The 112,328-nt window shown below is 66.1% G+C and carries 111 protein-coding genes and 1 riboswitch (2 of these 112 only partly in view); of the genes, 58 read left to right on the forward strand and 53 right to left on the reverse strand.

The features are described 5' to 3' along the window. From shn_RS15985 to paaN, 10 genes are all read right to left on the reverse strand, one after another. Positions 1-110 carry the 5' end (the start) of a tyramine oxidase gene (locus shn_RS15985; RefSeq protein WP_206362177.1) on the reverse strand. It extends 1,870 nt beyond the left edge of the window, so the window shows 110 of its 1,980 coding nt (coding positions 1-110); the start codon lies at positions 108-110; its stop codon lies off the left edge, out of view. 28 nt (positions 111-138) lie between these two features. Continuing rightward, complete coding sequence (locus tag shn_RS15990) at positions 139-1,545, reverse strand: aldehyde dehydrogenase family protein (RefSeq protein ID WP_064332647.1); 1,407 nt, start codon at positions 1,543-1,545, stop codon at positions 139-141. A gap of 116 nt (positions 1,546-1,661) precedes the next feature. Then, positions 1,662-2,588, reverse strand: a complete 927-nt coding sequence (locus shn_RS15995; RefSeq protein WP_064331285.1) for a helix-turn-helix domain-containing protein — start codon at positions 2,586-2,588, stop codon at positions 1,662-1,664. Positions 2,589-2,736: 148 nt separating this feature from the next. After that, the gene (locus shn_RS16000) at positions 2,737-4,797 is read right to left on the reverse strand and encodes a 3-hydroxyacyl-CoA dehydrogenase NAD-binding domain-containing protein (protein WP_064331286.1); all 2,061 of its coding nucleotides are present in this window, start codon (positions 4,795-4,797) and stop codon (positions 2,737-2,739) included. 4 nt (positions 4,798-4,801) lie between these two features. Continuing rightward, entirely contained in the window at positions 4,802-5,503 is a 702-nt protein-coding gene (locus shn_RS16005) for an ABC transporter ATP-binding protein (protein WP_064331287.1), read from the reverse strand. Then, positions 5,490-6,275 carry an ABC transporter ATP-binding protein gene (locus shn_RS16010; RefSeq protein ID WP_064331288.1) on the reverse strand — a complete coding sequence of 262 codons (786 nt, stop codon included), beginning with the start codon at positions 6,273-6,275 and terminating at the stop codon, positions 5,490-5,492. Before shn_RS16010 ends, shn_RS16005 begins: the two co-directional genes overlap by 14 nt. Continuing rightward, entirely contained in the window at positions 6,272-7,228 is a 957-nt protein-coding gene (locus shn_RS16015) for a branched-chain amino acid ABC transporter permease (protein ID WP_145926021.1), read from the reverse strand. The genes shn_RS16010 and shn_RS16015 overlap by 4 nt, the downstream gene beginning before the upstream one ends. Before the next feature lie 2 nt (positions 7,229-7,230). Further along, positions 7,231-8,103 (reverse strand): branched-chain amino acid ABC transporter permease, encoded by an 873-nt coding sequence (locus shn_RS16020; protein ID WP_064331290.1) that lies wholly within the window; start codon positions 8,101-8,103, stop codon positions 7,231-7,233. Positions 8,104-8,173: 70 nt separating this feature from the next. Then, entirely contained in the window at positions 8,174-9,325 is a 1,152-nt protein-coding gene (locus tag shn_RS16025; protein ID WP_064331291.1) for an ABC transporter substrate-binding protein, read from the reverse strand. 47 nt (positions 9,326-9,372) lie between these two features. Continuing rightward, complete coding sequence (gene paaN, locus shn_RS16030) at positions 9,373-11,034, reverse strand: phenylacetic acid degradation protein PaaN (RefSeq protein ID WP_064331292.1); 1,662 nt, start codon at positions 11,032-11,034, stop codon at positions 9,373-9,375. A gap of 101 nt (positions 11,035-11,135) precedes the next feature. Between paaN and paaG the strand changes: the two genes are divergently transcribed. The 4 genes from paaG (at position 11,136) to shn_RS16050 (ending at position 14,503) form a co-directional block, all read left to right on the forward strand. Further along, entirely contained in the window at positions 11,136-11,924 is a 789-nt protein-coding gene (paaG, locus tag shn_RS16035; protein WP_064331293.1) for a 2-(1,2-epoxy-1,2-dihydrophenyl)acetyl-CoA isomerase PaaG, read from the forward strand. Beyond that, entirely contained in the window at positions 11,921-12,361 is a 441-nt protein-coding gene (gene paaI, locus shn_RS16040) for a hydroxyphenylacetyl-CoA thioesterase PaaI (protein ID WP_064331294.1), read from the forward strand. The genes paaG and paaI overlap by 4 nt, the downstream gene beginning before the upstream one ends. 41 nt (positions 12,362-12,402) lie before the next feature. Next, a complete protein-coding gene (paaK, locus tag shn_RS16045; protein WP_064331295.1) occupies positions 12,403-13,713 on the forward strand; it encodes a phenylacetate--CoA ligase PaaK in 1,311 nt (436 codons plus the stop codon). Between the two features lie 193 nt (positions 13,714-13,906). Then, positions 13,907-14,503 (forward strand): TetR/AcrR family transcriptional regulator, encoded by a 597-nt coding sequence (locus shn_RS16050; RefSeq protein ID WP_064331296.1) that lies wholly within the window; start codon positions 13,907-13,909, stop codon positions 14,501-14,503. A 163-nt stretch (positions 14,504-14,666) separates the two neighbouring features. Here the strand turns inward: shn_RS16050 and shn_RS16055 are convergent, their stop codons facing one another. The 10 genes from shn_RS16055 to paaX form a co-directional block, all read right to left on the reverse strand. Then, on the reverse strand, positions 14,667-15,179 hold the full coding sequence (locus tag shn_RS16055) for an acyl-CoA thioesterase (RefSeq protein ID WP_064331297.1): 513 nt from the start codon (positions 15,177-15,179) through the stop codon (positions 14,667-14,669). A gap of 7 nt (positions 15,180-15,186) precedes the next feature. Continuing rightward, positions 15,187-17,244 (reverse strand): phenylacetic acid degradation bifunctional protein PaaZ, encoded by a 2,058-nt coding sequence (gene paaZ, locus shn_RS16060; RefSeq protein ID WP_064331298.1) that lies wholly within the window; start codon positions 17,242-17,244, stop codon positions 15,187-15,189. 43 nt (positions 17,245-17,287) lie between these two features. Beyond that, positions 17,288-18,043, reverse strand: a complete 756-nt coding sequence (locus shn_RS16065) for a Phenylacetic acid catabolic protein (protein WP_064331299.1) — start codon at positions 18,041-18,043, stop codon at positions 17,288-17,290. 11 nt (positions 18,044-18,054) lie between these two features. Then, complete coding sequence (paaE, locus tag shn_RS16070) at positions 18,055-19,131, reverse strand: 1,2-phenylacetyl-CoA epoxidase subunit PaaE (protein WP_064331300.1); 1,077 nt, start codon at positions 19,129-19,131, stop codon at positions 18,055-18,057. A 22-nt stretch (positions 19,132-19,153) separates the two neighbouring features. Further along, positions 19,154-19,678: a 1,2-phenylacetyl-CoA epoxidase subunit PaaD gene (paaD, locus tag shn_RS16075; protein WP_064331301.1), complete on the reverse strand. Its 525-nt coding sequence runs from the start codon at positions 19,676-19,678 to the stop codon at positions 19,154-19,156. A gap of 9 nt (positions 19,679-19,687) precedes the next feature. After that, a complete protein-coding gene (gene paaC, locus shn_RS16080; RefSeq protein ID WP_064331302.1) occupies positions 19,688-20,470 on the reverse strand; it encodes a 1,2-phenylacetyl-CoA epoxidase subunit PaaC in 783 nt (260 codons plus the stop codon). Continuing rightward, positions 20,470-20,754 carry a 1,2-phenylacetyl-CoA epoxidase subunit PaaB gene (gene paaB / locus shn_RS16085; protein ID WP_023516149.1) on the reverse strand — a complete coding sequence of 95 codons (285 nt, stop codon included), beginning with the start codon at positions 20,752-20,754 and terminating at the stop codon, positions 20,470-20,472. The genes paaC and paaB overlap by 1 nt, the downstream gene beginning before the upstream one ends. 16 nt (positions 20,755-20,770) lie before the next feature. Next, on the reverse strand, positions 20,771-21,775 hold the full coding sequence (paaA, locus tag shn_RS16090) for a 1,2-phenylacetyl-CoA epoxidase subunit PaaA (RefSeq protein WP_064331303.1): 1,005 nt from the start codon (positions 21,773-21,775) through the stop codon (positions 20,771-20,773). A 23-nt stretch (positions 21,776-21,798) separates the two neighbouring features. Continuing rightward, on the reverse strand, positions 21,799-23,004 hold the full coding sequence (gene pcaF, locus shn_RS16095; protein ID WP_206362178.1) for a 3-oxoadipyl-CoA thiolase: 1,206 nt from the start codon (positions 23,002-23,004) through the stop codon (positions 21,799-21,801). Positions 23,005-23,172: 168 nt separating this feature from the next. After that, a complete protein-coding gene (paaX, locus tag shn_RS16100) occupies positions 23,173-24,081 on the reverse strand; it encodes a phenylacetic acid degradation operon negative regulatory protein PaaX (RefSeq protein ID WP_064331305.1) in 909 nt (302 codons plus the stop codon). 208 nt (positions 24,082-24,289) lie between these two features. Here paaX and shn_RS16105 point away from each other — a divergent pair, with 208 nt between their 5' ends. Continuing rightward, the gene (locus shn_RS16105; RefSeq protein ID WP_064331306.1) at positions 24,290-26,965 is read left to right on the forward strand and encodes an EAL domain-containing protein; all 2,676 of its coding nucleotides are present in this window, start codon (positions 24,290-24,292) and stop codon (positions 26,963-26,965) included. Here shn_RS16105 and shn_RS16110 read toward each other — a convergent pair. The 5 genes from shn_RS16110 to shn_RS16130 are packed head-to-tail and all read right to left on the reverse strand — an operon-like array spanning position 26,943 to position 33,421. After that, the gene (locus shn_RS16110; protein ID WP_064331307.1) at positions 26,943-28,085 is read right to left on the reverse strand and encodes a gluconeogenesis factor YvcK family protein; all 1,143 of its coding nucleotides are present in this window, start codon (positions 28,083-28,085) and stop codon (positions 26,943-26,945) included. The genes shn_RS16105 and shn_RS16110 overlap by 23 nt on opposite strands. Before the next feature lie 15 nt (positions 28,086-28,100). Beyond that, positions 28,101-29,717: an ABC transporter ATP-binding protein gene (locus shn_RS16115; protein ID WP_064331308.1), complete on the reverse strand. Its 1,617-nt coding sequence runs from the start codon at positions 29,715-29,717 to the stop codon at positions 28,101-28,103. Position 29,718: 1 nt separating this feature from the next. After that, a complete protein-coding gene (locus shn_RS16120; RefSeq protein ID WP_064331309.1) occupies positions 29,719-30,849 on the reverse strand; it encodes an ABC transporter permease in 1,131 nt (376 codons plus the stop codon). After that, a complete protein-coding gene (gene oppB, locus shn_RS16125; RefSeq protein ID WP_064331310.1) occupies positions 30,842-31,765 on the reverse strand; it encodes an oligopeptide ABC transporter permease OppB in 924 nt (307 codons plus the stop codon). Before oppB ends, shn_RS16120 begins: the two co-directional genes overlap by 8 nt. A gap of 60 nt (positions 31,766-31,825) precedes the next feature. Next, a complete protein-coding gene (locus shn_RS16130) occupies positions 31,826-33,421 on the reverse strand; it encodes a peptide ABC transporter substrate-binding protein (protein ID WP_064331311.1) in 1,596 nt (531 codons plus the stop codon). A gap of 279 nt (positions 33,422-33,700) precedes the next feature. On the opposite strand from shn_RS16130, the gene shn_RS16135 reads away from it, so the two are divergent. The 24 genes from shn_RS16135 to shn_RS16250 all read left to right on the forward strand — a co-directional run bounded on the left by shn_RS16135 (position 33,701) and on the right by shn_RS16250 (position 54,029). Further along, positions 33,701-34,474, forward strand: coding sequence for an amino acid ABC transporter substrate-binding protein (locus tag shn_RS16135; protein WP_064331312.1), 774 nt, complete (start codon positions 33,701-33,703; stop codon positions 34,472-34,474). A 105-nt stretch (positions 34,475-34,579) separates the two neighbouring features. Beyond that, positions 34,580-35,260, forward strand: a complete 681-nt coding sequence (locus tag shn_RS16140) for an amino acid ABC transporter permease (protein WP_064332649.1) — start codon at positions 34,580-34,582, stop codon at positions 35,258-35,260. Continuing rightward, complete coding sequence (locus tag shn_RS16145; RefSeq protein ID WP_064331313.1) at positions 35,257-36,018, forward strand: amino acid ABC transporter ATP-binding protein; 762 nt, start codon at positions 35,257-35,259, stop codon at positions 36,016-36,018. Before shn_RS16140 ends, shn_RS16145 begins: the two co-directional genes overlap by 4 nt. 135 nt (positions 36,019-36,153) lie before the next feature. Continuing rightward, positions 36,154-36,597, forward strand: coding sequence for a helix-turn-helix domain-containing protein (locus tag shn_RS16150; protein WP_064331314.1), 444 nt, complete (start codon positions 36,154-36,156; stop codon positions 36,595-36,597). Positions 36,598-36,603: 6 nt separating this feature from the next. Continuing rightward, positions 36,604-38,418 (forward strand): hypothetical protein, encoded by a 1,815-nt coding sequence (locus shn_RS16155; RefSeq protein ID WP_064331315.1) that lies wholly within the window; start codon positions 36,604-36,606, stop codon positions 38,416-38,418. A gap of 30 nt (positions 38,419-38,448) precedes the next feature. After that, positions 38,449-38,709, forward strand: a complete 261-nt coding sequence (locus shn_RS16160) for a hypothetical protein (protein WP_064331316.1) — start codon at positions 38,449-38,451, stop codon at positions 38,707-38,709. Between the two features lie 19 nt (positions 38,710-38,728). After that, positions 38,729-39,913, forward strand: a complete 1,185-nt coding sequence (locus tag shn_RS16165; RefSeq protein ID WP_064331317.1) for a YcaO-like family protein — start codon at positions 38,729-38,731, stop codon at positions 39,911-39,913. Beyond that, positions 39,910-40,623 carry a TfuA-like protein gene (locus tag shn_RS16170; protein WP_064331318.1) on the forward strand — a complete coding sequence of 238 codons (714 nt, stop codon included), beginning with the start codon at positions 39,910-39,912 and terminating at the stop codon, positions 40,621-40,623. Before shn_RS16165 ends, shn_RS16170 begins: the two co-directional genes overlap by 4 nt. Positions 40,624-40,742: 119 nt before the next feature. Next, positions 40,743-40,967, forward strand: coding sequence for a hypothetical protein (locus shn_RS16175; protein WP_064331319.1), 225 nt, complete (start codon positions 40,743-40,745; stop codon positions 40,965-40,967). Positions 40,968-41,185: 218 nt separating this feature from the next. Then, positions 41,186-42,322 (forward strand): ABC transporter substrate-binding protein, encoded by a 1,137-nt coding sequence (locus shn_RS16180; RefSeq protein WP_064331320.1) that lies wholly within the window; start codon positions 41,186-41,188, stop codon positions 42,320-42,322. 61 nt (positions 42,323-42,383) lie between these two features. Next, on the forward strand, positions 42,384-43,304 hold the full coding sequence (locus shn_RS16185; protein ID WP_064331321.1) for a branched-chain amino acid ABC transporter permease: 921 nt from the start codon (positions 42,384-42,386) through the stop codon (positions 43,302-43,304). Between the two features lie 2 nt (positions 43,305-43,306). Beyond that, positions 43,307-44,281: a branched-chain amino acid ABC transporter permease gene (locus shn_RS16190; protein ID WP_064331322.1), complete on the forward strand. Its 975-nt coding sequence runs from the start codon at positions 43,307-43,309 to the stop codon at positions 44,279-44,281. Then, positions 44,274-45,023 (forward strand): ABC transporter ATP-binding protein, encoded by a 750-nt coding sequence (locus shn_RS16195; protein ID WP_064331323.1) that lies wholly within the window; start codon positions 44,274-44,276, stop codon positions 45,021-45,023. The genes shn_RS16190 and shn_RS16195 overlap by 8 nt, the downstream gene beginning before the upstream one ends. Beyond that, a complete protein-coding gene (locus tag shn_RS16200; RefSeq protein ID WP_064331324.1) occupies positions 45,020-45,706 on the forward strand; it encodes an ABC transporter ATP-binding protein in 687 nt (228 codons plus the stop codon). Before shn_RS16195 ends, shn_RS16200 begins: the two co-directional genes overlap by 4 nt. Before the next feature lie 14 nt (positions 45,707-45,720). Then, complete coding sequence (locus shn_RS16205) at positions 45,721-46,551, forward strand: alpha/beta hydrolase (RefSeq protein ID WP_064331325.1); 831 nt, start codon at positions 45,721-45,723, stop codon at positions 46,549-46,551. A gap of 4 nt (positions 46,552-46,555) precedes the next feature. Next, entirely contained in the window at positions 46,556-46,993 is a 438-nt protein-coding gene (locus shn_RS16210) for a YqaA family protein (RefSeq protein WP_064331326.1), read from the forward strand. A gap of 54 nt (positions 46,994-47,047) precedes the next feature. After that, positions 47,048-47,593, forward strand: a complete 546-nt coding sequence (locus shn_RS16215; protein ID WP_064331327.1) for a sigma-70 family RNA polymerase sigma factor — start codon at positions 47,048-47,050, stop codon at positions 47,591-47,593. Then, the gene (locus shn_RS16220; RefSeq protein WP_064331328.1) at positions 47,580-48,353 is read left to right on the forward strand and encodes an anti-sigma factor; all 774 of its coding nucleotides are present in this window, start codon (positions 47,580-47,582) and stop codon (positions 48,351-48,353) included. Before shn_RS16215 ends, shn_RS16220 begins: the two co-directional genes overlap by 14 nt. Before the next feature lie 31 nt (positions 48,354-48,384). Continuing rightward, a complete protein-coding gene (locus tag shn_RS16225) occupies positions 48,385-49,101 on the forward strand; it encodes a Bax inhibitor-1/YccA family protein (protein ID WP_064331329.1) in 717 nt (238 codons plus the stop codon). 305 nt (positions 49,102-49,406) lie between these two features. Beyond that, a riboswitch (TPP riboswitch) is annotated at positions 49,407-49,523 on the forward strand. Positions 49,524-49,615: 92 nt separating this feature from the next. After that, on the forward strand, positions 49,616-51,439 hold the full coding sequence (thiC, locus tag shn_RS16230; protein WP_064331330.1) for a phosphomethylpyrimidine synthase ThiC: 1,824 nt from the start codon (positions 49,616-49,618) through the stop codon (positions 51,437-51,439). Positions 51,440-51,441: 2 nt separating this feature from the next. After that, entirely contained in the window at positions 51,442-52,428 is a 987-nt protein-coding gene (gene thiO / locus shn_RS16235; RefSeq protein WP_206362179.1) for a glycine oxidase ThiO, read from the forward strand. Then, complete coding sequence (gene thiS, locus shn_RS16240) at positions 52,425-52,622, forward strand: sulfur carrier protein ThiS (protein ID WP_064331332.1); 198 nt, start codon at positions 52,425-52,427, stop codon at positions 52,620-52,622. Before thiO ends, thiS begins: the two co-directional genes overlap by 4 nt. 1 nt (position 52,623) lies before the next feature. Further along, positions 52,624-53,397 carry a thiazole synthase gene (locus shn_RS16245; protein WP_064331333.1) on the forward strand — a complete coding sequence of 258 codons (774 nt, stop codon included), beginning with the start codon at positions 52,624-52,626 and terminating at the stop codon, positions 53,395-53,397. Then, entirely contained in the window at positions 53,394-54,029 is a 636-nt protein-coding gene (locus tag shn_RS16250; RefSeq protein WP_064331334.1) for a thiamine phosphate synthase, read from the forward strand. The genes shn_RS16245 and shn_RS16250 overlap by 4 nt, the downstream gene beginning before the upstream one ends. A gap of 2 nt (positions 54,030-54,031) precedes the next feature. On the opposite strand, the gene shn_RS16255 is transcribed toward shn_RS16250, so the two are convergent. Further along, entirely contained in the window at positions 54,032-54,877 is an 846-nt protein-coding gene (locus shn_RS16255) for an amidohydrolase (RefSeq protein ID WP_064331335.1), read from the reverse strand. A gap of 175 nt (positions 54,878-55,052) precedes the next feature. Between shn_RS16255 and shn_RS16260 the strand changes: the two genes are divergently transcribed. After that, entirely contained in the window at positions 55,053-55,262 is a 210-nt protein-coding gene (locus shn_RS16260) for a molybdopterin-binding protein (RefSeq protein WP_064331336.1), read from the forward strand. 56 nt (positions 55,263-55,318) lie between these two features. On the opposite strand, the gene tsaA is transcribed toward shn_RS16260, so the two are convergent. Beyond that, positions 55,319-55,840 carry a tRNA (N6-threonylcarbamoyladenosine(37)-N6)-methyltransferase TrmO gene (gene tsaA, locus shn_RS16265; protein WP_064332650.1) on the reverse strand — a complete coding sequence of 174 codons (522 nt, stop codon included), beginning with the start codon at positions 55,838-55,840 and terminating at the stop codon, positions 55,319-55,321. 116 nt (positions 55,841-55,956) lie between these two features. Further along, positions 55,957-56,838, reverse strand: a complete 882-nt coding sequence (locus shn_RS16270) for a helix-turn-helix domain-containing protein (RefSeq protein ID WP_064331337.1) — start codon at positions 56,836-56,838, stop codon at positions 55,957-55,959. Between the two features lie 95 nt (positions 56,839-56,933). Between shn_RS16270 and shn_RS16275 the strand changes: the two genes are divergently transcribed. From shn_RS16275 to hpaI, 8 genes are all read left to right on the forward strand, one after another. Further along, positions 56,934-58,493, forward strand: a complete 1,560-nt coding sequence (locus shn_RS16275) for a 4-hydroxyphenylacetate 3-hydroxylase N-terminal domain-containing protein (protein WP_064331338.1) — start codon at positions 56,934-56,936, stop codon at positions 58,491-58,493. Positions 58,494-58,503: 10 nt separating this feature from the next. Continuing rightward, on the forward strand, positions 58,504-59,016 hold the full coding sequence (locus shn_RS16280) for a flavin reductase (protein ID WP_064331339.1): 513 nt from the start codon (positions 58,504-58,506) through the stop codon (positions 59,014-59,016). A gap of 74 nt (positions 59,017-59,090) precedes the next feature. Next, the gene (locus shn_RS16285; RefSeq protein ID WP_064331340.1) at positions 59,091-59,477 is read left to right on the forward strand and encodes a 5-carboxymethyl-2-hydroxymuconate Delta-isomerase; all 387 of its coding nucleotides are present in this window, start codon (positions 59,091-59,093) and stop codon (positions 59,475-59,477) included. A gap of 22 nt (positions 59,478-59,499) precedes the next feature. Next, on the forward strand, positions 59,500-61,017 hold the full coding sequence (hpaE, locus tag shn_RS16290; RefSeq protein ID WP_064331341.1) for a 5-carboxymethyl-2-hydroxymuconate semialdehyde dehydrogenase: 1,518 nt from the start codon (positions 59,500-59,502) through the stop codon (positions 61,015-61,017). A gap of 60 nt (positions 61,018-61,077) precedes the next feature. After that, positions 61,078-62,058 (forward strand): 3,4-dihydroxyphenylacetate 2,3-dioxygenase, encoded by a 981-nt coding sequence (gene hpaD / locus shn_RS16295; protein ID WP_064331342.1) that lies wholly within the window; start codon positions 61,078-61,080, stop codon positions 62,056-62,058. Between the two features lie 73 nt (positions 62,059-62,131). Further along, entirely contained in the window at positions 62,132-63,001 is an 870-nt protein-coding gene (locus tag shn_RS16300; protein ID WP_064331343.1) for a fumarylacetoacetate hydrolase family protein, read from the forward strand. Between the two features lie 2 nt (positions 63,002-63,003). Next, a complete protein-coding gene (gene hpaH, locus shn_RS16305) occupies positions 63,004-63,807 on the forward strand; it encodes a 2-oxo-hept-4-ene-1,7-dioate hydratase (RefSeq protein ID WP_064331344.1) in 804 nt (267 codons plus the stop codon). Between the two features lie 9 nt (positions 63,808-63,816). After that, positions 63,817-64,623, forward strand: coding sequence for a 4-hydroxy-2-oxoheptanedioate aldolase (hpaI, locus tag shn_RS16310; protein WP_064331345.1), 807 nt, complete (start codon positions 63,817-63,819; stop codon positions 64,621-64,623). A 12-nt stretch (positions 64,624-64,635) separates the two neighbouring features. Here the strand turns inward: hpaI and hpaR are convergent, their stop codons facing one another. Next, entirely contained in the window at positions 64,636-65,139 is a 504-nt protein-coding gene (hpaR, locus tag shn_RS16315; RefSeq protein ID WP_145925947.1) for a homoprotocatechuate degradation operon regulator HpaR, read from the reverse strand. Between the two features lie 198 nt (positions 65,140-65,337). On the opposite strand from hpaR, the gene shn_RS16320 reads away from it, so the two are divergent. From shn_RS16320 to shn_RS16330, 3 genes are all read left to right on the forward strand, one after another. Further along, on the forward strand, positions 65,338-65,775 hold the full coding sequence (locus shn_RS16320) for a pseudoazurin (RefSeq protein WP_206362222.1): 438 nt from the start codon (positions 65,338-65,340) through the stop codon (positions 65,773-65,775). 221 nt (positions 65,776-65,996) lie between these two features. Continuing rightward, positions 65,997-66,668: an ankyrin repeat domain-containing protein gene (locus shn_RS16325; protein WP_064331347.1), complete on the forward strand. Its 672-nt coding sequence runs from the start codon at positions 65,997-65,999 to the stop codon at positions 66,666-66,668. Between the two features lie 60 nt (positions 66,669-66,728). After that, positions 66,729-67,565: a bifunctional allantoicase/(S)-ureidoglycine aminohydrolase gene (locus shn_RS16330; protein ID WP_064331348.1), complete on the forward strand. Its 837-nt coding sequence runs from the start codon at positions 66,729-66,731 to the stop codon at positions 67,563-67,565. Between the two features lie 54 nt (positions 67,566-67,619). Here shn_RS16330 and shn_RS16335 read toward each other — a convergent pair whose 3' ends face one another. Continuing rightward, on the reverse strand, positions 67,620-68,807 hold the full coding sequence (locus shn_RS16335) for a cyanate transporter (protein WP_064331349.1): 1,188 nt from the start codon (positions 68,805-68,807) through the stop codon (positions 67,620-67,622). 135 nt (positions 68,808-68,942) lie between these two features. Here shn_RS16335 and shn_RS16340 point away from each other — a divergent pair, with 135 nt between their 5' ends. Together shn_RS16340 and treY are read left to right on the forward strand one after the other, a co-directional pair. Then, the gene (locus tag shn_RS16340; protein WP_064331350.1) at positions 68,943-69,806 is read left to right on the forward strand and encodes a LysR family transcriptional regulator; all 864 of its coding nucleotides are present in this window, start codon (positions 68,943-68,945) and stop codon (positions 69,804-69,806) included. Between the two features lie 135 nt (positions 69,807-69,941). After that, a complete protein-coding gene (gene treY / locus shn_RS16345; protein WP_064331351.1) occupies positions 69,942-72,494 on the forward strand; it encodes a malto-oligosyltrehalose synthase in 2,553 nt (850 codons plus the stop codon). Between the two features lie 43 nt (positions 72,495-72,537). Here treY and shn_RS16350 read toward each other — a convergent pair whose 3' ends face one another. The 5 genes from shn_RS16350 to shn_RS16370 all read right to left on the reverse strand — a co-directional run bounded on the left by shn_RS16350 (position 72,538) and on the right by shn_RS16370 (position 78,170). Further along, on the reverse strand, positions 72,538-74,169 hold the full coding sequence (locus shn_RS16350) for an FGGY-family carbohydrate kinase (protein ID WP_064331352.1): 1,632 nt from the start codon (positions 74,167-74,169) through the stop codon (positions 72,538-72,540). A 65-nt stretch (positions 74,170-74,234) separates the two neighbouring features. Beyond that, positions 74,235-74,963 (reverse strand): SDR family oxidoreductase, encoded by a 729-nt coding sequence (locus tag shn_RS16355; protein WP_064331353.1) that lies wholly within the window; start codon positions 74,961-74,963, stop codon positions 74,235-74,237. A gap of 26 nt (positions 74,964-74,989) precedes the next feature. Next, positions 74,990-76,234, reverse strand: a complete 1,245-nt coding sequence (locus shn_RS16360; protein WP_064331354.1) for a sugar ABC transporter permease — start codon at positions 76,232-76,234, stop codon at positions 74,990-74,992. Beyond that, positions 76,231-77,049 carry an ATP-binding cassette domain-containing protein gene (locus shn_RS16365; RefSeq protein ID WP_064331355.1) on the reverse strand — a complete coding sequence of 273 codons (819 nt, stop codon included), beginning with the start codon at positions 77,047-77,049 and terminating at the stop codon, positions 76,231-76,233. The genes shn_RS16360 and shn_RS16365 overlap by 4 nt, the downstream gene beginning before the upstream one ends. Positions 77,050-77,123: 74 nt before the next feature. Beyond that, positions 77,124-78,170: a sugar ABC transporter substrate-binding protein gene (locus shn_RS16370; RefSeq protein ID WP_064331356.1), complete on the reverse strand. Its 1,047-nt coding sequence runs from the start codon at positions 78,168-78,170 to the stop codon at positions 77,124-77,126. 282 nt (positions 78,171-78,452) lie between these two features. Between shn_RS16370 and shn_RS16375 the strand changes: the two genes are divergently transcribed. The 4 genes from shn_RS16375 (at position 78,453) to shn_RS16390 (ending at position 81,319) form a co-directional block, all read left to right on the forward strand. Next, entirely contained in the window at positions 78,453-79,472 is a 1,020-nt protein-coding gene (locus shn_RS16375; protein ID WP_064331357.1) for a LacI family DNA-binding transcriptional regulator, read from the forward strand. A gap of 146 nt (positions 79,473-79,618) precedes the next feature. Continuing rightward, a complete protein-coding gene (locus shn_RS16380; RefSeq protein WP_064331358.1) occupies positions 79,619-79,993 on the forward strand; it encodes a hypothetical protein in 375 nt (124 codons plus the stop codon). After that, on the forward strand, positions 79,977-80,543 hold the full coding sequence (locus tag shn_RS16385) for an RNA polymerase sigma factor (protein ID WP_084438066.1): 567 nt from the start codon (positions 79,977-79,979) through the stop codon (positions 80,541-80,543). The genes shn_RS16380 and shn_RS16385 overlap by 17 nt, the downstream gene beginning before the upstream one ends. After that, complete coding sequence (locus shn_RS16390) at positions 80,540-81,319, forward strand: anti-sigma factor (protein WP_064331359.1); 780 nt, start codon at positions 80,540-80,542, stop codon at positions 81,317-81,319. The genes shn_RS16385 and shn_RS16390 overlap by 4 nt, the downstream gene beginning before the upstream one ends. 130 nt (positions 81,320-81,449) lie before the next feature. On the opposite strand, the gene shn_RS16395 is transcribed toward shn_RS16390, so the two are convergent. The 6 genes from shn_RS16395 to shn_RS16420 form a co-directional block, all read right to left on the reverse strand. Next, positions 81,450-83,150 (reverse strand): dihydroxyacetone kinase family protein, encoded by a 1,701-nt coding sequence (locus shn_RS16395; RefSeq protein WP_064331360.1) that lies wholly within the window; start codon positions 83,148-83,150, stop codon positions 81,450-81,452. 71 nt (positions 83,151-83,221) lie between these two features. Further along, positions 83,222-84,061: a DeoR/GlpR family DNA-binding transcription regulator gene (locus shn_RS16400; RefSeq protein ID WP_064331361.1), complete on the reverse strand. Its 840-nt coding sequence runs from the start codon at positions 84,059-84,061 to the stop codon at positions 83,222-83,224. Between the two features lie 133 nt (positions 84,062-84,194). Next, positions 84,195-85,142, reverse strand: a complete 948-nt coding sequence (locus shn_RS16405) for a D-ribose ABC transporter substrate-binding protein (RefSeq protein WP_064331362.1) — start codon at positions 85,140-85,142, stop codon at positions 84,195-84,197. A 116-nt stretch (positions 85,143-85,258) separates the two neighbouring features. Next, entirely contained in the window at positions 85,259-86,299 is a 1,041-nt protein-coding gene (locus shn_RS16410; RefSeq protein ID WP_064331363.1) for an ABC transporter permease, read from the reverse strand. A 13-nt stretch (positions 86,300-86,312) separates the two neighbouring features. Further along, on the reverse strand, positions 86,313-87,854 hold the full coding sequence (locus tag shn_RS16415) for a sugar ABC transporter ATP-binding protein (RefSeq protein WP_064331364.1): 1,542 nt from the start codon (positions 87,852-87,854) through the stop codon (positions 86,313-86,315). Beyond that, complete coding sequence (locus shn_RS16420) at positions 87,851-88,501, reverse strand: DUF2291 family protein (RefSeq protein ID WP_064331365.1); 651 nt, start codon at positions 88,499-88,501, stop codon at positions 87,851-87,853. Before shn_RS16420 ends, shn_RS16415 begins: the two co-directional genes overlap by 4 nt. A gap of 769 nt (positions 88,502-89,270) precedes the next feature. On the opposite strand from shn_RS16420, the gene shn_RS16425 reads away from it, so the two are divergent. The 7 genes from shn_RS16425 (at position 89,271) to shn_RS16455 (ending at position 96,429) form a co-directional block, all read left to right on the forward strand. Next, a complete protein-coding gene (locus tag shn_RS16425) occupies positions 89,271-90,821 on the forward strand; it encodes an FGGY-family carbohydrate kinase (RefSeq protein WP_064331366.1) in 1,551 nt (516 codons plus the stop codon). 46 nt (positions 90,822-90,867) lie between these two features. Then, the gene (locus tag shn_RS16430) at positions 90,868-92,379 is read left to right on the forward strand and encodes a glycerol-3-phosphate dehydrogenase (protein ID WP_064331367.1); all 1,512 of its coding nucleotides are present in this window, start codon (positions 90,868-90,870) and stop codon (positions 92,377-92,379) included. An 8-nt stretch (positions 92,380-92,387) separates the two neighbouring features. Then, positions 92,388-93,323 (forward strand): sugar phosphate isomerase/epimerase, encoded by a 936-nt coding sequence (locus shn_RS16435; RefSeq protein WP_064331368.1) that lies wholly within the window; start codon positions 92,388-92,390, stop codon positions 93,321-93,323. 73 nt (positions 93,324-93,396) lie between these two features. After that, positions 93,397-94,341: a sugar-binding transcriptional regulator gene (locus shn_RS16440; protein WP_064331369.1), complete on the forward strand. Its 945-nt coding sequence runs from the start codon at positions 93,397-93,399 to the stop codon at positions 94,339-94,341. A gap of 83 nt (positions 94,342-94,424) precedes the next feature. Continuing rightward, positions 94,425-95,195, forward strand: coding sequence for a DeoR/GlpR family DNA-binding transcription regulator (locus shn_RS16445; protein WP_064331370.1), 771 nt, complete (start codon positions 94,425-94,427; stop codon positions 95,193-95,195). Then, entirely contained in the window at positions 95,192-95,956 is a 765-nt protein-coding gene (locus shn_RS16450) for a triose-phosphate isomerase (RefSeq protein ID WP_064331371.1), read from the forward strand. The genes shn_RS16445 and shn_RS16450 overlap by 4 nt, the downstream gene beginning before the upstream one ends. A 14-nt stretch (positions 95,957-95,970) precedes the next feature. Next, positions 95,971-96,429: an RpiB/LacA/LacB family sugar-phosphate isomerase gene (locus shn_RS16455; protein ID WP_064331372.1), complete on the forward strand. Its 459-nt coding sequence runs from the start codon at positions 95,971-95,973 to the stop codon at positions 96,427-96,429. Between the two features lie 59 nt (positions 96,430-96,488). On the opposite strand, the gene shn_RS16460 is transcribed toward shn_RS16455, so the two are convergent. The 6 genes from shn_RS16460 to shn_RS16485 form a co-directional block, all read right to left on the reverse strand. Then, positions 96,489-97,202: an aspartate/glutamate racemase family protein gene (locus shn_RS16460; protein ID WP_064331373.1), complete on the reverse strand. Its 714-nt coding sequence runs from the start codon at positions 97,200-97,202 to the stop codon at positions 96,489-96,491. A gap of 1 nt (position 97,203) precedes the next feature. Beyond that, a complete protein-coding gene (locus shn_RS16465; protein WP_064331374.1) occupies positions 97,204-97,926 on the reverse strand; it encodes an ABC transporter ATP-binding protein in 723 nt (240 codons plus the stop codon). Positions 97,927-97,929: 3 nt separating this feature from the next. Beyond that, positions 97,930-98,712: an ABC transporter ATP-binding protein gene (locus shn_RS16470; RefSeq protein WP_064331375.1), complete on the reverse strand. Its 783-nt coding sequence runs from the start codon at positions 98,710-98,712 to the stop codon at positions 97,930-97,932. After that, positions 98,709-99,680 carry a branched-chain amino acid ABC transporter permease gene (locus tag shn_RS16475; RefSeq protein ID WP_064331376.1) on the reverse strand — a complete coding sequence of 324 codons (972 nt, stop codon included), beginning with the start codon at positions 99,678-99,680 and terminating at the stop codon, positions 98,709-98,711. The genes shn_RS16470 and shn_RS16475 overlap by 4 nt, the downstream gene beginning before the upstream one ends. A 4-nt stretch (positions 99,681-99,684) precedes the next feature. Then, positions 99,685-100,554: a branched-chain amino acid ABC transporter permease gene (locus tag shn_RS16480; RefSeq protein WP_064331377.1), complete on the reverse strand. Its 870-nt coding sequence runs from the start codon at positions 100,552-100,554 to the stop codon at positions 99,685-99,687. 98 nt (positions 100,555-100,652) lie between these two features. Then, a complete protein-coding gene (locus shn_RS16485; protein ID WP_064331378.1) occupies positions 100,653-101,840 on the reverse strand; it encodes an ABC transporter substrate-binding protein in 1,188 nt (395 codons plus the stop codon). A gap of 140 nt (positions 101,841-101,980) precedes the next feature. Here shn_RS16485 and shn_RS16490 point away from each other — a divergent pair, with 140 nt between their 5' ends. Then, positions 101,981-102,775: a GntR family transcriptional regulator gene (locus tag shn_RS16490; protein WP_084438068.1), complete on the forward strand. Its 795-nt coding sequence runs from the start codon at positions 101,981-101,983 to the stop codon at positions 102,773-102,775. Between the two features lie 32 nt (positions 102,776-102,807). Here the strand turns inward: shn_RS16490 and shn_RS16495 are convergent, their stop codons facing one another. Beyond that, positions 102,808-103,242 (reverse strand): Lrp/AsnC family transcriptional regulator, encoded by a 435-nt coding sequence (locus shn_RS16495; protein ID WP_064331380.1) that lies wholly within the window; start codon positions 103,240-103,242, stop codon positions 102,808-102,810. A 125-nt stretch (positions 103,243-103,367) separates the two neighbouring features. Here shn_RS16495 and shn_RS16500 point away from each other — a divergent pair, with 125 nt between their 5' ends. Both shn_RS16500 and shn_RS16505 read left to right on the forward strand, forming a co-directional pair. After that, the gene (locus tag shn_RS16500; RefSeq protein WP_064332653.1) at positions 103,368-106,418 is read left to right on the forward strand and encodes an aminotransferase class III-fold pyridoxal phosphate-dependent enzyme; all 3,051 of its coding nucleotides are present in this window, start codon (positions 103,368-103,370) and stop codon (positions 106,416-106,418) included. Between the two features lie 95 nt (positions 106,419-106,513). Next, the gene (locus shn_RS16505) at positions 106,514-107,524 is read left to right on the forward strand and encodes an amino acid ABC transporter substrate-binding protein (RefSeq protein ID WP_064331381.1); all 1,011 of its coding nucleotides are present in this window, start codon (positions 106,514-106,516) and stop codon (positions 107,522-107,524) included. A gap of 46 nt (positions 107,525-107,570) precedes the next feature. On the opposite strand, the gene shn_RS16510 is transcribed toward shn_RS16505, so the two are convergent. The 3 genes from shn_RS16510 to nirK form a co-directional block, all read right to left on the reverse strand. Then, a complete protein-coding gene (locus shn_RS16510) occupies positions 107,571-108,266 on the reverse strand; it encodes a Crp/Fnr family transcriptional regulator (protein WP_064331382.1) in 696 nt (231 codons plus the stop codon). Between the two features lie 75 nt (positions 108,267-108,341). Continuing rightward, the gene (locus shn_RS16515; protein ID WP_064332654.1) at positions 108,342-109,256 is read right to left on the reverse strand and encodes an SUMF1/EgtB/PvdO family nonheme iron enzyme; all 915 of its coding nucleotides are present in this window, start codon (positions 109,254-109,256) and stop codon (positions 108,342-108,344) included. A gap of 133 nt (positions 109,257-109,389) precedes the next feature. Then, entirely contained in the window at positions 109,390-110,532 is a 1,143-nt protein-coding gene (nirK, locus tag shn_RS16520; protein ID WP_064331383.1) for a copper-containing nitrite reductase, read from the reverse strand. A gap of 210 nt (positions 110,533-110,742) precedes the next feature. Between nirK and shn_RS16525 the strand changes: the two genes are divergently transcribed. Next, positions 110,743-111,957 carry an NnrS family protein gene (locus shn_RS16525; protein WP_064331384.1) on the forward strand — a complete coding sequence of 405 codons (1,215 nt, stop codon included), beginning with the start codon at positions 110,743-110,745 and terminating at the stop codon, positions 111,955-111,957. 40 nt (positions 111,958-111,997) lie between these two features. Here shn_RS16525 and shn_RS16530 read toward each other — a convergent pair whose 3' ends face one another. Both shn_RS16530 and shn_RS16535 read right to left on the reverse strand, forming a co-directional pair. After that, positions 111,998-112,297 carry a metal-sulfur cluster assembly factor gene (locus shn_RS16530; RefSeq protein ID WP_064331385.1) on the reverse strand — a complete coding sequence of 100 codons (300 nt, stop codon included), beginning with the start codon at positions 112,295-112,297 and terminating at the stop codon, positions 111,998-112,000. A 4-nt stretch (positions 112,298-112,301) separates the two neighbouring features. After that, positions 112,302-112,328, reverse strand: partial view of a DUF2249 domain-containing protein gene (locus shn_RS16535; RefSeq protein ID WP_064331386.1) — the 3' end only. Its footprint extends 507 nt past the window's final position; the window shows 27 of its 534 coding nt (coding positions 508-534); its start codon lies beyond the right edge, outside the window; its stop codon occupies positions 112,302-112,304.

The following is a 112,328-nucleotide window of genomic DNA, read 5'->3' on the forward strand; positions in this document are numbered from 1 at the left end:
ATCTTCTGGTATTCCTCGGCCGTCAGCCCGTCGAGCGGATGGGCGGCGGCCGCGCCGGCGGCAAGGCCGAACGCAAGTGCCGTCGTGGCGAGATGTTTCGTCAGTCTCATGATCGTTCCCTCTTTTCGTTTGCTTCCGTCAGGCAAAGACCACCTGGATATCGGTATATTCGGCGAGCCCCTCTTCGGCGAACTCGACGCCGATGCCCGAGGCCTTCACGCCGCCGAAGGGCGCATTCGGCTGGATGGCGCCGTGCTTGTTGATCCAGACGGAGCCGCAGGCGAGACGCCCCGCCACCTTTTTCGCGGCCGCGATGTCTGACGACCAGACCGAGCCGCCGAGACCGTTCGGGCTGTCATTGGCGAGCCGGATCGCCTCTTCGACGTCGGAGTAGCGGATGATCGGCAAAGCCGGCCCGAACTGCTCCTCGTCGACCAGCGCATCGCCGTTGCGAAGGCCGGCGATGATGGTCGGCGGGAAGAACAGGCCCTCGCCCGGTTCTCCCCCGAGCAGCACCTTGCCCCGCTCCTTCGCATCCGTAACGAGGCGCGAAACCTTGTCGAACTGCATGCGGTTCTGGATGGGGCCGAGGATGCTCGCCTCCTCCATGCCGTCGCCGACCTTGATATTGCGCGCATAGGCGACAAGCGCCTCGCAAACCGCATCGTGGATGGTGTCGTGCACGTAGAGCCGCTTCATCGCCGCGCAGGTCTGGCCGTTGTTGATGAAAGCGCCCCAGAAGAGGCCCTCTGCGATCGCCGCCGGATCCGCATCGGGCAGGACGATGCCGGCGTCGTTGCCGCCGAGTTCCAGCGTCAGGCGCTTCATCGTGTCGGCGGCGGACCGCATGACCCTCTGGCCGGTGGCGCAGGAGCCGGTGAAGACGATCTTGCTGATATCCGGATGCGCCGACATGGCGGCGCCGAGATTGAAGGCCCTGTCATCACCGGTCACCACATTGACGACGCCCGGCGGCAGCACCTCGTTCATGATCTCGACGAGCCGCAGGGTGGAAAGCGGCGTATGGGGCGAGGGCTTGACGACGACCGTGTTGCCCGTGCGCAGCGCCGGCAGGATATGCCAGACGGCGATCATGACCGGGAAATTCCACGGGGTGATGGAACCGACGACGCCGAGCGGCTTGCGGGTGAGCTCCACCCGGCCCTGCTCGTTGTCCTGCAGCACCCGCGCCGGCAGCGAGAGCCCGGTCGTATAGCCCGCCCAGGCAACGGCGCCGCCGACCTCCCAGCGCGAGCCGAGGCCGTTCAGCGGCTTGCCCTGCTCGAGCGTGATGATCTCGGCAAGCTCGCCGGCATGTTCCTCGATCTTGGCCGTCACGGCCGCGCAGGCCGCCTGCAGGGCCGCATCGTCCTGCGCCGACCAGGAGGCGAACGCCGCCTTGGCGACCGAGACCGCCGCATCCAGCTCCGCCCCGCCCATGTTCGGCGCGCGGCCGACCTCCTTGCCCGTCGCCGGGTTGAGAACGGCGAAGTCCGCGCCGACGGGCGCCGACTTGCCGCCGATGGTAGCCTTGAATTCCATCATGTCCGCCTCCTCCATGAACGGCCCGCCTCCTCCGGCGGGGACATATGGTGGCAGAGATTAGAGGGGTATGGCGCGCCGGACTTGGACGGCACCGTCCCGCCTTTTGGATAAAAGCGTCAATGGCAGCGGGCGACCGCGCCCGGCGTCATGCCGTATTTCTTGCGGAACTCGCGGTAGAAATAGGAAAGGTCGTTGAAGCCGCAATCGAAGGCGACGGCCGTGACGCCCTCCGCCGCCTGCTCCCCCTTGCGGGCGGAAAGCCGCGCATGGGCAAGCTCCAGCCGGCGGTTGAGCAACCGATGGCCGGGCGTTTCGCCGAGCGGCCGGAAATGCCGCTGCAGCATGCGCTCCGAGACGTTGAGGCGGACGGCCAGTTCGCGCGGCCCGAAGCCCGGGTCCGCGCGGTGGCGATCGATCATCGCGAGTGCCCGCGACAGCAGCGTCTCGGCGGGCACGGCGGTGCCCGTCACGCGGGTCGAGTGCAGGTAGGCGCCGAGAAGGCAGAGGAAGGCTTCGCCGAGCTGCGCCTGCGCGCCTTCCTCCAGCAGCATCTTGGCGATGACCGCGCGCATGGCGAGCCAGAGGGGGTCGTCGCGCGAGATCGAAAGCCCGCCGGTGCACGGCGTGCCGAAGCGGTGGAGCATCTCGTCGCGCGGGATGTGCAGCGACACCTGGTTCGAACGCTCGCCGCGATAGAGGAAGGTCGAGGGCCTGACGGAATCGACGAGGAACATGTCGCCGGGCGAAAGCTCCGCGACCTGCTCGCCCTGCTCGACGCGACAGTGGCCGGCATCCTGCACAAGCAGGAAGAAGTATTCGCCGGGATCCTGCCGGATGGAGCGGATGTTGCGCGCGACCTCCGAGGCATCGAGCGCGACGATCGCCGTATCGAAGGGACCGACGCGCCGCGTCGTGACATCGCCATTGACGACGCCTGTCCGCCCCATCGGCTCCAGGTCAAAGGAGCCGCAGACCCTCCTGATCTCCGCCTCGAGAATTTCTACCGGCACCGGCTTGTGTCCCGGCGTCATCAGCGACTGCATCGTGCCCTCCCCGGCTCTAGCAGAAAGCCTGTTCTCCCAAAACTATCTCACCACAGTCCGCAACGCTTGCCTATCGCCGGAAGCCCTTCCCATCTGCGAAACACGCAATCTTTTCATCCTTCCGCAGGGCAACCTTGCCGGAATTGCCTTACCCGGCAAGCACCGAAAAGCCGCCAGCCTCCGCCGCCCGGCGCAGGCTATCGCTGGTCGGTTCGGCAAGGCCATCCGCCGCAAGGCGATCCAGCACCGCCACCACTGCGGACAGCCCGCGCGCCTCGGCATGGTGCATCGGCCCGCCGCGCCAGCGCGGGAAGCCGTAGCCATGGATCTTCACGAGATCGATATCGGCGGCGCGCAGCGCCACGCGCTCTTCCAGGATGCGCGTCGCCTCGTTGACCATGGGCAGGAGAATGGCGTCGACGATACCTGCCTCGTCCCATGTCCGCTGCGCCCGGCCCTCCGCCGCCTCGGCGATGATCGCCGCCACGGTTTCCGAGGATTTCGGCGCACGGTCGCCCGGCTGGTAGTCGTACCAGCCGCCGCCGGTCTTCTGGCCGTAGCGCCCGAGGGCGCAGAGCCGGTCGGCAACGGGTGCGAAGGGCGTCTCGCCCCGTTCGCGCGCCGCCTTGCGCTGGAAGGCCGCGATGTCGAGGCCGCCGAGATCCTGTGCCTCGAAAGGCCCCATCGGCAGGCCGAAGGCACGCATGGCGGCATCGACCGCCGCGGGCGTCGCGCCCGACAGCAAAAGCCGCTCGGCCTGCGCCCGCGTCACCTTCAGGATGCGGTTGCCGATGAAACCGTCGCAGATGCCGGCGCGCACCGGGATCTTGCCGAGCAGGCGGGCGAGCGCGAAACCGGTCGCCAGCACCTCCGGCGCGGTCGCCTCCGTCGGCACGATCTCCAAGAGCTTCATGATCTGCGCCGGGCTGAAGAAATGCAGGCCGAGGAAGCGTTCCGGATGGCTGACGCCTTCGCTGATCGCGTCGGGATCGAGATAGGACGTGTTGGTGGCCAGAACCGCATCCGGCCGGCAGACCGCCGAGAGCCTTTCGAAGACGGCGCGCTTGACGACGAGATCCTCGAAGACCGCCTCGATGACGAGGTCCGTATCGACCAGCAGGCCGTAATCATCGCCGCCGGTGATGCCGGCCATGCGCTCGTCCGCCACGGCCTGCGGGATTCGGCCGCGCTTCACCGAGCCTTCATAGATGCCCCGCACATTGGCAAACCCGCGCTCGACGGCCGCCGCGTCGCGCTCGATGAGGACGACCGGCAGGCCGGCATCGCGCAGCGCCGCGGCAATGCCCGCGCCCATCGTGCCGCCGCCGATGACGGCGGCCGAACGGATGGCGCGCGGCGTGACGCCGGCAAGCTCCGGCGGGCGCGGCGCGGCGCGCTCGGCAAAGAAGACATGGCGCAGCGCCGCTGCCTGCTGAGAGCCGCGCAGTTCGAGGAAGGTTTCCCGCTCGAACGCCATGGCGCTGGCGAAATCCGTCTCGCTCGCCTTCCACACCGAGGCAAGCGCCCGGAGCGGTGCGACTTCCCGCTTCGCCTTGCCCGCCACGGCCTTTTCGGCACTCTCCCAGAAACCCGCCTCGACGGGGGCCACGGCGCGGCTGGAGACCGGCTGCGGCCGGACCTTGCCGGCAATGTCGTTCGCAAAGGCAATCGCGCCGGCCCGCAGATCGCCGTCGACAACGGCGTCGATCAGGCCAAGCCCTTCCGCCTTCTTCGCACCGACCGGGCTGCCGCTCGTCACAAGGTCGACGGCAGCGGCCGGGCCGATCAGCCGCGGCAGGCGAACCGTGCCGCCCGCGCCGGGGATGATGCCGAGCTTGACTTCCGGCAGGCCGAGGCCGGCGCTGGGAACCGCCACGCGCCAGGCGCAGCCGAGCGCCACTTCGAGCCCGCCGCCGAGCGCGCTGCCATGGATCGCCGCGACCCACGGCGTCTTCGCCCCCTCGATGGTCGCCACCACATCCGGCAGATGCGGCGGCTGCGGCGGCTTGCCGAATTCGCCGACATCCGCCCCGGCAATGAAGGTGCGGCCGGCGCAGATCAGGACGACCGCCTTCACCGCCGCGTCCGCATCGAGCGTGGCGACGGCCTCGACGAGGGCCTGGCGCAGCGCCTGCGACAGCGCGTTGACGGGCGGGTTGTCGACGGTGACGACGGCGATGGCATTTTCGCGGGCGATGGTGACGGTCATGGTCTCATATTCCCAGATAAGCGGCGCGGATGCGTTCGTCGACGATGAGTTCGGCAGCGGGACCGGACATGGTGATGCGGCCCGTCTCCATGACATAGCCGCGATCGGCGACCGAAAGCGCACCGAATGCGTTCTGCTCGACGAGCAGCACGGTGACGCCGAGCGCCTTCAGGCTCTTCACCACGTCGAAGATCTGCGCCACGAGGATGGGGGCAAGGCCCATGCTCGGCTCGTCGAGCAGCAGGCAGGAAGGGCGGCCCATCAGCGCGCGGGCGATCGCCAGCATCTGCTGCTGGCCGCCGGAAAGACCGCCGGCCGCAAGGTTGCGCTTCTCCTTGAGGACCGGGAACATGGCGAAGGCATCGTCCCGGTCCCGTTCCACCTTGTCGTCGGAAAAGAGATAGGCGCCGAGGCGCAGGTTCTCTTCCACCGTCAGGTTCGTGAAGATCTGTCGCCCCTCGGGCGACTGGGCGAGCCCGCGCCGCACGCGGGCATGGGCCGGCACCGTCGTCAGCGCCTCGCCGCGAAAGACGATGGACCCGGCCGAGACCGGCTGGATGCCCGAGAGGCACTTGAGCAGCGTGGTCTTGCCGGCGCCGTTCGCGCCGACCACCGTGACGATCTCGCCGGAGGCGACGTCGAGGTCGATGCCGTGCAGCACCTCGATGCGGCCGTAGCGCGAACGCAGTCCTTCAACCGTCAGCATTTTGCGCCTCCGTCGCCTGGGCACCCAGATAGGCCTCGATGACACGCGGATCGCGCGCGATCGCCGCCGGCTCGCCTTCGGCGATCTTCTCGCCATGGTCGAGCACCACGATATGGTTGGAAATGCGCATGACCATCTTCATGTCGTGCTCCACCAGCAGGATCGACACGCCCTCGGCCGCGACCTTGGCGATCAGGTGGTCGATCTCCTCCGTCTCGACGGCATTGCAGCCGGCGGCCGGCTCGTCGAGCAGCAGCACGCGCGGCTTCAGCGCCAGCGCGCGGGCGATCTCCAGCCGCTTCAATGCGCCATAGGAGAGCGAGCCCGCCTCCTGCTCGGCGGCCCGGCCGAGGCCGACGCGGGCGAGCAGCGCACGCGCGCTCTCTTCGGACGCCCTGCTGCGGCGGCGCGCGGCGGGCAGCGAAAAGAGATCGGCGAACACCGAGCCGCGCTCATGCAGGTGATGACCGGCGACGGCGTTTTCGAGCACGCTCATCGACTGGAAGATCTGCAGGTTCTGGAAGGTCCGCGACAGGCCGCGCCGGGCGAGCTGATGCGGCGGCATGCGCGTGACGTCCTCTCCATCGAGCGCGACACGCCCGCGGGCCGGAGCGTAGACGCCCGAGATCATGTTGAACAGCGTCGTCTTGCCGGCGCCGTTCGGGCCTATGACGGAGACGATCTCGCCGGGTTTCAAGGAGAAGCCGACATCGTTGACGGCACGGACGCCGCCGAAATCGATCCCCAAGCCTTCGATCTGAAGCAGGCTCATTCTGCCCTCCCCCGGATGCGGCGCGCGATGGAGGGCAGGAGGCCCTCGCGCATGAAGATCATGACCAGCATCATGACGAGGCCGAGCATGAGCTGTTCGTATTCCTGGAAGACCGTCAGCACCTGCGGCAGCGTGGTGAGGATCGCCGCGCCGAGGATGGCGCCGAGCACCGACCCCGCCCCGCCGAGCACCGCCATGGTGACCATCTCGATCGAATGCATGAAGCCCGCGACATCCGGCGTGATGAACTTGTTCTGCAGCGCCAGCAGCGAACCCGACACCGAGGCATAGACCGCCGACAGGACGAAGGCGACGAGCTTGTAATGGGCCACATCGACGCCGACCGTGCGGGCGGCGACCTCCGACCCGTGTAGCGCCCTGAGCGCCCGGCCGGTCGGGCTGTGGTAGAGGTTGAGCGCCAGCCAGGCGCCGATGACCAGGACGAGACCAGAGAAGGCGTACCAGAATTCGGTGTTGGAAAGATCGATGCCGATGGCCTTCAGGACGGCGCGAAGACCCAGTTCCGGTACCGCCATGCCGTCCGGCCCGCCGGTGAGCTGCGCCTCGTTGGAGAGCACCATCGAGACGAGGATGCCGAAGCCGAGGCTGGCGACGGCGAGGTAGTACCCCTTGAGCCGCAGGATCGGCCGGCCGACGAGGAAGGCGATGGCCGCGGAAAGCGCCGCGCCCAGCACCGCCGCGAGCGCCGGATGCAGGCCGAGATGGACCGGCGCCAGCGCACAGGCATAGGCGCCGATGCCGGCAAAGCCCGCATGGCCGAGGCTGATCTGGCCGGCATAGCCGATGAGGATGACGAGACCCGTCACCGCAAGCCCGTTGACGAAGATCAGCGAGCCGACGCGGAAATAGTAGGAGGACGGGAAGAAGACCGGCGCGATCGCGATGACCGCGGCGAGGATGAGGAGCGTGGTTGCCTTGCCGGAGAGCCGCATGATCACACCCGATCCGTCGACTTGCGGCCGAAAAGGCCCTGCGGCATGGCGAAGAGCACCGCGAGGATGACGACGAAGGCGGCCGCGTCCTTGTATTGCGAGCTGATATAGCCGGCCGTCATCGCTTCCAGGATCCCGAGCAGCAGGCCGCCGACAAGGGCGCCCTTGGGGTTGCCCATGCCGCCGAGCATGGCGGCGGCAAAACCCTTCAGCGCCAGCGCCAGCCCGACATCGTAGCTCGTCAGCGTGATCGGCGTCACCAGCACGCCGGCGAGCGCGCCGATGGCGGCGGACATGGCGAAGGAGAGCGTCATCACGTAGTTGGTGTTGATGCCGACGAGTTGGGCCGCGATGCGGTTGTTCGCCGTCGCCAGCACGGCGCGGCCGATCAGCGTGCGCGTGAAGAACAGCCAGAGACAGAAGAAGACCGCGAGCGCGCCGGCAATCACCCAGAGGCTCTGCGGCAGGATGGTCGCACCGCCGATGAGGATCGGCTGGTCTCCCGAAAAGGCCGGGAAGCGATGGATCTGCTTGTCGAAGACGAGCTGCGTCGCGCCGCGGATGAAGATCGAGGCGCCGATGGTGATGATGATCAGCGAGACGACGGGGGCGCCCCGCGCCGGCTCGATCGCCAGCTTGTTGAGCGCAACGCCGATACCCGCCGTCGCGATGATGGCGATGAGCGCGGCAAGCGGCAGCGGCAGGCCCGCGGCATGCGCGAAGAAGGTGATCATGCCGCCGAGCATGACGAACTCGCCCTGGGCGAAGTTCACGACGTCGGAAGCGTTGTAGATGATCGTGAAGCCGAGCGCGACCAGCGCATAGACCGCACCGACCGTGATCCCGGAAAGTAGGAATTGCAGGAGTTCGGGCATGAATGCCTCCGCTTCGCGCGCGACGGTTTCCGCCGGCCCGCCGCCTGATGGCGCGGGCCGGCGGGCTCGATTACTCGACGATCTTCCAGCCGCCCTTTTCGATCTGAAGCATGCGGAAGGCCGACAGGTCGAGGCCGAGATGGTCCTCCGCCGTCATGGTCACCGTGCCGGTCGTGCCGACAAGGCCGGACGTGCCTTCGATCGCATCGCGGATCGCCGACGGCTCGGTGCTGCCCGCCCGCGTGATCGCGTCGACGAGGATGCGCAGCGCGTCATGGGCGTAGCCGCCGAAGGTCGAGACCGGCTTGCCGGTCGCCTTCTCGTAGGCGTCCTTGTAGGTGACGACGACAGCGCGCTGCGGATCGCTTTCCGGCAGGAGGCTCGCGACGAGCAGCGCCGTGCCCGGCAGGCGCACGCCTTCGGCGGCTTCCGCGCCGGCAAGCTCGATGAAGCCATCCGAGGCGACGCCGTGCGACTGGTAGAGTGGCAGGCCGACGGCGAGCTGGGCATAGTTGCGCGTGACGATCGCCGGGCCCTGGCCGAAACCGGGGTTCAGCACGGCTTGCACGCCGTCCTTGCCCTTGATGTTGGTGAGCTGCGGCGTCATGTCGGCATCGGTCGGGCCATAGGTCTCGTCGGCCAGGACCTCGATGCCGTAGTCGCCGATGATCTCCAGGCACTGCTTGCGCATGGAGGCGCCGAAGCCGTCGGAACCGGAAATCAGGCCGATCTTGCCGATGCCGGCCTTCTTCATGTCCTCGAAGATCTTCGCGCAGGCCATGCGGTCCGTGTGCGGGGTCTTGAAGGTGAAGGGGCGGACGGGATCGATGATCTCGATGGCGCCGGCAAGCGAGATGAAGGGGATTTCCGCATCCTCGAAGACCGGGATGATGGCCATGGAGGTGCCCGTCGTCGTGCCGCCGATCACGGCGACGACTTCGTCGTCCTCCACCAGGCGGGTGGCGAAGGTGCGCGCCTTGTTCGGGTCGCCGCCATCGTCATAGACGATCAGGTCGATCTTCTCGCCATTGACGCCGCCGGCCGCATTGATCTCCTCGACCAGCATCTTCAGCGTCTTGGCTTCCGGATCGCCGAGGAAGGAGGCGGGGCCGGTTTCCGAAAGGGTCGCGCCGATCTTGATATCGGCAAGGGCCGGCGCGGCAAAGCCGAGGACGAGCGCCAGCGTACCGGCAAGCGCGGTGGTGGTGAGCGAAAATTTCATGTCGGTTTCTCCTCCCAACAAAGACAAAAGATTGAAGCGTAGACTCCTCACGCCGCCGCGGGGCGGCGCCACATCACCACGCGGAACCGGTTCGCGACGAAGGCCGCATCCGTCAGGCTGGCATTGCCCGCCGGATTGGCACCGGTGACGTGGAAATCGCTGAAGGCGGCGCTCTGGTTCACATAGATGCCGCCGGTCAGATTGACAGAAAGATTGACGCCTGCCACGGCGAAACGATCGGCGGCGGCCAGAATCTGCGCCTCGTCGGTCGCGTAGAGGGCAGCCGTGATGGCACCCTTGCGCTCGGCGAGCGCCGCGGCTCGGTCGACGCCGTCCGCTTCGTCATCGACCGCGACGACGAAGGCGATGGGGCCGAAGCGCTCCTCCGCATATGCGTCCGTATCCGCCGCATCGACCGCGAGGATCAGCGGCGTCGCGGTGCGGGCACCGTCGAGGCCTTCGACGGGCGCAGAGTCGCGCACGATGCGCCCGAGTGGCCGCGATGTGGCAATGCGGGCGAGCGTCGCCGGATTGGCGATGGCCCCGCAGATGCCGGCCGCACGCGCGGGATCGGCAAGCAGGCTATCGACGGCAGCGGCGATGCCGGCCGCGACCGCGTCGAAGGACTTGTGGCCCTCATTGGTCTCAATGCCGCCGCGCGGCACGAAAATATCCTGCGGCGCCGTGCACATCTGTCCGGAATAGAGCGAGAGCGAGAAGGCGATGTTGCCGCACATGCCGGCAAAATCGTCCGTCGCGCCGATGACGATCGAGTTGACGCCGGCCTCTTCGGTGTAGACATCGGCATTGCCGGCATTTTCACGCACCCAGGCGCCGAAGGCGTTGGAGCCGGTATAGTCGACGATGGCGATGGCGGGGTGCTGCACGAGATCCCTCGTGATCTCGGCGCCCGGCGCATCGGCGGCGAGCAGCACGATATCGGCCGCAAATCCTTCCTCCACCAGCACCTGGCGCGCGATTTCGACGGTGATGGCAAGCGGCAGGGTCGCCGCCGGATGCGGCTTGACGATGACGGTGTTGCCGGTGGCGAGGCTGGCGAAGAGGCCGGGATAACTGTTCCAGGTCGGGAAGGTGTTGCAGCCGATGACGAGGGAGACGCCGCGCGGCACGATGCGCCAGTGCTTCTCCATGACGATCGGCGCGCCCTTGCCCTGCGGCTTGGTCCAGGTCGCCTGCGCCGGTATGCGGGTCATCTCGGCATAGGCATAGGCGACGGCCTCGAGGCCGCGATCCTGCGCATGCGGGCCGCCGGCCTGGAAGGCCATGGCGAAGGCCTGGCCCGTCGTGTGCATGACGGCGTTCGCCATCTCGAAGCTGCGGGCATTGAGGCGGGCAAGGATTTCGAGACAGATGCCGGCGCGCACGTCCGGCGAGGCGGCGGCCCATTGCGGGGCGGCCGCGCGCGAGGCCATGACCAGCATGTCCGCGGAGGCGGCGGGATAGGTGATGCCGAGGGCAGGTCCGTAAGGCGAGACTTCCGCACCGACGCGCCTCTCGGCCGGATGATCGGCAAGTTCGAATTCGGCATCGAGCCGTGCCCTGTAGGCAGCAAGACAATCGTCCTTCGCCGTCTCGCCGTATATCTTGCCGCTCGGCACTTCAGGATAGACGGTCCAGAAATCGCGCTTTGCGGCCGCTTCGATCGCGGCGGTCAACGTCGGGCGATGGCGCTCGAAAAGTCCGGTCATCTCTGGCTCCTCCCAGTCAGTGCTTTTATAATTGACTGACCGGTCGGTTTATGCAAGAGTTTTTTTACGGTCGCCGCTGGGAAGGGCGACAGGGAGGAACCATGACCACTTCCGACACTATTCTGTCGGCGCTTGCCGATGGCGTTCTGAGCCTCACGCTGAACCGCCCGGACAAGCTCAACGCCTTCAACGACGAGATGCATCTTGCGCTGCGCGCCGGCTTCGAGCGCGCCCATGCGGACGAGGCGGTACGCGCCGTGCTGCTGACCGGCGCCGGCCGCGGTTTCTGCGCCGGCCAGGATCTCGGCGACCGCGATCCGAAGAAGGGCGTGCCGGACCTCGGCCATACGATCGAGACCTACTACAACCCCCTGCTGCGCCTCATCCGCAGCCTTGAAAAACCCGTCATCTGCGCCGTCAACGGCGTTGCCGCCGGCGCGGGCGCCAACATCGCCCTTGCCTGTGACATCACGCTCGCCGCCCGCTCCGCCCGCTTCATCCAGGCCTTCGCCAGGATCGGCCTCGTGCCGGATTCCGGTGGCACCTGGAGCCTGCCGCGCCTGATCGGCGAAGCCCGCGCCAAGGCGCTTGCGCTCACCGCCGAACCGCTCGGCGCGGAAACCGCCGCCGACTGGGGCCTCATCTGGCGCGCCGTCGACGACGACACGCTGATGGAAGAGGCGACCGCTCTCGCCACGCGCCTCGCCGCCGGCCCGACCAGGGGCCTCGGCATGACGAAACGCGCCATCCAGGCCGCCGCCACCAATTCGCTCGACCAGCAACTCGACCTCGAACGCGACCTGCAGCGCGAGGCCGGCCGCAGCGCCGATTACGCCGAGGGCGTTTCCGCCTTCCTCGAAAAGCGCAAGCCGGAGTTTTCGGGCAAATGAGCGCCGCCGGGCTTTCTCCGCAAGCGCTCGCCGAAGCCTGCGCCAAGGCAATGTGGGACGACGACAACGCCACCCGCCATCTCGGCATGGAGCTCGTCTCCGTCGCCCCCGGCAAGGCCGTCATCGCCATGACGATCGCCGAGATCATGACCAACGGCCACGGCACCTGCCACGGCGGCTACATCTTCACGCTGGCGGATTCGGCCTTCGCCTTCGCCTGCAACACCTACAACCAGCGCACCGTCGCCCAGCACTGTTCGGTGACCTTCATCGCACCGGCCTTCCGGGGCGACCGGCTGACCGCGACGGCGCAGGAGGTGTCGCGCCGCGGCCGCGGTGGCATCTACGACATCCGCATCACCAACCAGGAGGGCGAGCATGTCGCGGAGTTCCGCGGCCACTCGCGAACAGTCAAGGGCACCCATCTGCCGGAGTGAGGCAGAGGGCACATCATCCCGCATTCTCGGAGGAGATTTTCATGGAAGACCTGTCCCCCCGCCCCGGAGATCTCGAATCGATCGAGACGGCCTCCCGCGACGAGATTTCCGCGCTGCAGCTTGAGCGCATGAAGTGGTCGCTGACCCACGCCTACGAGAATTCGCCCTTCTATCGCCAGCGCTTCGACGCGGCCGGCGTTCACCCCTCCGACCTCAAGACGCTCGCCGATCTCGCAAAGTTCCCCTTCACCACCAAGAAGGACCTGCGCGACACCTATCCCTTCGGCATGTTCGCCGTGCCGCGTGAAAAGCTCACCCGCATCCACGCCTCGTCGGGCACGACCGGCAAACCCACCGTCGTCGGCTACACCCAGAAGGACATCGACACCTGGGCGACCGTCGTCGCCCGCTCGATCCGCGCCGCGGGCGGCCGGGCCGGCGACATCGTGCATGTCGCCTATGGCTACGGCCTCTTCACCGGCGGCCTCGGCGCCCACTATGGCGCCGAAAAGCTCGGCTGCACCGTCGTACCGATCTCCGGCGGCATGACGGAGCGCCAGGTGACCCTGATGCAGGATTTCAAGCCGCGCATCATCATGGTCACGCCCTCCTACATGCTCTCCATCCTCGACGAGTTCCGCCGCCAGGGCGTCGACCCGCGGGAAAGCTCGCTCGCCGTCGGCATCTTCGGCGCCGAGCCCTGGACGAACGCCATGCGCGAGGAGATCGAGCAGTCCTTCGACATGCACGCCGTCGACATCTACGGCCTGTCGGAGGTCATGGGCCCGGGCGTTGCCAATGAATGCGTCGAGACCAAGGACGGCCTGCACATCTGGGAGGACCATTTCTACCCGGAGATCATCGACCCGATCACCGGTGCGGTGCTGCCGGACGGCGAGATCGGCGAATTGGTCTTCACGACGCTCACCAAGGAAGGCCTGCCGATCATCCGCTACCGCACGCGCGACCTGACACGGCTCCTGCCCGGCACCGCCCGCTCCATGCGCCGCATGGAAAAGATCACGGGCCGCTCCGACGACATGATGATCTTGCGCGGCGTCAACGTCTTCCCGACGCAGATCGAGGAACAGATCCTGAAATGTCGCGGGCTCGCGCCGCATTTCCAGATCGAGCTGTCGCGCTCGGGCCGCATGGACAACATGACGGTTCATGTCGAATGCACGCTGGAGGCGGCCGACGAGGGGGCCCGCACGGGATCGGCAAAGGAACTCGCCCACCACATCAAGAGCGTGGTCGGCGTCTCCACGAAGATCACAGTGCACGAACCGGGCGGCGTCGCCCGTTCGGAAGGCAAGGCGAAGCGGGTGGTCGACAACCGCCCGAAGGAATGAAGCGCCGGACGGGACAGTTCCAGCAGGAGTGCGGGAAACGGTTTTGCGTCCGGAGTTGTGTAGAAACAAAGAGATAGGATATCTTCCCCGTTAGAAGACGGATGAAGGGACCCTATTCCGGCACCGGGTTGACTGTGTATAGGGAGGGCGGCCACCCTCCCGGAAGCAGCCGGGCAAAGCAAAGCAGGATAAAATGGCACGCACGCGCGCAGTTGATTTCGAGGAAAAACAGCGCGGCATTCTCTCGAGTGCCGCCGCGGTCTTTGCCGAGATGGGCATGGAGAAGGCCTCCATGTCGATGATCGCCTCGCACAGCAATGTCTCCAAGGCGCTGCTCTATCACTACTATCCGAGCAAGGACGCGCTGATCTTCGATATCGTGCGCACCCATCTCACCGAACTCGAAAGCGCCATAGAGGCCGCCGACCGCCCCGACCTCGCCCCGCAGGAGCGGCTGCGCCTCTTGGTCAAAGCCGTCCTGGCGAACTACGAGGGCCGGGACAACGAGCACAAGGTGCAGCTCAACGGCACCAGCGCGCTCTCGCAGGAACAGCTTTCCGAATTGCAGGCGATCGAGCGGCAGATCGTCAAGCGCTTCTCCGGCGTCATCCGCGACATCAATCCGGACCTCAACAAGGACCGCCCGCTGCTGATGCCCGTCACCATGTCGCTCTTCGGCATGATGAACTGGGTCTATATGTGGTTCCGACCGAATGGGCCTGTCACGCGCGACGAATATGCGGACATCGCGACGACGTTGATCCTCGAAGGCGTCAAGGCCGTAACCTGAGGCTTACGCATCACACCTCCCTAAAAACCTCCTACCTCTCTTTCGTCATCCTCGGGCTTGACCCGAGGATCCACTCGGCACCCGCGGCATGGATCCTCGGGTCAAGCCCGAGGATGACGTGGTAGGGAGGCAGCGTCGCGCCACAAGAGCAATGCCACCCGCGCTATCCCCCATCCCTCTCCATATCCTTGCCCGTCGCTGCGACCGATTCCAGCCGCTCGGCAAACTCCCGCCGCAGCGTCCGGCGAAGCTCGGCCGCCTTGTAGCGCCGGATGTCGACCGCATTCCTCGGCTCCAGGTCCGGCACGCGCACCGGCCGGCCGGCATCGTCGACGGCGACCATCGTGAAATAGCAGGAATTGGTATGCCGCCGGTGGCCGGAGCGGATGTTCTCCGCCTCGACGCGGATGCCGACCTCCATGGAGGTGCGGCCCGTATGGTTGATCGAGGCGCGGAAGGTGACGAGTTCGCCGACATGGATCGGCTCCTTGAACATCACCTGGTCGACCGAGAGCGTCACCGCATATTGCTGCGAATAGCGCGAGGCGCAGGAGAAGGCCACGCGATCGAGCAGGTTGAGCAGTGCGCCCCCATGAACCTTTCCGGAAAAATTCGCCATGTCCGGCGTCATCAGAACGGTCATTTCCAGGCGGCAAGGGTCCTGCGCGATCGGCATGCTGCGGTCACTCCCTCGTTTTGGCCACCATCGTCAGGACGTCGTACTGCGCGACTGTGGCACCTAGCTGGTTCGTCACCTGGCAATCCCAGCGCACCTCGCCGTGCTCGGCATTGGCGCGCGGATTGATCTCCTTGCAGGTGAGCTGCACCTGCAGCGTATCACCCGGATTGACCGGTGTCAGGAAGCGCAGGTTGTCGACGCCGTAATTGGCAAGAACCGGACCCGGCGCCGGATCGACGAAGAGGCCGGCGGCGAAGGAGACGATGAGATAGCCATGCGCCACGCGCCCGTCGAAGAACGGGTTCGCCTTGGCCGCCTCCTCGTCCATATGGGCGTAGAAGGTGTCTCCGGTGAAATTGGCGAAATGCTCGATATCGTCGAGCGTCACCGTGCGCGTTGCGGTGATGAGCTGGTCACCGATCTTGAGTTCCGCCAGCGACTTGCGGAACGGATGCTCTCCGCCCGCCCGCGCCTCCGCACCCGGCAGCCAGCGGCCGGTGACGGCGGACAGCATGGTCGGCGCGCCCTGGATGGCGGTGCGCTGCATGTAGTGTTTTACGCCACGCATGCCGCCCAGTTCCTCGCCGCCGCCCGCGCGGCCGGGACCGCCGTGCACCAGGCCCGGCAGCGGCGAACCGTGGCCGGTGGAGGATTTGGCGCTGACCCGGTTGCCGATCATCACGCGGCCATGGAAGGGCGCAAGGCCCAGCACGACCTCTTCGGCGAAGCCCGGATCGTTGGTGAAGACCGAGGCGACGAGGCTGCCCTTGCCACGCCGGGCGAGATCGACCGCCTCTTCCGCCGTGTCATAGGGCATGACCGTGCTGACCGGGCCGAAGGCTTCGACATCGTGCACGGCACGGGCCGAGCCCGGCCTGTCGCAATAGAGCAGCACCGGATTGAGGAAGGCGCCGGCCACGGCATCGCCGGACTGGACGCTCGGATTATCAGGATCACCGGCGACGATTTCGGCATCGGCGGAGAGATCGCGGATACGGGCGCGCACTTCCTCGCGCTGGTCGAGGCTGGCGAGCGGACCCATGCGCACGGCCTCGTCGGCGGGGTTGCCGATCGACGTCTTGCCGAGGCGCGCGCCGAGGCTTTCGATCAGCGCCTCGCTATAGGCGCGCGGGGCGATGATGCGGCGGATCGCCGTGCATTTCTGGCCGGCCTTCACCGTCATCTCGCGGGCGACTTCCTTGACGAAGAGATCGAATTCCTCCGTGCCGGGCGCGGCGTCGAGGCCGAGCACGGCGGCGTTGAGGCTGTCGGCCTCCATGGTGAAGCGCACGGAATTCTCGATGATCGCCTTGTGCGTCTTGAGGCGCTGGCCTGTCGCCGCCGAACCGGTGAACGTGACGGCATCCTGCCCCTCCACATGGTCGAGCAGGTCGCCGACCGAGCCGCAGACGAGCTGCAGCGCGCCCTCCGGCAGGATGCCCGTCTCGATGATGCGGCGGACCATCAGTTCGGTGAGATAGGCCGTCTGGCTGGCCGGCTTGATGATGGCGGGAACGCCGGCAATGAGCGTCGGGGCGAGCTTTTCCAGCATGCCCCAGCAGGGAAAGTTGAAGGCGTTGATATGCACCGCGACACCCTGCAACGGGGTCAGGATATGCTGCGCGGCAAAGGTGTTGTCCTTGGAGAGCGGCTCCACGTCGCCATCGAGCAGGACGCGGGTGTTCGGCAATTCGCGCCGGCCTTTCGAGGCGTAGGAGAGCAGCGTGCCGATGCCGCCCTCGATATCGACCCAGCTATCGGCGCGGGTCGCGCCGGTGGCGGTGGAAAGCGCGTAGAACTCTTCCTTCCCTTCCATCAGCGCCTGGCCGAGCGCTTTCAGCATGGCGGCGCGTTCGTGGAAGGACATGCGGCGCAGCGCCGGGCCACCCTTTTCGCGGCCATGGGCGAGGATCGCCTTGAAATCGATGCCGGAGGAATCGATGAAGGCGACCGGTGCGCCCGTCGAGGCGTCGAGCAGGGGCACGCCCTCCTTCGCGCCGGCGACCCACGCGCCGCCGACATAGCTTTCGAGCCGGCGCGGCCGGTTTGCCATGACGTTCATCTTACTGTCCTTCCTGTATTTTTACGCAATTCCGGACGGAAGCCTAGTTCAATCCAAGCGCGGAAAGCTGCGCATCGACCTCCGCCCGCCAATCCGCAAGCAGGGTCTCGTTGGGCGTATGCCTGAGGCCGAAACGCGACAGCGTCTCGAAGCGGGCCGAGCCGGAATGGCCGAAGCTGGCGGCGACACGCGGATACCAGTAGGCGACGGAAGCCTTCGCCTTCGCGCGCCCCTCTTCGTCATCCACGATGCGGGTGAGGCCGGCGAGGCCGAGTTCGGCATGGCGCGTCTCGCGCGGCAGGATGGCGCGGAAAACCTCGGCGAGCGGCTGATAGGAGACACGCGACAATTCCTTGAGCTGGACGACGCTTGCCCGGCCCATCAGCACGTTCATGACGACGGCATCCACCCAGCCTTGCAGCGGGTAGTGGAAGACGGAAAGGCGCATGTCGCCGCCCTGCCGCGCCGCGCCGATATCGGCCTCGCGGGAAAGCCGCTCGGCCCAGGGGTGGTGCACGGCGTAGCGTCCGCCATCCGCGCCGAAGGTTTCCATGACCTGCAAGACCTTGCCGGCATGGTCGGCCTTTTCCAGCACGATGCGGGCGGCGGAGATGCGCTCCTGGATGCCCGGCGCATCGTTGATCGTATCGGCAAAGCCGGCAGAGCCGGCCAGCTCGCTGTCGACGAAACTCGCCATCAGGCGCAAGAGCTCGCCGCGATAGCGCGGCGGCACATTGGCGGGCGAGGAAAGCACGCCGCCTTGCGCCAGATAATCCTCGATCGGCATCGTATCGGACATGAAAATTCCCCTTACTGGTCGTAGCTGACGACGATACGGTCGGTGAGCGGGTAGCACTGGCAGGTCAGCACATAGCCCTGGCGCACCTCGTAATCCTCGAGCGCGTGGTTGACCTCCATCTCGGCCTCGCCCTCCAGGATTTTTGCGCGGCAGGTGGAACAGACGCCGGCCTTGCAGGCATAGGGCACGTCCATGGCGTTTTCGAGCGCGGCGTCGAGCAGGCTCTGGCCCTGCTTCGGGAACTTGAAGCTGCGCGTCGCGCCGTCGAGCGTGACGGTCGCCTCGCACATCGCGCCCTGGTCCGCGCCGGCGACGGCTTCCACCTTGCGCCGGGCCCGACCGGGCTGCGAGGAGGCGAACAGCTCGAACTTGATCTGGTCGTCGCGAAGGCCGTGTTCGCGGAGCGCTGCGGCAATCGCCAGCATCATCGGCTCCGGGCCGCAAATGAAGGCGGTGGCGATGGATTTGATGTCGATCCAGCTCTTGAACAGCGCCGCGCATTTCTCGCCGTCGATGCGGCCGGTGAAGAGGTCGATGTCCTGCGCCTCGCTTTCGAGGACATGCAGCACGGAGAACCGGCCGAGATAGAGGTTCTTCAGATCCTCCAGCTCCTCGCGGAACATGATCGAGCTGATCTGCCGGTTGGCGTAGACCAGCGTGAAACGGGCGCGCGGCTCGCGCGCCAGCACCGTCTTGATGATCGAGAGCACGGGCGTGATGCCGCTGCCGCCGGCAAAGCCGAGATAATGCTTTGCGACCTCCGGCTCCAGCGCGGTGAAGAACGCGCCCATCGGGGGCATCGCCTCCAGCGTGTCGCCGGGCTTCAGGTTCTCGTTGACCCAGGTGGAGAAGCAGCCGCCGTCGACGCGCTTGATGCCGACCTTCAGGACCCCCTCGTCCTTGCCGGCGCAGATCGAATAGGAGCGGCGCAACTCCTCGTCCTCGAACTTGCGGCGGAAGGTCAGGTACTGGCCCTGGGTGAAGTCGAAAACGGCGCGGTCCTCGTCGGACGGCCGGAGCGTAACCACGACCGCATCGCGCGTCTCGCGGCGAACGTCGGTCACGGTCAGGGAATGAAAACGTGCCATGCGCGGGCCCTCTCCCTATGGGTCAGATGCACTTGAAATAGTCGAACGGTTCCAGGCAGTCGGTGCAGCGGTAGCTCGCCTTGCAGGGCGTCGAGCCGAACTGGCTGATCTTTTCCGTGTTCGCCGAGCCGCAGCGCGGACAGGCGATCGTCAGGTTCGAACGGCCCGAGAGCCGGTCGATGCGTTTCATCAGGACGCCATCGGCGGCGGTGCCGTCGACCGGCGGGGCGATGCCGTAATCGCGCAGCTTTTCCCGGCCTTCGGCGCTGATCCAGTCCGTCGTCCAGGCGGGCGAGAGCCGGCGTTCGAGCTTCACCTTGGCAAGGCCCTTTCCGGCGAGCGCAGCCTCGATATCGAGGTTGATCACCGTGGTGGCGGGACAGCCCGAATAGGTCGGTGTGACCGTCACCACCAGCGTGTCGTCCCGCCACTCGACATCGCGGATTATGCCGAGATCGGTGAGCGAGATGACCGGAATTTCCGGGTCCGGCACTTCGGACAGCCAGTGCCAGACCTCATCGACCGAGGGACGAAGCGCCGGGTCCATCGCCGCCCCCTACCAGGTCGCGCCCGGATAGGCGCGTTGCAGGAACTGCATCTCCGACAGGATGAAGCCGAGATGCTCGGTGTGCACGCCGCGCCGGCCGCCCTTGTGCATGTAGCCGTCCGCCGGCTTCTTCAGCGTGCCCTCGGCGAGCGTCTCCGCGACGATCTCGTCCCAGCCCGCCTTGAGGCTTTCGGGCGCCGGGACGATGCCGGCCTCGACCAGTTCGGCGTCGAGCGCGTCGCTCATGAACATCTCGCCGGTGAAGGGCCAGAGTTCGTCCAGCGCCTCCTGCATGCGGCGATGGCTTTCGGCCGTGCCGTCGCCGAGGCGGATGACGAGGTCGCGGCTGCGGTCGAGGTGGTAGGAGACTTCCTTGAAGGCCTTTTCCGCGATCTCGGCGATGCGCGTGTCGGACGACCCCTTCAGCGCCTTCAAGAGCAGATAATGCCAGGCGTCGAAGAGGAACTGCCGCATCAGCGTCTTGCCGAAATCCCCGTTCGGTCGCTCGACGAGCAGGATGTTGCGGAATTCGTAGCCGTCGCGCAGATAGGCGAGATCATCGGCGGAACGGCCCTTGCCTTCCACCTCGCCGGCAAGGCCGAGCCAGAGCTGCGTCTGGCCGATCAGGTCGAGCGCGGTGTTGGCGAGCGCGATATCCTCCTCCAGCGCGGGCGAGTGCCCGCACCATTCGGAGACGCGATGGCCGAGGATCAGCGTGTTGTCGCCGATGCGCAGCAGGAATTCGAGAAGCGCGGCCTGACGGGCCGCCGGATCGAGCGCCGCGGTCGCCATCACATGTGCCCCACTTCATCCGGAATGTCGAAAAAGGTCGGGTGACGGTAGACCTTGGAGTTCGAAGGATCGAACAGCGGGCCCTTTTCAGAGGGCGCGCTGGCAGTGATCTCGGAGGATTTCACCACCCAGATGCTGACGCCTTCGTTACGGCGCGTATAGACGTCGCGGGCATTGTTGATCGCCATTTCGGCGTCGGGCGCATGCAGGCTGCCGACATGGCGATGGTTGAGGCCGTGCTGGCCCCGGATGAAGACTTCCCAAAGCGGCCATTCGCTGGACATCGTGCTCTCTCCCAAATTATTCGGCGGCGATCTTGGCGGCGGTGCGACGGTCGGCGGCCTTTTCGGCATGGGCCGTCAGACCGTCTCGGAACCAGGCGCCGTCATCCCAGGCTTTCTTGCGGGCGTTGAGGCGTTCCGCATTGCAGGGGCCGTTGCCGGCGATCACGTTGAAGAATTCTTCCCAGTCCGGCTCGCCGAAATCGTAGCCGCCCTTCTCCTCGTTCCACTTGAGGTCCGGATCCGGCACAGTGAGGCCGAGATACTTCGCCTGCGGCACCGTCTGGTCGACGAATTTCTGGCGCAGCTCGTCGTTGGAGTTCTGCTTGATCTTCCAGGCCATCGACTGGGCCGAATGCACGGAGGCATCGTCCGAGGGGCCGAACATCATCAGCGACGGCCACCACCAGCGGTTCAGCGCATCCTGCACCATGGCCTTCTGGGCCGGCGTGCCCTTCACCATCTTCATCAGCACGTCATAGCCCTGGCGCTGGTGAAAGCTCTCTTCCTTGCAGATGCGCACCATGGCCCGCGCATAGGGGCCGTAGGAACAGCGTTGCAGCGGCACCTGGTTCATGATCGCCGCGCCATCGACCAGCCAGCCGATCGCGCCGATATCGGCCCAGGTCAGCGTCGGATAGTTGAAGATCGAGGAATATTTCGCCTTGCCGGAATGGAGCTGCGCATACATCTCGTCGCGGCTGATGCCGAGCGTTTCGGCGGCGCAGTAGAGATAGAGGCCGTGGCCGGCCTCGTCCTGCACCTTGGCGAGCAGGATCGCCTTGCGCTCCAGGGTCGGCGCGCGGGTGATCCAGTTGCCTTCCGGCAATTGGCCGACGATTTCCGAATGGGCGTGCTGGCTGATCTGGCGCACCAGCGTCTTGCGATAGCCCTCGGGCATCCATTCCTTCGGTTCGATCTTCTGGCCGGCGTCGATGCGCTCCTGGAAGGCGCGTTCCACGGGGTCCATCTCATCGAGGGAGCGGACACGGGCGGCATCGGTCTTCACCATCTGGGCATACATGGTCTTTCCTCCTGCTTTACGCGTCAGACGCGTTCGAGAATGATGGCGATGCCCTGGCCGACGCCGATGCACATGGTACAGAGTGCATAACGTCCGCCCTGGCGGTGGAGCTGGTAGGTCGCAGTGGTGACGAGCCGCGCGCCGCTCATGCCGAGCGGATGGCCGAGCGCGATGGCGCCGCCGTTCGGGTTCACATGCGGGGCGTCGTCCGGCAGGCCGAGATCGCGCAGAACCGCGAGCGCCTGCGAGGCGAAGGCCTCGTTGAGTTCGATGACATCCATCTGGCCGAGCGAAAGGCCAGCGCGCTCCAGCACCCGGCGCGTGGCCGGCGCCGGGCCGAAGCCCATGATGCGCGGCTCAAGACCCGCTGCCGCCATCGCGACGACACGCGCCTTCGGCGTCAGGCCCTGAGCCTTGATGGTGCCTTCATTGGCGATGAGCAAGGCAGCCGCGCCGTCATTGACGCCGGAGGCATTGCCGGCGGTGACCGAGAGGTCGGGACCGTTGACGCCCTTCAGCTTGGCAAGCTGCTCGGCTGTGGTACCGGGACGCGGATGCTCATCGGTATCGACGACGAGCGGATCACCCTTCTTCTGCGGCACATGGACGGGCACGATCTCATCGGCAAAGATACCGGCCTCGTGCGCGGCGGCCCAGCGGGCCTGGCTGCGGGCGGCGAAGGCGTCCTGGTCCTCGCGGCTGACGGTGAAATCGGCGGCGACATTGTCGGCCGTCTGCGGCATGGAGTCGACACCGAAGGCCTTCTTCATCTTCGGGTTGACGAAGCGCCAGCCGATCGTCGTGTCATAGACCGCATTCGACCGGGAAAAAGCGCTTTCGGCCTTCGGCATGACGAAGGGCGCGCGGCTCATGCTCTCGACGCCACCGGCGATGACGAAATCGCAGTCGCCGGCACGGATGGCACGCGCCGCCATGCCGACGGCGTCCATGCCGGAACCACAGAGGCGGTTGACGGTGGTGGCGGGAATGGAGACGGGAAGACCGGAAAGCAGCACGGCCATGCGGCCGACATTGCGGTTGTCCTCGCCGGCCTGGTTGGCACAGCCGTAGATGAGATCGTCCACCTTGGACCAGTCGACGCCGGGATTGCGCTCCATCAGGCCGGCAAGCGGCATGGCGGCAAGGTCGTCGGCGCGCACCGACGAGAGCAGCCCGCCATAACGGCCGATCGGCGTACGGACGGCATCGCAGATAAAGGCTTCGGACACGCGGTTTCCTCCCTGATATCCCGGGCCGATCCGTTCCTCCAGAAACATTGACCGACCGATCGGTTATCTATTTACCACTCGATACGTCACAAATCAATGCCGATTTATCCAAATTATGTGATGTTTCGTTCCAGCAGCTCCCATCATAGCACAAGCCACGCATTTCTCTTATGAAAAGTCACGCTGGATCGCCTCGCGCAGCAGCGAGAGACGACGGAGCGTCGCCTCGCTCGCCTCCGGCAGAGCGCCGGCCGCCGTGACGAAGTGACGGGCGACATGCAGGTCCGCCTCGGGCGAGAGGCGGAGATAGAGGTCGGCAAAGAGCATCCGGGCCGCCTCCCCCGGCCAGTCCGCAGGCAGAGCCGCCTGCGGCAGGCGCGGATCGCGCAGCACGACAAGGCGGAACTGGTGCACGAGCACCAGCCGGGCAACGAGGCTTTCCGCCGCACCGAGCCGCATCCCGCCCGCAAGCCGGTCGGCAAGACGCCCGAAGCGCCGAAGGAACCCATGATAGGCCTCGGCATGCAGTGCGAGGTTCCAGTGGTCGGCCGCAAAGGCACCGAGGTCCCGCTCGCCGCTCACGACCTCGCCCCGGAAGACGACGGCCGGCTGCTTGAGAAGCGGCAGCGGACGCGCACCGACGGCAAGGCGCGGACCGAGCCGGGCATGGCCCGCCCGCTCGAGTGCCTGCATCGCCTCGTCCGGCGCCGCCCCCGTCAGTTGCACGAAATGCCAGTCCGCCGCTTCCGGCGGGCCGAAAAGCAGGCGGGCGGCCGCGGCGAATTCGGTCCGGGCGGGCGCGGCGAGGCGATAGAAGCTGCGCCGCCCCTCCCGCTCGCCGGACAATTGCCCGGCGGCGACGAGGCGCGAGACGGCGGTGCGCACCAGGGTCTCGCTGATGCCGACGGCGGCGCAGGTCTCGATGAGGTTGCCTGTCCACACCACGCCGCCCCGCGGCTCCACCACGTCGCCATAGATGGTGACGATGAAGCCGGCGGCCTTCAGCGGGCTCTCCTCGATAATGGTCCTGAGCAGCGCGCCGAACACGCTCTCCGCCCTGTCCTTGTCCGCCGGCAAACCAGCCCCCTGACGTCGTTCCGCTTCGATCGTGCCGAGAACTAGCGCAGAATGGGTCGTGGCGGAAAGCCCCGCCCGGCAATCGGCAGATAGAGGCATATTCTCGTCAGCAAATATTAAGTTGCATCTGCCATCGTCCGTCGACCACCGGAAGCCGGACAGGATCCTGCCTCGGGCAACCAGGACGCGCGGAGACAGACGGAACGCGATGAACGACCGGAATGCGCAGCTCCCCCTTCAGGGGCTGGGATACTACATCCCTGCCATCGTCGTCGCGTTTGCCGCGCTGATCGCCATTTTCCTCGCCGATTCCCAGAAACTGCGGCTGGAGGAGGAGTATCTGCGCTCCTTCACCACGGAACAGCTCGGCGTCTTGCGCTCGCGCCTCGAAGGCAATATCCAGGGCGACATCAATCTCGTGCAGGGTCTCGTCGCGGCGCTCTCGACCGAACCCGACATGTCGCCCGGCCGCTTTGCCGATCTTGCCGGGCGCATCTTCCGCAAGGATACGCAACTGCGCAATCTCGCCATTGCGCCCGATTTCGTGGTCTCGCTCGTCTATCCGGTCAAGGGAAACGAGCGCACCATCGGCCTCGACTATCGCAAGAACGAGCGCCAGCGCGCCGCCGCCATGCAGGTGAAGGCGCTCGACCGGCTCATCGTCACCGGCCCGGTCGATCTGGTGCAGGGCGGCCGCGGCGTGATCGCCCGCTACCCGATCCATGCAGGACGGAACAACGCCTTCATCGGCATCGCCTCCGCCGTGATCGACCTCGACAAGCTCCTGGCCAACAGCGGCTTCGGCAAGGACCTCGAAATCGCCGTCTCGCTTTCCAGCCGGCCGCATGTCGGCGGCGAGGCGCGGACCTTCTTCAGCACGGCCGCGCCCGTCGATGCCGATCCTGTCATCATGATCATCGACATCGGCCATGAAGCCTGGACCATGTCGGCCACGCCGCTCGGCGGCTGGCATCAGCCTTCTGCCGATCTCGCCTTCTTTCGCGCCGGCCTTGCGCTGCTGGCCGTCATCATCGTCGCCCCCATGTTCTGGGTCGGTTACCTGATGAAGGACCGCCACCGGCACATCCTGGCGCTCCAGGACCGGGAGGACCGGCTCGAAACCGTCTCGCAGCGCCTGCAGCTCGCGCTCGACGCCTCCCGGGTGGGCGTGTGGGAGTTTGAGACGGAGACGTCGACCCTCACCTGGGACGCGCGCATGCGCGTGCTTTACAACGTGCCGCCCGACCAGCCTGTCTGCCGCTACGAGGACTGGCGCGACGCGCTCCATCCCGACGACCTGGAGGAGGCCGAGCGCGTCTTCGCCAACGCCATCGAGGCCGACAGGCCCTATCTCACGGAATTCCGCGTCCTGACCACAGGCGGCGACATCCGCCATATCCGCGCGCACGGCATGACCTATCGCGCCTCATCAGGCGCAAAACGCATCGTCGGCGCCAATTGGGACGTGACGGACGACATTCGCCTGCAGGCCGAACTGCTGGAGGCCAAGCTGACGGCCGAGGCGCAGAACCGGGCGCTGGAAGACGCCCGCCTGGTGCTGGAGCACAATTCGCTGCACGATGCCCTCACCCAGCTCCCCAACCGGCGCTTCCTCGACCAGCAGCTCGCGCTGGCCGGCATGGGCGAGGACACCCGCCCCCTCACCCTGCTGCATATCGACCTCGACCGTTTCAAGGACATCAACGACACGCTCGGCCATGCGGCCGGCGACGAGGTGTTGAAACAGGCCGCCGGCGTGCTGCGCACTCATATCCCGGCGGAGGACTTCATCGCCCGCATCGGCGGCGACGAATTCGTGCTCCTGTCGCGCCGCGACCCGGCAAAGGCCGATTTCAACGCTCTCTCGGCCCGCCTCATCGAGGCGATCAGCGAGCCGATGGCGATCGAGGGCCATGACTGTCGCATCGGCGCGAGCATCGGCATCGCCACGCGCAACGATGCGGAAGAATCCGCCGAACAACTACTCGTCAATGCCGATATCGCACTCTACGAAGCCAAGCGGCGGGGCCGCAACCGCGTGGAAGCATTCAACGACGAATTGCGCCTGCACACGGTTGAGGTCAAGCGGCTCGGCGACGACATCCTGCGCGGCCTCGAGCAGGGCGAATTCCACCCCTTCTTCCAGCCGCAATTTGATGCCGAAACGCTGGAGATCGTCGGCGTCGAGGCGCTGGCGCGCTGGCTGCACCCGACGCGCGGCGTCATCACGCCCGATGTCTTCCTGCCGGTGGCCGGAAGCCTCAACGTCGTCGCCCGGATCGACGAGGCGATCCTCGACCAGGCGCTGTTCCAGGCCATGCGCTGGGAGGGGCAGAACCTCGGCATCGCCCGCGTCTCCGTCAACGTCTCCTGCCAGCGCCTGCGTGACGACGGCCTCCTCGAAAAGCTGCGCGCGATGAACATCCGCCCCGGCTCGCTGACCTTCGAACTGCTGGAATCGATTTCCTTCGATGCGTTCGACGATGGACTGAAGCAGGCCATCGACGACATCAAGTCCCTCGGCATCGATATCGAGATCGACGATTTCGGCACCGGCCACGCCTCCATCGTCAGCCTCCTGGAGCTGTCGCCGAAGCGGCTGAAGATCGATCGCCGGCTGGTGCAGCCGCTGCTTGAATCGACCGCACAGCAGAGCCTCGTCCGCTCGATCATCGACATCGGCAAGGTGCGCGACATCGAAACGGTCGCGGAAGGCGTCGAAACGCTGGCCCATGCCGAGCTGCTGCGCGGTCTCGGCTGTCATGTCCTGCAGGGCTATGCCTTCGCCCGGCCGATGGCAGCGGACGATTTCCTCGCCTTCGCCAAGGCGCGGGGCTGGAAGCCGGCGGACAAGGCCGGGCTCACGACGGCAAGAGCGAGTTGAGCATATCAGCGACGGCCCGGCCGTCATGCTGGCCGCGCTGCCAGGGATCCTCGAATTCGCCGATCACCCGCTCCATGCCGAGCCGTGCCCCCACCTCCTCCAGCGGACCGTTGCCGAGATAGGCGAAGGGCCCGACGGTCTTCTCGAAGGGCAGGGGCTGGTGGTTCGCCAGGACATGGGTGAAGGGTCGCGCATCCGCCCCCTCCTGCCGCCGCCAGAGCGTCGTGGCGATCTCCAGCATGCGTGCCACATCGAGCCCGCGGGTCTCCCGGCATTGCAGCATGTTGCCGATGAAGATGCGGCGGGCGTGCCCGTTGCGCGCAATGGCCGGCACGATGCCCTCGACGAGGAAGTGCGGCAGGACGCTGGTGAAGAAGCTGCCCGGTCCGAAGACGATGGCATCGGCGCTTTCGAGGCTTTCGAGCACCGCCTCGTTGGCCGGCACCGCGGCACCGTTCCGGCCGGACAGCGCGATGTCGCGGATGCCGATATCGCTCGCCGCATCGTCGAGCGCGGTCACCCTGTGCTGCCCTTCGACACCGGTGCCGTCGTTCAGCACGGCGGACAGATCGACCCCGTCGGCCGCCGTGGACGGCCAGACATGGCCGGTGATGTCGCAGAGCTTGCGGAAGACGAAGATGGCGGTGTTGATGTCGCTGTTATGGGCAAGATGCGCGCCCGTCAGGATGAAATTGCCGATGCTGCCGTTGCGGAAATCGAAATCCGCGCCGATCGCCGCGCGAAAGGTGCGCAGGTAATTGAGGATCGCGCCGCGCAGGCCCGGCTCCATGCGTTCCAGGAGCGGGTGGCAGCCTTCGGCATAGAGCGCAAATTCGGTGCGGGCGTCGTCTTCCGTGCCGCTGGTCATGCGCGCATTGCAGACCTTGACGACATCGCCCGCCCGCCCCTCGCCATGCGCCATGGTCATCAGCGCCTGACGGATGTCGCCGACCGCAAGCACACCGAGGGTGTCGCGGATGATCTTCGAACTGCCGCCGCTATCCCAGGCCGGCACGATGCGCGTCAGCCGCACCGGCTTGGAAAGCAGCGCCAGATTGGTCGTGCGGCACGCGGTGCCGCCCGAAAAGAGCACGATATGCGGCAAGCGGCCCTCGGCCATCCGATCTCCTGATGCTTACGGCCCGATATTATACGCGGCCCCGATGAGGGTCTTTGTATAATCCTCCCGCGGCGCGCTGAAAATGGCGTCCGTAGGCCCCTCTTCGACGATCTTGCCGTCCTTCATCACAATCACATAGTCGCTCATGGCGCGCACCACCGAGAGATCGTGGCTGATGAAGACATAGGAAAGGCCGTAGCGGGACTGGAGATCACGCAGGAGCTCGATTACCTGTCCCTGCACCGAACGGTCGAGCGCCGAGGTCGGCTCGTCGAGGATCACCGCCTGGGGTTTCAGGATCATCGCCCGCGCGATCGCGATGCGCTGGCGCTGGCCGCCGGAAAACTCGTGCGGATAGCGGTTGCGCGCCGCCGGATCGAGCCCGACCTCCTTCAGCGCCGCGATCGCCCGCTTGTCGCGGTCGGCCCGCGAAAGCTGCGGCTCGTGCACGTAGAGCCCCTCGGTGATGATCTCGCCGACCGTCTGGCGCGGCGAGAGCGAGCCATAGGGATCCTGGAAGACCAGTTGCATGCTGCGCCGGAGCGGCCGCATGCCCGTTCGGTCGAGACCGGAAGTATCCGTCTTGCCGAAGCGGTAGGCGCCCTTGCTGGAGATAAGGCGCAGGAGCGCCCGTCCCAGCGTCGACTTGCCCGAACCGGATTCGCCCACCACGCCGATCGTCTGGCCTTCGCGCAGGCTGATGCTGACATTGTCGACGGCGCGGAACGTATTGGCGCGCTTCTTCAGGAAGCCGCCGTCGATCTTGTAGTCGACGACGACATTGCGGCCTTCCAGGATGATCGGCGCGTCATCCGACGGCGCGGCCTTGCGGCCATGCGGCTCGGCCTCGATCAGCATGCGCGTATAGTCGGCCTGCGGATTGTCGAAGATGTCGGTCGTACCGCCCTGCTCGACGATCTCGCCGCGCCGCATGACCACGACCCGTTCGGCGAAATGCCGGACGATGCCGAGATCGTGCGTGATGAGCACGATCGCCATGTCGAAACGCTTCTGCAGGTCGCGCAGGAGCTTGAGGATCTGCGCCTGGATGGTCACATCGAGCGCCGTCGTCGGTTCGTCGGCGATCAGGATGTCCGGCTCGTTGGCGAGCGCCATGGCGATCATCACGCGCTGGCGCTGGCCGCCGGACATCTCATGCGGATAGCTGTCGATGCGGCGTTCCGGATCGGGGATGCCGACGAGCTTCAGGAGTTCCAGCACGCGCGGCCGGGCCTCCTTCCGCGTGCCACCGCGGTGATGCACGATCACCTCGGCGATCTGCTTGCCGATCGGGTAGAGCGGATCGAGCGAGGTCATCGGCTCCTGGAAGATCATGGTGATCTTCGCACCGCGGATCTCGTTCAGCCCCTTCGGCGGCAGGCCGACCATCTCCCGCCCGCGATACTTTGCCGAGCCCGAGACCCGGCCATTGGCGGCAAGCAGGCCCATGATGCCCATCATGGTCTGGCTCTTGCCGGAGCCGGATTCTCCCACCACCGCAAGCGTCTCGCCGGGGCGGACGTCGAGATTGATGCCCTTGACGGCGTTGACGTCCCCGTCCGGTGTCGTGAAGGACACCTTCAGGTCGCGCACGGCGAGGATCGGCTCCATGGTTTTCCGTGTCTCTGCCATATCAGCGATCCTTCGGGTCGAATGCGTCGCGCAGGCCGTCGCCGACGAAGTTCAGCGAGAAGAGCGTGACGACGAAGAAGATGGCGGGGAAGATGAGCAGCCAGGGCGCGGACTGGATGTTGTTGGCGCCTTCCGCGATCAGCGAGCCCCAGCTCGTCAGCGGCGCCTGGACGCCAAGGCCGAGGAAGGAGAGGAAGCTTTCGAGCAGGATCACCTTGGGCACGATGACCGTGACGAAGATGACGACCGGGCCGATCGTGTTGGGAATGACATGCCGGCGGATGATCTGCCAGTCCGTCAGGCCCAGAGCCTCCGCCGCACCGATGAATTCGCGGCGCTTCAGCGACAGCGTCTGGCCGCGCACGATGCGGGCCATGTCGAGCCACTCCACCGCACCGATGACGATGAAGATCAGGACGAAGCTGCGCCCGAAGAAGACGACGAGCACCACGACGAGGAAGACGAAGGGCAGCGAGTAGAGGATCTCGACGAAGCGCATCATCACGTTGTCGACGCGCCCGCCCATGTAGCCCGAGATCGCGCCGTAGACGACGCCGATGCCGAGCGAGACGAGGCTGGCGAGAAGTCCGACGGCAATCGAGATCTGCCCGCCGAGCATGACGCGCGCCATGAGGTCGCGCCCGTTGGTATCCGTGCCGAACAGGAAATATTCCCGGTCGACGACGCCCGAAAGCGTCAGCTTGCGGCCCTCGTCCTCGCTCGTGACGACCGCGGTCTTGTCGAACTCGTTGGCCCGGTCGAAATAGCGCGTCGTGCGCGGATCGATCGGGTCCTTCGCGGTGATGATGGCGGTGAAGCTCTCACCTTCGACGGTAAAGGACTGGAGCTCGACGCGAGCGCGGGTCGCAACGCCCTCCATCGCCTCCTCCAGCGTGTCCTCACCCGGCCGTGGCTCGAGGCTCGGCGGGATCGTCACATAGGAAGAGAAGACCTGATCGTAGCTGTGGCTGATGAAGAAGGGGCCGAAGAAGGAGAAGCAGGCGATCAGCACCAGCATCACGGAGCCGACCATGGCCGGGCGGTTGCGGCGGAAGCGCATGACGGCGAGCTGGAAGAGGCTGCGGCCCTTCACCTCGTTCTCGGGCATGGGGGAAACGACGGCGTCAGTCATGGCGAACCCTCGGATCGAGCAGGCCATAGAGAATGTCGACCAGCAGATTGAAGACGATGACGAAGATGGCGATCAGCACGACGGTGCCCATGACGAGCGTATAGTCGCGATTGATCGCCCCGAGCACGAAATAGCGCCCGACGCCGGGAATGGTGAAGATCGTCTCGACCACGGCGGAGCCGGTCAGGAGAGCGGCCGCGCAGGGCGCGAGATAGGAGACGATCGGCAGCATGGCGCCACGCATGGCGTGCACGACGACCACCGATTTTGCCGGCAGGCCATAGGCCCGCGCGGTGCGGATATGGTCGGTGCGCAGGGCCTCGATCATCGAGCCGCGGGTCAGCCGCGCGAAGACCGCAAGCTGCGGCAGGGCGAGCGCGATCATCGGCAGGATGAGGAAGCGCAGCGACCCGTCACCCCAGCCGCCGGCCGGCAGCCAGGCGAGCACGATGGCGAAGATCAGCGTCAAGACCGGACCAACGACGAAGTTCGGCACCGTGACGCCGATCGTCGCCACCGACATGACGGCGAAATCGAGCGCGCTGTTCTGGCGCAGCGCCGCGATCGTGCCGACGATGACGCCGCCGACGAGCGCGAGCAACAACGCATAGAAGCCGAGCTCGACCGAATAGGGCAGCCCCTTGCCGATCAGCTCGGCGACGGAATTGTCCTTGTAGATGTAGCTCGGCCCGAAATCGCCGGTGACGGCGTTGCCCATATAGGTGAGGTATTGTCGCCAGAGCGGCTGATCGAGCTGGTAGGCCCGCATCAGGTTTTCCATCGTGGCGGGCGGCAGAGGGCGTTCGAGGTTGAACGGACCGCCGGGCGCAAAGCGCATGAGAAAGAACGAAATGGTGACGACGATGAATAGCGTCGGCACGGCGCTTGCGAGGCGCCGCAGAACGAAGGCAAGCATGACCAGGTCTCCCCAGATACGAAAGTGCGCGGCCTCAGCAGGCCGCGCACTGACGTCGGATCATTCCGAAACGCTGAGGAAGCGGCTCAGGTGCTGGTTGGCGGCATTGTCATGCCAGCCCTGAACCTTGCTGGAGACGAGCCACAGGTCGGCCTGCGTCAGAAACGGCGCGATCGGCTGTTCCTTCATGAGGAGGGCTTCCGCCTCGTGCAGGACCTTGGCGCGTGCCGCCGGACCCTGCTCCTCATAGGACTGCTTCATGAGCGCGTCGTATTCCGCATTCTCGAACTTGCCGTAGTTGAAGGTCTTGTTGGTGCTGACGCTGAGCGCCAGGAAGTTCTCCGCATCCGCATAGTCGGCGACCCAGCCGGCCCGCGCCACGTTGAACGCGCCGCCTTCCTGCAGGTAGGCGTAGTGCGAGGAGACGTCGAGATTCACCATCGAGACGTCCGCGCCGAAGGTGTTCTTCCACATGTCGGCAACGGCCGTCGCCACGCGCTCGTGGTTCGGGTTGGTGTTGTAGCGGATCTCGATCTTCAGCGGCTTGCCGCCCTCGCCGTAGCCGGCTTCCTTCATCAGCTTGAGCGCCTCGTCCTCGCGGTCGAGCTGGGAGAGCGCGCCGAAATCGGCGGTCGCCGGCTCGTAGCCTTCCATGCCCGGGGGCACCATGGAGTAGGCCGGGAGCTGCGAGCCCGAGTAGATTTCCTTGGCCAGGAAGTCGCGGTCGACGGCCATGGAAAGTGCCCGGCGCACGCGAACGTCGCTATAGGGCTCCTGGCGGGTGTCGAAGGCGTAGTAGTAGGTCGCAAGCGTCGGCGAGACGTGGACCTGCTCGCCATAGCTCGCCTTCAGGCGCTCGATCTGGTCGGCGGAGAAGTTGTAGACGAGGTCCATTTCCTTCGCTTCGAAGCGGCGGACCGAAGCGGCCTGGTCGTCGATCGGGTAGAAGATGACCTTGTCGAGCTTGACGTTGGCGGCATCCCAGTAGTTCGGGTTCTTCTCGACGACGAGGTTGTCGTTCGGCACATGGCTGGCGAGCTTGAAGGCGCCGTTGGAGACCATCACGCCGGGCTTCACGAAATCCGCGCCGTTCTTCTCGACGCTGGCCTTGGAGACCGGCAGTGCCGTCTGGTGCGCGAGCAGTTCGAGGAAGAAGGGCGTCGGGCGCTCCAGCGTCACTTCCAGCGTCGTGGCATCGACCGCCTTGACGCCGAGCTGATCGAGGCCGGCCTCGCCCTTGTTGACCTTTTCCGCATTCTTGATCGGATAGAGGATGTTGGCGTAGCCGGCCGCGGTCTTCGGGTCCTCCACGCGGGTGAAGGAGAAGACGAAGTCCTCCGCCGTCACCGGGGAACCGTCCGACCATTTCGCGTCGCCGCGCAGCTTGAACGTGTAGACCGTGCCATCATCGGAGATGGTCCAGCTTTCCGCCGCACCGGGCACGATCTTGCCCGAGGCGTCATAGATGGTCAGGCCTTCGTAAAGGTCCTTGAGGATGAACTCCTCGATGTTGATGGAAGTGTGCGCCTGGTCGAGGGTCTGCGGTTCGCCCGCATTGCCGCGGTGAAGCACCGTTTCCGCCAATACAGGGCTGGCGCCCAGCAGGATTGCGCCTGCAAGAAGAGCCGCACGAAAGCCAACGAGTCTGTTTGCCATTTTGTTTTCCTTCCCCGGTTGTTATTTTGGGTGCGACATCAATTGTCCCTGTTTGCGAACTTGGCAAGCCCCTAAAAACACGAAATTCACAAAGATCGCAGCCCCCTCGGAAGGTCCGATTTTTCAAGCGAAATGCGCTCTTCTTCGCTGGAAGACAGCGAAAAATGAGAAAAATATTTGCATTTGCCGTTTTTATTCGCAGTTTTCTACCCATCGTTTTGCACCGATTTCTGCGATCTATCGCCCATCGAACACTTGAGCCAGAAACGGAGTTCCAAGATGAACTGGTTGAAGACCCTCGCCGCCGCCGCGGCACTCCAGGCCGCCATCCTCGCCCCGGCCCATGCAGGCGAGAACCTCGCAGCCGTGCAGGCCGCCGGCGCGCTGAAGATCGGCACCGAAGGCACCTATGCGCCCTTCACCTACCATGACACCGACGGCAAGCTGGTCGGCTTCGACGTCGAGATCGGCGAGGCCATCGCCGCAAAGCTCGGCGTCAAGGCGGAGTTCCTGGAAGGCAAGTGGGACGGCCTGATCGCCGGCCTCGACGCCAACCGCTACGACGCCGTGATCAACCAGGTCGGCATCACCGAGGCACGCAAGCAGAAATACGACTTCTCCGAGCCCTATATCGCTTCCAAGGCCGTGCTGATCGTGCGCGCCGACGACGACAGCATCAAGGGTTTCGCCGACCTCAAGGGCAAGAAGTCCGCCCAGTCGCTGACCTCCAATTTCGGCAAGATCGCTGAAGGCGCCGGCGCCGAACTCGTCGGCACGGACGGTTTCGACCAGTCGATCCAGCTCGTCCTGACCGGCCGCGCCGACGCGACGATCAACGACAGCCTGTCCTTCCTCGACTTCAAGAAGCACAAGCCCGATGCCAATGTGAAGATCGCCGCCGAACAGGAAAATGCCGACTATTCCGGCGTGATCATCCGCAAGGGCGAGCCGGAGCTTCTGGACGCGATCAACAAGGCGCTGGCCGAGATCAAGGCCGACGGCACCTACCAGGCGATCTCGGACAAGTATTTCGGCCAGGACGTCTCGAAGTAATTCCTGCCTTGGGACCGCTTCGCGGCGACCCCGTCCTCGACTATAGATAAAACCATGACCTGGCCGGGGATCACCCCGGCCAGCCGCATTTCCGGAGGTTTGCCCGTGCCGCCGTGGCTTCAACTGATGCTGGATTCGCTTGTCCCCCTGCTGTGGGCCGCGCTCGTCTTCACCATTCCGCTCACCTTGCTCTCCTTCCTGCTCGGGCTGACGCTCGGCCTCGTCACGGCCATCGCGCGGCTGTTCGGGCCGCGCCCGCTCGTCGCCGTCGCCCGCTTCTATGTCTGGGTGATTCGCGGCACGCCGCTGCTGGTGCAGCTCTTCGTCATCTTCTACGGCCTGCCGAGCATCGGCATCCTGCTCGACGCCTTCCCGGCCGCGCTCATCGGCTTCACGCTGAATGTCGGGGCCTACAGCTCCGAGATCATCCGCGCCGTCATCGCCTCCGTGCCGCGCGGCCAGTGGGAGGCGGCCTATTCGATCGGCATGAGCTGGACGCAGGCCATGCGCCGCACCATCCTGCCGCAGGCGACCCGCGTCGCCGTGCCGCCGCTGTCCAACACCTTCATCTCGCTGGTGAAGGACACCTCGCTTGCCGCCGCCATCACCGTGCCGGAACTCTTCCAGACGGCGCAGCGCATCGTCGCCACGACCTACGAGCCGCTGATCCTCTATATCGAGGCTGCGCTGATCTATCTCGCGCTCAGTTCCGTTCTGTCGGCCCTGCAGGTCCGGCTGGAAAGGCGCTTCGCCCGCTATGGCGGCTTCCTGGAGGCCCGCACATGATCGAACTCAGCCATATCGAAAAACGCTTCGGCGACAATCACGTGCTGCGCGACATCAGCCTTGCCCTGCCGGAGGGCACGGTGACGGCACTGGTCGGCCCCTCGGGCGGGGGCAAGAGCACGCTGCTGCGTTGCATCAACCTGCTCGAAACGCCGACCTCGGGCTCCATCAAGCTCGGCAGCGAGACGATCGACTTCGCGCCCGGCCGCAAGGTCGGCTGGGATGCCGTGCAGAAGCTGCGCCGCCAGACCGGCATGGTCTTCCAGAACTTCCAGCTCTTCCCGCACCAGACCGCCATCGCCAACGTGATGGAAGGCCTCGTCACGGTCCTGAAATGGCCCGCGGAGAAGGCGCGCGCCCGCGCGATGGAACTGCTCGAAAAGGTCGGCATGGCGCACAAGGCCGATGCCTGGCCGGCGACGCTGTCGGGCGGCCAGCAGCAGCGCGTCGCCATCGCCCGCGCGCTCGCCCCCTCGCCGCGCGTCCTGCTCTGCGACGAGCCGACCTCCGCACTCGATCCCGAGCTTGCCGAGGAGGTGGTCGAGGTGCTGAGCCGGCTTGCCCGCGAAGGCACGACCATGGTCATGGCGACGCATGACCTGCGCCTTGCCTCGCGCGTTGCCGACACGGTCGTCTTCCTCGATGGCGGCGTCATCGTCGAGCAGGGGCCGCCGCGCGCCCTCTTCTCCACGCCGGAGCGCGAACGCACGAAAAAATTCATCGCCTCCCTCAGCGCGCCGCAAAGCTACGATATCTGAGGTGCACGCCACCTCACGTTACGGTAGCAAGGAATTCCGGTTCGCCGCAGTTGCATCAAACAGGCGATTCAAGCACAGTGACGGGATACGCGTATCTTGCCATGCCCCGGCATGTCTTACAGGGGAGAAAGCCTCATGACCAAGAAAACACCAAATCCGATCGACGTCTTCGTCGGTTCCCGCGTCCGCCTGCGCCGGCTGATGGTGGGCATGAGTCAGGAAGCGCTCGCCGACCGGCTCGGAGTCACCTTCCAGCAGGTGCAGAAGTACGAAAAGGGCACGAACCGCATCAGCGCCAGCCGCCTCCAGGCGATTTCCGACGTGTTCCGCGTTCCGCCGAGCTTCTTCTTCCAGGACGAAGACAGCGCCGCGCCGACCGCCGGTGTGGCGCACGAGACGGGCGACGTCTCCACCTTCGTTTCTTCCAAGGAGGGCCTCGACCTCAACCGCGCCTTCCTGAAGATCGAGGATGCGGGCGTGCGCAAATCGATCATCGCGCTGGCAACCGCGCTTTCCAAGGCAAGCGCGGCCGCCGAAGCGGGTGAACGCGCAGACACCGCACCGGAACTGCGGATCTGACCGCACATGTCTGCACGGCTGCAGACGCTCGGCCATCTGCGGCTGCTCGACGAGGGCGGCAGGGATATCGCCTTTCCCGAAAAGGCGCTCCTGATCCTCTGCTACCTCCTGACACGCGGCATGAGCGACATGCCGCGGGCGGATGCGGCAAGCCTCTTCTGGGACGATGCCAACAGCGCCGCCGCCTTCGCCAACCTGCGGCAGACCGTTTCGCGGACCCAGAAGCGCCAGCGGGAGCTGGACCGGACCTACCTCACCTTCACGGACACCACGATCGCGCTCGGGCAGGACGCCATCGAAAGCGATATCGACGCGGTGCGTGACGGCGCGGGCCTTTCCGTGCTCGCGGCCACCCTGACCGACGACTTCCTCAAACATGTGAAGCCCGGCAACCGCGCGTTTTCGAGCTGGATCGCGCTGCAACGGGCGGCACACATGGCCCTCCTGCGCAGCGCGCTGCTCGGGAACGGTGCGCAGCGGGCCGACGGCACGCGGCAGGCCCGCGCCGCGGTCGCCCTGCGCCTGCTGGAGAGCAACCCGGACGACGAGGAGGTGCGCGCCGTGCTGACGGGCCGGTCGGCGACGTCCGCCAGCAGCCTCATGCTCTTCCAGCCGCCCGCCCGCGTCCTGACGCCGCAGGAGGCGGACATCACCCTCCCCCGGCAGAACCCGCCGCGCGTGGTGCTGCTGCCGCCGGTCACAACGCTGGCCGCCCGCGCCGCCGCCCGCTTCAGCGAAGCGCTGATCGAGGACGTGACGATCGGGCTCTGCGCGCTTCGCTCCATTTCGATCATCGCCCCGCACACCGCCGCGCAGATCTCGCTCCAGGCCGACAGGGCCGCCACCTATGAGCGGCACAAGATCAGCTACATCCTGGAAACGCGGCTGCGCGACGAGGGCGACCATCACACGCTCTTCGCCCAGCTCATCTTCTTCGGCAGCGACGAGGTGATCTGGGCCGAACGTTTTCCGCTCTCCGCCGAAGGTCTCGCCCGCTCGCGGCAGATGATCGCCCACCAGATCTCCGGGGCGATCGCCACCGAGATCGAGCGCAACGAGCTGGTGCGCGGCGACTACGAGCGCGATGCCGACGCCTATCGCAGCTTCCTCGTCGGCCAGAGCCAACTGAAGAACCTCGACCTGCGCGACATCCGTCGCGCCCGCAAGAGCTTTCGCGAGGCCCTGCAGGCCAACGGCGCCTTCGCCCCGGCGATCGGCGGCCTTGCCCGCAGCTACTTCCTCGAATGGCTGGTGACGGCGCGCGGCGACGAGGACCTGCTGCGCCAGGCCGAGCGCCACGCGGAGGAAACCATCCGCGCCGACGAACGCCTGCCCTCCGGCTACCGCGAACTCGGCGTCGTCAAGCTCTATGCCCGCCAGTTCGACGAGAGCGCCGCCTATCTCGACCGCGCCGAGGCGCTCAGCCCGCATTACGCCAATGTCATCGCAAGCTATGCCGACACGCTGGTGCAGGCCTCGCGGCCGGATGTCGGCCTCAAGAAGATCGAGCACGCGATCGAGCTCAACCCCCTGCCGCCGGACGAATATTTCTGGACCGCCGCCGGCGCCAGCTATTCGCTCGGCCTTTACCAGCAGGCGCTCGACTATATCGCCCGCATGAAGGACCGCACCCCTGCCGACCGTCTCGCCGCGGCAAGCTGGAGCATGCTCGGCGACATGAAGAAGGCACGGCAGTTCATCCGCCGCACCTATGACATCCACCCGAATTTCGATCTCGACTCCTGGATGGCGATCGTGCCCTTCAAGGAAGAGTGGCAGCGCAGGCATTATTACGACGGATTGAAGAAAGCCGGCTTCTAACGTCCGGCACAACAAGGAGAGGAAGTGGGCATGGCAAGACTCGTTGTTCTCGGCATTCAGGGAGACGATGGCCTCTGGGTCGCCGACCTCGATGCCGGCACTGTGACACAGATCGGCGCGCCGACGACCGGGGCGCTGAAGGCAGCCGACGACCTGCGCAAGGCCGGCGCATCGGTGATCAAGGGGGTCAACCTCGCCGCGCTCGCAACCTCGGCAGACGCCGTCTCCGGCGGCTTCATGGATGCGTCCGGCGGTTTCATGGACCCCTCCGGCGGCTTCATGGACAAGTAAGCCCTGGCCGGCTCATACCGTGACCGCCTATTCGGACCGCGTCTGCAGTCCCGATGAGACCTGGAGCCGGATCGAGGCCCTGCTACCTCGGTTCGGCATCACGCGTCTGTCCCGCCTGACGGGGCTCGACCGCGTCGGCATTCCGGTCTGGAACGCCGTCAGCCCCAATGCCCGCTCGATCGTCATCAACCAGGGCAAGGGCATCACCGATATCGACGCGAAGGTCTCCGCCGCCATGGAAGCGCTGGAGCGGTCGGTTGCCGGCGAGCCGCTCGTGCCGGTGCGGCAAGCCACGCGGCGCGATTTCGCGGCGGCCGGCGAAGCCTGCCTGCCGCTCGACATCTTCGTCGCCAGCGGCCAGGCCTTCCTTGCCGAAGACGAACGTCTCGACTGGCTCCCCGGCCGCGACATCGCGACGGGCGAGACCATCTGGGTTCCGCGCGAAGCCGTCTGCCTCGACAGGACCGATACGGCACCGCGCTTCTGGCAATCCTCCGACGGCCTTGCCTCCGGCAATTCGGAGAGCGAGGCGATCCTGCATGGCCTCCTGGAGCGTATCGAGCGCGACGCCGACCGCCTGTGGCGCCTGCTGCCACGCGAAAAGCGCCTGGCAACGGCAATCGATCCCGCCGGCATCGCCGATCCCCTCGTCGACACCCTTACGGGCCGTTTTCGCGCAGCCGGGCTGGATCTGCGCCTCTTCGACATCACCAGCGACCTTGCCATCCCGACCTATGCCGCCGTGCTCGGCGATGCCGGCCTTACCGCAAGGAAACGGCCGCTCTTCCACGATGCAACCATCGGCTACGGCACCCACCCCGTCGCCGCGCGCGCCGTCATCCGCGCGCTTACCGAAGTCGCGCAATCACGCCTCACCTATATCAGCGGTGCGCGCGACGATCTCTTCGCCGAAACCTTCACCCGGCCGCTGCCGCCGGAAACCCTCGCCCTTTTCGAGGCCTGGCCGGGCGCGGCGAAATCCTATCCCGCCCCCGGCGGCGATGCCGCGGCGCTGCTTGCCCATTGCATGGAAAGGCTCACCGCATCGGGCATCACGCCCATCATCGCCGTTCCGCTCGGGGATACGGCACTGCCCGTCTCCGTCGTCAAGATGATCGTGCCGGCGCTGGAAAACCCGGAAGGCGCGCGCCGCCATGCCGTCGGCCCCCGCGCCCTCTCCCGCATGCTGTTCGGAACCCCATGAAGATCCTTTTTACCGGCCCCAGCCTGCCCGATGCCGCCGCCCTCTGCGGCGACACGATCGCCGTCCGGCCGCCGGCGGCCCATGGCGACGTGCTGGCCGCCGTGCGCGCAGGCGCCACCGCCATCGGCATCATCGACGGCAATTTCGAGCATGTGGCGCCCGTCTGGCACAAGGAAATCCTCTATGCGCTGGACCAGGGCACCGCCGTCTTCGGCGCGGCCAGCATGGGAGCACTGCGCGCCGCCGAATGCGACACGTTCGGCATGGTCGGCATCGGCCGCATCTACGAGGACTATGCCAGCGGGCGTCGCATGGACGATGCCGACGTCGCCCTGCTGCATGGTCCCGCCGAACTCGGCTACCCCGCTCTTTCGCTTCCGCTCGTCAATGCCGACGCGACGCTCGACCAGTTGGAGAGGGAAGAAGCCATTGAAAAGTATGATATACTAAAGCTTCGTTCCGCCGCAGCGGGCCTCTTCTACAAGGAGCGGACCTGGCTCACGATCGTCGAACGGGCCGAAACGGCCGCGGACCGCGCGGTGCTTCTGCAACTTCTCCTCGCAGCAACGGTCGACCAGAAGCGCGCTGACGCCCTCGCCCTCGTGCACGCCCTTGCCGGTTTCGATGCAAAAACCCCCGCGAAACGGGGAAACTGGACATTCCGGGCGACATCACTCTGGCGCGCGGTCGCCAATCAACCCGTAGCCTGAAAAAACGAGCGGTTTCCCATTCCGCGTGTGTCACGCTCAAGTCACGCGCGCTGGCGCGGAGTCACGCCTATACTTCGCACCAAGGGCTAAGAACGAGCGTTTCTCGAGGGGCGTAGGACATGAAAATCGAAACCATGGAAACGGAAGACAGGGGCGCGGAATTGATGGCGCTGGCACGGCTTGTGGCCTTCGCACTGGAATCCGCCAGGTCGCTGGACGCAGAGGTTGCCGAATTCTGCCTGGACAAGGCGCTTCATGCGGTGCTGGAGCAGATCGACGAACCGTCGCGCATGGCGCTGACGTCGAGCGACATCATGCTGATGAACCGGTCGGCGCTCTGCTGACCGGATGGATGGGCCGGCTTGCCGGCCGGGGGATAGCCGCCGTTCTCCTCCGCGGCGCGGATCGTGCGGACGGCCCGAACCTGCGGGCCGCCGCCGATCTTCCTAAAATTCTCCGATTGCGAAACGAAAACACACGGTTGCGCTGATCGCGGAACTCTGAAAGGTTCTCTTCTCGAAAAACGCCCCGAAAACGGGCCGACGGACAGAGGGAGAACAGCATGCGGAAGTTTCTGGCGGGCGGCGTGGCCGCTCTCGCGCTCATGACGGCGGGCATCGCCCAGGCGGAACCGGTGAAGATCGGCGTGATCACGACGCTGTCGGGCGGCGGTGCTGGCCTCGGCGTCGACATGCGCGACGCCTTCCAGCTGGCGATCAAGCAGTCCGGCAACAGCGAGATCGAGCTCGTCGTGGAAGACGACGCGCAGAAGCCGGAACTTGCCGTGCAGATCGCCGAGAAGATGATCCAGAGCGACAAGGTCGACCTGATGACGGGCATCATCTGGTCGAACCTCGCCATGGCCGTGGTGCCGAACGCCGTGGCACAGGACGTCATCTATCTCTCGCCCAATGCCGGTCCCTCGGCGCTTGCAGGCGCGAACTGCCATCCGAATTATTTCAACGTCGCCTACCAGAACGACAACTTCCACGAGGCGATGGGCGAATACGACAACAAGGACTACAAGAAGACCTTCATCCTCGCCCCGAACTATCCGGCCGGCAAGGACGCGCTGACCGGCTTCAAGCGCTACTACAAGGGTGAGCTCGCCGGCGAGGTCTATACCCAGGTCGGCCAGACGGATTATGCCGCCGAGATCGCGGAGATCCGCGCGTCCGGCGCCGATTCCGTCTATTTCTTCCTGCCCGGCGGCATGGGCATCGCCTTCATGAAGCAATATGCCCAGTCGGGCGTCGCCATCCCCGTCACCGGCCCCGGCTTCTCCTTCAGCCAGGACGTGCTGCCGGCGATCGGCGATGCCGCGCTGGGCGTCAAGAATTCCGGCACCTGGGCGAAGGACCTCGACAACCCCGCCAACAAGGCCTTCGTCGAGGCCTTCCAGAAGGAATACAATCGCCTGCCGTCGATCTATGCCGCGCAGAGCTGGGACACCGCCAACCTCATCCTCTCGGCCATCGGCAAGGCCAGCGTGAAGGACAAGGACGCCTTCCGCGCCGCGCTGAAGGACGCCGATTTCGCTTCCGTGCGCGGAAAATTCAAGTTCAACACGAACAACCATCCGATCCAGGACATCTACGTGACCGAGGTCGTGAAGGAAGGCGACGTCCTGACAAACAAGATCATCGCCACCGCCTTCACCGATCACGGCGACGCCTACGCCGACAAGTGCTCGATGTAATCCGCGACCGGACATCCGCCCCCGGGCGGATGTCCGCGCATGACCTTCCGGACCGGCCATCTTGTCCCTCGCCCTCCTGATCGAACAGTTTCTGAACGGGCTCCAGCTCGGCGTCATGCTGTTCCTCATTGCCGCCGGCCTGACGCTGATCTTCGGCGTGATGGGGCTGATCAACCTCGCCCACGGCTCGCTCTACATGGTCGGCGCCTTCGCCTGCGCGGCGGTCGCGGCCGCGACCGGCTCCTTCTGGCTCGGCCTCGTCGCAAGCCTTGCCGCGGCGGCCGCCGCAGGGGCACTGATGGAGGTCGCCATCATCCGCAGGCTCTATGCCCGCGACCATCTCGACCAGGTGCTCGCCACCTTCGCGCTGATCCTCATCTTCTCCGAGGGCACGCGCTGGCTCTTCGGCTCCTTCCCGCTCTATCTCGATATTCCGCCCCTGCTGCAGGGTGCCGTGGCGCTGCCCGGCGGCGGACAATATCCGCTCTACCGCCTCGCCATCATCGGCGTCGGCGTTCTCGTCGCCATCGGCCTTTACCTTTTGATCGGCCGCACCCGCCTCGGCATGCGCATCCGCGCCGGCGAATCCGACCGCGAGATGATCGCCGCGCTCGGCATCGACATCCGCTCGCTCTACACCATCGTCTTCGCCTTCGGGGCGGCGCTCGCCGGCCTTGCCGGGGCGCTGGTCGGTGCGCTGCAATCGGTGCAGGTCGGCATGGGCGAGCCGGCGCTGATCCTCGCCTTCGTCGTCATCGTGATCGGCGGCATCGGCTCGATCAAGGGTGCGCTGATCGGCGCAATCCTCGTCGGCCTCGTCGATACGATGGGCCGTTTCCTGCTGCCCAAGGCGCTCGCGCTGATGATGCCGGCCACGCAGGCCGGTCCCGTCGGCGCCGCGCTCGCCTCCATGCTCATCTATATCGTGATGGCGCTGATCCTCGCCTTCCGGCCGAGCGGCCTCTTCTCGGCGAGGACATGACCATGGCGGCCCGCGAAACGACGGTCAACGTCCTCCTCGTCCTCCTGCTGCCGGCCGTCGCGCTCACCGCGCTCTTCATCGGCGAGGCCTTCTACATCACGCTTGCCACCCGCATCGCGATCCTGGCGCTGGCGGCGGTCGGGCTCAACATCGCGCTCGGGCTCGGCGGCCTCGTCTCCTTCGGCCATGCCGCCTTCTTCGGCCTCGGCGGCTATGTGGCCGGCGTGCTGGCCACCCATGCCTTCAACATGGAGCCCGTCGCCTTTGGCCTGCCGGGCACGACCGCCATGCCGGTCATCTGGCTCGTCGCGGTCCTCCTTTGCGGCCTCGTCGCGCTGCCGATCGGCCTCGTCAGCCTGCGCACGTCCGGCGTCTACTTCATCATGATCACGCTCGCCTTCGCGCAGATGATCTATTATTTCGCGATCTCCTGGCCGGCCTATGGCGGCGAGGACGGCCTGTCGCTCTCCATGCGCAACGGCTTTCCCGGCCTCAACACGGCAAGGCCCTTCCCCTATTTCGTCGTGGTCTTCGTGCTGCTGCTCGCGGGCCTTCTCCTCTTCCACCGCCTGCAGGCCTCCCGCTTCGGTGCGGCGCTTGAGGCCGCGCGGCAGAACCCGACGAGGCTCGCCGCGACAGGCATCTCGCCCTTCGCGATCCGTCTCGTCGCCTTCGTGCTCTCGGCGGCGATCACCGGCCTTGCCGGCGCGCTGTTTGCCGATCTCAACCGCTTCGTCAGCCCTTCCATGCTGTCCTGGCACATGTCCGGCGAATTGATCGTGCTGATCATTCTCGGCGGCAAGAGCCGCCTGTTCGGCCCGTTGGCCGGCGCGGCTCTCTATGTCCTCTTCGAATATGCGCTGGGTGGCCTGACGGAGCGCTGGCAACTCTTCCTCGGCCTCGTCCTGCTCGCCGTCGTCTTCTTCGCGCGCGGCGGGCTGATCGGCCTTCTTGCCGGGAGGCCACGCCATGGCTGAACCGGTGCTCGAAGTCCAAAACCTCGAAAAATCCTTCGGCGCGCTGAAGGCGACGAACGGGGCGAGCCTCGATCTCAGGCCCGGGGAGATCCACGCGCTGATCGGCCCGAACGGCGCGGGCAAGAGCACGCTGATCAACCAGATTTCCGGCGCGCTCGCCCCCGATGCCGGCAGCATCCGCTTCCTCGGCACCGACATCACCATGCTCGATACGGCGCGGCGCGCCCGCATGGGCCTTGCCCGCACCTTCCAGATCTCCTCGCTCGCCCAGGAGTTTTCCGCGCTGCGCAACGTCATGCTCGCCGTGCAGGCGCGGCAGGGAACGAGCCTGCGCTTCTTCCGCCCCGTTGCGAGCGACGTCTCGCTCACCGAACCGGCGATGCGGATGCTGTCGCGCGTCGGCCTTGCCGACCGGGCCAACATCCCCGCCGCGGCGCTGTCGCATGGTGAACGCCGGCAGCTCGAGATCGCCGTGGCGCTGGCGATGGAACCGAAGGCCTTCCTGCTCGACGAGCCGATGGCCGGCATGGGGCCGGAAGGCTCCAAGGCGCTGACCGGCTTTCTCGACGGGTTGCGCCAGGAAGCGCCGATCCTGCTGGTGGAGCACGACATGGACGCGGTCTTCGCGCTGGCCGACCGCGTGTCCGTGCTGGTCTACGGCCGCATCATCGCGACCGGCAGCGTCAGCGAGATCCGCAACGACCCCGAGGTGCGCCGGGCCTATCTGGGAGAGCCCGCATGAGCCTGCTCGTGCTTGAGGAGATCGAAACCTTCTACGGCGCTTCGCAAGCCCTGTTCGGCGTATCGCTGGCCGTGGGCGAGGGCGAGGTCGTGGCGCTGATGGGCCGCAACGGCATGGGCAAGACGACGACGATCCGCTCGATCCTCGGCCTGACGCCCGCCCGCGCCGGTCGCATCACCTTCGGCGGCAAGACCGTGACCGCGCTCCCGCCGCACCGTATCGCCCGGCTCGGCATCGGCCTGGTGCCGGAGGGGCGCCGCTGCTTCGCCAACCTGACGGTCGAGGAGAACCTCCTCGCCTCCGCCCGGCGCGGCGCCTGGACACTGGCGAAGGTCGTCGATCTCTTTCCCCGGCTCGGCGAACGGCTGGGCCAATATGCCGATACGCTGTCCGGCGGCGAGCAGCAGATGCTGGCGATCGGCCGCGCCCTGATGACCAATCCGAAACTCCTCATCCTCGACGAGGCGACCGAGGGGCTGGCGCCGGTGATCCGGCAGGATATCTGGGCGGCGATCCGGCGGCTGAAGGCCGGGGGCCAGTCGATCCTCGTCGTCGACAAGACGCTCTCGGAACTCCTGCCGCTCACCGATCGCTGCTGCGTGCTGGAAAAGGGCCGCACCGTGTTTTCCGGCCCGCCGCCGGCCTTTACCCGCGACCTGCAGGACCGCTATCTCGGCGTCTGAAAACGGAGGACGGCATGTTCGGCTACAGGATCACCGACTGGGACGACGCCTACGAGAACGGCGGCAATATTCCGGGCGGTACGCGCTGGCCGGCCGCTTGGGTGGAGCCGGCGCAGCAGATGCGCACGGCGCTTGCCGCCGAAGGCCGGGCAAGACTCGACCTTGCCTATGGCAAGGGCGAGCGCAACCGCCTCGACCTCTTCCTGCCCGAGGGCACGCCACGCGGCCTCGTCGTCTACGTGCACGGCGGCTTCTGGCTGCGGCTCGACAAAAGCTTCTGGTCGCATCTCGCTACGGGCGCCCTCGCCCATGGCTACGCCGTCGCCATGCCCTCCTACACGCTGTGCCCGGCCATCCGCATCGGCGGCATCGTGCGGGAGATCGCGGCGGCGATCGAAACGGCGGCGGGACTGGTCGCCGGCGACCTCCGCCTGATCGGCCATTCGGCGGGCGGCCAGCTCGTCAGCCGCATGGTGTCGCAGCCCTCGCCGCTTTCCGCCGAAACGCTCGCCCGCATCCGCCATGTCCTCTCGCTCTCCGGCCTGCATGACCTGCGCCCGCTCATGCATACCGCCATGAACGAACGGCTGCACATCGACGAGGCGGAGGCCATCGCCGAGAGCCCGGCCCTGCTGCGCCCTGTCGAGGGCACGCGGCTCACCTGCTGGGTGGGCGCCATGGAGCGGGCGGAGTTCCTGCGCCAGAACGCCCTGCTCGCCAACATCTGGACCGGCCTCGGCGCCACGACGACGACCGTCGTCGAGCCGAACCGGCACCATTTCGACATCGTCGACGGCCTTGCCGACCCCGAACACCCCCTCGCCAGAACCTTGCTGTCGTCCTGACCCGATGAGCACGCTTGCCGCCTATGGCGGCCTCTTCCTCGCCGCGCTCGTCGCCGCCACCATCCTGCCGGCCCAGTCCGAAGCGGTTCTCGGCGGCCTGCTGGCCACCGGAACCTATTCGCCGGCGCTGCTGATCCTCGTCGCCGGCACCGGCAATGTCCTGGGGTCGATCGTCAACTGGCTGCTCGGCCGCGGTGTAGAGCGGTTTCGCGGCACGCGATGGTTTCCGGTCAGCGACGGAAACCTCGATCGGGCGGGGCGATGGTATCGCAGATACGGCTGGTGGAGCCTGCTCTTGAGCTGGATGCCGGTCATCGGCGACCCGCTGACGGTGGCGGCCGGCATCATGCGCGAGCCCTTCCTGCGCTTTCTGGTCGTCGTCTCCATTGCCAAGTTCGGCCGCTACATCGTGCTCGCCGCCCTCGTGCTGCACTGGCTCTGAAATTTTTTCCGGAAGGAATGGAATGGGCGTCGCCCGGCTTTCGTATACTGGGGCATGAACGGAAAGACACCCGGCTTCAACGTGATCGGACAGCTCGCGGCGCTCAGGCGCTACGCGCTCTCGCTCGTGCGCAATCCGGACGAGGCCGAGGACCTCGTTCACGATGCGCTGGTCAAGGCATATGAGCGGCAATCGACCTTCCGCACCGGCGCCAGCGTGCGCAACTGGCTGATGTCGATCCTGCACAATGCGCATGTCGACCGCCTGCGCCAGCGCCGCTCGCAGGAACGCCGCCACGACGCCGCGGCGGAGCTGGCAGAGGCGTCCGTCCCGGCGAACCAGGACCATTCGGTGCGCCTGACGCAGCTGCGCAACGCCTTCTTCGCCCTGCCGGAAGACCAGCGCGAGGCCCTGCACCTCGTCGCGATCGAGGAGCTTTCCTACCAGGAGGCGGCCGAAACGCTGGGCATTCCGGTCGGCACGCTGATGTCGCGCGTCGCCCGCGCCCGCCAGCGGCTGCGCGCCTTCGAACAGAGCGGCGCGACCGCTCCCGTCACACATCTCAGGCTCGTCGGAGGCACTGGCGATGACAAGCAATGATCCCATTCTCGAAACCGACCTCAACGCCTATGTCGACGAGCAGCTCGCCGTCGGCCGGCGCATCGAGGTGGAGGCCTATCTTTCGGAACGGCCGGAGGTCGCGGCGCAGGTCATGAAGGACCTGCGCGTGCGCGACGAGCTTCGCCTGGCGCTCGCCGACCATCGCACGGTGATCCGGCAGGAAACGCGCGAGGCCGCGCGGCTCCTCGAACGCTCGCTGTCGCGCCGCCGCATCTTCTCCGTCTTCCGCCGCGCCGCAGCCATCGCCCTGTTCGTCGGCGCCGGCTGGACGGCCCATGCCGTGCTCGGCCCCTTCGGCGCCACCGAGGTCGTGGCCTCCACGCCGCCGCCCGCCTTCGTGGAAGAGGCCGTGCGCGCGCACAAGACGACGCTGCTGCGCGACACGATGGCCTCCCAGCCGGAGACCGAGACCTTCGATCCGGCCGAGATCCGCTCGGCAACCGCGATCGTGCTGCCGGACCTGCCGAAGGGCTGGGGCGTGATCGACACGCAGGTCTTCCCCTCCGCCTACGGCCCGAGCGTCGAGCTGGTGCTGGAACCGCGCAAGGACGAGCGCCTGTCGCTGTTCGCGGTACGCCCGGGCTCGTTCGCCGTGCAGCATGTCCTGCTCTTCCACGCCGACAATGCCCGGGCTGCCTATTGGCAGATCGGCGACGTCGCCTATGCGCTGGTGTCGGAAAGCCGCAAGGCCGACGACCTGGCTGAAACCGCGCGCGATCTCTCGCGCACGCTCTACTGATCAACCGCTTCCAAACCGAAGGAGACATTCGATGGACCCAGTACAACAGCGATTTGGCTACGGCGCGCAGGCGCAGTCGGCCGCCCTCTTCGACGAGGGCCTGCGCCAGCACATGCTGCGCGTCTACAACTACATGGGCGCGGGCCTCGTCATCACCGGCCTCGTCGCCTTCATCGTCGGCTCGACACCGGCCCTCTACGTGCCGATCTTCTCCTCGCCGCTGAAGTGGGTGGTGATGCTGGCGCCGCTCGCCTTCGTCTTCTTCTTCTCGTTCAAGATCCAGACGATGTCGGCCAGCGCCGCGCAGATGACCTTCTGGGCCTTCTGCGCCGTCATGGGCCTGTCGCTCGCCTCGGTGTTCCTCGTCTTCACCGGCACGAGCATCGCCCGCACCTTCTTCATTGCCGCCACCATGTTCGGCACGACGAGCCTCTACGGCTATGTGACGAAGCGTGACCTGTCGAAGTTCGGCTCGTTCCTGATCATGGGCCTGATCGGCGTCATCATCGCCTCGATCGTCAACATCTTCCTCGGTTCGACCGCGCTGCAGTTCGCCATTTCCGTGATCGGCATCGCCGTCTTCGTCGGTCTCACCGCCTGGGACACGCAGAACATCAAGGAACAGTATGCCGAGAACATCGACCAGGAATCGCAGCAGAAGATGGCCGTGTTCGGTGCGCTTTCGCTGTACCTGAACTTCGTCAACATCTTCCAGCTTCTGCTGAACTTCACGGGCGAACGCGAGTAGTCCTCGCAAGGGATTTCAAAGGGAACGGCTGGCAAGGCCCCGCCGTTCCCTGTTGACTCTGTCCCGCCCCACACCCTCCGGCGTCATCCTCGGCCTTGAGCCGAGGAGCTACGTCTCACCCGCAGCCTGTGGATGCTCGGGTCAAGCCCGAGCATGACGGAGGAGAGGGTGCCGCCAGGAAACGAGCAGCATTCTTTGAGGCAAGGCCTCCCCCTGACGAGGGGCCAGAGTGGCGCACCAATTCGTAAGTACTCACTTACTTATTTTACCCCGTTGACAAATCGGCCGGCAGCGTCTTTGCTTAGGGCATTCACCAGGGGGGTCCCGACAAGGGGCTGAGATACTGCTGGCATTCGCAGCGCAGTGACCCGTTGAACCTGATCCAGTTCATACTGGCGTAGGGACGGTGCAAGCGCTGTAGAACCCGAAATCCGCAACCCGGATTCCGCCTACGCGTCCTTCCATCATTCCGGCTCTAGGACTGGGTCTCCAACCGCAAACTTGGAGCCTCACGATGAACATTGCCGCCCAGAAGCTCACCCCCACCGTCACGACGGGGGCCCTGCCCGCCTCGCGAAAGGTCCACATAGCCGGCGAGCAGCACCCGGAGATCCGCGTGCCGATGCGCGAGATCGCGCTGCACCCGACCTCCGGCGAACCGCCGGTCATCGTCTACGACGCCTCCGGCCCCTATACCGACCCCGCCCATGTCGTCTCGATCGAGAGCGGCCTGCCGCGGCTGCGCGAGGCCTGGGTCGCAGCGCGCGGCGACACCGAGGACTATGAAGGCCGCCACATCCGCCCGGAAGACAACGGCTTTGCCACCGGCGAACGGCTGACGCCGGAATTTCCCGTGCGCAACCGGCCGCGCCGAGCGAAGGACGGCAAGGCGGTGACACAGCTCGCCTATGCCCGCGCCGGCATCATCACGCCGGAAATGGAATTCATCGCCATCCGCGAGAACCTCGGCCGCAAGGCCGCCAAAGAGGCGCTCATCCGCGACGGCGAGAGCTTCGGCGCCCATATCCCGGATTTCGTGACGCCGGAATTCGTTCGCCAGGAAGTCGCGAGCGGCCGGGCCATCATCCCGGCCAACATCAACCATCCGGAAGCCGAGCCGATGATCATCGGCCGGAACTTCCTGGTGAAGATCAACGCCAATATCGGCAATTCCGCCGTCACCTCCTCCATGGCGGAAGAGGTCGAGAAGATGGTCTGGGCGATCCGCTGGGGCGGCGATACGGTCATGGACCTCTCCACCGGCCGCAACATCCACAACATCCGCGAATGGATCATCCGCAATGCGCCGGTCCCGATCGGCACCGTGCCGCTCTACCAGGCGCTGGAGAAGGTCAACGGCATTGCCGAGGACCTCACCTGGGAGGTCTTCCGCGACACGCTGATCGAGCAGGCCGAACAGGGCGTCGACTATTTCACCATCCATGCCGGCGTGCGGCTCGCCTATATCCCGCTCACCGTGGGCCGCGTCACCGGCATCGTCTCGCGCGGCGGCTCGATCATGGCCAAGTGGTGTCTCCATCACCACCGGGAAAGCTTCCTCTACGAGCATTTCGAGGAGATCTGCGACATCTGCCGCGCCTATGACGTCTCCTTCTCGCTGGGCGACGGGCTGCGCCCCGGCTCGATCGCCGACGCCAACGACGCCGCGCAGTTCGCCGAACTCGAAACGCTCGGCGAGCTGACGCAGATCGCCTGGGCAAAGGACTGCCAGGTCATGATCGAAGGCCCCGGCCATGTGCCGATGCACAAGATCAAGGAGAACATGGACAAGCAGCTGAAGACCTGCGGCGAGGCGCCGTTCTACACGCTCGGGCCGCTGACGACCGACATCGCCCCCGGCTACGACCACATCACCTCGGGCATCGGCGCGGCGATGATCGGCTGGTTCGGCACGGCCATGCTCTGCTACGTCACGCCGAAGGAACATCTCGGCCTGCCCGACCGCGACGACGTGAAGGTCGGCGTCATCACCTACAAGATCGCCGCCCACGCCGCCGACCTCGCCAAGGGCCATCCGGCAGCGAAGATCCGCGACGACGCGCTGTCTCGCGCCCGCTTCGAGTTCCGCTGGGAGGACCAGTTCAACCTCTCGCTCGACCCGGAAACCGCCCGCGCCTTCCATGACGAGACGCTGCCGAAGGAGGCGCACAAGGTGGCGCATTTCTGCTCCATGTGCGGCCCGAAATTCTGCTCCATGCGCATCTCGCACGACATCCGCGCCGAGGCGCAGAAGGAGGGGCTGGAGGCCATGGCGGCGAAATATCGCGACGGCGGCGACCTCTACATGCCGCTTGCCGGCGTCCCGGCCGGAGAATGACCATGCGCGTCCTCGTCAAGGGGGCCGGCGTTGCCGGCCTCACGGTCGCCTGGCAGCTCTATCGCCACGGTTTCGACGTCACCATCACCGAGCGCGCCGAAAAGGTGGGCCTCGGGGCTTCCGGCTTTGCCGGCGGCATGCTGGCCCCCTGGTGCGAGCGGGAAAGCGCGGAGGAGCCCGTGCTCACGCTCGGCCGCTCGGCGGCCGACTGGTGGGAGGCGGCCGTGCCCGGCCATGTCAGGCGCCGGGGAACGCTGGTCGTCGCCGCCGGCCGCGATGCCGGGGAGCTCGACCGCTTCGCCCGCCGGACGAGCGGCTGGGAATGGCTGGACGATGCCGCCATCGCCGCGCTGGAACCGGATCTCGCCGGCCGCTTCCCCAAGGCCCTGTTCTTCCGGCAGGAAGCCCATCTCGATCCGCAACGGGCGCTCTCGGCCCTCACCGCCGGGCTCGAGGAGGCGCGCATGCGCTTCCTCTTCGGCGCGGACGGCACGCCGGATGCGGCACGCTACGACCGCGTGGTCGACTGCACCGGCGCGGCCCGGATCGGCAGTCTGCCGGATCTTAGGGGCGTGCGCGGCGAGATGCTCTATGTGGAGACCCCGGAGATCAGCCTCTCCCGCCCCGTCCGCCTGCTGCATCCGCGCCACCCGATCTATGTCGTGCCGCGCGGAAGGAACCGCTTCATGGTGGGCGCGACCATGATCGAAAGCGCCGACGGCGGCGGCATCACCGCCCGCTCGCTCATGGAGCTGCTGAACGCCGCCTACACGCTGCACCCGGCCTTTGGCGAGGCGCGGCTCACGGAAACCGGTGCCGGCATCCGCCCGGCCTATCCCGACAACCTGCCGCGCGTCAGCGAGCATGATGGCACGCTCCATGTGAACGGCCTCTATCGCCACGGCTTCCTGCTGGCCCCCGCCATGGCGGCGGAGGTCGCGCGGCGGCTTCTTGCAGAACAGGCACGACCGGAAAGGAGGGCATCATGACCTTCATCATCAACGGCGAGGAACAGGAGGTCGCGGCGACGACGCTCGCCGACCTCCTGTCCGCGCTGGACTACGAAGGCGAATGGCTGGCGACGGCGGTCAACGGCGAGCTGGTGCACCGCGAAGACCGCGCCGGTTTCACGCTCGGCGCGCGCGACCGCATCGAAATCCTCTCGCCCATGCAGGGAGGCTGACATGCTGAAGCTCTACGATACCGGGGTGCGCTCGCGCCTGCTGCTCGGCACCGCCCGCTATCCCTCCCCCGCGACCCTCGCCGAGGCCGTGCGCCGCGCGAAGGCGGAGATCGTCACCGTGTCGCTGCGGCGGGAAACCGCCGGCGGCAAGGCGGGCGGCGCGTTCTTCGAGCTGATCCATGCGCTCGGCGTGCATGTCCTGCCCAACACCGCCGGCTGCCACAGCGTGCAGGAGGCCGTGCTGACGGCCAGGATGGCCCGCGAGGTCTTCCGCACGGACTGGATCAAGCTGGAGGTGATCGGCCATCACGACACGCTGCAGCCCGACGTCTTCGGCCTCGTCGAGGCGGCGCGCATCCTGACGGGGGAAGGCTTCCAGGTCTTCCCCTATACGACGGACGACCTCGTCGTCGCGGAAAAGCTTATCGAGGCCGGCTGCCGCGTGCTGATGCCCTGGTGCGCGCCGATCGGCTCGGCCATGGGGCCGGTGAACCCGATGGCGCTGCGCGCCTTCCGGGCGCATTTCCCTGACGTGCCGCTGATCGTCGATGCCGGCATCGGCCGCCCCTCGCACGCCGCCGGCGTCATGGAACTCGGCTATGACGCCGTGCTGCTCAACACCGCCGTCGCCGGCGCCGGCGATCCGGCGGCGATGGCCGAAGCCTTTGCGCTTGCCATCGATGCCGGCCGCCTCGCCCATGCCGCCGTGCCGCTGGAGCCGCGCGACATGGCCGTTCCCTCCACCCCCGTCATCGGAAAGGCCGTCTTCTCATGACGCTCGATCCCTTCTACCTCATCGTCGACAGCGCCGACTGGATCGACCGGCTCGTGCCGGTCGGCGTGAAGCTCGTGCAACTGCGCATGAAGAACATGCCGGACGATCGCCTGCGTGACGAGATCCGCCGGGCAAAAGCCACCTGCGCCGAACATGGCTGCCAGCTCATCGTCAACGACTACTGGCAGATCGCCATCGAGGAGGGCTGCGATTACATGCATCTCGGCCAGGAGGATCTGGCGACCGCCGATGTCGGCGCCATCCGCGCGGCGGGAATGAAGCTCGGCCTTTCCACCCATGACGATGCGGAGCTCGACATCGCCCTTGCGGCAAGGCCCGATTATGTCGCGCTCGGCCCGGTCTGGCCGACGATCCTGAAGACGATGAAATGGGCGCCGCAGGGCGTCGAGCGGCTCAGGGACTGGAAGAGGCGCATCGCACCGCTTCCCCTCGTCGCCATCGGCGGGCTCAACCCGGATCGCCTGCCGGCCGTCTTCGAAAACGGCGCCGACAGCGCCGCCGTGGTGACCGACATCACGCTGAACGCCGATCCGGAGGCGCGCACGCGCGAATGGATCGCGCGCACGGCACGCTGGCGCGAGCGGAGCCTGCAGCCGGACGACGCCCTCTGACCTCAGGCCTGCGGGGCGATTTTCCAGAGCCGCCCGGCATTTTCCGAGAGCACGCGGCGCTTGTCTTCCAGGCTGACACCTGACAGCAGCGCCTGCGTCGCGCCGATCCAGGTGGAAAGCCCGCCGCCGAGCGTGCAGACCGGCCAGTCGCTGCCCCAGACCATGCGTTCGAAGCCGAAATGCTCCGCCACATGGGCGAAATAGGGTTTCAGGTCCTCCAGCGTCCAGTCTTCCGCGCCATAGGCGGGGATGCCGGACAGCTTCACCGTGACGTTCGGCCGGCGCGCGATCTCCGCGACCGGCCCCTTCCAGGCATCGAAGCCGCCACCCTTGATGTCGGGCACGCCGCAATGGTCGAGCACGAAGGAGACGTCGGGCGCCAGGTCCGCCAGCGCGATCGCCTTCCCGATCTGATGCGGCAGGACGCAGAGATCGAAATTGAGGCCGGTGCCCGCCAGCCGCCGGATGTTCTCGCGAAAGAGCGCGCCTTCCGAGACATCGTCCGGCACGACATGCAGCACGCGGCGGAAGCCGCGCACGAAGGGATTGGCGAGGACCGCCTCGAGATAGGCCGGAAAATCCGGCGATTCCGGCCGGCAGGCGGCGATGGCGCCGACGAGCAGGCTGCCCGTCTCTCCCGCGAGGGCCTCGACCACGGCCGTCTCGCGCGCAATATCGCCCTCCGCCACGTCCACTTCCATATGCAGCGCCGCGACGATGCCGAGGCGACGCGCTTCCCGCGCATAGGCCTCCTGCGTGAAATCGGCATCGAGCGGCGGCACGCCGGCAAGCCAGGGATAGGACAGCCGGTCCCGGTAGATGAGATGCAGGTGCGTATCGACGATCATGCGGGCCTCCTCCAAGCACGGCGAACACTGCCACAGAAGAATTATTCATTCAAATACGAATTGACCGCCGCGCGGCGCCCCGCTTCCGCGCGGCGGTAAACAGCGTGAGCAACCGCGGAGGCTACCAATCCGGCCCGCCCCTCCTACCTTCCCTTCCAGCAACAGGAGGAACCGCATGAAGATCAGCGCACGCAACCGCCTCAAGGGCAAGATCGTCGAAGTCGTTCTCGGCGCGACGACGGCCCATGTCCGCATCGATGTCGGCGGATCGATCATCACCGCCGCCATCACCAACGATGCGGTGAACGAACTCGGCCTTGCCGCCGGCCGGGAGGCCTATGCGCTGATCAAGGCATCGGACGTGATGGTGGGTATCGACGATTAGGGTGTCCCGGCGCAATTCCGGGCGCAAGACCGCTTCGCACTTTCACTGGAATTGCTTCAATCGTCGATCTTCTTGCACATATGCACCGGCTCGGTCGCGAAATCACCCTTCTGCGGCGGCGCGATCGGCTTGAACAGGCTGCGCTCCGGCTTCAGGTCGATCAGCGGCGTGCCGTCGAGGCAATCGAGCCCGCGCACGAACAGCCGGTTGCCCTCGATCTTCTCCAGGACGACGATCGACGTGCCGATCGGATTGGGCCGGACGGGCGAGCGCAGCGAGAAGGTGCCGTGCACCTCGCCGTTCGAGGCCGGGCTTTGCAGCACGAGGTCGCGGCGCGATTGGTGCAGCCAGTAGAGCACCTCCAGCCGCTCGAAACGCTCGGCCCCCTTCAATGCCTGCACCCAGGGCTCGAAGACCTCGATGGTGCAGACCGGCCCGTCGGGGCGCCCCTGGCGCGGCGTTTCCATGCGCGAGGTCCAGGGCGTCGAAATCCGGCCGATGAAGACGATGTGCGCGTCCGCGGTCTCCGGCGGGGTGATGGCCACCTCGTTCTCGCGGATCTCATTCAACCGGACCATGCAACGCTCCATCGCTGTATTTCTTGAAATATGACGATACCCTCCGAACGCGGTGAGGGAAAGATGCCCGGAGACAGGAAGACGGCGACAGATTGACCACCTTGGCGCAGGCAGCCTCAGCCGGCACCGGACGCCTCGGAATTCCGCGCACGCCAGTCCGTCGGGGAAAGGCCGGCCCGCTTGCGGAAGAAACGCGAGAAATAGGCGGGATCCTCGAAGCCAATCTCCCGGCCGATATCCTCCACCGGACGGATGGTGAAGCGCAGCAGGCGCTTGGCCTCCAGCAGGCGCCGTTCCAGCACCATGTCCTTCACCGTCTGGCCGAAGACCGTTCGCGCCGCCTTGTCGAGCAGGTGCGGCGTCGTCGCCAGCCGTTCGACATAGCGCCCGACCGGCCAGTCCTCCCGGTAGTGCCGGTCGATGGCGCGGCGCAGCTCCAGCCCCAGCGCGACCGCAGGCGAGGCCGCCGCAAAGCCGCCCGCGCCGCCAAGCCGCGCCATCAGCGAGAGGACGACGCCGATCAGCCCGGCAAGCACCCGCTCGCTCGCCCCCGCGCCACCGCGATACTCCTCCATCACCATGGCAAGCAGCGCGTCGATCCGCATCCAGCCGGGGGCATCCGCCGCGCCGGAAAGCAGCACCGGCGCATCGAGCGCCAGGTCCACCTGCGGCGCCATCGCCCTCAACTGGTCATCCGAGATGGAGACGACGATGGCGTCCGACTGTTCGCCGACATCGAAGCCGTGCACGACGTTGCTCGGCACGAAGCTGATCGCCGGAGCGGAAAAATTCCAAGTCCGATCCTCGATCCGGTAACGCCCCCCGCCCTTGAACCAGTAGGTGATCTGTCCCATCAACGGATGCTTGTGCGGCGCGACCTGCCCGAAATGCAGGCTTTTGCGCTCCATCACCGTCTCGACATGCAGGAAGCCAACGTCGAGCGTGCGGCTCGGCTCGCCATAGACGAAGAAGGCGGGGACATCCTTACGCGGGGTCATGCCGGAAAAAGTACCAGCGAATTGCCGTGTTTGTCCATGGCACTCCGGACGCCCCCGACTTAGCGTTTGTCAGGATTTTTGAGGAGGAGCACCCCATGCGCGCGGAAGATCATCGCAGCGACAAGACCCGGCCGTTCACCGGCGCCGAATATCTCGCAAGCCTGCGCGACGGGCGCGAGGTCTATATCAACGGCGAACGCATCGCAGACGTCACCAGCCATCCGGCCATGCGCAATTCGGCCCGCTCCATCGCCCGCATGTACGATGCGCTGCACGACCCGAAGCGCAAGGAACGCCTGACATCGCCGACCGACACGGGCTCCGGCGGCTACACGCACAAATATTTCCGCGTCGCCCATTCCGCCGCCGATCTCGTCGCCCAGCAGGGCGCCATCGCCGACTGGGCGCGCATGTCCTACGGCTGGATGGGCCGCACGGCCGATTACAAGGCGGCGCTGATGAACACGCTCGGGGCCAATGCCGACTGGTACGGCCCGTTCAAGGACAACGCGCTTTCCTGGCACAGCCGCGCGCAGGAAAGCGTGCTCTTCATGAACCACGCCATCGTCAACCCGCCGATCGACCGCCACAAGCCGGCCGACGCGGTGAAGGACGTCTTCGTGCACATCACGAAGGAGACGGATGCCGGGATTTATGTCTCGGGCGCCAAGGTCGTCGCCACCTCCTCGGCGCTGACGCACTACAATTTCCTCGCCCAGAGCTCGGCGACCGTGACCGAGGACCCGTCGCTGTCGGTCATGTTCATCCTGCCGATGAATGCGCCCGGCGTGAAGATGTTCTGCCGCACCTCCTATGAGCAGACGGCGGCGCTTGCTGCCCATCCTTTCGACTATCCGCTTTCCTCGCGCTTCGACGAGAACGACGCGATCCTGGTGCTCGACAATGTCTTCGTGCCCTGGGAGGACGTGCTGGTGCTGCGCGACGCGGCCAAGATCCTGTCCTTCCACCCGGCCTCGGGCTTCATGCACGGCTATTGTTTCCAGGGCTGCACGCGTCTTGCGGTGAAGATGGACTTTCTCGCCGGCCTGCTCGCAAAGGCCCTGCGCGCCACCGGGGGCGATGCCTTCCGCGGCAACCAGGCGATGCTCGGCGAAGTGATCGCCATCCGCCACCAGTTCTGGTCCTTCTCCAACGCCATGGCCTACAACCCGATCCCCTGGGCGAGCGGCGCGGTGCTGCCGAACCTGGAAGCGGCGCTCTGCTACCGCACCTTCATGTCGGAGGCCTATCCGAAGGTCATCGACATCGTGCGCCGCACGGTGGCCTCCGGGCTCATCTACCTGCCCTCCTCGGCAAAGGACTTCTCCAACCCGGAGATCAACCGCTATCTCGCGCAATATGTGCGCGGCTCTAACGACATGGGACATGTCGAGCGCATCAAGATCATGAAGCTCCTATGGGATGCGACCGGCACGGAATTCGGCGGCCGCCATGCGCTCTACGAATTGAACTATGCCGGCGCGCCGGAGGAGGTGCGCCTGCAGGTGCTGAAGGGCGCCGAGCGCGGCGGGCGGCTGAAGGAGATGGAGGCGCTGGTCGACCAGTGCATGGCCGACTACGACGAAGGCGGCTGGACCGGCGACACCTGGCTGCCGCCGCTTGGCGGCGATTCCGTCCGCGACGCGGCCGAATGAGGGGGCTGCCATGGACACCGGCATTTCCAGAACCGAGTTCCGCAATGCGATGGCCCGGGTCTGCGCCCCGGTCAACGTGATCACCACCAAGGGCGCCGCCGGGCGTGGCGGCTTCACCGCCACCGCCATGTGCTCGGTGACCGACGAGCCGCCGACGCTGCTCGTCTGCATGAACAGCCGCTCGGCACAGAGCGGCCTCTTCATCGAGAACCGCCGCTTCTGCGTCAACGTGCTGACGCAGGAGCACAAGGCGCTCGCCGCCTCCTTCGCCGGGCGCGAGGCCGATATGGAGGCGCGCTATGCCGATGCGGCGTGGACCGACCTTCCCTCCGGCAACCAGGCGCTGGCCGATGCCATCGTCTCCTTCGATTGCCGGCTGACGGAGGCCCGGCTGGTGGGCACGCACAACATCCTCATCGGCGAGGTCGTGGACATCCGTTGCCGGCGCGACGGACATGCGCTGCTCTATTTCGACCGCAACTACGTGCATGTGCCGACCCAGGCCGGCAGCTTCGGGGGCTGAGAACAGTGATAGCCCCTTGACAAGCGGCCTTCTATTTAACATGTTAAATAAAAATGCCGTGCGCGGGAGGAACCATGCCGCATCTGACAGTGGAATATTCGGCCAATCTGGAAGGCCGCGCGGATCTCGGCGCCCTCTGCGCGGCGCTGCTCGAAACGATGCTGGAAACCGGCCTTTTCGAGATCGGCGCAGTGCGCGTGCGGGCGCTCAGGGCAGATCACTATGCGATTGCCGACCTTCTGCCGGAAAACGCCTTCGTCGACCTCAACCTGCGCATCGGCAAGGGCCGCAGCGCGCAGGAGAAGACGCGCACCGGCGAGGCGCTGTTTGCCACCGCAAGCCGGCTCCTCGCCCCGCTCTTCGAGACGCCGCACTTCGCGCTTTCGCTGGAAATCCGCGAGATCGACGCGGAGCTGAGCTGGAAGAAGAACGCCATCCATCCGCGCCTGCGCGCCAAATAACGGAAATCCCCAGGATACTCTCATGTCGAAACACCAGGAAAACATGGCGAAGGCGGCGGCCTATCTTGCCCGCTTCAAGGAGAAGGGCATCCTCAACCGCATCGCCGGCGAGGACCTGCCGGCCGAGGGCGGCGTGACCTTCGAGACCATCTCGCCCGTCGACCTAGCGCCGCTCGCCACGGTAGCAAAAGGCACGGCCGCCGACATCGATCGCGCGGCGAAGGCCGCCAGGGCCGCCTTCGCCGACTGGGCCGCCATGCCGGGCGGAACGCGCAAGAAGCTCATGCACAAGATCGCCGATGCCATCGTGGCGCGGGCGGAGGAGATCGCCTTCGTCGAATGCATGGACACCGGGCAGTCGCTGCGCTTCATGGCCAAGGCCGCGCTGCGCGGGGCGGAGAACTTCCGCTTCTTCGCCGACCGCGCGCCGGAGGCCCGCGACGGCAGGACGCTGCGCGCCGAGGGCCAGGTCAACATGACGACCCGCGTGCCGATCGGCCCGGTCGGCATCATCACGCCGTGGAACACGCCCTTCATGCTGTCCACCTGGAAGATCGCCCCGGCACTCGCCGCCGGCTGCACCATCGTGCACAAGCCGGCCGAGTTCTCGCCGCTGACGGCGCGCCTGCTCGTGGAGATCGCCGAGGACGCGGGCCTGCCCAAGGGCGTGTGGAACCTCGTCAACGGCTTTGGCGAGGATGCCGGCAAGGCGCTGACCGAGCATCCCCTGATCAAGGCCATCGGCTTCGTCGGCGAAAGCCGCACCGGATCGATGATCATGAAGCAGGGCGCCGACACGCTGAAGCGCGTGCATTTCGAGCTCGGCGGCAAGAACCCGGTCATCGTCTTCGCCGACGCGGATCTCGAACGTGCGGCGGACGCCGCCGTCTTCATGATCTATTCGCTGAACGGTGAGCGCTGCACTTCCTCCTCCCGCCTGCTGGTGGAAGAGAGCGTCTACGACCGCTTCACCGCCCTCGTCGCCGAGAAGGCGAAACGCATCAAGGTCGGCCATCCGCTCGATCCGGAAACCGTCATCGGCCCGCTGATCCACCCGGTGCATGAGAAGAAGGTTCTCGAATACATCGCCATCGGCCGGTCCGAGGGCGCGACGGTCGCGGCCGGCGGGGAAAAATTCGACGGGCCGGGTGGCGGCTGCTATGTCGCGCCGACGCTGTTCACCGGGGCGAACAACGGCATGCGCATCGCCCAGGAGGAGATTTTCGGGCCGGTGCTGACCGCCATCCCCTTCAAGGACGAGGCCGAGGCGCTCGCGCTCGCCAACGACGTCCAGTACGGCCTCACCGGCTATCTCTGGACATCGGACGTCACCCGCGCCTTCCGCTTCACCGATCGTCTCGACGCCGGCATGATCTGGGTGAATTCGGAGAATGTGCGCCACCTGCCGACGCCCTTCGGCGGCGTGAAGAATTCCGGCATCGGCCGCGATGGCGGCGACTGGTCCTTCGACTTCTACATGGAGACAAAGAACATCGCCTTCGCCACGAGCGCCCATGCCATCCCGAAGCTCGGCGGCTGACCGCCGGAAGACCAGACTGCGCCCGTCCTCGCCTGCCGAGGCGGGCTTGAGGAGGAACCCATGCCCGTACCCCAGCCGAACCTCTACCCGCCCTTCAACATCGTGCGCCTCAGCCATGTCGAGTTCGGCGTCACCGACCTTGCAAAGTCCCGTGCCTTCTATGTCGACACGCTCGGCCTGCAGGTGACGGACGAGACCGCCGACACGATCTATCTGCGGGCCATGGAGGAGCGCGGCCACCATTGCATCGTGCTGAGGAAATCCGACAAGCCGGAAGCCCGCGACCTCGGCTTCAAGGTCTTCGACGAAGAGGACCTCGAAAAGGCCGTGCACTTCTTCAAGGGCAAGGGCCTGCCGGTGGAATGGGTCGAGCGCCCCTACCAGGGCCGCACCTTCCGCACGCGCGATCCGCACGGCATTCCCCTGGAATTCTACACGAAGATGGACCGCCTGCCGCCGATCCACCAGAAATATGCGCTCTATCGCGGCGTCAAGCCGCTGCGCATCGACCACTTCAACTGCTTCTCGCCGGATGTCGACGCCTCCGTCGCCTTCTACAACGAGCTCGGCTTCCGCGTGACGGAATATACCGAGGACGAAGAGACCGGAAAGCTCTGGGCGGCCTGGACCCATCGCAAGGGCGGCGTGCACGACATCGCCTTCACCAATGGCCGTGGACCCCGCCTGCACCACACCGCTTTCTGGGTGCCGACGCCGCTCAACATCATCGACCTGCTCGACCTGATGGCGACGACCGGTTGGGTCGACCATATCGAGCGCGGCCCCGGCCGCCACGGCATTTCCAATGCCTTCTTCCTCTACATCCTCGATCCCGACGGGCACCGCATCGAGATCTACTGCTCGGACTACCAGACGGTCGACCCCGACCTCGAGCCGATCAAGTGGGACCTGAAGGACCCGCAGCGCCAGACGCTCTGGGGGGCTCCGGCGCCAAAATCCTGGTTCGAGCATGGCAGCCTCTTCGCCGGCACCGAGGTCGCGGATCCGCAGCTCAAGGCCCAGCCCATCATCGCGCCCTGAAGGGCGCGCCGACCGCATCGAGGACGCCGCCGGCAGAGGCCTCTGCCCGGTGGCACTGCCAGGGAACACCAGGATGGACCATCCCAGATTTGCCAGCTTCAGCATCGGCCCGCGCAAGGGCTACGGCCTGATCGTCGCGGACGGCGTGATCGACCTTTCCGCCCGCTTTGCCGACCACTTCCCGACGCTGAAGGAGGTCGTGGAAGCCGGCGCCTTCGGCGAACTGCTGGAGGCCGCAGCCGGGCAGAAGCCGGATCATGCGCTGGACGAGATCACCTACGAGATCCCGATCCCCGCGCCGGAGAAGATCATCTGCGTCGGCGTGAACTTTCCTGACCGCAACGCGGAATACAAGGACGGCCAGGCCGCCCCCGCCAATCCCTCGCTGTTCATCCGCTTCCCGCGCTCCTTCACCGGCCACGACCGGCCGCTGATCCGCCCGCCGGAAAGCCCGCAGCTCGACTACGAGGGCGAGATCGTCATCGTCATCGGCAAGGGTGGGCGGCGGATCGCCGAAGCCGACGCGCTGAGCCACATCGCGGCACTCTCGCTCTGCAACGAGGGCACCATCCGCGACTGGGTGCGCCATGCCAAGTTCAACGTCACCCAGGGCAAGAACTTCGACCGGAGCGGCTCGATCGGCCCCTGGCTCGTGCCTTATGCGGACGAAAGCCAGCTTGCGGATATCCGGCTCGAAACCCGCGTCAACGGCGATGTGCGCCAGAGCGACCGCACCAGCCGCATGATCTTCTCCTTCCGCAAGATCATCGCCTATATCTCCACCTTCACGACGCTCGTGCCCGGCGACGTCATCGTGACAGGCACGCCGACCGGCGCCGGCGCGCGCTTCGATCCGCCGATCTGGCTGAAACCGGGCGACGTGGTCGAGGTCGAGGCCGAGGGCATCGGCACGCTCCGCAACACCATCGCCGACGAGGTCTGACCATGATGACGCCAGAGGAGATCCACGCCGCCGCGGCCAGCCTCGACGAGGCCGAGCGCACCCGCATCCAGACCGGCCTTCTCTCGCTGAAGCACCCCGGCATCACCATGGACGACGCCTATGCGATTCAGGGGGCCTGGGTGAAGAAGAAGATCGCCGACGGCCGCCGGGTGATCGGCTGGAAGATCGGCCTCACCTCCAAGGCCATGCAATATGCGCTGAACATCGACATCCCGGATTCCGGCGTGCTCTTCGACGACATGGTCTTCGAGGACGGCGCGACCGTGCCGGCCGGCCGCTTCATCCAGCCGCGCGTCGAGGCGGAGATCGCCTTCGTGATGAAGGCGCCGCTGAAAGGGCCGGGCATCACCGTCTTCGACGTGCTGAACGCCACGGACTACGTCACCCCGGCGCTGGAAATCCTCGACACGCGCATCCTGCGCGTCGACCCCGAAACGAAGACGGCACGCACCATCTTCGACACGATCTCCGACAATGCGGCCAATGCCGGCATCGTCACCGGCGGGCGCGCGGTGCGGCCGGATGCGATCGACATGCGCTGGATGGGCGCCATCGTCAGCCGCAATGCGGAGGTCGAGGAAACCGGCCTCGGCGCCGGCGTGCTCAACCAGCCGGCGCGCGGCGTCGCCTGGCTCGCCAACCGGCTGGCGCAGTATGGCGACGGCATCGAGGCCGGCCAGATCGTGCTCGCCGGTTCGTTCATCCGGCCGGTGGAAGCCCGCCACGGCGATACGATCGTCGGCGATTTCGGCCCCTACGGCACCGTCAGCCTGTTCTTCGCCTGAGGTGGAAAGATGCCCGCTCCGAAAAACCGCTTCAAGCAGGCGCTCCGCGAAGGTCGCGCGCAGATCGGCCTCTGGCAGGCGCTCGCCAATCCCTACACGGTCGAGATCTGCGCCGAGGCCGGCTACGACTGGCTGCTGCTCGATGCCGAGCACGCGCCGAACGACGTGCCGCTGCTCGTCTCGCAGCTCCAGGCGATGAAGGGCACGGCAAGCCACGCCGTCATCCGCCCGCCGGTCGGCGAGACCTGGATCGTCAAGCAATTGCTGGATATCGGCGCGCAGACGCTGCTCATCCCGATGGTCGACAGCAAGGCGATGGCCGAGGCGATGATGAAGGCGGTGCGCTATCCGCCGCATGGCGTGCGCGGCGTCGGCGCGGCGCTCGCCAGAGCCTCCGCGTTCAACCGCACGGCGGACTATCTGCAGACGGCGAACGCGGAAATCTGCCTGCTGCTGCAGGTCGAAAGCCGCGCCGGGCTGGAGGCGCTCGACGACATCGCCGGAACCGAGGGTGTCGACGGCGTCTTCATCGGTCCGGCCGACCTCGCCGCCGACATGGGTTTCCTCGGCAGGCCGGGCGCGCCCGAAGTGCAGGCCGAGGTGGAAAAGGCGCTGAAGAAGATCCAGGGACACGGCAAGGCGGCGGGCATCCTGATCGGCGACCTCGGGCTTGCCAAGCGCTACCTGGAGCTCGGCGCCACCTTCGTCGCCATCGGCAACGACGTGACGCTGCTCGCCAATGCCACGACGAAGCTGCTCGCCGATTTCAAGGCCGCCGAGCCGGCGAAGGCCCCGGCCGGCGCCAGGGTCTACTGATCCGGAATTGCCCTATTCCTCGCCGCCCGCCTTGCCGTCGAGCTTGAGGGCGGCGAGTTCTTCCAGCATGTCGAGCAGTTCCTCGACGCGCTCGGCGCCGAAACGGGCGTCGATATCCGCATAGACGCGGCGGGAATCCGGCATGACCTCGTCGATGACGGCCTGGCCGACCGGCGCGAGCCGCAGCAGCACGCGGCGTCCGTCTTCCTTGTCCTTGTGCCGGGTGATCAGGCCACGCTCCTCCAGCGAACGCAGCATGCGCGTCAGGCTCGGCGCCAGGATGAAGGCCTTCTCCGCCACCTCCGTCGCATCGAGCGTGCCGGCTTCCGAAAGCGCACGGATCACCCGCCATTGCTGTTCGGTCACGTCGTGGTCGGCAAGGATCGGCCGGAAATGGCTCATCACCGCCTCGCGCGCCTTCAGGAGGCCGATCGCCAGCGAGCGGCGGCGCTCGCGCGGCAGCGCATCCTTCGTTTCGTCGGGAGTGTTCATGTCGAGAGGGGCACCGTTCGTCATCCTGCCTCTATCCGCGATTTTTCCGGCCTGTGCAATGCACGGGGCAGTATAGAACAACGATCGACGGACCTGCGACAGGACGCCACGCACCATCGCCGCGTTGTTTGATTAAAGTCAAAGAGCTAGACCGTCGGCGGGTCTACTTCCTTGCTCATGAACGAGAGACGTTCGTCAGCAAGGAGAATTCCAGTGCGTATCATGGCAAAGAGCATCGTCGGCGCGGCAGCAGTCATTCTGGCGCTTGCGCTTCCGGCAGCAGCGGCAGATTTCGAAGTGCATATGCTGAACAAGGGTGCCGAAGGCGCCATGGTGTTCGAGCCGGCCTTCGTGAAGGTCGCCCCCGGCGATACCGTCACCTTCATCCCGACTGACAAGGGGCACAATGTCGAGACCATCAAGGACATGATCCCCGAGGGGGCGGAAGCCTTCAAGAGCAAGATCAACGAGAACTTCAAGGTCACCTTCGACAAGCCCGGCGCCTATGGCGTCAAGTGCACGCCGCATGTCGGCATGGGCATGGTGGGCATCGTGGTCGTCGGCGATGCGCCAGCCAATCTCGATGCGGTCAAGACCGGCAAGCTGCCGAAGAAGGCCCGTGAGCGCATGGACGCCGCCATCGCCGCAGTCGGCCTGTAACGGTCTCCTTTCGGGGCGGGGGCGGAACCCGGGGCGGAGCGATCCGCTCCGGGTTTTCCTTGTCCGCCGATGAGGGTGTGCAGGAGGCCCTGCTTGTCTTCAGGCGCGTAGGGAGCAGCTCCGCACAAATTCCATTTTCTGCATGATATTGATTTACACATTTAATTTTCTAATGGCATCGGCCCCTGCTAGTTTGACGCCACGAACCAACGGGAACGCGCATGCTGAAACTCGCCCTGCTGTCGGCCTGGCTTCTCCTTGCGGCTTTCTGTCCTCCCCTTCTTGCCGGCGAAAATGCCATGGATATGCAACTGCACAAGGCGGCCGCCGCCGATGACGCCGCCGCCATCAAGACGCTGCTCGCCAGGGGCGCCAGCATCAACGCGCGGGACGCCAGCGGCGCGACGGCACTGCTCGTCGCCACGCATGGCAACAGGGTGAACGCCGCCCGCGCGCTGATGGAGGCCGGCGCCGACGTCAACGCCAAGGACGCCATCAGCGACAGCCCCTATCTCTATGCCGGCGCGCGCGGCCATCTCGAGATCCTGAAGCTGACGCTTTCCCACGGCGCCGACCTCAAGAGCACCAACCGCTATGGCGGCACCGCCATCATTCCGGCCGCCGAGCGCGGCCATGTCGAGACCGTCGACACGCTGATCAAGGCCGGCGCCGATGTCGATCATGTCAACCGCCTTGGCTGGACGGCGCTCCTGGAGGCGATCATCCTCGGTGACGGCGGGCCACGCCATGTCGAGATCGTCGCGCTGCTGATCGCCGCCGGCGCCGATGTCGAGCTTGCCGACAATGACGGCGTCAGCCCGCTCCGGCATGCCCGCGGCCGCGGCTATGGCGAGATCGCCGCGCTGCTGGAAAAGGCCGGCGCGAAGAGATGAGCGGGCGACGAACGCCCCGCCGAAGACCACCGGAAACACGCAACCAAAGGGCCTGAGACGATGCAACGAAGCTACTACTCCTCCCTCGGCGGGCATCCTCCGCAGAGCGACCTCCTGACCGGCCGCGCCGTCTTCACCGAGGCCTATGCGGTGATCCCCAAGGGAGTGATGCAGGACATCGTCACCAGCTTCCTGCCCTTCTGGAACGACACGCGCTGCTGGGTCATCGCCCGCCCGCTTTCCGGCTTTGCCGAGACCTTCTCGCAATATGTCATGGAAGTGGCGCCGGGCGGCGGCAGCGACCGGCCGGAGCAGGATCCCGAGGCCGAGGGCGTGCTCTTCGTCGTCGATGGCGAGGTGGAACTGACGCTGCCGACCGGCAAGCACGTGCTGCAGCCGGGCGGCTACGCCTTCCTGCCGCCGGCCCTGAAATGGTCGCTGCATAACCGCTCTGGCGTCCATGCCCGCTTCCACTGGATCCGCAAGGCCTATGAGGCCGTCGATGGCCTTGCCCATCCCGAACCGCTGATCCTCAACGAGAAGGACATCACCCCGGCGGCCATGCCCGGCACGAACGGCGGCTGGGCGACGACGCGTTTCGTCGACCCGAACGACCTGCGCCACGACATGCATGTGACGATCGTCACTCTGATGCCCGGCGCCGTCATTCCCTTCGCAGAAACCCATGTCATGGAGCACGGGCTCTACGTGCTGCAGGGCAAGGCCGTCTATCGCCTGAACCAGGACTGGGTGGAGGTGGAGGCCGGCGACTTCATGTGGCTGCGCGCCTTCTGCCCGCAGGCCTGCTATGCCGGCGGCCCCGGCCCGTTCCGCTACCTGCTCTACAAGGACGTCAACCGCCACATGAACCTGCGCCCCTTCGGCGGCCGTCGTTAGGCCAGACGTCACCCGACCGGAAACCCGCGCCGCACCCGGCGCGGGTTTCTTCGTTCATGGGGTGGAGGGCATCGCCACCGGATAGTGCCGCGGGTCGAAGCGCAGATAGAGCAGCGCCGTTGCCAGCACGCAGCCGAGATGCAGCACCCAGCCCGCCGCAAAGCCGCCCGTCCAGTCGTGCAGCAGCGCCATCGCATAGGGGCCGAGCGCGGCGATGAGGAAGCCGCCGCCCTGCATCAGCGCGGCCAGCGCACCGGCCTGCTCGGGCCGCGGCAGATGGTCGAGCGCGGTGACGATGGCAAGCGCGAAGCTGCCGCCAAGACCCGCGCCGCACAGCCCGGCCCACGCGGCCGGCGCCATACCGGGAAGGACAGCAAGGCCGAAGAAACCGACGGCCTGAAAGAAAATCGTCAGCCAGAGCCAGCGGCGGCGGTCGACATTGCCGCGCGCCAGGATGGGGAGGCCGAGCGCGGCGACGGCCTGACAGATCGCCATGACGGCGACGAGATCGCTGCTGTCGGCGCTCGTCCAGCCCTGTGCCTGGTAATAGGGCGAAAGCCAGGCGATCATCGAGCAATAACCGGCATTGACCAGCCCGAAGGCGCCCATCAACGCCCAGGTCCTCGGCCGGCGCAGGAGCCGCCACGTCAGCGCGCCGTCGGGGCGGCTCGACTTCACGGCCGGCAGGATGCGCCAGGACGCGGCGAGCGCGACGGCAACCGGCAGCGCCAGCCAGGCGAGCGACGCCCGCCAGCCATAGCCGGCATGCACGAGCACCGGCATCAGCCGCGCCCCGAAGGCGCCGCCGGCCATGATCATCGCCGAATAGAGCCCCGTCACGATAGGCACGCTTGCCGGAAAGCGCGCCTTGATGATGCCGGGAAAGGCCGCCTGGATGAAGGCGACGCCGATGCCGCAGAGCGCCGCCGTCACGATCAGCGACAGGCCGTCCCAGGCAACGAGGCGCAACGCCGAGCCGGCGAAGAGCACGGCCAGCGCGATCAGCAGGCCGCGCCGCGCGCCGAGCCGCACCAGAAGACCCGGCGCCACGAAGGCGCCGAGGCCCATCAGGAGCATCGGCAGCAGCGTCAGCATCGCGATGCCGCCATAACCGAGGCCGGTATCCGCGCCGATCTCCGCCAGGATCGGCGCCGGGGCCGCGAGGAAGGGCCGGAGGTTGAGGCCGATCAGCACCACCAGTGCAAGCATTGCCCAATCGCGGCCGGAGCGCGTATCCGTCATGGTTCGACTTTCGTGCTGAAAAGACATGTCGGGCCGAGCGCAGCCGCCGACCTTCGCCTATCGCTACCATCCGCTTGAATCATGCGCAAATTAGATGTTTAGATAGCTGTCATTCCGATTTCCAATGGAGATCCCGTGCTCGATCCGCGCCTGCTCCGGGCCTTCGTGGCGATTGCCGATGCCGGCAGCTTCACCGCCGCGGCCGACCGCCTGCACATGACCCAGTCGACGATGAGCCAGCAGATCGCCCGCCTCGAGGAGGCGATCGGCCGGGAGCTGGTCGACCGCGCCGCGCGGCCCGTGCGCCTGACGGTGACGGGCGAACGCCTGCTTGGCCACGCCCGGCGCATCCTCGCGCTGCAGACCGAGGTGCTGACGCTGGTCGCGGAGACCTCCGGCACCACATCGGTGCGCATCGGCATGCCCGACGATATCGCGACGCCCGAAATGGCCCACGCCTTCGCCGCCTTCGCCAGGTGCCACAAGGAGGCGCGCCTCGACGTCACCACGGGGCTGCGCGCCGACCTGACGCGGCGCTACCGCTCCGGCGAACTCGACATCGTCGTGCTCAAGGAGGACACGCCGAGCGCCGACAGCTGGGCGAGCTTCGAGGAACCGATCGCCTGGTTCATCGCGCTGGACGCGCCGGCGGACCTGCCCGATCCCGTGCCGCTGGTCACCTTTCCGCCCGGCGGGCTCTACCGGGACGCCATGTTCGAACGCCTGGAGCGGGAACGGCGGCGCTGGTATGTCGCCTTCACCTCGGCCAGCCTGCGCAACGTGCTGATGGCCATCGAGGCCGGCCTCGGTCTCTCGCTGCTGCCCGTCGACGCGGCGAAGGAGTGGCGGGTGAAACGCTTTGCCGATTTTCCACCGGAACCGCCGGTCGTCGCCTCGCTCTATTCCTGGGAGCGGAACGGCATCGTGGGCGAGCTTGCAAGCGAGGTGCTTGACATCCTCAAGCGGCATTTCGCGCGCGAAAGACACCCCGTCTCCTAGCCTCGCGCACTCGCCGCACCGCCTGTGTTTCCCCGCATTGAAGGGCAGGACGGGCATAACGCCCTGAAAATGCCTTGGAACAATTCGGGAGGATTTGCGTTTTCTGGTCGAGAAAACGCATATGTCCAGGACCCCATGACCCGCCCTTCCTCCACCTATCGCCTCCAGTTCCGCAACGGCATGGACTTCGGGAAGGCGCGTCAACTGGTGTCCTATCTCCAGCGTCTCGGCATCAGCCATCTCCACGCCTCGCCGGTGATGGCGGCCGTAAAGGGATCGTCCCATGGCCGCGATGTCATCGATCCCAACGCGGTCGATCCCGCCCTCGGCGGTCTCGACGGCTTGCGCCAGCTTGCCGGCGATCTCAAGGCACGGGGTCTCGGGCTCATCCTCGACATCGCACCGAACCATGTGGCCGCGAGCCTTGACAATCCCTGGTGGCACAGCGTCGTCACCTGGGGCAAGGAAAGCCCGTTTTCCGGGCATTTCGATATCGACTGGTCGGACAAGCTGACCTTGCCCGTTCTCGACGGGGATTTCGCAACGGAAGCAGCGGACGGCAAGATCCGCCTCGCACTCGATCCGGAACGGGGCGTCCTAGCGCTGTGCTACCGCGGCGACTTCTATCCCCTGCATCCCGAGACCTGCCGGCAGGCCCTCGCGGCGCATGAGGAACTATTGCTGATCGCCGCCCCGACGGCGGCTTTCGAAGGCACGACCACCCGTGCCGGCCCGCTCGCCTTTGTCGACGAGCAGGAAGTCGTGGCCCGCATCCTTGCCGAAATCTCGCGCGAGCCGAAACGGGTCGCGGCCATCCACGAGGCGCAGCCATGGCGGCTGGTGGAACGAAAGACGGCGCGCCGGCATCCCGGCTACCGGCGCCTGTCCGGGTCCGCCGACCTTGTCGGGCTGCGCCTCGACGACGCCAGGGTCTTCGACGACGCCCACCGGCTGGTCATCGATCTCGTCCGCGAAGGCACGGTGGACGGGCTGGCCATTCTTCACATCGATGGCTTCGCCGATCCGCGCGCCTATCTGGAGCGGCTGCGCGCTGCCGTCGGCCCGGCCTATCTGATCGTCGACAAGCGCCTTGCCGACAGCGAGCGGCTGGCGGCGGAATGGCCGGTCCACGGCACGACGGGCGGGGAAATCATCACCGCCCTCACGGGCATGATGACCGGCCATGCCTGCGGCCCGTCCGATGGCGGCCTGCGGACGGAAACGGCCAGGGAGTCCTGCAAGCGGCAGATCCTCATGACGGATTTCGAAAGCGAGGCCGGGCAGCTGACCCTCCTGGCGAAAACCCTCGCCGACCGCACTCATGCCGACCTTTCCCGCAGCTCCCTTGCCGAGGCGATCCGCGCCTTGATCGTCGCCCTGCCCGTCGCACGAACCTATGCGACCGCCACCCATATCAGCGACCGCGACCGCGAGATCATCGCAACGGCCCGGCAGCACGCGCAGGAGGGCAACCGGCCGGAAGTCCGCGAGGCGATCGATTTCGTCTGGGAACTGCTGGCCGACGACAGGGTCCCGGTCACGCTCGCCGGCTGCGGCGAGTTCCGCGCCCGCTTCCAGCAGTTGAGCGGCTGCGTTGCGGCAAGGGTGCCGGACGACCCTCTTCTCTCCCGGGACATGGCGGCCTGCTTGTCTGACACGCCGGCGAACGGTCCCGCGGCATTTCACGCGTCCATGCGGGCGCGCGCCGAAGCCATGCCACATGGCCTGTCCGCGATCGCGCCGTTCGGCGCGGCCTGTGGCGGAGACACCAGGGCCCGCCTCCACGCCCTCGCCGAGGCGCCGGACATCTGGCACAGCGCAACGGGACGCTGGTCCGCCCTCAGCGCAAGCAGGCTGCACGACCCTGCCGGCCGGATCAACCCGGCGCCCGATACGGAACGGCTGCTCTACAATGCCATCGCCGCCATCTGGCCGATCGCGGGTCTCCAGGATGACACGGCGATCCGCGCCCTTGCCGCCGATCTGAAGGCCTTCATACGACGCCAGGGGCGCATCGACCCGCAAGGTCGCGAACCGGACACCAATCCCGGGCAGGCGCTTGCCGGCGTCGTCGAAGGCCTGTTCGGGAACGACGCGTTCCTCCGCGATCTCGACGCGACCCTGCCGCCCTTCATCGATGCCGGCCTGATGAACGCCCTCGCGCAAACGCTGATCAAGCTGACCATGCCGGGCGTTCCGGATATACGGCAGGGCAGCGAACGCGGCGATTTCTCCCTGCGGCAGGCCGGCCACCGCGTGTTCATGCCGCCCTCCGGCATCCTCTCGGAAAAGCCGCCCGCGACCCGGACCGCTTTCTCCGCCTACAAACAATGGCTGGTCGCGACCGTGCTCGCCGCGCGGATGAAGAATCCGGAAGGTCCGTTCGCCGGGCCTTACCTTCCGCTCGACCTTTCGGATGGCGGCGCACAGGCCCTCGCCTTCCTGCGCGGCGTACCGCAGACCTTCGCCATTACCGTCGCCCCGCGCCGCACCTTCGGCAAGACGCACCCCGGCAACCTGCATCTGACGGAAGATGCCACGCGCGGCATTTCCATCACCATCCCCGATCGCTTCCACGGACGCGCCGTGCGGTCGGTGCTCGATGGCCGTCTATTGCGACTGGACGGCGACATGCCGCTCACCGAAGCTCTTGCGGGCGAGCCTGTCGCCCTCTTCATCAGCGCCTGAAGCCATTCCGGCAAAGCGAAACGCCTTACGGAGAAACAGGCGCCTACCGGATTTCCCGGGCCAATGTCTGCAGCCGCGTGAAGGCATCGTAGCGCTTCGCATGCAGGGCCGCGATATCGCCGCCGGCCGGCTGGTAGGTACGGTCGGTCGCCGAAAGAGCCGCCATCGCCGCGCGCACGTCCGGAAAGGCGCCGGCGGCGACGCTGCCGAGAATGGCGGCGCCGAGCAGCACCGGCTCTTCCGCCCGTGTCGCGAGCAAGGTCTTGCCAGTCGCATCGGACAGGAGCTGGCGGATGAGATCGAGCTGGCCCGCACCGCCGCTGATCACGATCCTGTCGATCGGCGCGCCGGCGGCCGCCTGCGCATCGATGATCTGGCGCAGGCCATAGCCGATGCCGCAGAGACCGGCAACGTAGAGCGAGACGAGATTGGCAAGGTCGCGCTCCATGCCGAGGCCGACGATCGCCGCGCGCGCATGCGGATCGGCGAAGGGAGCGCGGTTGCCGAGGAACTCGGGCACGACATGCAGGCCGTCCGCCAGCCCTGCCACGGCCGAAAGCGTCGGCGCACCTTCCTCGGCGAGCCCCGCCAGGAACACGGGCAGGGAAACACCCCGTGCCTTTGCCAGCGCCGCGGCCTCGCCGGCCGCCGGATGGAAGGAGAGAAGTTGCTCGATGGCCGCGCCGGCCGCCGATTGCCCGCCTTCGTTCAGCCACATGCCCGGCACCATGGCGGAATAATACGGCCCCCAGACGCCCGGCACGAAGACCGGCTCGCGGGTCGAGGTCATGGTGCAGGAAGAGGTGCCGAAGACATAACCAAGATTGTTTTCCGGCGGGCCGTCGACCCCCACCGTGCCGATGCCGCCCGCATGGGCATCGATCATGCCGGCGCCGACCGGGATGCCGGCGACAAGGCCGAGTTCCGCCGCCGCCCGCGCCGTCAGGCCGCTGCCGAGCGGCGTGCCCGGCTCGACGACACGCTGGCCGATGCGGGCGAAATCCTCATCCGCAAGCGCACCGAGGCCGATACCGCGGAAATAGCCGGGATCCCAGCGCTTCTCATGCGCGAGATAGGTCCATTTGCAGGTGACGGTACAGGTGGAGCGTGCAAGATCGTCCGTCGCACGCCAGGTCAGGAAGTCCGCAAGGTCGAAGAACTGCCAGGCGGCATCGAAGACCTGCGGGCGGTTCTCCTTGAGCCAGAGCAGTTTCGGCGTCTCCATCTCCGGCGAGATGATGCCGCCGACATAGCGCAGCACGTCGTGGCCCAGCGCATTGATGCGCTCGACCTGCTCGACTGCCCGGTGATCCATCCAGACGATGATATCGCGTTCCGGATCCTCCGAGGGACCGACGGGAAGCGGCTTGCCCCCGTCCCCGAGCACGACCAGAGAGCAGGTCGCGTCGAAGCCGAGGCTCGCGACCTGCTCGGGCGCAATGCCCGCCTTGGCGACGGCCTCGCGCACCGAAGCGCAGACGGCGGCCCAGATCTCCGTGCTCGACTGCTCGACCATCGCGCCCGGCTCGCGGAACAGCGAAATGTCGCGCTTACCCGAGGCCAGCATGCGGCCGGCCATGTCGAAGAGGCCGGCTCGGGCGCTTCCCGTGCCGACATCGACGCCGACAAGGTAGCGTTCGCCGCCCGCGGGGCGTGCGGAGGAAGAAGTGTTCATGGGTCTACCGCCTGCAATCGGGATTTCTTCGGGCAGGCGGCCTCATGCCGCCCGCGGGCTTTGCTTCAGAGATCGACGCTGTTCGGCAGGATCACCAGGTCGCGGATCGTGACATTGCGCGGCCGGGTCAGCATGAAGAGCACGGCGTCGGCCACCTCCTTCGGCTGCATCAGGCTGCCGTTTGCGAGTGCCTCGTCCATCTTCTCCTTCGGCCAGTCGTCGAGCAGCGCCGTCACGACGGGGCCGGGCAGCACCGCGCCGACACGCACGCCATGCTGCGCCACCTGCCGGCGCGTCGAATGCACGAAGGCCTGCACCGCGAATTTCGAGGCCGTGTAGATCGGCTCCCAGACGACGGGCACGACACCGGCGATCGAGGAGGTGAAGAGGATGTCGCCCGTCTTCTTCCCGATCATGTAGGGCAGCACCGCATGGACCGAGCGGAAGGCCGCGTTGATGTTGAGATTCAGCATGCGGTCCCAGGCATCGGGATCGCCCTCTGCCACCGGGCCGCCGATATAGGCGCCGGCATTGGCATGGAAGACGTCGAGCCCGCCGGCAATGTCGAGGATGCGCGGCAGCATGCCGGAGACGTCCTGCGGGTTCAGGAGATCGACGACGAGCGGCAGGGCATTCGGGCCCAGCTCCCTGCAGAGCTGTTCCAGCTTGTCCTGCGGCCGGTCGACGAGCACCACCTTGGCGCCTTCGGCAAGCAGCGTCCTGGCGCATTCGAGGCCGATGCCGGAAGCGGCACCGGTAATGGCGGCGATCTTGCCCTTCATGAGGTCAGCCATGATCTAAAACTCCATTCCAGTATTCGTTAAGCACGGCCGTGGCTGACGCGCGAGCGTCGGGCGAGCGAGTCGACGATGACGGCGATGGCAAGGACGCCACCGGTGATCATGTAGCGCAGCGACGACGAGAGGTTGAGCAGCGTCAGGCCGTTCGAGATCGCCTGGATGACGATGATGCCGAGGAGAGCCGAATAGGCGCTGCCGCGTCCGCCGAACAGGCTGGTGCCGCCGATGACCGCCGCGGCGATCGCGTTGAGGTTGACGTCGCCCGTGCCGGCCTGCTGGCTCGACGAAGCAAGTCGCGAGGCCGAGAGGATGCCGCCGAGCGCCGCCAGCGTCGAGCAGAGCATGAAGGCGCTCATATAGATACGGCGCACATTGATGCCCGAGCGCCGCGCCGCCTCCTTGTTGCCGCCGACGGCGAACATGGAGCGGCCCCATTTCGTGCGCGTCAGCGCATAGTTGAGGATGACGGCGAGCGCGATGAAGAGCGCGAACATCCACGGAATGCCGCGGCCGAGATTGAGGTAGAAGACGGCGATTTCCAGCGCGGCCGTCAGCACGACGGCCTTCAGGATCAGCGCCCGCATCGGCTGGGCCGAGAGGTTGGCGGCAAGGCGCTGGGTGCGGGTGCGAAGCCCGCGGCCGATCATCACAAGGCCGGGAACCAGCGCCAGCGTATAGGACAGCCAGTCGGGCATGATGAGGATCTGGCCGAAACGCACCAGCGAGGAGGCGTAGGGCAGATTGATCGAGCCGGTCGGGCCGAGAATGTAGAGCTGCATGCCGAGCAGCGCGAGAAGCCCGGCGAGCGTGGCGACGAAGCTCGGCATGCCCAGGCGATTATAAAGCGTCGCATAGAGGAGGCCAACGCCCGCACCGACCACGAGGGCGGCAAGGATGGCCCCGACGATCGGCCAGCCCTGGTTCACCCAGAGCACGCCGACCATGGCGGAGGCGAGGCCGCTCATGGAGCCGACCGAGAGGTCGATCTCGCCGAGCACCAGCACGCAGACGATGCCGAGCGAGATGACGCCGACGGTGGCGCAATCGAACAGGAGGTTCACGAGGTTGTTCGGCGCAAGGAAGATCGGGTTCAGCGCCGAGAAGACGACGGAGATGACGACGAGGCCGACGGCGACCGGCAGCATGCCGAGGTCACCGGAGCGCACGCGATCGATGAAGCCGCGCGCCATGGCGGCAAGGCTGTCGTCGTGGCGCACGCGCTCGTCGCTGCGGTCGAGCATCGGCTGGGAAGAGTTCTGGCTCATACGGTGCCCCCCTGATTTTCCTGGACATGGGACTTGCGTTCGGCGCGGCGCGAGACGGAGTTGTCCGTCGCGCCGGTGATGGCGGATACGAGTTCCTGGTTGGACGAATCCGGCGTGAAGATGCCGTTGTTGCGTCCGAGCCGGAGCACGACGATGCGGTCGGCGACGGCCCGCACGTCCTCCATGTTGTGGCTGATGATGATGACGCCGAGGCCGCGGTCGCGCACGCGTTCGATGAGGTTCAGCACCTCCGCCGTCTGCGCGACACCGAGGGCGGCCGTCGGCTCGTCCAGCATGATGAGCCTCGGATTGAGCAGCAGCGAGCGGGCGATGGCGACCGTCTGCCGCTGGCCGCCGGAGAGCGAGGCGATCGGCTCGCGCACCGAGGGAATGCGCGCGGCAAGCTCGCGCAGCAGCGTCCAGGCCCGCACCTCCATGGCGACTTCGTCCAGCGCCCAGGGCGACATCTCGTGGCCGAGGAAGAGGTTGGCGACGACATCGAGGTTCTCGCAGAGCGCGAGATCCTGGAAAACGGTGGCGATGCCGAGGTCCAGCGCCTTGGCGGGGCTGTCGAGCGTCACCTGCTGGCCGCAGAATTCGATCGTGCCCGAAGAGGGCTGGTGCACGCCGGCGAGCACCTTGACCAGCGTCGACTTGCCGGCCCCGTTGTCGCCGACCAGGGCGACGACCTCGCCGGCCTTCACGTCGAGCTCGATATCCGTCAAGGCGGAGACGGCCCCGAAATTCTTGGATACGCCGCGAAGACGCAGCACCGATTCTCCCTTGGCGGGAGCATTTTGAAGCGTGGCTGTCATGGCCCCAGAACCTTCAGACTTACGACGGATCGGAATGTCCGGCCGCAAAGGCGGCCGGACACGATGGGCGGCTTTTACTGGATGATGCCCAGTTTGCGGCAACCTTCAACATATTCGCCGGTGCAGACTTCTTCCGGCTTGTTGATGCCCTTGTCGAAGATCTCGGCCTTGATGTTCTCCGCCGTCACCACCGCCGGAACGAAGAGCTGCGAGGGCGTTTCGTAGAGCTTGTGGGTGGCTTCCGGCGTTTCGCCCTTCAAGAGCTGGACGGCGACATTCGCTGCCGCGGCAGCCACGATCTCGGACGGCTTGGAGATCGTGTTGTACTGGTCGCCCGAGATGATGAGCTGCAGTGCCGCGATGGTCGCGTCGTTGCCGGTCACCGGCGGCATTTCCTTGACGCCGGCCGCCTTGAGCGCCGCGATCGCGCCGCCGCCCGTGCCGTCGTTCGCCGCGACGATGCCCTTGATCTCGTCGCCGAAGCGGGTGATCTGGCCGGCCGCCCATTCCTGCGCCTTCGGCGGCGCCCAGTCCGGCGTGTCGAACTCGGCGAGCGTCTTGTAGGGCGAGGCGTCGAGCGCGGAATCGATGCCGTCGCGGATCAGGCCTGCGGCCGCGTCGGTCGGCGAGCCGTTGATCTGCAGCACGCCGGCACCGTCCGGAACGCCCTTGGCCTTCAGGTGGTCGACGAGCGACTGCGCGATGGCCTGGCCGATGCCCTGGTTGTCGAAGGAGACGTAGTAGTCGGCCGGCTTGTCCGGGATCGGGCGGTCATACGCGATGACCTTGACGTCCTGCGACTGGGCGATCTCGACGAGCGCCGCAGCGGCCGCGGAATCGACCGGATCGAGCACGACGACCTTGGCGCCCTGGGCGATCACCGAATTGAACTGCTGCTGCTGGAGCGCGACGTCGGCATTGGCGTTCTGGTAGATCACCGTGCAGCTCGGGCACAGTTTCTCCATCTCGGCCTTGAAGCCGGGATAATCATGCTGCTCGTAACGGGTCGAGGCCTGATCGGGCATCAGGAAGGCGACGGTCGCCCCTTCCTGGGCAAAGGCGGCGCTGCCGAGCGACAGGACGAGGCCGGTCGAGGCGAGCAGATGGGTAAGCGTCTTCATTGGGTTCCTCCACGGTTGATTTTCGCCAGTTCCCTCAAGCCTCCCAGGGCGACAGGACCGACGGCCGCCGACAGCCTCCGCGCCTCGAAAGGGCGCAGATCATCGTTCGCCGCGGCTTTGCCGCAACGCCCGGTTTGTCGATGCTCCGTCTGACTCCTCCCTTGGGGTCAGCCTTGCTGTTCAGGCAACTTCATCGATGGAGCATGCTTGCTCAATCGATGAAGCAAGAATTGCCACCAATCGCCATTGGTGTCAAGGTGGCTCGTGAAATGGAGATGACATGTGAACAGGACGACGCAGACGAAAAGGACGACGATCTACGATCTGGCAGAGCTGGCGGGCACCTCGGCCAGCGCCGTCAGCGCCGTTTTGAACGGCAACTGGAAGAAGCGGCGCATCAGCGCGAAGCTCGCCGACAAGATCACCAAGCTCGCCGAGGAGCAGGGCTACGCGCTCAACATGCAGGCGAGCGTCCTGCGCCGCGAGCGCTCCAAGATCATCGGCATGATCGTGCCGAAATACGACAACCGCTATTTCGGCTCGATCGTCGAGCAGTTCGAGACGCTGGCGCGCGAACGCGGCCTCTTCCCGATCATCACCTGCACGCGGCGCGACCCGGCGCTGGAGGTGGAGGCGGCCCGCGCCATGCTCTCCTACCAGGTCGATTGCCTGATCGCGACGGGCGCGACCGACCCGGACCGCATCGTCGATCTTTGCGCCGCCGCCGGCGTGCGCACCATCAATCTTGACCTGCCCGGTGCGCGCGCGCCCTCGGTCATCTCCGACAACTATGGCGGCGCGCTGGAGCTGACGCGCCGCGTGCTCGCCAACTGCGAGAAGGAATATGGCGAGAAGACGCCGCTGCTCTTCGTCGGCGGCCGCGGCACGGACCACAACACGATGGAGCGCGTGCGGGGCTTTCGCGATGCCCATGCCGAGGCCGGCGTCACGGTCGACGAAACGCTGATGCTGACCTGCGGCTATGCGCCCGAAAAGGCGGAGAGCGCCATGCAGCAGCTTGCCGAGCGGCTCAGCCCGCTGCCGCGCGGCATGTTCGTCAACTCCACCATCTCGCTGGAAGGCGTCATGCGCTGGATCCGCCGCTCCGGCCACTATGCCGACCGGGTGCCGCAGCTCGGCTGCTTCGACTGGGACCCCTTCGTCGCCATGCTGGGCGACCATATCGAGATGGTCCGCCAGGACGTGCCGAAAATGCTGGAGGCCGTGTTCGGCATCATCGATTCCGGCGCGACGGACATAACCGTCGTGCAGGTCCCTCCCATCGTCGAGAAGATCGGCTGACGCGCGCGGAAAACCCAATCGGCCTCGACGACGCGCTGGCCCCTCTTCTTCTCAATTCTTTTTCGAACGGGAGGGAATAATCCGGCCGGCACCGGTGTCTTGGCAGGGGCGGCTCGGAAAAGTCGCCGTAACGATGGGAGACGACCATGAAGTTCCTAGTCCTCGTGCCATTCGCCGTCGCGGCCCTTGCCGGTACGGCCTTTGCCGCCGAACCGTTCACGACCGTCACGACCGACAAGGGCGAGGTGCTTGCCGGCGAGAACGGCATGACCCTCTACACCTTCAAGAACGACGAGCCCGGCACCTCCAACTGCTACGACAAATGCGCGACGAACTGGCCGCCGGCCATCGCCGCTTCCGATGCGGCGGCCGAGGGTGCATATTCCCTCGTCACCCGCAAGGACGGGGCCAAACAATGGGCCAAGGACGGCATGCCGCTCTACTACTGGATCAACGACAAGAAGGAAGGCGATACGTCCGGCGACGGCGTGAACGGCGTCTGGGATGTCGCAAAGCCCTGACCCGCACGGCACCGAGGCGGGCAGCGGGCGGGAGGGCACACCCTCCCCGCCCCTTTCCTTCGATGCCGAGATCCTTGCCCTCCTGCCGCAACTCCGGCGCTATTCCCGCAGCCTGACGCGATCGGATGCGGAAAGCGAGGACCTGTTGCAGGATTGCGTCGAAAAGGCCTTGAGCCACCGGAGGCAATGGCGCGGCGCGAACATTCGCGCCTGGGCCTACCGGATCATGACCAACCTGCACCTCAACGCCCGCCGCGCCATTGCCCGCCGCCCGTCCGTCGGCATCGAGGAGGCGGAGAACCTTGTCGAAAGCGCCCCGCCTTCCGACCCGCTGGCGAGGAACCGGCTGGTGCAGGCGCTGAACACCCTGCCGAAGGAGGCACGGGCCGTGCTGATGCTGGTTGCCGTCGAAGGCCACACCTATCAGGAAGTCGCCGAAATCCTGGATGTCCCGATCGGCACCGTCATGTCGCGCCTTTCCCGCGCCCGGCAGTTGCTGCGCGAGAAACTGGCAGCGGAGAACGTCATTCACCTGCGGAGCCCCCGATGAGCGAGAGCCGCCCCGTGACCGAAACGGACCTGCATGCCTATGCCGACGGCTTTCTGGACGCTGCCGGGCGCGAGCGCGTGGAAGCCCATCTTGCCCGCCACCCCGAGGCCGCCCGCCAGGTCGCCGACTGGCAGGCGCAGAACGACGGCCTGAGGGACGCCTTCGCCCCCTATGCCGCCGCCCGCCCCTCCGATCTCCAGCTCGTCGCGGGCCGCCGGGCCAACGGGAAACCCGCAATGCCGCGCTTCGCCGTGGCGGCCGCGGCAGCGCTCGTCTTCCTGCTCGGTGGCCTTGCCGGCCATTTCGGCCCGATGCTCTTCGAAAAGCCGCCGACGGTGACGGCCATGGATGCCCTGCCGCACGAGGCACGCAACGCCTATCTCATCTATGCGAGCGAGGTGCGCCATCCCGTCGAGGTCTTTGCCGACCAGGAAGCGCACCTGGCTCGCTGGCTGGGAAAACGCCTTGCCATCGACGACCTGAAGGTCCCGGACCTCACGACGATCGGCTTCAAGCTGGTGGGCGGGCGCCTCCTGCCCGTCACCGACAGGCCCGGCGCCCTGTTCATGTACGAGGACGAGACCGGCCGGCGCGTCACGGTCCTCGTCGCCCGCAACGAGGAGAACCGCACGACGAGCTTCCGCTTCGCCGCCGCCAACGGCGTGGAGACCTTCTACTGGATCGACGGTGACCTCGGCTATGCGGTGACCGGCGATATTTCCCGCGAACGGCTCCAGCAGATCGCGGAGGAATGTTACCGGCAATTCCCGACGTGAGGTGACCGCAGGCTCTCGTCCGCCGGCCTGCACATGGCAGCGCCGCTCTCCCGGCCGGCGCGGATCATCGAAGACAGTCGTCGCCACCGGCCGTCGGAGCGATCGACGCGCCCCTCCGCGCCGCCTCTCGTTACAGCCGACCCGCGATCGTCCTTGCGATCAGGGCCAGCGAGACGGCGCCAGCGTCGGGGTGGCCGATGCTGCGCTCGGCGAGCGGGCGCGCCCGGCCGAGCCGCGGCGAGAGCGGCGCGGTCGCCGCGGCCGCCGCCTCGCAGGTGACGCTGGCCTTCCGCCAGGCCTCCTTCAGGGAAAGGCCATCGGCGTTTGCCGTCTCGAGCGCCGCGACGAAGGGCACGAAGGCATCGACAAGGGTCTTGTCGCCGGGCTTCGCCCCACCGAGGCGCATCACATCCTCCAGCGCCAGGCGGGCGCCACGCACGATATCGGTATCCTGCAAGGCCGCTTCGTCGGAAAAGGCGGAACTCCACGAGCGCAGCAGCAGGCCCCAGATTGCGCCGGAGGTTCCGCCGGCCCGATCCGCCCAGGCATCACCCGCGGCGGCGAGCGCGCTTTTCGCACCCGCCCCGCCCGCCACGGCCTGATGGATGGCATCGCGGGCGGCTGTCGCGCCGCGACGCATGCCCTGGCCATGGTCGCCATCGCCGGCAAAGGCGTCGATGCGGCCAAGCTCGGCCTCCGCCTCTCCCAAGACCGACACCATGGCGTCGAGAAGACCGGCAAGGCAGCGGGCGCTCTCGCGCGCGGCGCCGGAGGCCGGCCCGAAGGTCGGCGCCGCATCCTCGGCGTTTTCCGCAAGGACGGCCGGCTGCGTCTTAAATCCCGCGCCGCGACGGAAAACCGGCGTATCGCAGGGGGCGAGCCAGAACCGCTCCAGCTCCTCGTCGAGCCACATCACCGTCAGCGAGCATCCCTGCATGTCGAGGCTGGTGACATATTCGCCGACCTCCGGCGCGACGAGGTCGATGCCTTCCGCGCGGAGCTTGCTCTCCACCGCGCCCCAGAGCACGAACAGCTCCTCGTATTTGGTCGCGCCGAGACCGTTGAGCAGAACGGCGGCGCGGTGCGCGCCGGCCGGGCGCTCGGCGAGCACCGTCTCCACCAGCAGCGTTGCCAGATCGCTCGCCGGCACGATTTTCGTATCGCGAATACCGGGCTCGCCATGAATGCCGAGGCCGAGCGCCATCATGCCCCTGGGCACGGTGAAGAGCGGCTCCGTCGCGCCCGGCAGGGTGCAGCCGCCAAAGGCGACGCCGAAGGAGAAGGTGCGGGCGTTGGCGAGCCGCGTCACGCGCTCGACCTCATCGATCGAAAGCCCCGCCTCCGCGGCCGCACCCGCCACCTTGAAGACGACGAAATCGCCGGCGATGCCGCGCCGTTGCAGATGCCGGTCCGCCGGCGCGCTCGCCACATCGTCCGTCACGGTGACGATACGAACATCGATACCTTCCGCCCTCAACCGCTCCGCCGCCACGCCGAAATTCAGGACGTCGCCGGCATAGTTGCCGAAGCCGAGGAGAATGCCGCCGCCATGGTTCGCATTGCGGCAGAGGCGGGCGACAGCCGCCGTCGAGGGCGAGGCGAAGATTTCGCCGGCCACCGCCGCATCCGCCATGCCCGGCCCGACATAACCGGCAAAGGCCGGATAATGCCCGGAGCCGCCGCCGACGATGACGGAAACCTTTCCGCGCGGCACCGCCGTGGAGCGAACCACGCCGCCCTTCACCAGCCGGACATACCGTCCATAGACCCTTGAAAAGCCCGCCAGCGCCGCCGAGGCGAAGGTTTCCGGATCATCGACAATCTTCGTCATGCTGGTCCTCCCCGCAGGCAATCACGCCGCAAAGATGCAACATCGGCCAGGGAGAGAAAAGGGCAAAGGCTTCAGGCGAAGCGCTCGGCATCCGCCACGACGACATTGATGCCCGCCGAGCGCATGCGCGACAGATGCGAGATCGGGATGTCCTCGTCGACAACAACGGCGTCGAACTCCTGGAGCGTCGCGAAATGATGCAGCGCACGCCGCTCGAACTTGGTGTGGTCGGCAAGGAGCACGCGCTTGGCAGAGCTTTCGAACATCGCCCGCTTGGTCTCCACCGTCTCCGGCGACTGGTGATAGACCGCATCGCCGACGATGGCGGAGAGCGACATGAAGACGGTGTCGGCCCGAAGGCGGCGGATCTCGTTGGTGGTGATATGCCCCATGAAGGCGTTGCACCAGTTGTAGAACTGGCCGCCGAGACAGATGAGGTTGACGTCGTTGACGTCCTTCAACTCATTGATCAGCACGAGCGAATTGGTGATGATCGTCAGCGGCACCTTGGCCGGCAGGAAGGCGGTCATTTCGTGCACGGTGGTGGCGTCGTCGAGGAAGATCGCCTGGCCCGGCTCGACGAAGCGCATCGCCGCCTTGGCGATCGCCTTCTTCTCCTTGGCCTGTTTCGTCGCACGGTAGACGTCGGAGGATTCGATGAGGCTGGTGGGCGCGGCGGAGACGATGCCGCGCGTCTTGCGGAAGAGGCCGCGGCTGACGAGTTCGTCGACGTCGCGGTGCGCCGTCATCAGGCTGATGCCAAAACGCTCGGTCAGATCCTCGATGCGGATGGAGCCTTCGGCGATGACCGTCTCGGCGATCATCTGGCGGCGCACGAGCTGGCGCGCATGCCGGCTGTCGCTCGGCAGCTCTTCCGAAAGCAAATCCCTGACGTCGACTTTCTTGTTCACGGGGCGGACCCTGCCATGCTTCGAGGATAGCGTTTGATATCTCGTATCGGGCGGCGAGGGAAATGCCAAGCGGACCCGGGCTTGCCCGGAATGCGAAAGGGAGCGCCCCGAAAGAGGCGCTCCCCCTTCTCGATTATTCGCTCAGAACGAACGGAGCGGTGTACTTGTCGACATTGTCCTTGGTGATCAGCAGGCAATCGAAGAGCTGCTTTTCGGTGTCGACGCCGGTCGAACCGGTCTTGATCACGTTGTCGGCCTGCTTGACGGCGGCTTCCGAGAAGACGGCGACCGGCTGAAGGACGGTGTACTGCAGCTCGCCCGCCTTGATGGCGGCGACGGCATCCGGCGAACCGTCGAAGCCGCCGACCTTGACCTGTTCCAGCTTGCCGGCTTCCTTGAGGGCCGCGATGGCACCGAGCGCCATTTCGTCATTGCCGCTGATCACGCCGGTAATGTCCGGGTTCGCCTGAAGCAGGGACTGCATCTTGGCGTGGCCCTTGGTGCGATCCCAGTCGGCCACTTCACGGCCGACCTTCTCCAGGTCCGGGTACTGGGTCAGCACGGTTTCATAGCCGTTCGAACGCGTCGCGGCGTTGTTGTCCGAGGGAGCGCCGAAGAGCTCGACATACTTGCCCGTGTCGCCGACCGCTTCGACCCACTGCTGCGCGCCGAGAGCTGCGCCCTGGGCGTTGTTCGAAACGAGCTGTGCCTTGGCGAGACCTTCCTGGTTGATCTCGGCATTGACGAGAATGACCGGGATGCCGGCCGCAACGGCCTTCTTGACCGCGCCGACGGAGCCGTCAGCGTTCGCCGGGTCGAGGATGATGGCGACCGACTTGTTGGTGATGGCCGTGTCGATCAGGTTGCTTTCGGTGTTGGTGTCGCCCTTGTGCGCGCCGACATTGGCCGTATAGCCAAGGCTTTCCGCTGTCTTCTTGGCGACCTCGCCTTCCGTGAACCAGTAGGGGTTCGACGGATCGTTGACGATGACGGTGATCAGGCCTTCGGCCCAGGCCGTGCTGAACAGCAGCGGCAGCGCGGCGGTCGCAGCGAAAAGTACACGCATTCCTTTTTTAAACATGGTCTCACTCCCTTGTTGAGTCCGGTTGCGCCGATTTTCGGCAATACTTTCCACTGCCGGGGCTTCGATGGTCCGCCTCCCCCAGCCGCAGTCAGTTCCTCTCAGCCGCCGCTTGCCTAGCGGCGACCGTATTTGATGCTGTTCAACAGAACGGCGGTGACGATCACGGCGCCGGTGAAAACCGTCTGCCAGTAGGCCGAGACGCCGATGATCACGAGACCGTCGGACAGGAAGCCGATGACGAAAGCGCCGAGCATGGTGCCGATGACCGTGCCGCGCCCGCCCGTCAGGGCTGCCCCGCCGATCACGACGGCGGCGATCGCCGTCAGTTCGTAGGTCGTGCCGGCCGTCGGGCCTGCGGAGGTGAGCTGCGAGGAGAGCACCAGGCCGGCGACGGCGGCGCAGATGCCCGACAGCACATAGACGGTGATCTTCACGCGCTTGACCGGCACGCCGGAGAGCTCCGCCGCACGCTCGTTGCCGCCCGAGGAATAGAGCCAGCGGCCGAAGGCCGTGCGGGCCAGCAGGATGTGGCAGGCGACGGCGAAGACGAGAAGGACGAGGACGCCGATCGGCACGCCGGCGAGACGGTTGAAGCCGAGCCAGTCGAAACCGGTATTGCCGAGCTCCGGGCGGCCGCCGAGATTGTTGTAGGTGAGGCCGTTGGTCATCAGAAGTGCGATGCCGCGGGCCACATAGAGCACGCCGAGCGTCGCGACGAAGGCGGGCACGCGCAGATAGGCGATCAGCACGCCGTTGACCGCGCCGACGATCCCGCCGAGCAGGCAGGTCAGAACCACCACGACCCAGACCGAAGGATAGAGGATGACGCCGAACTGCGGCAGCGTCACGCCCTGCATGAGAAAGCCCGCCACGACACCGGCAAGCCCGAGCGTCGAGCCGACCGAGAGGTCGATGCCGCCATTGAGGATGACGAGCAGCATGCCGATGGCGAGCAGGCCGAAGATCGCGACATGCGAGGCCATGATCAGGAAGTTGTTGACCGTGAAATAGTTCGGCGACATCAGGGAGAAGACGACGACGATGGCGATCAGCGCGAAGAAGGCGCGGCCCTCGAACAGGAGCTCGATGAAGCTCTTCTTGCGCTTGCTGCCGCTTGCCGCCGCCTTCGTCTGGATTGCAGGTGTGACTGACATTGCTTCAGCGCTCCTAATGGGCATGCACGGCTTCGCCCGAGGCGGCCATGATCTGTTCCTTGGTCGCGTCGGGACCGAATTCCGCGGAGATGCGGCCGCGCCGCATGACGATGATGCGATGGGCGATGCTGAGGCATTCGCCGACTTCCGACGTGGTGTAGATGACGGCGAGGCCCAGCTTCGCGCGCTCGGCGAGCAGCTTGAAGACCTCCGCCTTCGCGCCGATGTCGATGCCGCGGCTCGGTTCATCGAGCAGGATCACGTCCGGATTGGTCGCCAGCATCTTGCCGATGACGACCTTCTGCTGGTTGCCGCCGGAGAGCGAGCCGATCGCCGCATCGCCCCCATCCGTCTTGATATGCACCTTGCGGATCGCCTCGCCGACGAGGCCTGTCTCGCGCGAAGTCGAGGTGAAGAGGCCGCGCGTGAACGCGCCGAGGCTGGCAAGCGACAGGTTGCGCCCGACGGTCATGGTCTGCACCAGGCCGTCGCGCTGCCGGTCTTCCGGCACGAGCACGAGGCCGTCGCGAATGCAGGCCGCAATAGACTGGCCGGTGACGTCGCGGCCCTTCAGCACGACCTTGCCGGCCGAGGCCGTGAGGCGACCCGCGACCGTTTCAAGCAGCTCCGTGCGCCCCGCACCCATCAGACCGTAGATGCAAACGATTTCGCCCGCGCGCACCGAAAGCGACATGCCGTCGACGACGGAATAGCCCGCGCCGCCCGGATCGGGCACCGTCAGCCCCTCGATGGAGAGCGCGACATCGCCCTTGTCGTAGCCAACCGGCGGTGAGCCGAGGTCGAAATTGTCGCCGACCATGTGGCGCACGATCCATTCGAGATCGATGTCCTTGCGCTCGGCGTAAGCCGTCATCGCGCCATCGCGCAGCACCACCGCATGATTGGTGATCTGCAGGGCCTCTTCGAGATGGTGCGAGATGTAGACGATCGAGACACCGCGGTTCATCAGGTCGCGGATGACCTTGAACAGCACCTCGACTTCGGAGGCGGAAAGCGCCGAGGTCGGCTCGTCCATGATCAGGATGCGCGAATTGACCGATAGGGCGCGCGCGATCTCGACGATCTGCTGCTGGCCGAGGCGCAGGTCCTCGACCGGGGTGAGAGGATCGATGTCCTCCTCCAGTTCCTCCATCAGGAGCCGCGTCTGGCGCTCTTCCTCCGCGAAGTCGACGCCCGTCGCCGTCATGATCTCGCGGCCCATGAAGATGTTGTCGCGAACGTTCATGTTCGGCGCGAGGCTGAGCTCCTGATGGATGATGGAGATACCGCGGTCACGTGCTTGGGAGGATGACGCGAAAACGATAGGTTCCCCATCGAGAATGATTTCGCCCGACGTGGGCTGCACCACGCCGGAGAGGATTTTCATCAGCGTCGACTTGCCGGCGCCGTTCTCGCCGAACAGCGTCGTCACCTGGCCGCGATGAATGTCGAAGTTGACGCCCTTGAGCGCGTGCACATTGCCGTAGGATTTCGCCACGTTGCGCGCGGCGAGCACGACTTCCCCCTTGCCGCCGGTTTCCGCAAGCGTGCTCATTGGACGTCGAGCCTCACCGGGGTGACGATCCAGCTCTTCGGGTTGACCAGCTTGATGACGCCGATCACCGAAACAGTCTTGCCGTCGAGCGCTGCCGGATCGATACCGCCGAGCACGACCTTCTTGACCTCGTTGTTGATGGCCGAACCGGCGTCCTGATATTCGATCTGGTTCTTGAACTGGCCGAATTCGATCTGGCCGGTGGCGTCGCGCAGGTCCGTGCCGTTGAGCGCCGGGCCGGTCTGCACGCGCACGGTCAGCTCGGCCGGCAGCCCTTCGACGGCGACGACGTTGTAGTTCGCCTTGCGCTCGCCGACGACGCCCGTGAACTTGACCGGGATCACCGGGCCGGCCGAGGTGGCGATACCGTATTTCTCGCCGGCCGCCTTCTTGTCGGCGGCGATCGCCTGCGACAGCTCGACCGCATCGACGGCGCGCGTCTCGACGCTCTGCTTGATCAGCGGGAACTGCTCCGCGCCATAGGCTTCCGGCGAAAACTTCTGGACCTGGACGTCGGCCTCCGAGCCGATGCGCACGATCGTCGTGTCGAAGACCATGGCGCCGACGAGCACGACGGCGGCAGCGATGCCGATCCAGCGGTGGTTTTTCGCAGACTGGGGCGATTTTGCGAGCGTGGCGTCAGTCATGTCTGTTGGCCTTGCGGTTGAACGGGGGAAGCTTCGAGCGGACACGCCAATGCAGCGCCGACACCGGGGGCAAGCCCTGAGCATTGCGGCCGCGCGTCGATCTCTTTCGAACAGAACATGTCACGATGTCCTCCCCATGAACGGCGCCGGCCCGGTCTCCTCACCTGCCTTGCGCTGCAGCGCACACATTTTCGCACTTGCGATATATGCGTGTTATATGTCGCAATATATATGTTAAATTAACACAGGCTGTCAATCGGCCTTTTTTAACAAGATCGTGTATGCCGACGATACTGATCGACAAATCGGCAAGCGGAAAGAGGGTATCGGCACCCTCCATTCGCTCAAGCCATCATAGATCATCGATACCGCCCCCATCAGCCAAGATGCAGGTCAAAATACTGATATAATTTAAAAAATCAGAAAATTCACACATAAGCCGAAGACTGCGGCGGCCGCTTCCCGACAACAGGGGCACATAAAAACGCCCTGCCGCCCGATGAAAGGCGACCTCCTCCCGACTTCAGCATTGCCACCCATCATAGCTGAAAAAAAATTCGTCGTGCGAAAAATTTTACGAGACACATGATAACTTTGTGTTATGTTCCTGTGTGAAGTTCGGGAGGTTCGTGGTAGGTTCTGAGGCAGGTCGAAAAAATCGATCCGAGAATCCACGCACATTTCCGGGGAGACCGTCGGGAGGATCGAATGCTCTGTATCGGGTCGGGCGAAACGGTGCTGGCTGCCGCAGACGCTATGGGCGCTCATCATGGCTGAGACAGCGGATCTGATCATCGGCGTCGACGCCGGCACATCCGTCATGAAGGCCGTCGCCTTCACGCTTTCCGGCCGCCAGATCGCCAGCGCTTCCGTGCGCAACACCTATACGACCGCCGACGACGGCGCCGTCACCCAGTCGCTCGACCAGACCTGGCGCGACTGCACCCGCGCGCTGCGCGACCTCGCCGAAAAGGTCGAAAACCTCGCCGATCGCACCGCCGCCATCGCCGTCACCGGCCAGGGCGACGGCACCTGGCTCGTCGGCGCGGGCAACCGTCCTGCCGGCGACGCCTGGCTGTGGCTCGACGCCCGCGCCGCGCCGACCGTCGAGCGCCTCGCCGCCTCCGACGCCGACCGGGCGCGTTTCGCAGCCACGGGCACCGGTCTCAACACCTGCCAGCAGGGCGCGCAGCTCGCCCATATGGACCGCTATTTCCCGGACCTGCTCGCGAACGCCGAGACGGCGATGCACTGCAAGGACTGGCTCTACCTGAACCTGACGGGCGTGCGCGCCACCGACCCGTCGGAAGTGAGCTTCACCTTCGGCAATTTCCGCACGCGCGCCTATGACGGCGACGTGCTCGCCGCCCTCGGCCTCACCCATCGCCGCAATCTGCTGCCCGAGGTGATCGAGGGCACGGAAACCGTTCACCCGCTGACGGCGGACGCCGCTGCCGCATCCGGCTTGAAACCCGGCACGCCGGTCTGCCTCGGCTATGTCGACATGTGCATGACGGCGCTTGGCGCGGGCGTGCGCAGCGAAGGGCGCAACGCCGCCTGCTCGGCCATCGGCTCCACCGGCGTGCACCTACTCGCGAAATCCGTTTCCGACGTCGTGCTCAACGCCGAGCGTACCGGCTATGTCATCGCCCTGCCGATCCCCGGCGTCGTGACGCAAGTGCAGACCAACATGGGCGCAACGATCAACCTCGACTGGCTGCTTCAGCTCGGCGCGGATCTCCTCGGCGAATTCGGCATCACCGTCGGCCTCAACGACATGATCGGCCGCGTCGACCAATGGTTCGCGGCGAGCAGGCCCGGCAACATCCTCTATCACCCCTACATTTCCGAGGCCGGCGAGCGCGGCCCCTTCGTCAACGCCCGTGCCCGCGCCAATTTCACCGGCCTTTCGAGCCGCCACCGCTATCCGGACCTCGTGCGCGCCGTCGTCGAGGGGCTCGGCATGGCGACGCGCGATTGTTACGCCGCCATGGGCGCCCTCCCCTCGGAGCTGCGCGTCAGCGGCGGCGCGGCCCGCTCGGCCTCGCTGCGCGGCACGCTCGGCGCGGCGCTCGGCGTACCGGTTCGGGTCTCGACGCGCGAGGAGGCGGGCGCGGCCGGCGCCTCCATGATGGCTGCCGTCGCGATCGGCGCCTACCGCACGATGGACGATTGCATCGCCGACTGGGTGACGCCGGAGCTCGGCGCGGCCGAGCCGCCGAAGCTGGAGGAAACCGAACGCATGACGCGCCTCTTCACCGCCTATACGGACGTGCGCCGGGGCATCGCACCCGCCTGGGACATCCTGGCCGCGCGCTGAGGGAAACGATTGCGCCGCCTCACGGCTGGCGTCGAAGGAGATTGAGATGAACGAGCCCGAACCCATTGACCTCTTCGTGATCGGCGGCGGCATCAACGGCGCGGGCATCGCGCGCGATGCGGCGGGCCGCGGGCTGAAGGTCGTGCTCTGCGAAAAGGACGACCTCGCCGAAGGCACCTCCTCGCGCTCGGGCAAGCTGGTGCACGGCGGTCTGCGCTATCTCGAATATTACGAATTCCGCCTGGTGCGCGAGGCGCTGATCGAGCGTGAGGTGCTGCTCAACGCCGCCCCGCACATCATCTGGCCGATGCGCTTCGTGCTGCCGCACAGCCCGGAGGATCGCCCCGCCTGGCTCGTGCGCCTCGGCCTCTTCCTCTACGATCATCTCGGCGGCCGCAAGAAACTGCCCGGCACGCGCACGCTGGACCTGAAACGCGATCCCGAGGGCACGCCGATCCTCGACCAGTACACCCGCGGCTTCGAATATTCCGACTGCTGGGTGGACGACGCCCGCCTCGTGACGCTCAACGCGATCGGCGCTGCGGAAAAGGGCGCGCTGGTGCTGACCCGCTCGCCGGCCGTCTCCGCCCGCCGCGAATACGGTGCGTGGACCGTGACGACAAGGAGCAGCGTGACCGGCGAAAACCGCACCTTCCGCGCCAAATGCCTCGTCAACTGCGCCGGTCCCTGGGTCTCCGACGTCATCAACCGCGTCGCCGGCTCCAACTCGACGCGCAATGTGCGCCTCGTCAAGGGCAGCCATATCATCGTGCCGAAATTCTGGGCGGGTTCGAACGCCTATCTCGTGCAGAACCACGACAAGCGCGTCATCTTCATCAACCCCTATGAGGGCGACAAGGCCCTGATCGGCACCACCGACATCGCCTATGACGGCCGCGCCGAAGACGTTTCCGCCGACGAGGGCGAGATCGACTACCTGCTGACCGCCGTGAACCGCTATTTCAAGGAAAAGCTGCGCCGGCAGGATGTGCTGCACTCCTTCTCCGGCGTGCGCCCGCTCTTCGACGACGGCAAGGGCAACCCCTCCGCCGTCACGCGCGATTATGTCTTCGATCTCGACGAGACCGGCGGCGCGCCGCTGCTCAATGTCTTCGGCGGCAAGATCACCACCTTCCGCGAGCTCGCCGAACGCGGCATGCAGCGCCTCAAGCACATCTTCCCGAACATGGGCGGCGACTGGACGGAAAAGGCACCGCTGCCCGGCGGCGACATGCCGAACGCCGACTACGAAACCTTCGCAAACAGCCTGCGCGACGCCTATCCGTGGATGCCGCGCAAGCTGGTGCATCACTATGGCCGCCTCTACGGTACGCGCACGAAAAATGTCGTCGCGGGCGCGAGCAATCTGGAAAGCCTCGGACGGCATTTCGGCGGGCAGTTCTATGAGGCGGAGGCCCGCTATCTCGTCGCCAGCGAATGGGCCGAGACGCCGGAAGACATCCTCTACCGTCGCACCAAACACTACCTGCACCTGACCGAAGCCGAGCGCGCGGCCTTCGCCGACTGGTTCCATTCCGCGCGCCTTGCCGCCGCCTGAGGATACCCATGCCGCTGACGCTGTCGCTCAACACCAATCCGCTGGTCAACCGCTTCGCCGATCCCGACGACCTGATCGAGACCGTCGCGCGCGACCTTCGTCTGCGTGACCTCCAGCTTACGCACGAATTCATCAATCCGAGCTGGGGCGCCGCGACGATCCGCCGGCTGACGCGGCAGATGGACAGGGCGCTCCAGCGCACCGGCGTGCGCGTGACTTCGGGCATGACCGGTCCCTATGGCCGCCTCAATCATTTCGGCCATCCGGATGCGGATGTGCGCCGCTACTATGTCGACTGGTTCAAGACCTTCGCCGACATCATCGGCGATCTCGGCGGCACCTCCGTCGGCACCCAGTTCGCCATCTTCACCTACAAGGATTATGACGATCCCGCCCGCCGCGAAGAGCTGATCCGGATCGCCATCGACTGTTGGGCCGAGGTCGCCGCGCACGCCCGGGATGCGGGCCTTTCCTATGTCTTCTGGGAACCGATGAGCATCGGCCGCGAATTCGGCGAGACGATCGAGGCATGCCTGTCGCTACAGGACCGGCTCACCGCGGTAAACATGGCCGTCCCCATGTGGATGATGGCCGATATCGACCACGGCGACGTGACCTCCGAAAACCCCGACGATTTCGACCCCTACGCCTGGGCGCGTGCCGTGCCGAAGGTCGCGCCGATCATCCACATCAAGCAGAGCCTGATGGACAAGGGTGGCCACCGCCCCTTCACCGCCGCGTTCAACGCAAAGGGACGCATCCAGCCGGAGCCGCTGCTGAAAGCCTTCGCCGAGGGTGGCGCTGCCGACAACGAGATCTGCCTCGAACTCTCCTTCAAGGAGCGCGAGCCGAACGACCGCGAGGTCATTCCGCAGATTGCCGAAAGCATCGCCTTCTGGGCGCCGTTCATAGACACCGGTGCGTCGGACCTGAAGCTGGGCTGACCGTCGCATTGCCGCTTGCTAAGACTGGGGCTGAAGACCGCTTCCGGTTGCAAGGCAGGACAGGACATCGCTGATGACCGACAATGAAGACTCCCTCGCCGTCCGCGCCGCCTGGCTGCATTATGTCGGCGGGTTCACCCAGTCCGCCGTGGCAAAGCGGCTCGGCGTTCCCTCGGTAAAGGCACACCGGCTGATCGCACGCGCGGTCGCCGAGGGCGTGGTGAAGGTCAGCATCGACGGCGAGATCGCCGAATGCGTGCAGCTCGAGGTCGACCTTTCCACCCGCTACGGGCTCGACTATTGCGAGGTCGCGCCCGATGTCGACGACGATCCGCTGGCGCTGACGACGCTCGGCCATATCGGCGCGGATTTCCTTCGGCGTGAAATCGAACGCGGCGAAGCCGCGGTCATCGGCTTCGGTCATGGCCGCACGCTTTCCGCGGCTGTCCATCACCTGCCGCGCATCAGCGCCAGCGGCACGCGCTTCGTCTCGCTGCTCGGCGGCCTCACCCGCAACTACGCGGCCAACCCCTACGATGTCATGCATCGCCTGGCGGCCAAGACCGGTACGCAGGCCTATGTGATGCCCGTGCCCTTCTTCGCCAACACCGAAGAGGACCGCGAGGTGCTTCTCTCGCAGCGCGGCGTCAGCGAAGTGTTCAATCTCGCCCGAAGCGCCGACCTCAAGATCGTCGGCATTGGCACCGTCGACAACCAGGCCCACCTCGTCACCTCGGGCATGTTGCAGCCCGACGAACTGGAGGAGATTGCGACACTCGGCGGCGTCGGCGAGCTGCTGGGCCATTTCTTCGACAGCAAGGGTCGCATTCTCGAGACGTCGGTGACAGCGCGCACCCTCGCCGCCTCGTTTTCGGAGGATGGTGGAGACCGCATCGTCGCCATCGCCGGCGGCCCGGCGAAAACCGAAGCGATCCGTGCCGTGCTGCACAGCCACAAGCTCCATGGCCTGATCACGGATGAACGGACCGCGCGAGGGCTTCTGCAGAACTCAACATGATGAAGTCTCAAAATCACAGTTTTTATGTTACTTTTTATCGCAAATGATGTTATAAAGCTCGCCGCAACGAGGCGGAGGATGTGGTGAAACGGGAAGAGCGCAGGCAGAAGATCATCAATCTTCTCGTCGAAAGCCGGGCCGTCGAACTCGACGACATCGCGGCGCGCTTCGGCGTCTCGAAGATGACCATCCACCGCGACCTCGACGACCTCGAACGGGCTGGCGTGCTCAGAAAAGTGCGCGGCGGCGCGACGATCGATGCCGGGACGCAGTTCGAGAGCGATTTCCGGTTTCGCGAACTGCAGGAGGCCGACGTCAAGCGGGCGCTGGCCGAGGCCGCCGCGGACCTGGTCGAACCGGGCATGACGGTGATGATCAACGACGGCTCGATGGCCTCGGTGCTCGGCGACGTGCTCTGCGGCAAGAAGCCGATCACCATCATCACCAACAACGCGGCGATCATGGAGCGCGCGAAGGGTATTTCCGGCGTGACGCTGATCGGCCTCGGCGGCGTCTACTCGGCAAAGTTCAACGCCTATTTCGGCATCGTGACGGAAGAGGCGCTGTCGCGGCTGCGCGCCGACATCGCCTTCGTCTCGGCCCCGGCCGCTTCGGGGCGCCTCTCCTATCACATGGACGAGGCCGTGGTGCGCACCAAGCGGGCGATGATGGCAGCAAGCCGCCAGAAATGCCTGATGATCAACAGCCGCCGCTTCGGCCACACGGCGCTGCACGTGCTGGCCGACCTTGCCGAATTCGACACGGTCATTTCAGACAAACCCCTGCCGCACGACACCGCCGCGGAACTTGGCGGCCGGACGACGGTCAGGATCGCAAAGGAGACGACATCATGAGCCGCACATTCTGGGTCGGCACGAGCTGGAAGATGAACAAGACGCTGGCAGAGGCGAAGCTTTTCGCCGAGGGCCTGAAGGCCGCCGACGGTGGCCGCGATGCCCGCATCCAGCGTTTCGTCATCCCGCCCTTCACCGCCGTGCGCGAGGTGAAGGCGCTGCTCGCCGAGACCTCCGTCAAGGTCGGTGCGCAGAACATGCACTGGGCAAACGAAGGCGCGTGGACCGGCGAAATCTCGCCCGTCATGCTGAAGGACTGCAACCTCGACATTGTCGAACTCGGCCACTCCGAGCGCCGCGAGCATTTCGGCGAGACGGACGAGACGGTCGGCCTCAAGACGGAAGCCGCCGTGCGCCACGGCCTCGTGCCGCTGATCTGTATCGGCGAGACGCTCGCCGACCGGGAAGGCGGCCATGCGACCGAGGTGCTGGCGCAGCAGGTGCGCGGTGCGCTCTCGCGGCTCGACGCCGCCCAGAAGCAGGCCGAAATCCTGCTCGCCTACGAACCCGTCTGGGCGATCGGCGAAAAGGGCATTCCGGCGACCGCGGATTACGCCAATGCACGTCATGCGGAAATCGCCGAAGTCGCGGAAAAGCTCCTCGGCCGCCGCATCCCCTGCCTCTATGGCGGCTCGGTCAACCCGCAGAATTGCGAGGAACTGATCGCCTGCCCTGACATCGACGGGCTCTTCATCGGCCGCTCAGCCTGGAAGGTTGAAGGCTATCTCGACATCCTGGCGCGCTGCGCCGCCACGATCTGAAAAGGAGATTTCCCATGAAACTCGCAATTGCCGGTGACAGTGCGGGCGAAGGCCTCGCAAGGGTTCTCGCCGATCACCTGAAGGACCGCCACGAGGTGCACGAAGTCTCGCGCACCGATGTCGGCCCGGACGCCTTCTACGCCAACCTCTCCGATCGCGTCGCCTCCGCCGTCATCGCCGGCGAATACGACCGCGCCATCCTCGTCTGCGGCACCGGCATCGGCGTCTGCATCTCGGCCAACAAGGTGCCCGGCATCCGCGCCGCGCTGACGCACGACACCTATTCGGCCGAGCGCGCCGCGCTCTCCAACAACGCCCAGATCATCACCATGGGCGCGCGCGTCATCGGCTCGGAACTGGCGAAAGCCATCGCCGATGCCTTCCTCGCCCAGACGTTCGACGAGAACGGCCGCTCGGCCGGCAATGTCCAGGCGATCAACGAGGTCGACGCCAAGTACAACGCGGGCACGTAAGCCCGTTCAGAAAAGCGGAATGCGGCGCGGCCGCGTTCCGCTGTTTTTGTAAGTCAAATCTAACCGAGAACGGCTTCAAGCTTGTTCGCCGGCGGCGGCGCATAACCGCCGAGGCGGGACGTGCGCATATTGAGGCCGGCCATGGCCTCGGCGAGCTTGACGGCGCAGGTGACGCCGTCGAGCACCGGCAGGCCGTGTTCCCCCGCAAGATCGTTCGCCAGGCTCGCCATGCCGGCACAGCCGAGCACGATCGCCTCCGCACGATCCTCGCTGACAGCGAGGCCGATTTCGGCGCTGATCTTCTGTCGTGCGTTGGAGCCAGGCTGCTCCAGTTCCAGCACCGCCACCTCCGATGAGCGCACACGGGCACAGCGGGCCGAGAGGCCGTAGCGCGAGAGATTGTGCTCCAGCGCCGGCACCGAGCGGGCGAGCGTCGTGACCACCGAGAACTTGTTCGAGATCATCGAGGCGAAGTGATAGGCCGCCTCGCCGATGCCGATGACAGGCTTGTCCGTGAGGCAGCGCGCCGCGTCCAACCCGGTATCGTCGAAACAGGCGATGACGACGGCATCGCAATCCGGGTTGTCCTTGATGACGCCGAGCAGGCCGGCAAGGCTCATCGCCTCGTCGAAATAGCCTTCGATCGAGACCGGACCCTTCGCCGGATTGACGGCGACGATCTCGGTTCCGGCAGAGGCGGCGCTGCGCGCCGCCTTGCCGATATGCTCCGTCATCGATGCGGTCGTATTGGGGTTGATGACGAGGATTTTCATGTCAGAGTTCGCCTCCGAGGTAGGCAGCCTTGATGCGGTCGTCGTTCATCAGGTCCCTGGAATTGCCTGACAGCGCGATCGACCCGGTGGAAAGCGCATAGGCGCGGTTGGAGATGGACAGCGCCATGCGGCTGTTCTGCTCGACGAGGAGGATGGAGACCTTCTCGTCGCGGCTGATGGCGACGATGGCGCGGGCGATGTCCTGCACCAGCTTCGGCGCGATGCCGAGCGACGGCTCGTCCAGCAGCAGGAGTTTCGGGCGGGCCATCAGCGCGCGGCCGATCACCATCATCTGCTGCTCGCCGCCCGACATGGTGTTCGCCTGCTGATGGTAGCGTTCGCGCAGGCGCGGGAAGCGCGTCAGCACGTTCTCCAGCGTCTGTTCGATCTCCGCCTTGTCGGTGCGGGTGAAAGCCCCCATCAGGAGGTTGTCCTTCACCGACATCAGCGGGAAGGCCCGGCGGCCCTCGGGCACCATGGAGATGCCCTTGCGCACCACATCGGACGCGGAGGTGCCGTCGAGGCGCTGGCCCTGGTAGAAGATCTGGCCGGATTTCACTGGCCGGAGCCCCGTGATCGCCCGAAGGATCGAGGATTTGCCCGCCCCGTTCGCGCCGATCAGCGCGACGGTTTCGCCCTCGTCCACATCGATGGAAACGCCCTTCAGCGCATAGATGTGGTCGTAGTAGAGTTCGATATTCTCAACGCTCAATATCTTCGTCATGGCTTACATCCCGATCGCCGCATCTTCGGAGCCGAGATAGGCTTCGATCACCTTCTCGTTCTCGCGGATTTCCTGGGGGGTGCCCTCGGCCAGCTTCTGGCCGAAGTTGATGCACACGATGCGGTCGCTGATCTTCATGACAGCGGGCATGTCGTGCTCGACGAGGAGCACGGTGACGCCGCGTTCGTCGCGCAGGCGCCGCACGAGGCCGACCATCTTCATCGTCTCGTCATGGTTCATGCCGGCGAAGGGCTCGTCGAGCAGGATGACCTTCGGATCGGTGGCAAGGCCGATGGCCATGCCGAGCGCGCGCAGATGCCCCTGCGGCAGGTTGGAGGCAAGCTCGTTGCGGATGGCCTGGAGGCCGAGGAAGTCGACGATATCGTCCGCCGAGGCCGCAAACGCCGCCTCGTCCTCCTTCGCCTGTTTCGTGCCGAGGAAGAAGCCGAAGAGGCTCGCCTTCGAGCGCAGGTGATGGGAGACGATGATGTTCTCGCGCACCGTCATGGAGCGGAAGATCGTCGTTTCCTGGAAAGTGCGCACGACGCCCATGCGGGCCACCTTGTGCGGGGCGAGGCTGGAGATGCGCTCCCCGTTGAACAGCACCTCCCCGCTGGTCGCTGGCACGAAGGAGGAGATCAGCTTGAACAGCGTCGATTTTCCCGCGCCGTTCGGGCCGATCACCGAGAGGATCTCGCCCTTGTTGACGTCGAAGGAGACGTCGTTGACCGCCGTCAGGCCGCCATAGCGCTTGGTGATGTTCTTGATCTGCAGGATGGTACTCATGCGCGGCCCTCCTTCTTGTCGAGAAGGCTGAGAACCCCGTTCGGCAGGACGAGCATGAGCAGGATCATGACGCCGGAGTAGATGAGGAGCTGGTATTGCTTGGCGATCGACAGGAGGTCCCAGCCGAAATACAGCAGCAGCGTGCCGAGCATCGGGCCGAAGACATAGCCGAGGCCGCCGAGGAAACAGTAGAGCATGAAGTTCACGCTGTCGGCGACCACGAAGGAGGACGGATAGATCGACTGGGCGATGGAGGCGAACATGGCGCCCGCAATACCGCCGAAGAACGAGGAGATCGCATAGGCGAGCACCCTGAGATAGGCGGTGTTGACGCCGATCGAGGCCGAAAGTTCCTCGTTCTGCTGGAGGCTGCGGCACAGATGCCCGAGCCGCGAGTTCACGATGCGCCACAGCACCAGATAGGTGACGACCATCAGCACGACGGCCATCATGTAGAAGCCGATGCGCGGGTTGGAGAGCGAGCCGAAGGCCGGGATGATCGTCAGGCCGAAGAGGGAAAGCTCGCCCGGCAGCGGGATCGAGGTGATGCCCTTGGCGCCGTTGGTGACCGGCAGGGCGAGCGCGGAAAGGCGCGCGACCTCCGTCAGCACCAGCGTCACCATGGCGAAGTAGACGCCACGCAGGCGCAGGATCGGCAGGCCGATCACCACAGAGATGGCGGCGCAGAAGAGGCCGGCCAGCGGCAGCGTCAGCCAGAAGGGAACGCCGGCTTGCGTCACCAGGATGGCCGACACGTAGCCGCCGACCAGCGCATAGGCGCCCTGGCCGATATTGATGCGGCCGATATAGAAGGTGAGCCAGACGCCGGCCGCTCCAACGGAGAGCAAAGCGACCGAGGTCAGCGTGTAGAAGAAGTCGACGCGACCGGTGGCGCCGATGAACAGCGGCACGAGCACGAAGACGGCGAGAAGGAAGACGGCGAAGCCGAGCAGTTTTTTCGTGTTCATGATCTCAACCCCACGGCTTGCCCATCAGCCCCTGCGGGCGGACGGCCAGGAACACCATCAGCGAGGCGAAGATCACGAGATAGGTGATGTCGCCATAGGCCGAGAGCACGGTGAGACCGACGCTCTCCATCATGCCGAGGATGAAACCGCCGGCGATCGCCCCTGATATCACGCCCGCGCCGCCGATCATGATCATCAGGAAGGCCTTGATCGAGGTCGGCCCGCCCATGCCGAGATTGACGCCGGTGATGGTGACGAGCAGGCCGCCGACGAGGCCGGCCAGCATCGCGCCGAGCGCAAAGCCGATCATCGAATAGCGGGCGACGTTCACGCCCATCAACTGGGCAGCCATCTTGTCCTGTGCGAGCGCCCGCATGGCGCGCCCGGTCTTGGAGTAGTTCATGAAGGCGATGAAGACCACGATGAGCAGGATGGCGAGCACGCCGATCAGGATGCGGTCATAGGGCATGATGATGCGCATGTCCCAGTTGAAGACGCCGTTGACGATCTTCGGCACGCCGCGCTGCTTTTCCCCGAAGAACAAGAGGATGACGGCATCGAGGAAGAAGGCGACGCCCGCGGCGAGCAGCATGGTCGATTCATCGCGCTTGGAGCGGCGAACGACCGGCGCGAAGAGGAATTTCTCGATCGCCGCGCCCATGACCGCAAGGACCACCGCCGACGCGAAGAGGCCGACGATGAAGGGCAGGCCGAGCTGGACGACGACGGTATAGGTGACGAAGCCGCCGAAGACGTACATCTGCCCGTGGGCGAAGTTCAAGACGTTCATCAGCGAGAAGATCAGCGTCAGCCCGAGGGCGATCAACGCATATTGCGCACCAAGGTAGAGACCGTTGGCGATTATCTGTTCCATCGTGAGCCTCCAATGGAAAGAAGGTTCAGGCAAGGGAGACCCGGCCGGACGACGTGGCACCGCCCGGATCCCCTGTTTGGAAAATGCCTAGGCTCCGATCAGTCGACCTGACCGACGAACAGCGTCTCGAACTTGCCGCCCTTGTACTCGTTCACGACGAGCGGGACCGAGACCTGGCGCTTCTGGCCGAAGGAGGTCGTGCCGACATATTTCAGCTTGGCGTCGCCCTTCATGAAGGGGTTGGCGGCCTCGAACGTGTCCATGGTCTTCTTGTACTCGTCGACATTGTCGATCGCCGCCGGGTTCGCCTTCAGCGTCTCGATGATGTATTCGAGCGCATAGACCTTGGTGTTGGACTCGTCGTTGTATTCACCGAACATCTTCGTGTAGCGCTCGACGAATTCGTTCATCGCATCGCTGGCAAGCTCCGGCGTCGATGCGCCACCGACCGAGATGAAGCCTTCTGCGAGTTCGCCGGCGCCTTCCTGCAGCACCGTCGCATCCTGCGCCGTCTCCGTGGAGATGAGGCCGGTATAGCCGAGTTCGCGCGCCGAGCGGATGAGCTGCGGCGCGTTGGCCGGCGAGACGCCCGAGAGGACGAGCAGATCGGGCGAAGCCTGGATGACCGGCAGCAGCACCGGCGTGAAATCGGTCGTATCCACCTGGTAGGTCACGTTTCCGGAAACCACTTCGAGGCCGAGCGCCTGCGCGGCGGCAATGCCGGATTCACGCTGGCTGAGCGGGTCGGATTCGTTGGCCGCGACGAAGGCAACCTTCTTCACGCCCTTGTTTTCCATGAGGTATTTGTAGATGGCCGGACCCGACTGGTAGTTCGCCACCATGCCGAGGATCGCATTGGAGGCCGGCGGCGTGTAGAGCTCCTTCGGGAAGGCATAGGGGAAATACATGATGCCGTTCTGCTCGGCGACCGGGCGGACCGCCGCCGCGCCGTCGTCGACATTCGGGCCGACGACGTAATGCACGCCGTCCTGCGCCATCTTCTCCATGCCGGCGATGGCGCGCTTGGGATCCTTCTGGTCGTCGAAGGGCACGATCTCGATATTGTAGGTCTTGTCGCCGATCGTCACGCCGCCGAGCTCATTCAGCCAGGCCGCGCGCGCCTCCATCGAGCGCTGGTTGGAAATGCCCCAGGCCGCCGCCGGGCCGGAAGTGACGCCGACGAAGCCGATCTTCAGCGTGGCGTTCTGCGCATGGGCCATCAGCGGCAACGACAGCATGGTCGCTGCGGCAAGAGCGGAAACTTTCAGGAATGTGCGCTTGTGCATGATTGTTCTTCCTCTGGGCCATTGATCTGTTTTTGATAGGCGCATGGGTCGCAAGGTGCGGCCCCAATCGGCCTTGGCCAGAGCATTGAGCGCATTGTTAACGATCTTGTCAAGTGGTTGTGAACAAGGCATGTTGCCCCATGTCGACGAAATCGGTGCTTGTTGGTCAACCAAATCAGCCTTATTTAGGGGCTGTGCAACAGACTGCGCATGTCAGGGTGAGTTCGGTGGTTGATGTAGGCAGGGAAAATCTGGTGGAAGCGGAGGAGATCGACGAGAGCGATATCGTCGATCGCATTTTCGAAGCGGTCATCGAACAGAGATTGCCGCCGGGCACAAAGCTGTCCGAATCGGCGCTATGCGAAGCCTTCGGCGTCGGGCGCATGCGCATTCGCCGCAGCCTGCTGCTGCTGGCGAGCCGCGAGGTCGTGGAACTGCATGCCAATCGCGGCGCCTTCGTCGCCTCGCCGACGCCCGAGCAGGCCCGCGAGGTCTTCGAAGCCCGCCTCGCGCTGGAGCCGAACATCACCCGCCTTGCCGTCCAGCGTGCGCGCGAAGAAGACATCGCGGCGCTGACCCGTCATCTGGAAATGGAATATGTGGCGCACAAGGAGCGCCATCGCCACGACGCGATCCGCCTGTCCGGCCAGTTCCACACCTTGCTGGCGCAGATCGCCGGCAATGCCATCCTCATCCGCACGATGAAGGAGCTGGTGACCCGCACCTCGCTGATCATCGGCCTTTTCGGCGCACCCGGCGTCAGCAACTGTCGTGATGATGACCATGCCGCCATCGTCGGCGCCTTTCACACGCGGGATGCGGAAAAGGCGGCCTGGATGATGACGCTGCATCTTCGCCACATCCAGGAGCATCTGGAAGCCGGCGCCAAGACCTCCGACAGCGTCGATCTCATGGCCCTGTTCGGCAAGGCGTGATCCGGAGCGATTCCGGCAGGAGGACGCCGCGATCAGCTCCGCTCGATATCCCGCCGGAGCACGATGGAGGTCGTCAGATCCTCGACATTGTCCATGGTCGAGACCTCGTTGCGCAATTCGTTGAGCGCATTGATCGAGCCGACCTCCACCTCCACCACGAGATCGAGCTGGCCGCTGACCGAGGAGACCTTGCGCACCGCGGAAAAGCCGGCGAGGCGATCGAGCACGCCGATCGAGGGCGTGCGCTTGAGGGTCACGAGCAGGAAGGCCTGGATCTGTCCGTCGTCGAGCTGGCCGATATCCGCCCGGTAGCCACGGATGATGCCGGCCTTTTCCAGCCGGCTGACACGCTCGGTGGTGGCGCTGCGTGAAAGGCCGATCCGTCCCGCCAGCGACTTCATGGGAATGCGCGCCTCACGGGAGAGAATGCTGAGGATCGTGCGATCGATGGCGTCCGTATCCTGCATGGCCCCTCCCGAAAACGCGCCGACAAAATGACGGTTATTATAAACAGAGTGCCGGCACAACCGGCATAATGCCGGATGCGCCGCCGCGCCGTCCATGTAACTCTTCGGCAGGAACGAGGATGACCATGAACGACATGCTGAAGACGACCCCGGATTTTTCCATCGACGCCGCCGCCGCGCTGCTTGCCGAGCACTACGGCCTTTCCGGCACGCTTTCGCCGCTGGCCAGCGAGCGCGACCAGAATTTCAAGGTGGAGACGGCGGAGGGAACCTTCATCCTGAAGATCGTCAACGCCGCGGAGCCGGAGGTCGAGAGCGACTTCCAGACGGCGCTGCTCGCCCATCTCTGCGCCCATGCCGGCGACCTGCCGGTGTCGCATATCCGCCCGGCGCTGTCCGGCGCGAGCCTTGCCTCCACCATCGGGCCGCATGGCGCGCGCCATCGCATCCGGCTGGTTAGCTGGGTCGAGGGCAGGCCGCTCGCCGAGACGGAACGCAGCGATGCCGCGCTCCACGGCCTCGGCCGCATGCTCGGCCGTTTCGATGCGGCGCTGAAGGGCTTCATGCATCCGGGTGCGCTACGTGATCTCGACTGGGACATCCGCCATGCCGGCCGCTCCGCCGGGCGCCTGCAGCATGTCGCCGCCGCCGAGGACCGGGCACTGCTCGAACGCTTCCTTACGCGTTTCGCCGCCATCGCCCCGCGCCTGGCGATGCTGCGCGCCGCGGTGATCCACAACGACGCCAACGACTGGAACGTGCTCGTCGACAATGGCGATGCCGACCGGATCTCCGGCCTGATCGATTTCGGCGATGCGCTGCACGCGCCCATCATCGCCGAAGTCGCCATCGCCGCCGCCTATGCCGGCCTCGACCATGCCGACCCGATCGGCGCGGCTGCCGCGATTGCCAGCGGTTTTCATGCCGAATATCCGCTGCAGGAAGAGGAGGTCGATCTCCTCTACGACCTCATCGCCATCCGCCTCGTCACGTCCGTGACGATCTCCGCCTCGCGCCGCAGCCATACGCAGGACAACCCGTATCTCGCCATCAGCGAGCGCCCGGCCTGGACGCTGCTGCGCAAGCTCGACCGCATGAACCCGCGTTTCGCCACCGCCATCCTGCGCAAGGCCTGCGGCTTCGAGGCCGCGCCGGGCGCCCGCACCGTCGCCGGCTGGATCGCGAGGAACCGCAAGGCGCTCGCCCCCCTGCTGGAGCGCCCGGCCGCGACCTATCCGGCAGCCCTTGTCCCCTACGGTGACCCGGCCCACCCGATGACCGTCACGTCCGCCGCCGAGCAACCGGACGCGGCGCAGGCGATCTGGGAGGCCCATTGCCGCGAGAACGGCATCGAACTCGGCATCGGTCCCTTCGGCGAGGAGCGCACCGTCTATGCCGGCGAGATGTTCGTCTCGCGCTTCATCGAGAAGACGCGCCGCACCCGCCATCTCGGCCTCGACCTCTTCATGGCCGCCGGCACGAAGGTCTTCACGCCGCTGCCGGCGACCGTCGTCAGCGTCGAGATCGAGAAGGACCCGCTCGGCTACGGCTGCCTGATCGCGCTGCGCCACGAGCCGGAAGGCTGCCCGCCCTTCGTCAGCCTCTGGGGCCATCTCGCCCATGAGGCGACGGACCGCCTGCAGGCCGGCGAACGGCTGGAAGCCGGCGCGCTCGTCGGCGAGATGGGCCTACCCACGGAAAACGGCGGCTGGGCGCCGCATCTCCATCTCCAGCTCTCCACCGACACCAATCTCTCCGCCACCGAGATCCTCGGCGTCGGGGAGGCCCGCTATCTCGACGTCTGGGCGGAGCTTTTCCCCGATGCCAGCACCTTTGCCGGCATCGCCGGGGAGTTCTACGAACGCCACGGCCGCTCGCACGAGGAGATCGTCAGGCTCAGGCGCGAGCTGCTCCTGCCGAACCTTTCCATCTCCTACGACAAGCCGATCAAGTTCGTGCGCGGCGAAGGCGTCTTCCTGATCGACGACAGCGGCCGGGCCTATCTCGACTGCTTCAACAATGTCTGCCACATCGGCCATGCCCATCCGGTCGTGGTGGAGGCGATGGCGAAGCAGGCGGAAACGCTCAACACCAACACCCGCTACCTGCACGACAACATCGTCGCCTATGCCGAGCGCCTGACGGCGACGCTGCCGAAGGAGCTGACGGTCGCCGGCTTCGTCAACAGCGGATCGGAGGCCAACAGCCTGGCGCTCAGGCTGATGCGGGCGCATACCGGCCGCGAGAACGCCATCACGCTCGACTGGTCCTATCACGGCACGACGCAGGAGCTGATCGACATCAGTCCCTACAAGTTCCGCCGCAAGGGCGGCAAGGGGCCGAAGCCCCATGTCCATGTCGCGGCCATTCCAGACAGCTACCGCGCACCCGACGACTGGCCGGTCGAGGAGCACGGCAAGCGCTTTGCCGAAAGCGTCGCGGAGCTGATCGCCGGCATGCAGGCCAGGGGCGAAGGCCCCGGCTTCTTCATCGCCGAATCCATTCCGAGCGTCGCCGGCCAGGTCTTCCTGCCGGAAGGCTATCTCAAGGAGGTCTACCGGCTGGTGCGCGCGGCGGGCGGCGTGTGCATCGCCGACGAGGTGCAGGTCGGCTTCGGCCGCGTCGGCAGCCATTGGTGGGCCTTCGAGACACAGGGCGTCGTGCCCGATATCGTCACCATGGGCAAGCCGATCGGCGACGGCCATCCCATGGCCGCGGTGGTGACGACCCGTGCAGTGACCGACAGCTTCAACAATGGCATGGAATATTTCAACACCTTCGGCGGAAACCCGGTTTCCTGCGCCGTCGGCCTTGCCGTGCTCGATGTCATCGAAGGCCAGGACCTGCGCGGCAATGCGCTGGCCATCGGCAACCACCTGATGGACGCCTTCCGCGCCATGCAGGCGCGATACGATGTGATCGGCGACGTGCGCGGCCTCGGCCTCTTCCTCGGCATCGAGCTCGTCACCGACCGCAGGACGAAGGCCCCCGCCACCGAGTTCGCCCGCGCCGTCTCCAACGGTGCCCGCCGCCGCGGCGTGCTGATGGGAACGGAAGGGCCGCATGACAACGTCCTGAAGATGCGCCCGCCGATGATCTTCTCGAAGCGGGACGCCGACCACCTGATCGCCGTGCTCGAGGAAACCTTCGCCGACGTCACCAAGACGCTCGGCTGAGGCGAACGCCACCACTACGCAACACCATGCCACCGGGAAGCGTCTTCTTCCCGGCCGGGATGACGCATGCCCAAAAGCAACAAGGAGGAGAACCCATGAAGATTGCAACATTGGCCCTGGCAGCCGCCACGCTCGCCGCCGGCACGGCCGCCCATGCCGGCACGCTCGACATCGTCAAGCAGCGCGGCGAGGTGCGCTGCGGCGTCAGCCAGGGCGTGCTCGGCTTTTCCGTGCCGGACAAGAACGGCGTGTGGGGCGGCTTCGATGTCGATTTCTGCCGCGCCGTCGCTGCCGCCACGCTCGGCGATCCGGACAAGGTGGCCTATGTGCCACTCTCCACGAAGGACCGTTTCACGGCACTGCAATCGGGCGAGGTGGACCTGCTCTCGCGCCAGACGACCTGGACGCTGTCGCGCGACACCGATCTCGGCATGAGCTTCGTCGGCGTCAATTACTATGACGGCCAGGCCTTCATGGTCAGCAAGGAGATCGGCGTGAAGAGCGTCAAGGAGATCTCCGGCGCCTCCGTCTGCACGGAAACCGGCACGACGACCGAGCAGAACATGGCCGACTACTTCAGCGCCAACCAGATCGAATACCAGGTCATCGCCTTCGAAAAGCCCGACCAGACGGTGCAAGCCTTCAACACCGGCCGCTGCGACGTCTATTCGACCGACGCCTCGGCGCTCTATGCCCAGCGCCTGACGCTCAACGACCCCGAGCGCTTCGAGGTGCTGCCGGAGGTCATCTCCAAGGAGCCGCTCGGCCCGGCCGTGCGCCAGGGCGACGACCAATGGTTCAAGATCGTGCGCTGGACGCTGTTCGCGCTGATCGAGGCGGAGGAGATGGGCATCGGCAAGGAGAATGCGGCCAAGCTCGTCGAAAACGGCACCGTCGCGCAAAAGCGCTTCCTCGGCATCGACAGCGAGGCCGGCAAGGCGATGGGCCTCGATCCGAAATGGGCCTACCAGGCCGTCTCGGCTGTCGGCAATTATGGCGAGATCTTCGAGCGCCACCTCGGCAAGGACAGTCCGCTGAAGATCGACCGCGGCCTCAACCGGCTGTGGAGCGACGGCGGCCTGATGTACGCCCCGCCCGCCCGCTGAAAATCGGGGAAACGCCGCAGGAACGATCCTGCGGCGTTTTTGCATTTTATTCGCGCGTGCCCTCGGCGAGCGCCGAAAGCCCCGCCATGTCGCGGATCAGCAATTTCTGCCGCCCCCCCTCGACGAGGCCGCGCGCTTCCCAGGCGCTGAGGATGCGCGAGACCGTGTGCAGCGTCGTGCCGGTCATCTCGGCGATATCCTGCCGCGAGATCGGGAAGTCGATGCGGATACCGGCCTCTTCCTTCCGCCCGGCCTGCTGGGACAAACGAAGCACGGCATGCGCCACCCGGCGCTCCACCTCCTGCGTCGACATCTCGCGGATACGGGTATGGGCCTCTTCCAGCCGCTGGCCGATCGTCTGCATGGCCGTGACGGCGAGGCGGGGATTCTGCTCGACGAAATGCGGCCAGAGATCCGTCGGCCAGCCGAGGATGACGCTTTCGGTCGCCGCCCGCGCGGTGCCCGGATAGTCCGTGCGCTGCAGCGCCTTGGCAAAGCCGAAGAGGTCGCCGGGATGCACGACGCGCACGATGATCTGCTGGCCGTCCTCCGTCACCTGCGTCACCTTCAGCCGGCCGTGCAGCAGGAGGAAGAAGCTCGCCGCCTGCTGGCCCTGTTCGAAGACGGCGTCGCCCTGCGCCACGCGGCGCGCCGTCGCATGGGTCAGCAGCCTGTCGAGGTCCTCGTCGCTCATCCTGTCGAACAGGGCAAGCGAGCGGACGACGGTCCGGTCGATCTTCACAGCCAAATCCCTCTCGCGTGAAAGCTACCGGCTTCTATCACGCCATGCCGCCACCTGAAAGTTTGAACATCCCCGTCAGAAAGAAAACCCCTTCTCCTTCAAGGCGGCGAGCAGGGGCGCATACCAGCGCGTGTCCTTGACGAGGCGGAAGCCGACATTGTCCGGCGGCACGCCGACGGCGCAGCCGCCGCCCTTCGGGTTGCGCACGAACGAGCTCATCGCCGCCCGGTGCTTGCCGCTGGCAATGTAGATGCCGCACGACGACACGTCGTTCACCACCCTGCCCGCCTTGTCGAGATTGACGCGCCGATGGCAGGTCGCCGTCCATTCCCAGACATTGCCGGCGAAATCAGCAAGGCCGAACTCGTTTTCGCCAAAGCGGCCGAGCGGCTGGGGAACGGGATCGCGCGAGGCCTTGCGCGCCGCCTCGCGGCGATAGTCCGCAAGCCAGCGCTCGGCCGGATTGGTGCTGTTGATGTCGACGCCGAGCGCATCGTCGGGAAAGCGCGTGCCGGCGGCGAAGGCAAGATCCTCGTCACGCGGCAGGGTCCAGATCTCGCCGGTGCGGGCGCTCAGCCAGCCGGCATAGGCCATCGCATCGTCATAGCTGACGCCCGTCGCCGGCGCCGTGGCCGCTTCCGCCGGCACGAAGCCGGGTTCGGCCGGCGCGCAGGCGCCGTCCGCGACGCAGCGCCGATAGTCGGCCGCGCTCACCTGGTATTTCATGATGGTGAGCGGGCGCCGCACGGTGACCGTCTTGATCGGCCCGTCGACGACAAAGCCGTTGCGGAAGAATTCGCCGCTCTCGCGGTATTCGAAACGGCGCGGCGCGATCTCCACCGTCATCGGCTCGTCCAGCACGGGGCCGGCGGGCGTAGCGCCGATAAGATCCGTCTTCACCGCGATCCCGCCGGCAAGCGCGGCGAGGAGCAGCGCGGGAAGGGCGAGCGATGTCCAGGTAATGGCGGGTTTCGAAGTCAGTGCAGCCATGACGGCCTCCTTGCGCATCGCCCGGACGATCGTTCGGCATCCGGGACGGGCGCCGCTTTCGGACCGGGCCGCCGGCGGCGGCCCGCATTGGCGCGCCCGCCCTCACGGACGGGCGTGCCAGCAGCACGGGGCGTCAGGCGCCGCTCGGCGGCGTGACCGAGGTCATCAGGTCGTCGTTCCACTCGCCGGTGACCGTGAAGTGGGCGGCAGCGCCCAGCTCGAAGGCCTCGATCAGGTTGTGGTTGACATAGGCGTAGATGCCGGGCTGCTCGAAGGTGTAGAAGGCAGCGCCCGCCGTGCCGCCCGGGATGAACCAGGTCTCCTGGTCGACGTCAGGCACGTTGCGGAACTTGCCGGTCGCCCAGACATAGTCGCCATGCCCGCCGATCAGGTGCGGCCTGGTATCGCGGTTGGCCTGCGAATGCACGATCAGCACCTTCTCGCCCACCTTGGCCTGCAGGGCATTGTCGCCGGTCAGCGCCCCGACGGCGCCGTTGAAGACGATGTGGCTCGGGGTCAGCGTGCGCATGACTTCGAGCGTATCGGCATACGATTCGCCGACGCTCGGATACTTCTTGTAGTTCCCTTCGGCATCGCGCGGCACGTAGAAATCCTGCTCGCCGACATAGTAGACCCGGTCATAGGTCAGCTCCTTGCCGTGCCCGTCCGTCAGGCCTTCGCGCGGCAGCACCATGATGGCGCCGTTCATGCCCGAGGTGACGTGCCAGGGCACCATTCCGGGAGGTGCGCAGTGGTAGACGAAGACGCCTGCCTTGGTGGCCTTGAAGCGCATCACCGTGCGTTCACCGGGGTTGACCACGGTCAGCGCGCCGCCGCCGAGCGCACCCGTTGCCGAGTGGAAGTCGATGTTGTGCTGCAGCTCGTTGGTGTCGGGGTTGATCAGCGTCAGCTCGACATAGTCGTTCTGGTGCACGACCATCAGCGGGCCGGGGACCGAGCCGTTGAAGGTCATCGCATGGACCTCGGTGCCCTTGTCGTCGAGGATCATCTTCTTTTCCTCGATCGTCATGGTGAATTCGTAGACTTTCGGTCCGCCTTCGGCCTTCTGGGTGTGGGCGTGAACGAAGGGCGGCTTGACCAGCTCGACCTTCACGCGTTCCAGCTTGGCGATGTCGGCCGCCGTTGCGGCTGCATTCGTCTCGATGGCGCCGCCTTCCGCTCGCGCCATCGACGCCGCAATGATCGGCGTCAGGACGCCGGCAAAGGCGGCTCCGCCCAGGATGGTGCGGCGTGTCATCTGAAACTGCTCGGTCATTGTTTCTCTCCTTTTGAAAGGACGGAGCGGTGTATCGCCCGGTCCTCTCTGTTCTAGGAGCATTCGCGCCGGCCTCTTTGTGATGGGACAAACAGGTCTTTCCGGCCGCTGCGGCATTTTGGCAGATGCTGATTTGCTCTTTGCCATCTCGCAAAGAAGCGCCACCGCGGCTGCCCTACAAAGAGCTGACAAATGCAAAGGAACACGAACATGAGTGCAAGCCAAACCACCGCGCGCGTCAGCCGCGCCGTTCCCCGCGGCCTTTCCCGCACCGGCCCGGTGCTGTTCTCCTATGGCTTCCGGCCGTTCTTCCTCGGCGCCGGCCTGTGGGCGGTTGCCGCCATGGCCTTATGGATCGCAGCGATCACCGGGCATATCGAGCTTGGGGGCGATTACGGAGCGCCCAACTGGCACGCCCATGAGATGCTGTTCGGCTTTGCCTCCGCCGTGCTCGCCGGTTTCCTGCTGACGGCGGTGCCGAACTGGACGGGGCGCCTGCCCGTCTCCGGCTGGCCGCTCTTCGCACTGTTTACACTGTGGTGTGCCGGACGCCTCGCGCTGCTCGTGCCGGACACGATCGGCGTGATCGCGGCGGCCGTCATCGACGGGCTCTTCCTGCCGGCGCTGCTTGCCATCTGCACGCGCGAGGTCGTGGCGGGGCGCAAGTGGAAGGACCTCAAGGTGCTCGGCGGCCTCCTCGCCTTGTCGGTTGCCAACGGCATCTTCCATGTGGCGGCCATCGACGGCGAGCATGACCACATGGCGATCCGCCTTGCCGTCGCCGCCTATGTCGTGCTGGTGATGATCGTCGGCGGCCGCATCCTGCCGAGCTTCACCCGCAACTGGCTCAACAAGTCCGGGCGCACGGATTTTCCCGTGCCCTACAACCGCTTCGACATGGTCGCCATCCTTGCCGGCGTCGGCGCGCTCACCGCCTGGACGCTCGCGCCCGACCGCCCCGGCACCGCCGGCCTCGGCCTGGTCGCCGCCCTCCTGCATTGCATCCGCCTCCACCGCTGGCGGGGCTGGACGACGCGGCCGGAAAAGCTGCTCGTCGTCCTGCATGTCGCCTATGCCTTCGTGCCGCTCGGCCTCGCGTCCATCGCCCTCGGCGCGCTCGGTTTTCTGGAGGAACGCTCCGTGCTGCATCTCCTCTCGGTCGGCGCCATCGCCTGCATGATGCTGGCCGTCATGACACGGGCGAGCCTCGGCCATACCGGCCGCCCATTGCAGGCCTCGCGCCTCACCGTCGCCGCCTATGGCGCGCTGATCCTCTGCGCGCTCATCCGCCCGCTCGGCGAGGTCTTTCCCGAGGCGAGCCACCTCGTCTACGCCGCCTCCGGGCTGCTCTGGATCGTGGCCTTCGGGCTCTTCTGCCTCGAATATGCGCCGATCCTCGCACGCAAGCGCCGCACACCGCTCTGAATGCGAAACGGCCCGGAAGCAGTTCCGGGCCGTTTTCTGCCTAGCCTTCCGCCGCCATCATCTCCGGCGTCCAGGGCGGCTCGTAGGTCAGCCGCACCTCGGCATATTCGACGCCCGGCACGTACCAGACACAATTGGCCACCGCATCCTTGAGGTAAGCGCTCGCCGGGCAGCCCCGCGTCGTCGTCGTCATGGCGATGCGCGCGATGCCGCCCTCCTCCACCGCGATCTGGTAGATCAGGCCGAGATCGACGATGTTGCGGCCGATTTCCGGGTCGATGATCATGCGCAGGGCATTGCGGATGGCCTCGGTCAGTGCAGCCTTCTCGTCCTCGTCCATCGGATCACGCCTTCGCCCGGCCGGCCCGCAC

Source organism: Shinella sp. HZN7 (assembly GCF_001652565.1).
GTDB lineage: Bacteria > Pseudomonadota > Alphaproteobacteria > Rhizobiales > Rhizobiaceae > Shinella > Shinella granuli.

What these genes read in the sequence shown, in the direction of transcription:
- shn_RS15990 (WP_064332647.1), bottom strand. Translation starts at nt 1,545, where the DNA reads ATGATGGAATTCAAGGCTACCATCGGCGGCAAGTCGGCGCCCGTCGGC.
- shn_RS15995 (WP_064331285.1), bottom strand. Translation starts at nt 2,588, where the DNA reads ATGCAGTCGCTGATGACGCCGGGACACAAGCCGGTGCCGGTAGAAATT.
- shn_RS16000 (WP_064331286.1), bottom strand. Translation starts at nt 4,797, where the DNA reads ATGACCGTCACCATCGCCCGCGAAAATGCCATCGCCGTCGTCACCGTC.
- shn_RS16005 (WP_064331287.1), bottom strand. Translation starts at nt 5,503, where the DNA reads ATGCTGACGGTTGAAGGACTGCGTTCGCGCTACGGCCGCATCGAGGTG.
- shn_RS16010 (WP_064331288.1), bottom strand. Translation starts at nt 6,275, where the DNA reads ATGAGCCTGCTTCAGATCGAAGGCTTGGGGATCGATTTCGGCGGCGTC.
- shn_RS16015 (WP_145926021.1), bottom strand. Translation starts at nt 7,228, where the DNA reads ATGCGGCTCTCCGGCAAGGCAACCACGCTCCTCATCCTCGCCGCGGTC.
- shn_RS16020 (WP_064331290.1), bottom strand. Translation starts at nt 8,103, where the DNA reads ATGCCCGAACTCCTGCAATTCCTACTTTCCGGGATCACGGTCGGTGCG.
- shn_RS16025 (WP_064331291.1), bottom strand. Translation starts at nt 9,325, where the DNA reads ATGAAATTTTCGCTCACCACCACCGCGCTTGCCGGTACGCTGGCGCTC.
- paaN (WP_064331292.1), bottom strand. Translation starts at nt 11,034, where the DNA reads ATGACCGGACTTTTCGAGCGCCATCGCCCGACGTTGACCGCCGCGATC.
- paaG (WP_064331293.1), top strand. Translation starts at nt 11,136, where the DNA reads ATGACCACTTCCGACACTATTCTGTCGGCGCTTGCCGATGGCGTTCTG.
- paaI (WP_064331294.1), top strand. Translation starts at nt 11,921, where the DNA reads ATGAGCGCCGCCGGGCTTTCTCCGCAAGCGCTCGCCGAAGCCTGCGCC.
- paaK (WP_064331295.1), top strand. Translation starts at nt 12,403, where the DNA reads ATGGAAGACCTGTCCCCCCGCCCCGGAGATCTCGAATCGATCGAGACG.
- shn_RS16050 (WP_064331296.1), top strand. Translation starts at nt 13,907, where the DNA reads ATGGCACGCACGCGCGCAGTTGATTTCGAGGAAAAACAGCGCGGCATT.
- shn_RS16055 (WP_064331297.1), bottom strand. Translation starts at nt 15,179, where the DNA reads ATGCCGATCGCGCAGGACCCTTGCCGCCTGGAAATGACCGTTCTGATG.
- paaZ (WP_064331298.1), bottom strand. Translation starts at nt 17,244, where the DNA reads ATGAACGTCATGGCAAACCGGCCGCGCCGGCTCGAAAGCTATGTCGGC.
- shn_RS16065 (WP_064331299.1), bottom strand. Translation starts at nt 18,043, where the DNA reads ATGTCCGATACGATGCCGATCGAGGATTATCTGGCGCAAGGCGGCGTG.
- paaE (WP_064331300.1), bottom strand. Translation starts at nt 19,131, where the DNA reads ATGGCACGTTTTCATTCCCTGACCGTGACCGACGTTCGCCGCGAGACG.
- paaD (WP_064331301.1), bottom strand. Translation starts at nt 19,678, where the DNA reads ATGGACCCGGCGCTTCGTCCCTCGGTCGATGAGGTCTGGCACTGGCTG.
- paaC (WP_064331302.1), bottom strand. Translation starts at nt 20,470, where the DNA reads ATGGCGACCGCGGCGCTCGATCCGGCGGCCCGTCAGGCCGCGCTTCTC.
- paaB (WP_023516149.1), bottom strand. Translation starts at nt 20,754, where the DNA reads ATGTCCAGCGAATGGCCGCTTTGGGAAGTCTTCATCCGGGGCCAGCAC.
- paaA (WP_064331303.1), bottom strand. Translation starts at nt 21,775, where the DNA reads ATGTATGCCCAGATGGTGAAGACCGATGCCGCCCGTGTCCGCTCCCTC.
- shn_RS16105 (WP_064331306.1), top strand. Translation starts at nt 24,290, where the DNA reads ATGAACGACCGGAATGCGCAGCTCCCCCTTCAGGGGCTGGGATACTAC.
- shn_RS16110 (WP_064331307.1), bottom strand. Translation starts at nt 28,085, where the DNA reads ATGGCCGAGGGCCGCTTGCCGCATATCGTGCTCTTTTCGGGCGGCACC.
- shn_RS16115 (WP_064331308.1), bottom strand. Translation starts at nt 29,717, where the DNA reads ATGGCAGAGACACGGAAAACCATGGAGCCGATCCTCGCCGTGCGCGAC.
- shn_RS16120 (WP_064331309.1), bottom strand. Translation starts at nt 30,849, where the DNA reads ATGACTGACGCCGTCGTTTCCCCCATGCCCGAGAACGAGGTGAAGGGC.
- oppB (WP_064331310.1), bottom strand. Translation starts at nt 31,765, where the DNA reads ATGCTTGCCTTCGTTCTGCGGCGCCTCGCAAGCGCCGTGCCGACGCTA.
- shn_RS16130 (WP_064331311.1), bottom strand. Translation starts at nt 33,421, where the DNA reads ATGGCAAACAGACTCGTTGGCTTTCGTGCGGCTCTTCTTGCAGGCGCA.
- shn_RS16135 (WP_064331312.1), top strand. Translation starts at nt 33,701, where the DNA reads ATGAACTGGTTGAAGACCCTCGCCGCCGCCGCGGCACTCCAGGCCGCC.
- shn_RS16145 (WP_064331313.1), top strand. Translation starts at nt 35,257, where the DNA reads ATGATCGAACTCAGCCATATCGAAAAACGCTTCGGCGACAATCACGTG.
- shn_RS16150 (WP_064331314.1), top strand. Translation starts at nt 36,154, where the DNA reads ATGACCAAGAAAACACCAAATCCGATCGACGTCTTCGTCGGTTCCCGC.
- shn_RS16155 (WP_064331315.1), top strand. Translation starts at nt 36,604, where the DNA reads ATGTCTGCACGGCTGCAGACGCTCGGCCATCTGCGGCTGCTCGACGAG.
- shn_RS16160 (WP_064331316.1), top strand. Translation starts at nt 38,449, where the DNA reads ATGGCAAGACTCGTTGTTCTCGGCATTCAGGGAGACGATGGCCTCTGG.
- shn_RS16170 (WP_064331318.1), top strand. Translation starts at nt 39,910, where the DNA reads ATGAAGATCCTTTTTACCGGCCCCAGCCTGCCCGATGCCGCCGCCCTC.
- shn_RS16175 (WP_064331319.1), top strand. Translation starts at nt 40,743, where the DNA reads ATGAAAATCGAAACCATGGAAACGGAAGACAGGGGCGCGGAATTGATG.
- shn_RS16180 (WP_064331320.1), top strand. Translation starts at nt 41,186, where the DNA reads ATGCGGAAGTTTCTGGCGGGCGGCGTGGCCGCTCTCGCGCTCATGACG.
- shn_RS16190 (WP_064331322.1), top strand. Translation starts at nt 43,307, where the DNA reads ATGGCGGCCCGCGAAACGACGGTCAACGTCCTCCTCGTCCTCCTGCTG.
- shn_RS16195 (WP_064331323.1), top strand. Translation starts at nt 44,274, where the DNA reads ATGGCTGAACCGGTGCTCGAAGTCCAAAACCTCGAAAAATCCTTCGGC.
- shn_RS16200 (WP_064331324.1), top strand. Translation starts at nt 45,020, where the DNA reads ATGAGCCTGCTCGTGCTTGAGGAGATCGAAACCTTCTACGGCGCTTCG.
- shn_RS16205 (WP_064331325.1), top strand. Translation starts at nt 45,721, where the DNA reads ATGTTCGGCTACAGGATCACCGACTGGGACGACGCCTACGAGAACGGC.
- shn_RS16210 (WP_064331326.1), top strand. Translation starts at nt 46,556, where the DNA reads ATGAGCACGCTTGCCGCCTATGGCGGCCTCTTCCTCGCCGCGCTCGTC.
- shn_RS16215 (WP_064331327.1), top strand. Translation starts at nt 47,048, where the DNA reads ATGAACGGAAAGACACCCGGCTTCAACGTGATCGGACAGCTCGCGGCG.
- shn_RS16220 (WP_064331328.1), top strand. Translation starts at nt 47,580, where the DNA reads ATGACAAGCAATGATCCCATTCTCGAAACCGACCTCAACGCCTATGTC.
- shn_RS16225 (WP_064331329.1), top strand. Translation starts at nt 48,385, where the DNA reads ATGGACCCAGTACAACAGCGATTTGGCTACGGCGCGCAGGCGCAGTCG.
- thiC (WP_064331330.1), top strand. Translation starts at nt 49,616, where the DNA reads ATGAACATTGCCGCCCAGAAGCTCACCCCCACCGTCACGACGGGGGCC.
- thiO (WP_206362179.1), top strand. Translation starts at nt 51,442, where the DNA reads ATGCGCGTCCTCGTCAAGGGGGCCGGCGTTGCCGGCCTCACGGTCGCC.
- thiS (WP_064331332.1), top strand. Translation starts at nt 52,425, where the DNA reads ATGACCTTCATCATCAACGGCGAGGAACAGGAGGTCGCGGCGACGACG.
- shn_RS16245 (WP_064331333.1), top strand. Translation starts at nt 52,624, where the DNA reads ATGCTGAAGCTCTACGATACCGGGGTGCGCTCGCGCCTGCTGCTCGGC.
- shn_RS16250 (WP_064331334.1), top strand. Translation starts at nt 53,394, where the DNA reads ATGACGCTCGATCCCTTCTACCTCATCGTCGACAGCGCCGACTGGATC.
- shn_RS16255 (WP_064331335.1), bottom strand. Translation starts at nt 54,877, where the DNA reads ATGATCGTCGATACGCACCTGCATCTCATCTACCGGGACCGGCTGTCC.
- shn_RS16260 (WP_064331336.1), top strand. Translation starts at nt 55,053, where the DNA reads ATGAAGATCAGCGCACGCAACCGCCTCAAGGGCAAGATCGTCGAAGTC.
- tsaA (WP_064332650.1), bottom strand. Translation starts at nt 55,840, where the DNA reads ATGGTCCGGTTGAATGAGATCCGCGAGAACGAGGTGGCCATCACCCCG.
- shn_RS16270 (WP_064331337.1), bottom strand. Translation starts at nt 56,838, where the DNA reads ATGACCCCGCGTAAGGATGTCCCCGCCTTCTTCGTCTATGGCGAGCCG.
- shn_RS16275 (WP_064331338.1), top strand. Translation starts at nt 56,934, where the DNA reads ATGCGCGCGGAAGATCATCGCAGCGACAAGACCCGGCCGTTCACCGGC.
- shn_RS16280 (WP_064331339.1), top strand. Translation starts at nt 58,504, where the DNA reads ATGGACACCGGCATTTCCAGAACCGAGTTCCGCAATGCGATGGCCCGG.
- shn_RS16285 (WP_064331340.1), top strand. Translation starts at nt 59,091, where the DNA reads ATGCCGCATCTGACAGTGGAATATTCGGCCAATCTGGAAGGCCGCGCG.
- hpaE (WP_064331341.1), top strand. Translation starts at nt 59,500, where the DNA reads ATGTCGAAACACCAGGAAAACATGGCGAAGGCGGCGGCCTATCTTGCC.
- hpaD (WP_064331342.1), top strand. Translation starts at nt 61,078, where the DNA reads ATGCCCGTACCCCAGCCGAACCTCTACCCGCCCTTCAACATCGTGCGC.
- shn_RS16300 (WP_064331343.1), top strand. Translation starts at nt 62,132, where the DNA reads ATGGACCATCCCAGATTTGCCAGCTTCAGCATCGGCCCGCGCAAGGGC.
- hpaH (WP_064331344.1), top strand. Translation starts at nt 63,004, where the DNA reads ATGATGACGCCAGAGGAGATCCACGCCGCCGCGGCCAGCCTCGACGAG.
- hpaI (WP_064331345.1), top strand. Translation starts at nt 63,817, where the DNA reads ATGCCCGCTCCGAAAAACCGCTTCAAGCAGGCGCTCCGCGAAGGTCGC.
- hpaR (WP_145925947.1), bottom strand. Translation starts at nt 65,139, where the DNA reads ATGACGAACGGTGCCCCTCTCGACATGAACACTCCCGACGAAACGAAG.
- shn_RS16320 (WP_206362222.1), top strand. Translation starts at nt 65,338, where the DNA reads ATGGCAAAGAGCATCGTCGGCGCGGCAGCAGTCATTCTGGCGCTTGCG.
- shn_RS16325 (WP_064331347.1), top strand. Translation starts at nt 65,997, where the DNA reads ATGCTGAAACTCGCCCTGCTGTCGGCCTGGCTTCTCCTTGCGGCTTTC.
- shn_RS16330 (WP_064331348.1), top strand. Translation starts at nt 66,729, where the DNA reads ATGCAACGAAGCTACTACTCCTCCCTCGGCGGGCATCCTCCGCAGAGC.
- shn_RS16335 (WP_064331349.1), bottom strand. Translation starts at nt 68,807, where the DNA reads ATGACGGATACGCGCTCCGGCCGCGATTGGGCAATGCTTGCACTGGTG.
- treY (WP_064331351.1), top strand. Translation starts at nt 69,942, where the DNA reads ATGACCCGCCCTTCCTCCACCTATCGCCTCCAGTTCCGCAACGGCATG.
- shn_RS16350 (WP_064331352.1), bottom strand. Translation starts at nt 74,169, where the DNA reads ATGAACACTTCTTCCTCCGCACGCCCCGCGGGCGGCGAACGCTACCTT.
- shn_RS16355 (WP_064331353.1), bottom strand. Translation starts at nt 74,963, where the DNA reads ATGGCTGACCTCATGAAGGGCAAGATCGCCGCCATTACCGGTGCCGCT.
- shn_RS16360 (WP_064331354.1), bottom strand. Translation starts at nt 76,234, where the DNA reads ATGAGCCAGAACTCTTCCCAGCCGATGCTCGACCGCAGCGACGAGCGC.
- shn_RS16365 (WP_064331355.1), bottom strand. Translation starts at nt 77,049, where the DNA reads ATGACAGCCACGCTTCAAAATGCTCCCGCCAAGGGAGAATCGGTGCTG.
- shn_RS16370 (WP_064331356.1), bottom strand. Translation starts at nt 78,170, where the DNA reads ATGAAGACGCTTACCCATCTGCTCGCCTCGACCGGCCTCGTCCTGTCG.
- shn_RS16380 (WP_064331358.1), top strand. Translation starts at nt 79,619, where the DNA reads ATGAAGTTCCTAGTCCTCGTGCCATTCGCCGTCGCGGCCCTTGCCGGT.
- shn_RS16385 (WP_084438066.1), top strand. Translation starts at nt 79,977, where the DNA reads ATGTCGCAAAGCCCTGACCCGCACGGCACCGAGGCGGGCAGCGGGCGG.
- shn_RS16390 (WP_064331359.1), top strand. Translation starts at nt 80,540, where the DNA reads ATGAGCGAGAGCCGCCCCGTGACCGAAACGGACCTGCATGCCTATGCC.
- shn_RS16395 (WP_064331360.1), bottom strand. Translation starts at nt 83,150, where the DNA reads ATGACGAAGATTGTCGATGATCCGGAAACCTTCGCCTCGGCGGCGCTG.
- shn_RS16405 (WP_064331362.1), bottom strand. Translation starts at nt 85,142, where the DNA reads ATGTTTAAAAAAGGAATGCGTGTACTTTTCGCTGCGACCGCCGCGCTG.
- shn_RS16410 (WP_064331363.1), bottom strand. Translation starts at nt 86,299, where the DNA reads ATGTCAGTCACACCTGCAATCCAGACGAAGGCGGCGGCAAGCGGCAGC.
- shn_RS16415 (WP_064331364.1), bottom strand. Translation starts at nt 87,854, where the DNA reads ATGAGCACGCTTGCGGAAACCGGCGGCAAGGGGGAAGTCGTGCTCGCC.
- shn_RS16420 (WP_064331365.1), bottom strand. Translation starts at nt 88,501, where the DNA reads ATGACTGACGCCACGCTCGCAAAATCGCCCCAGTCTGCGAAAAACCAC.
- shn_RS16425 (WP_064331366.1), top strand. Translation starts at nt 89,271, where the DNA reads ATGGCTGAGACAGCGGATCTGATCATCGGCGTCGACGCCGGCACATCC.
- shn_RS16430 (WP_064331367.1), top strand. Translation starts at nt 90,868, where the DNA reads ATGAACGAGCCCGAACCCATTGACCTCTTCGTGATCGGCGGCGGCATC.
- shn_RS16435 (WP_064331368.1), top strand. Translation starts at nt 92,388, where the DNA reads ATGCCGCTGACGCTGTCGCTCAACACCAATCCGCTGGTCAACCGCTTC.
- shn_RS16440 (WP_064331369.1), top strand. Translation starts at nt 93,397, where the DNA reads ATGACCGACAATGAAGACTCCCTCGCCGTCCGCGCCGCCTGGCTGCAT.
- shn_RS16450 (WP_064331371.1), top strand. Translation starts at nt 95,192, where the DNA reads ATGAGCCGCACATTCTGGGTCGGCACGAGCTGGAAGATGAACAAGACG.
- shn_RS16455 (WP_064331372.1), top strand. Translation starts at nt 95,971, where the DNA reads ATGAAACTCGCAATTGCCGGTGACAGTGCGGGCGAAGGCCTCGCAAGG.
- shn_RS16460 (WP_064331373.1), bottom strand. Translation starts at nt 97,202, where the DNA reads ATGAAAATCCTCGTCATCAACCCCAATACGACCGCATCGATGACGGAG.
- shn_RS16465 (WP_064331374.1), bottom strand. Translation starts at nt 97,926, where the DNA reads ATGACGAAGATATTGAGCGTTGAGAATATCGAACTCTACTACGACCAC.
- shn_RS16470 (WP_064331375.1), bottom strand. Translation starts at nt 98,712, where the DNA reads ATGAGTACCATCCTGCAGATCAAGAACATCACCAAGCGCTATGGCGGC.
- shn_RS16475 (WP_064331376.1), bottom strand. Translation starts at nt 99,680, where the DNA reads ATGAACACGAAAAAACTGCTCGGCTTCGCCGTCTTCCTTCTCGCCGTC.
- shn_RS16480 (WP_064331377.1), bottom strand. Translation starts at nt 100,554, where the DNA reads ATGGAACAGATAATCGCCAACGGTCTCTACCTTGGTGCGCAATATGCG.
- shn_RS16485 (WP_064331378.1), bottom strand. Translation starts at nt 101,840, where the DNA reads ATGCACAAGCGCACATTCCTGAAAGTTTCCGCTCTTGCCGCAGCGACC.
- shn_RS16490 (WP_084438068.1), top strand. Translation starts at nt 101,981, where the DNA reads ATGTCGACGAAATCGGTGCTTGTTGGTCAACCAAATCAGCCTTATTTA.
- shn_RS16495 (WP_064331380.1), bottom strand. Translation starts at nt 103,242, where the DNA reads ATGCAGGATACGGACGCCATCGATCGCACGATCCTCAGCATTCTCTCC.
- shn_RS16500 (WP_064332653.1), top strand. Translation starts at nt 103,368, where the DNA reads ATGAACGACATGCTGAAGACGACCCCGGATTTTTCCATCGACGCCGCC.
- shn_RS16505 (WP_064331381.1), top strand. Translation starts at nt 106,514, where the DNA reads ATGAAGATTGCAACATTGGCCCTGGCAGCCGCCACGCTCGCCGCCGGC.
- shn_RS16515 (WP_064332654.1), bottom strand. Translation starts at nt 109,256, where the DNA reads ATGGCTGCACTGACTTCGAAACCCGCCATTACCTGGACATCGCTCGCC.
- nirK (WP_064331383.1), bottom strand. Translation starts at nt 110,532, where the DNA reads ATGACCGAGCAGTTTCAGATGACACGCCGCACCATCCTGGGCGGAGCC.
- shn_RS16525 (WP_064331384.1), top strand. Translation starts at nt 110,743, where the DNA reads ATGAGTGCAAGCCAAACCACCGCGCGCGTCAGCCGCGCCGTTCCCCGC.
- shn_RS16530 (WP_064331385.1), bottom strand. Translation starts at nt 112,297, where the DNA reads ATGGACGAGGACGAGAAGGCTGCACTGACCGAGGCCATCCGCAATGCC.